Origin of the sequence: Algoriphagus sp. PAP.12, from assembly GCF_026652115.1 — a bacterium.
Classification (GTDB): domain Bacteria; phylum Bacteroidota; class Bacteroidia; order Cytophagales; family Cyclobacteriaceae; genus Algoriphagus.
In genome coordinates this window covers 57,672-173,014 of sequence record NZ_JAPPSQ010000006.1, presented here as the reverse complement: position 1 = coordinate 173,014, position 115,343 = coordinate 57,672, and the positions used below count along the sequence as shown (strand labels likewise).

Annotated in this window: 118 protein-coding genes, 2 tRNA genes, 1 pseudogene and 1 riboswitch (1 of these 122 only partly in view); of the genes and pseudogenes, 69 read left to right on the top strand and 52 right to left on the bottom strand. The window is 39.4% G+C overall.

Annotation, left to right across the window (positions count from 1 at the left end; all coding sequences use genetic code 11):
• Positions 1-184: 184 nt before the first annotated feature.
• The 4 genes from ligA (at position 185) to O0V13_RS09590 (ending at position 6,138) form a co-directional block, all read left to right on the top strand.
• Positions 185-2,638 carry an NAD-dependent DNA ligase LigA gene (ligA, locus tag O0V13_RS09605; RefSeq protein ID WP_268034763.1) on the top strand — a complete coding sequence of 818 codons (2,454 nt, stop codon included), beginning with the start codon at positions 185-187 and terminating at the stop codon, positions 2,636-2,638.
• A 182-nt stretch (positions 2,639-2,820) separates the two neighbouring features.
• Complete coding sequence (locus O0V13_RS09600; RefSeq protein ID WP_268034762.1) at positions 2,821-3,369, top strand: hypothetical protein; 549 nt, start codon at positions 2,821-2,823, stop codon at positions 3,367-3,369.
• 114 nt (positions 3,370-3,483) lie between these two features.
• Positions 3,484-5,013, top strand: a complete 1,530-nt coding sequence (locus tag O0V13_RS09595) for an arylsulfatase (RefSeq protein WP_268034761.1) — start codon at positions 3,484-3,486, stop codon at positions 5,011-5,013.
• 57 nt (positions 5,014-5,070) lie between these two features.
• Positions 5,071-6,138 (top strand): serine hydrolase domain-containing protein, encoded by a 1,068-nt coding sequence (locus O0V13_RS09590; protein ID WP_268034760.1) that lies wholly within the window; start codon positions 5,071-5,073, stop codon positions 6,136-6,138.
• 2 nt (positions 6,139-6,140) lie between these two features.
• On the opposite strand, the gene O0V13_RS09585 is transcribed toward O0V13_RS09590, so the two are convergent.
• Together O0V13_RS09585 and O0V13_RS09580 are read right to left on the bottom strand one after the other, a co-directional pair.
• Positions 6,141-6,758: a DUF4230 domain-containing protein gene (locus O0V13_RS09585; protein WP_268034759.1), complete on the bottom strand. Its 618-nt coding sequence runs from the start codon at positions 6,756-6,758 to the stop codon at positions 6,141-6,143.
• Positions 6,759-6,824: 66 nt separating this feature from the next.
• The gene (locus O0V13_RS09580; protein WP_268034758.1) at positions 6,825-7,829 is read right to left on the bottom strand and encodes an LLM class flavin-dependent oxidoreductase; all 1,005 of its coding nucleotides are present in this window, start codon (positions 7,827-7,829) and stop codon (positions 6,825-6,827) included.
• A gap of 179 nt (positions 7,830-8,008) precedes the next feature.
• Here O0V13_RS09580 and dapA point away from each other — a divergent pair, with 179 nt between their 5' ends.
• From dapA to O0V13_RS09560, 4 genes are all read left to right on the top strand, one after another.
• Positions 8,009-8,872 carry a 4-hydroxy-tetrahydrodipicolinate synthase gene (gene dapA / locus O0V13_RS09575; protein WP_268034757.1) on the top strand — a complete coding sequence of 288 codons (864 nt, stop codon included), beginning with the start codon at positions 8,009-8,011 and terminating at the stop codon, positions 8,870-8,872.
• Positions 8,873-10,192: an exodeoxyribonuclease VII large subunit gene (xseA, locus tag O0V13_RS09570; RefSeq protein ID WP_268034756.1), complete on the top strand. Its 1,320-nt coding sequence runs from the start codon at positions 8,873-8,875 to the stop codon at positions 10,190-10,192. It begins immediately after the preceding gene.
• The gene (xseB, locus tag O0V13_RS09565; protein WP_268034755.1) at positions 10,189-10,368 is read left to right on the top strand and encodes an exodeoxyribonuclease VII small subunit; all 180 of its coding nucleotides are present in this window, start codon (positions 10,189-10,191) and stop codon (positions 10,366-10,368) included. The genes xseA and xseB overlap by 4 nt, the downstream gene beginning before the upstream one ends.
• A gap of 131 nt (positions 10,369-10,499) precedes the next feature.
• Positions 10,500-11,201, top strand: a complete 702-nt coding sequence (locus O0V13_RS09560; protein WP_268034754.1) for a hypothetical protein — start codon at positions 10,500-10,502, stop codon at positions 11,199-11,201.
• Positions 11,202-11,248: 47 nt separating this feature from the next.
• Here the strand turns inward: O0V13_RS09560 and O0V13_RS09555 are convergent, their stop codons facing one another.
• Positions 11,249-11,764 (bottom strand): UpxY family transcription antiterminator, encoded by a 516-nt coding sequence (locus O0V13_RS09555; RefSeq protein ID WP_268034753.1) that lies wholly within the window; start codon positions 11,762-11,764, stop codon positions 11,249-11,251.
• 75 nt (positions 11,765-11,839) lie between these two features.
• Positions 11,840-13,585 (bottom strand): ABC transporter ATP-binding protein, encoded by a 1,746-nt coding sequence (locus tag O0V13_RS09550; RefSeq protein ID WP_268034752.1) that lies wholly within the window; start codon positions 13,583-13,585, stop codon positions 11,840-11,842.
• Between the two features lie 169 nt (positions 13,586-13,754).
• Between O0V13_RS09550 and O0V13_RS09545 the strand changes: the two genes are divergently transcribed.
• From O0V13_RS09545 to rsgA, 8 genes are all read left to right on the top strand, one after another.
• Complete coding sequence (locus O0V13_RS09545; protein WP_268034751.1) at positions 13,755-14,165, top strand: GNAT family N-acetyltransferase; 411 nt, start codon at positions 13,755-13,757, stop codon at positions 14,163-14,165.
• Between the two features lie 87 nt (positions 14,166-14,252).
• Positions 14,253-14,744 (top strand): hypothetical protein, encoded by a 492-nt coding sequence (locus O0V13_RS09540; protein ID WP_268034750.1) that lies wholly within the window; start codon positions 14,253-14,255, stop codon positions 14,742-14,744.
• A 175-nt stretch (positions 14,745-14,919) separates the two neighbouring features.
• The gene (locus O0V13_RS09535) at positions 14,920-15,681 is read left to right on the top strand and encodes a YoaK family protein (protein WP_268034749.1); all 762 of its coding nucleotides are present in this window, start codon (positions 14,920-14,922) and stop codon (positions 15,679-15,681) included.
• Positions 15,682-15,847: 166 nt separating this feature from the next.
• Positions 15,848-16,771: a DUF6624 domain-containing protein gene (locus O0V13_RS09530; RefSeq protein ID WP_268034748.1), complete on the top strand. Its 924-nt coding sequence runs from the start codon at positions 15,848-15,850 to the stop codon at positions 16,769-16,771.
• A 47-nt stretch (positions 16,772-16,818) separates the two neighbouring features.
• Entirely contained in the window at positions 16,819-17,499 is a 681-nt protein-coding gene (locus O0V13_RS09525; protein ID WP_268034747.1) for a DUF6624 domain-containing protein, read from the top strand.
• Between the two features lie 389 nt (positions 17,500-17,888).
• Positions 17,889-19,061 carry an alpha/beta hydrolase-fold protein gene (locus tag O0V13_RS09520; RefSeq protein ID WP_268034746.1) on the top strand — a complete coding sequence of 391 codons (1,173 nt, stop codon included), beginning with the start codon at positions 17,889-17,891 and terminating at the stop codon, positions 19,059-19,061.
• A gap of 51 nt (positions 19,062-19,112) precedes the next feature.
• A complete protein-coding gene (locus O0V13_RS09515) occupies positions 19,113-19,274 on the top strand; it encodes a hypothetical protein (protein WP_268034745.1) in 162 nt (53 codons plus the stop codon).
• Between the two features lie 47 nt (positions 19,275-19,321).
• Positions 19,322-20,176 (top strand): ribosome small subunit-dependent GTPase A, encoded by an 855-nt coding sequence (rsgA, locus tag O0V13_RS09510; protein WP_268034744.1) that lies wholly within the window; start codon positions 19,322-19,324, stop codon positions 20,174-20,176.
• 81 nt (positions 20,177-20,257) lie between these two features.
• Here the strand turns inward: rsgA and O0V13_RS09505 are convergent, their stop codons facing one another.
• Both O0V13_RS09505 and O0V13_RS09500 read right to left on the bottom strand, forming a co-directional pair.
• Positions 20,258-20,653: a DUF1573 domain-containing protein gene (locus O0V13_RS09505; protein WP_268034743.1), complete on the bottom strand. Its 396-nt coding sequence runs from the start codon at positions 20,651-20,653 to the stop codon at positions 20,258-20,260.
• A gap of 114 nt (positions 20,654-20,767) precedes the next feature.
• Positions 20,768-22,210, bottom strand: coding sequence for an ATP-dependent DNA helicase (locus tag O0V13_RS09500; RefSeq protein ID WP_268034742.1), 1,443 nt, complete (start codon positions 22,208-22,210; stop codon positions 20,768-20,770).
• A gap of 14 nt (positions 22,211-22,224) precedes the next feature.
• Between O0V13_RS09500 and O0V13_RS09495 the strand changes: the two genes are divergently transcribed.
• From O0V13_RS09495 to coaD, 4 genes are read left to right on the top strand one after another with little or no spacing between them, the layout of a single operon-like run.
• A complete protein-coding gene (locus O0V13_RS09495; RefSeq protein ID WP_268034741.1) occupies positions 22,225-22,734 on the top strand; it encodes an NUDIX domain-containing protein in 510 nt (169 codons plus the stop codon).
• A gap of 47 nt (positions 22,735-22,781) precedes the next feature.
• On the top strand, positions 22,782-23,363 hold the full coding sequence (locus O0V13_RS09490; protein ID WP_268034740.1) for a hypothetical protein: 582 nt from the start codon (positions 22,782-22,784) through the stop codon (positions 23,361-23,363).
• A 12-nt stretch (positions 23,364-23,375) separates the two neighbouring features.
• Positions 23,376-24,194, top strand: a complete 819-nt coding sequence (locus tag O0V13_RS09485) for a DUF3822 family protein (protein ID WP_268034739.1) — start codon at positions 23,376-23,378, stop codon at positions 24,192-24,194.
• Between the two features lie 3 nt (positions 24,195-24,197).
• Complete coding sequence (gene coaD, locus O0V13_RS09480; protein ID WP_268034738.1) at positions 24,198-24,656, top strand: pantetheine-phosphate adenylyltransferase; 459 nt, start codon at positions 24,198-24,200, stop codon at positions 24,654-24,656.
• A 6-nt stretch (positions 24,657-24,662) separates the two neighbouring features.
• Here the strand turns inward: coaD and O0V13_RS09475 are convergent, their stop codons facing one another.
• The gene (locus O0V13_RS09475) at positions 24,663-25,334 is read right to left on the bottom strand and encodes an NUDIX hydrolase (protein WP_268034737.1); all 672 of its coding nucleotides are present in this window, start codon (positions 25,332-25,334) and stop codon (positions 24,663-24,665) included.
• Positions 25,335-25,431: 97 nt separating this feature from the next.
• On the opposite strand from O0V13_RS09475, the gene pyrE reads away from it, so the two are divergent.
• Positions 25,432-26,079 (top strand): orotate phosphoribosyltransferase, encoded by a 648-nt coding sequence (pyrE, locus tag O0V13_RS09470; RefSeq protein ID WP_326492714.1) that lies wholly within the window; start codon positions 25,432-25,434, stop codon positions 26,077-26,079.
• A gap of 29 nt (positions 26,080-26,108) precedes the next feature.
• On the opposite strand, the gene O0V13_RS09465 is transcribed toward pyrE, so the two are convergent.
• The 7 genes from O0V13_RS09465 to O0V13_RS09435 all read right to left on the bottom strand — a co-directional run bounded on the left by O0V13_RS09465 (position 26,109) and on the right by O0V13_RS09435 (position 32,239).
• Positions 26,109-27,299 (bottom strand): hypothetical protein, encoded by a 1,191-nt coding sequence (locus tag O0V13_RS09465; RefSeq protein ID WP_268034736.1) that lies wholly within the window; start codon positions 27,297-27,299, stop codon positions 26,109-26,111.
• Between the two features lie 5 nt (positions 27,300-27,304).
• Complete coding sequence (locus O0V13_RS09460) at positions 27,305-28,135, bottom strand: type 1 glutamine amidotransferase (RefSeq protein WP_442780917.1); 831 nt, start codon at positions 28,133-28,135, stop codon at positions 27,305-27,307.
• Between the two features lie 38 nt (positions 28,136-28,173).
• Positions 28,174-29,292: a carboxylate-amine ligase gene (locus O0V13_RS09455; protein ID WP_268034735.1), complete on the bottom strand. Its 1,119-nt coding sequence runs from the start codon at positions 29,290-29,292 to the stop codon at positions 28,174-28,176.
• Positions 29,293-29,303: 11 nt separating this feature from the next.
• A complete protein-coding gene (locus tag O0V13_RS09450; RefSeq protein ID WP_268034734.1) occupies positions 29,304-30,260 on the bottom strand; it encodes an ATP-grasp domain-containing protein in 957 nt (318 codons plus the stop codon).
• Between the two features lie 29 nt (positions 30,261-30,289).
• On the bottom strand, positions 30,290-31,003 hold the full coding sequence (locus O0V13_RS09445; RefSeq protein WP_268034733.1) for an esterase family protein: 714 nt from the start codon (positions 31,001-31,003) through the stop codon (positions 30,290-30,292).
• Positions 31,004-31,103: 100 nt separating this feature from the next.
• Positions 31,104-31,514, bottom strand: coding sequence for a hypothetical protein (locus O0V13_RS09440; RefSeq protein WP_268034732.1), 411 nt, complete (start codon positions 31,512-31,514; stop codon positions 31,104-31,106).
• A 197-nt stretch (positions 31,515-31,711) separates the two neighbouring features.
• Positions 31,712-32,239, bottom strand: coding sequence for a gamma carbonic anhydrase family protein (locus O0V13_RS09435; protein ID WP_268034731.1), 528 nt, complete (start codon positions 32,237-32,239; stop codon positions 31,712-31,714).
• Between the two features lie 122 nt (positions 32,240-32,361).
• Between O0V13_RS09435 and O0V13_RS09430 the strand changes: the two genes are divergently transcribed.
• The 9 genes from O0V13_RS09430 (at position 32,362) to O0V13_RS09390 (ending at position 41,101) form a co-directional block, all read left to right on the top strand.
• The gene (locus O0V13_RS09430; RefSeq protein WP_268034730.1) at positions 32,362-33,084 is read left to right on the top strand and encodes a YceI family protein; all 723 of its coding nucleotides are present in this window, start codon (positions 32,362-32,364) and stop codon (positions 33,082-33,084) included.
• Between the two features lie 56 nt (positions 33,085-33,140).
• Entirely contained in the window at positions 33,141-34,376 is a 1,236-nt protein-coding gene (locus O0V13_RS09425) for an anthranilate synthase component I family protein (RefSeq protein WP_268034729.1), read from the top strand.
• On the top strand, positions 34,366-35,478 hold the full coding sequence (gene dinB / locus O0V13_RS09420) for a DNA polymerase IV (RefSeq protein ID WP_268034728.1): 1,113 nt from the start codon (positions 34,366-34,368) through the stop codon (positions 35,476-35,478). Before O0V13_RS09425 ends, dinB (O0V13_RS09420) begins: the two co-directional genes overlap by 11 nt.
• A 78-nt stretch (positions 35,479-35,556) precedes the next feature.
• Positions 35,557-37,035: a tRNA (N6-isopentenyl adenosine(37)-C2)-methylthiotransferase MiaB gene (gene miaB, locus O0V13_RS09415; RefSeq protein WP_268034727.1), complete on the top strand. Its 1,479-nt coding sequence runs from the start codon at positions 35,557-35,559 to the stop codon at positions 37,033-37,035.
• Positions 37,032-38,327 (top strand): sigma-54 interaction domain-containing protein, encoded by a 1,296-nt coding sequence (locus O0V13_RS09410; protein ID WP_268034726.1) that lies wholly within the window; start codon positions 37,032-37,034, stop codon positions 38,325-38,327. The genes miaB and O0V13_RS09410 overlap by 4 nt, the downstream gene beginning before the upstream one ends.
• On the top strand, positions 38,311-38,850 hold the full coding sequence (lptE, locus tag O0V13_RS09405) for an LPS assembly lipoprotein LptE (RefSeq protein ID WP_073571900.1): 540 nt from the start codon (positions 38,311-38,313) through the stop codon (positions 38,848-38,850). Before O0V13_RS09410 ends, lptE begins: the two co-directional genes overlap by 17 nt.
• Positions 38,851-38,881: 31 nt before the next feature.
• A complete protein-coding gene (locus O0V13_RS09400; protein ID WP_268034725.1) occupies positions 38,882-39,646 on the top strand; it encodes a hypothetical protein in 765 nt (254 codons plus the stop codon).
• A gap of 11 nt (positions 39,647-39,657) precedes the next feature.
• On the top strand, positions 39,658-40,020 hold the full coding sequence (gene secG / locus O0V13_RS09395; protein WP_268034724.1) for a preprotein translocase subunit SecG: 363 nt from the start codon (positions 39,658-39,660) through the stop codon (positions 40,018-40,020).
• 151 nt (positions 40,021-40,171) lie between these two features.
• Complete coding sequence (locus O0V13_RS09390) at positions 40,172-41,101, top strand: sterol desaturase family protein (RefSeq protein WP_268034723.1); 930 nt, start codon at positions 40,172-40,174, stop codon at positions 41,099-41,101.
• Between the two features lie 12 nt (positions 41,102-41,113).
• On the opposite strand, the gene O0V13_RS09385 is transcribed toward O0V13_RS09390, so the two are convergent.
• Positions 41,114-41,824, bottom strand: coding sequence for a hypothetical protein (locus O0V13_RS09385; protein ID WP_268034722.1), 711 nt, complete (start codon positions 41,822-41,824; stop codon positions 41,114-41,116).
• Positions 41,825-42,043: 219 nt separating this feature from the next.
• On the opposite strand from O0V13_RS09385, the gene O0V13_RS09380 reads away from it, so the two are divergent.
• The 3 genes from O0V13_RS09380 (at position 42,044) to O0V13_RS09370 (ending at position 44,556) form a co-directional block, all read left to right on the top strand.
• The gene (locus O0V13_RS09380; RefSeq protein WP_026954618.1) at positions 42,044-42,322 is read left to right on the top strand and encodes a co-chaperone GroES; all 279 of its coding nucleotides are present in this window, start codon (positions 42,044-42,046) and stop codon (positions 42,320-42,322) included.
• Positions 42,323-42,359: 37 nt separating this feature from the next.
• Positions 42,360-43,988, top strand: a complete 1,629-nt coding sequence (groL, locus tag O0V13_RS09375) for a chaperonin GroEL (protein WP_268034721.1) — start codon at positions 42,360-42,362, stop codon at positions 43,986-43,988.
• A 169-nt stretch (positions 43,989-44,157) separates the two neighbouring features.
• A complete protein-coding gene (locus tag O0V13_RS09370) occupies positions 44,158-44,556 on the top strand; it encodes a response regulator (RefSeq protein WP_268034720.1) in 399 nt (132 codons plus the stop codon).
• Here O0V13_RS09370 and O0V13_RS09365 read toward each other — a convergent pair.
• The 9 genes from O0V13_RS09365 to O0V13_RS09325 form a co-directional block, all read right to left on the bottom strand.
• Positions 44,553-45,656 (bottom strand): serine hydrolase domain-containing protein, encoded by a 1,104-nt coding sequence (locus O0V13_RS09365; RefSeq protein WP_268034719.1) that lies wholly within the window; start codon positions 45,654-45,656, stop codon positions 44,553-44,555. The two genes, O0V13_RS09370 and O0V13_RS09365, sit on opposite strands and share 4 nt — an antisense overlap.
• A gap of 13 nt (positions 45,657-45,669) precedes the next feature.
• Positions 45,670-47,175, bottom strand: coding sequence for a S10 family peptidase (locus tag O0V13_RS09360; protein WP_268034718.1), 1,506 nt, complete (start codon positions 47,173-47,175; stop codon positions 45,670-45,672).
• A gap of 61 nt (positions 47,176-47,236) precedes the next feature.
• The gene (locus O0V13_RS09355) at positions 47,237-48,514 is read right to left on the bottom strand and encodes a metal-dependent hydrolase family protein (protein WP_268034717.1); all 1,278 of its coding nucleotides are present in this window, start codon (positions 48,512-48,514) and stop codon (positions 47,237-47,239) included.
• A gap of 51 nt (positions 48,515-48,565) precedes the next feature.
• Positions 48,566-48,973, bottom strand: a complete 408-nt coding sequence (locus tag O0V13_RS09350) for a GNAT family N-acetyltransferase (RefSeq protein ID WP_268034716.1) — start codon at positions 48,971-48,973, stop codon at positions 48,566-48,568.
• A 317-nt stretch (positions 48,974-49,290) separates the two neighbouring features.
• Entirely contained in the window at positions 49,291-49,710 is a 420-nt protein-coding gene (locus O0V13_RS09345; RefSeq protein WP_268034715.1) for a VOC family protein, read from the bottom strand.
• Positions 49,711-49,754: 44 nt separating this feature from the next.
• The gene (locus tag O0V13_RS09340) at positions 49,755-50,114 is read right to left on the bottom strand and encodes a DUF2116 family Zn-ribbon domain-containing protein (RefSeq protein ID WP_268034714.1); all 360 of its coding nucleotides are present in this window, start codon (positions 50,112-50,114) and stop codon (positions 49,755-49,757) included.
• 62 nt (positions 50,115-50,176) lie between these two features.
• Positions 50,177-50,785: a class I SAM-dependent methyltransferase gene (locus O0V13_RS09335; RefSeq protein WP_268034713.1), complete on the bottom strand. Its 609-nt coding sequence runs from the start codon at positions 50,783-50,785 to the stop codon at positions 50,177-50,179.
• A gap of 54 nt (positions 50,786-50,839) precedes the next feature.
• Positions 50,840-53,494: a PQQ-dependent sugar dehydrogenase gene (locus O0V13_RS09330; RefSeq protein WP_268034712.1), complete on the bottom strand. Its 2,655-nt coding sequence runs from the start codon at positions 53,492-53,494 to the stop codon at positions 50,840-50,842.
• Positions 53,495-53,592: 98 nt separating this feature from the next.
• On the bottom strand, positions 53,593-54,291 hold the full coding sequence (locus tag O0V13_RS09325) for an XRE family transcriptional regulator (RefSeq protein ID WP_268034711.1): 699 nt from the start codon (positions 54,289-54,291) through the stop codon (positions 53,593-53,595).
• Positions 54,292-54,598: 307 nt separating this feature from the next.
• Here O0V13_RS09325 and dinB (O0V13_RS09320) point away from each other — a divergent pair, with 307 nt between their 5' ends.
• On the top strand, positions 54,599-55,789 hold the full coding sequence (gene dinB / locus O0V13_RS09320) for a DNA polymerase IV (protein WP_268034710.1): 1,191 nt from the start codon (positions 54,599-54,601) through the stop codon (positions 55,787-55,789).
• Positions 55,790-55,791: 2 nt separating this feature from the next.
• On the opposite strand, the gene O0V13_RS09315 is transcribed toward dinB (O0V13_RS09320), so the two are convergent.
• A complete protein-coding gene (locus O0V13_RS09315) occupies positions 55,792-56,631 on the bottom strand; it encodes an alpha/beta hydrolase (RefSeq protein ID WP_268034709.1) in 840 nt (279 codons plus the stop codon).
• A 428-nt stretch (positions 56,632-57,059) separates the two neighbouring features.
• Here O0V13_RS09315 and O0V13_RS09310 point away from each other — a divergent pair, with 428 nt between their 5' ends.
• From O0V13_RS09310 to O0V13_RS09300, 3 genes are all read left to right on the top strand, one after another.
• Positions 57,060-57,503, top strand: coding sequence for a DoxX family protein (locus O0V13_RS09310; RefSeq protein WP_268034708.1), 444 nt, complete (start codon positions 57,060-57,062; stop codon positions 57,501-57,503).
• Positions 57,504-57,642: 139 nt separating this feature from the next.
• Positions 57,643-57,716 (top strand) — tRNA-Pro (locus tag O0V13_RS09305).
• Positions 57,717-57,786: 70 nt separating this feature from the next.
• Positions 57,787-57,868 (top strand) — tRNA-Leu (locus O0V13_RS09300).
• A gap of 33 nt (positions 57,869-57,901) precedes the next feature.
• Here the strand turns inward: O0V13_RS09300 and O0V13_RS09295 are convergent.
• A complete protein-coding gene (locus O0V13_RS09295) occupies positions 57,902-58,993 on the bottom strand; it encodes an AI-2E family transporter (protein WP_268034707.1) in 1,092 nt (363 codons plus the stop codon).
• Positions 58,994-59,115: 122 nt separating this feature from the next.
• Here O0V13_RS09295 and O0V13_RS09290 point away from each other — a divergent pair, with 122 nt between their 5' ends.
• Positions 59,116-59,967, top strand: coding sequence for an alpha/beta hydrolase (locus O0V13_RS09290; RefSeq protein ID WP_268034706.1), 852 nt, complete (start codon positions 59,116-59,118; stop codon positions 59,965-59,967).
• Between the two features lie 87 nt (positions 59,968-60,054).
• Positions 60,055-61,185 (top strand): 1-acyl-sn-glycerol-3-phosphate acyltransferase, encoded by a 1,131-nt coding sequence (locus tag O0V13_RS09285; protein ID WP_268034705.1) that lies wholly within the window; start codon positions 60,055-60,057, stop codon positions 61,183-61,185.
• A 22-nt stretch (positions 61,186-61,207) separates the two neighbouring features.
• On the opposite strand, the gene O0V13_RS09280 is transcribed toward O0V13_RS09285, so the two are convergent.
• Entirely contained in the window at positions 61,208-62,446 is a 1,239-nt protein-coding gene (locus O0V13_RS09280; RefSeq protein WP_268034704.1) for a GAF domain-containing sensor histidine kinase, read from the bottom strand.
• Between the two features lie 136 nt (positions 62,447-62,582).
• Here O0V13_RS09280 and O0V13_RS09275 point away from each other — a divergent pair, with 136 nt between their 5' ends.
• From O0V13_RS09275 to O0V13_RS09205, 15 genes are all read left to right on the top strand, one after another.
• Complete coding sequence (locus O0V13_RS09275) at positions 62,583-63,167, top strand: peptidylprolyl isomerase (protein WP_268034703.1); 585 nt, start codon at positions 62,583-62,585, stop codon at positions 63,165-63,167.
• A 4-nt stretch (positions 63,168-63,171) separates the two neighbouring features.
• On the top strand, positions 63,172-64,242 hold the full coding sequence (locus O0V13_RS09270) for a Gfo/Idh/MocA family oxidoreductase (RefSeq protein WP_268034702.1): 1,071 nt from the start codon (positions 63,172-63,174) through the stop codon (positions 64,240-64,242).
• Between the two features lie 26 nt (positions 64,243-64,268).
• Positions 64,269-66,218: a PAS domain S-box protein gene (locus O0V13_RS09265; protein ID WP_268034701.1), complete on the top strand. Its 1,950-nt coding sequence runs from the start codon at positions 64,269-64,271 to the stop codon at positions 66,216-66,218.
• A 339-nt stretch (positions 66,219-66,557) separates the two neighbouring features.
• A complete protein-coding gene (locus tag O0V13_RS09260; protein ID WP_268034700.1) occupies positions 66,558-67,316 on the top strand; it encodes an SDR family NAD(P)-dependent oxidoreductase in 759 nt (252 codons plus the stop codon).
• Between the two features lie 36 nt (positions 67,317-67,352).
• Positions 67,353-68,216, top strand: a complete 864-nt coding sequence (locus O0V13_RS09255; protein ID WP_268034699.1) for a fumarylacetoacetate hydrolase family protein — start codon at positions 67,353-67,355, stop codon at positions 68,214-68,216.
• Positions 68,213-69,040 (top strand): amidohydrolase family protein, encoded by an 828-nt coding sequence (locus tag O0V13_RS09250; protein ID WP_268034698.1) that lies wholly within the window; start codon positions 68,213-68,215, stop codon positions 69,038-69,040. Before O0V13_RS09255 ends, O0V13_RS09250 begins: the two co-directional genes overlap by 4 nt.
• 1 nt (position 69,041) lies before the next feature.
• Positions 69,042-69,812 (top strand): SDR family oxidoreductase, encoded by a 771-nt coding sequence (locus O0V13_RS09245; RefSeq protein WP_268034697.1) that lies wholly within the window; start codon positions 69,042-69,044, stop codon positions 69,810-69,812.
• Positions 69,809-71,125 carry an L-fucose:H+ symporter permease gene (fucP, locus tag O0V13_RS09240; RefSeq protein ID WP_268034696.1) on the top strand — a complete coding sequence of 439 codons (1,317 nt, stop codon included), beginning with the start codon at positions 69,809-69,811 and terminating at the stop codon, positions 71,123-71,125. The genes O0V13_RS09245 and fucP overlap by 4 nt, the downstream gene beginning before the upstream one ends.
• Before the next feature lie 9 nt (positions 71,126-71,134).
• Positions 71,135-71,470, top strand: coding sequence for an L-rhamnose mutarotase (locus O0V13_RS09235; protein WP_268034695.1), 336 nt, complete (start codon positions 71,135-71,137; stop codon positions 71,468-71,470).
• 67 nt (positions 71,471-71,537) lie between these two features.
• Positions 71,538-71,629, top strand: a riboswitch (TPP riboswitch).
• A 50-nt stretch (positions 71,630-71,679) separates the two neighbouring features.
• Complete coding sequence (locus O0V13_RS09230) at positions 71,680-72,405, top strand: class I SAM-dependent methyltransferase (protein ID WP_268034694.1); 726 nt, start codon at positions 71,680-71,682, stop codon at positions 72,403-72,405.
• Positions 72,405-73,469 (top strand): AIR synthase family protein, encoded by a 1,065-nt coding sequence (locus O0V13_RS09225; RefSeq protein WP_268034693.1) that lies wholly within the window; start codon positions 72,405-72,407, stop codon positions 73,467-73,469. Before O0V13_RS09230 ends, O0V13_RS09225 begins: the two co-directional genes overlap by 1 nt.
• Positions 73,466-74,098, top strand: coding sequence for a thiamine phosphate synthase (locus O0V13_RS09220; RefSeq protein WP_268034692.1), 633 nt, complete (start codon positions 73,466-73,468; stop codon positions 74,096-74,098). Before O0V13_RS09225 ends, O0V13_RS09220 begins: the two co-directional genes overlap by 4 nt.
• Complete coding sequence (locus O0V13_RS09215) at positions 74,095-74,385, top strand: Trm112 family protein (protein ID WP_268034691.1); 291 nt, start codon at positions 74,095-74,097, stop codon at positions 74,383-74,385. Before O0V13_RS09220 ends, O0V13_RS09215 begins: the two co-directional genes overlap by 4 nt.
• Before the next feature lie 74 nt (positions 74,386-74,459).
• Positions 74,460-75,374 (top strand): alpha/beta hydrolase, encoded by a 915-nt coding sequence (locus O0V13_RS09210; RefSeq protein WP_268034690.1) that lies wholly within the window; start codon positions 74,460-74,462, stop codon positions 75,372-75,374.
• On the top strand, positions 75,374-76,066 hold the full coding sequence (locus O0V13_RS09205; protein ID WP_073571937.1) for an HAD family hydrolase: 693 nt from the start codon (positions 75,374-75,376) through the stop codon (positions 76,064-76,066). The genes O0V13_RS09210 and O0V13_RS09205 overlap by 1 nt, the downstream gene beginning before the upstream one ends.
• A 9-nt stretch (positions 76,067-76,075) precedes the next feature.
• Here the strand turns inward: O0V13_RS09205 and O0V13_RS09200 are convergent, their stop codons facing one another.
• The 19 genes from O0V13_RS09200 to O0V13_RS09110 form a co-directional block, all read right to left on the bottom strand.
• On the bottom strand, positions 76,076-76,744 hold the full coding sequence (locus O0V13_RS09200; RefSeq protein WP_268034689.1) for a DNA alkylation repair protein: 669 nt from the start codon (positions 76,742-76,744) through the stop codon (positions 76,076-76,078).
• 58 nt (positions 76,745-76,802) lie between these two features.
• The gene (locus tag O0V13_RS09195) at positions 76,803-77,606 is read right to left on the bottom strand and encodes an SDR family NAD(P)-dependent oxidoreductase (protein ID WP_268034688.1); all 804 of its coding nucleotides are present in this window, start codon (positions 77,604-77,606) and stop codon (positions 76,803-76,805) included.
• A 22-nt stretch (positions 77,607-77,628) separates the two neighbouring features.
• Positions 77,629-78,012 (bottom strand): STAS/SEC14 domain-containing protein, encoded by a 384-nt coding sequence (locus O0V13_RS09190; protein WP_268034687.1) that lies wholly within the window; start codon positions 78,010-78,012, stop codon positions 77,629-77,631.
• 132 nt (positions 78,013-78,144) lie between these two features.
• Entirely contained in the window at positions 78,145-78,540 is a 396-nt protein-coding gene (locus O0V13_RS09185; protein WP_268034686.1) for a hypothetical protein, read from the bottom strand.
• A complete protein-coding gene (locus tag O0V13_RS09180; protein WP_268034685.1) occupies positions 78,537-78,887 on the bottom strand; it encodes a TfoX/Sxy family protein in 351 nt (116 codons plus the stop codon). The genes O0V13_RS09185 and O0V13_RS09180 overlap by 4 nt, the downstream gene beginning before the upstream one ends.
• 61 nt (positions 78,888-78,948) lie before the next feature.
• A complete protein-coding gene (locus O0V13_RS09175; protein WP_268034684.1) occupies positions 78,949-79,416 on the bottom strand; it encodes a hypothetical protein in 468 nt (155 codons plus the stop codon).
• 36 nt (positions 79,417-79,452) lie between these two features.
• Complete coding sequence (locus O0V13_RS09170) at positions 79,453-79,797, bottom strand: hypothetical protein (RefSeq protein ID WP_268034683.1); 345 nt, start codon at positions 79,795-79,797, stop codon at positions 79,453-79,455.
• Between the two features lie 39 nt (positions 79,798-79,836).
• On the bottom strand, positions 79,837-80,298 hold the full coding sequence (locus tag O0V13_RS09165; RefSeq protein WP_268034682.1) for a GNAT family N-acetyltransferase: 462 nt from the start codon (positions 80,296-80,298) through the stop codon (positions 79,837-79,839).
• A 39-nt stretch (positions 80,299-80,337) separates the two neighbouring features.
• Complete coding sequence (locus O0V13_RS09160) at positions 80,338-80,676, bottom strand: n-acetylglutamate synthase (RefSeq protein WP_268034681.1); 339 nt, start codon at positions 80,674-80,676, stop codon at positions 80,338-80,340.
• A 41-nt stretch (positions 80,677-80,717) separates the two neighbouring features.
• Positions 80,718-82,082, bottom strand: coding sequence for an APC family permease (locus O0V13_RS09155; RefSeq protein WP_268034680.1), 1,365 nt, complete (start codon positions 82,080-82,082; stop codon positions 80,718-80,720).
• Positions 82,083-82,103: 21 nt separating this feature from the next.
• The gene (locus O0V13_RS09150; protein WP_268034679.1) at positions 82,104-82,835 is read right to left on the bottom strand and encodes an acetolactate decarboxylase; all 732 of its coding nucleotides are present in this window, start codon (positions 82,833-82,835) and stop codon (positions 82,104-82,106) included.
• A gap of 16 nt (positions 82,836-82,851) precedes the next feature.
• A complete protein-coding gene (locus O0V13_RS09145; RefSeq protein WP_268034678.1) occupies positions 82,852-83,874 on the bottom strand; it encodes a glycoside hydrolase family 43 protein in 1,023 nt (340 codons plus the stop codon).
• A gap of 78 nt (positions 83,875-83,952) precedes the next feature.
• Positions 83,953-84,573 carry a dihydrofolate reductase family protein gene (locus O0V13_RS09140; protein WP_268034677.1) on the bottom strand — a complete coding sequence of 207 codons (621 nt, stop codon included), beginning with the start codon at positions 84,571-84,573 and terminating at the stop codon, positions 83,953-83,955.
• A 43-nt stretch (positions 84,574-84,616) separates the two neighbouring features.
• Positions 84,617-84,976, bottom strand: coding sequence for a hypothetical protein (locus tag O0V13_RS09135; RefSeq protein WP_268034676.1), 360 nt, complete (start codon positions 84,974-84,976; stop codon positions 84,617-84,619).
• A gap of 66 nt (positions 84,977-85,042) precedes the next feature.
• Entirely contained in the window at positions 85,043-85,933 is an 891-nt protein-coding gene (locus tag O0V13_RS09130; protein ID WP_268034675.1) for a hypothetical protein, read from the bottom strand.
• Positions 85,934-86,111: 178 nt separating this feature from the next.
• Positions 86,112-86,513, bottom strand: a complete 402-nt coding sequence (locus O0V13_RS09125) for an OsmC family protein (protein WP_268034674.1) — start codon at positions 86,511-86,513, stop codon at positions 86,112-86,114.
• Between the two features lie 184 nt (positions 86,514-86,697).
• Complete coding sequence (locus O0V13_RS09120) at positions 86,698-87,024, bottom strand: lysozyme inhibitor LprI family protein (RefSeq protein WP_268034673.1); 327 nt, start codon at positions 87,022-87,024, stop codon at positions 86,698-86,700.
• A gap of 37 nt (positions 87,025-87,061) precedes the next feature.
• Positions 87,062-87,421, bottom strand: a complete 360-nt coding sequence (locus O0V13_RS09115) for a cupin domain-containing protein (RefSeq protein WP_073571956.1) — start codon at positions 87,419-87,421, stop codon at positions 87,062-87,064.
• Positions 87,422-87,971: 550 nt separating this feature from the next.
• Complete coding sequence (locus O0V13_RS09110) at positions 87,972-88,373, bottom strand: hypothetical protein (protein WP_268034672.1); 402 nt, start codon at positions 88,371-88,373, stop codon at positions 87,972-87,974.
• Between the two features lie 258 nt (positions 88,374-88,631).
• Between O0V13_RS09110 and O0V13_RS09105 the strand changes: the two genes are divergently transcribed.
• Positions 88,632-89,021, top strand: a complete 390-nt coding sequence (locus O0V13_RS09105) for a single-stranded DNA-binding protein (RefSeq protein ID WP_268034671.1) — start codon at positions 88,632-88,634, stop codon at positions 89,019-89,021.
• Positions 89,022-89,578: 557 nt separating this feature from the next.
• On the opposite strand, the gene O0V13_RS09100 is transcribed toward O0V13_RS09105, so the two are convergent.
• From O0V13_RS09100 to O0V13_RS09085, 4 genes are read right to left on the bottom strand one after another with little or no spacing between them, the layout of a single operon-like run.
• On the bottom strand, positions 89,579-92,983 hold the full coding sequence (locus O0V13_RS09100; RefSeq protein WP_268034670.1) for an efflux RND transporter permease subunit: 3,405 nt from the start codon (positions 92,981-92,983) through the stop codon (positions 89,579-89,581).
• Positions 92,984-92,986: 3 nt separating this feature from the next.
• Positions 92,987-94,120, bottom strand: a complete 1,134-nt coding sequence (locus O0V13_RS09095; RefSeq protein ID WP_268034669.1) for an efflux RND transporter periplasmic adaptor subunit — start codon at positions 94,118-94,120, stop codon at positions 92,987-92,989.
• Positions 94,121-94,163: 43 nt separating this feature from the next.
• On the bottom strand, positions 94,164-95,522 hold the full coding sequence (locus tag O0V13_RS09090; protein ID WP_268034668.1) for a TolC family protein: 1,359 nt from the start codon (positions 95,520-95,522) through the stop codon (positions 94,164-94,166).
• Between the two features lie 10 nt (positions 95,523-95,532).
• Complete coding sequence (locus O0V13_RS09085; RefSeq protein WP_268034667.1) at positions 95,533-96,141, bottom strand: TetR/AcrR family transcriptional regulator; 609 nt, start codon at positions 96,139-96,141, stop codon at positions 95,533-95,535.
• 431 nt (positions 96,142-96,572) lie between these two features.
• Here O0V13_RS09085 and purL point away from each other — a divergent pair, with 431 nt between their 5' ends.
• The 4 genes from purL (at position 96,573) to O0V13_RS09065 (ending at position 103,730) form a co-directional block, all read left to right on the top strand.
• Complete coding sequence (gene purL / locus O0V13_RS09080; RefSeq protein ID WP_268034666.1) at positions 96,573-100,259, top strand: phosphoribosylformylglycinamidine synthase; 3,687 nt, start codon at positions 96,573-96,575, stop codon at positions 100,257-100,259.
• Between the two features lie 626 nt (positions 100,260-100,885).
• A complete protein-coding gene (locus O0V13_RS09075; RefSeq protein WP_268034665.1) occupies positions 100,886-101,074 on the top strand; it encodes a hypothetical protein in 189 nt (62 codons plus the stop codon).
• A 171-nt stretch (positions 101,075-101,245) separates the two neighbouring features.
• Positions 101,246-101,779 (top strand): GNAT family N-acetyltransferase, encoded by a 534-nt coding sequence (locus tag O0V13_RS09070; protein WP_268034664.1) that lies wholly within the window; start codon positions 101,246-101,248, stop codon positions 101,777-101,779.
• Positions 101,780-102,068: 289 nt separating this feature from the next.
• Complete coding sequence (locus O0V13_RS09065; RefSeq protein ID WP_268034663.1) at positions 102,069-103,730, top strand: hypothetical protein; 1,662 nt, start codon at positions 102,069-102,071, stop codon at positions 103,728-103,730.
• 148 nt (positions 103,731-103,878) lie between these two features.
• Here O0V13_RS09065 and O0V13_RS09060 read toward each other — a convergent pair whose 3' ends face one another.
• Positions 103,879-104,031, bottom strand: coding sequence for a hypothetical protein (locus O0V13_RS09060; protein ID WP_268034662.1), 153 nt, complete (start codon positions 104,029-104,031; stop codon positions 103,879-103,881).
• 134 nt (positions 104,032-104,165) lie between these two features.
• Here O0V13_RS09060 and O0V13_RS09055 point away from each other — a divergent pair, with 134 nt between their 5' ends.
• From O0V13_RS09055 to O0V13_RS09030, 6 genes and pseudogenes are all read left to right on the top strand, one after another.
• Complete coding sequence (locus tag O0V13_RS09055) at positions 104,166-104,951, top strand: hypothetical protein (protein ID WP_268034661.1); 786 nt, start codon at positions 104,166-104,168, stop codon at positions 104,949-104,951.
• 171 nt (positions 104,952-105,122) lie between these two features.
• Positions 105,123-106,118, top strand: a complete 996-nt coding sequence (locus O0V13_RS09050; protein WP_268034660.1) for a hypothetical protein — start codon at positions 105,123-105,125, stop codon at positions 106,116-106,118.
• A gap of 303 nt (positions 106,119-106,421) precedes the next feature.
• Positions 106,422-106,777, top strand: a pseudogene (locus tag O0V13_RS09045) (XRE family transcriptional regulator).
• Between the two features lie 479 nt (positions 106,778-107,256).
• Positions 107,257-107,490: a hypothetical protein gene (locus O0V13_RS09040; RefSeq protein ID WP_268034659.1), complete on the top strand. Its 234-nt coding sequence runs from the start codon at positions 107,257-107,259 to the stop codon at positions 107,488-107,490.
• A 31-nt stretch (positions 107,491-107,521) separates the two neighbouring features.
• A complete protein-coding gene (locus O0V13_RS09035) occupies positions 107,522-107,926 on the top strand; it encodes a DUF6266 family protein (protein WP_268034658.1) in 405 nt (134 codons plus the stop codon).
• Between the two features lie 519 nt (positions 107,927-108,445).
• Positions 108,446-111,082: an eCIS core domain-containing protein gene (locus tag O0V13_RS09030; protein ID WP_268034657.1), complete on the top strand. Its 2,637-nt coding sequence runs from the start codon at positions 108,446-108,448 to the stop codon at positions 111,080-111,082.
• Positions 111,083-111,256: 174 nt separating this feature from the next.
• Here O0V13_RS09030 and greB read toward each other — a convergent pair whose 3' ends face one another.
• On the bottom strand, positions 111,257-111,769 hold the full coding sequence (greB, locus tag O0V13_RS09025) for a transcription elongation factor GreB (protein ID WP_268034656.1): 513 nt from the start codon (positions 111,767-111,769) through the stop codon (positions 111,257-111,259).
• Positions 111,770-111,973: 204 nt separating this feature from the next.
• Between greB and O0V13_RS09020 the strand changes: the two genes are divergently transcribed.
• From O0V13_RS09020 to O0V13_RS09005, 4 genes are all read left to right on the top strand, one after another.
• The gene (locus O0V13_RS09020; protein WP_268034655.1) at positions 111,974-112,807 is read left to right on the top strand and encodes a sugar phosphate isomerase/epimerase family protein; all 834 of its coding nucleotides are present in this window, start codon (positions 111,974-111,976) and stop codon (positions 112,805-112,807) included.
• A 514-nt stretch (positions 112,808-113,321) separates the two neighbouring features.
• Positions 113,322-113,894 (top strand): HdeD family acid-resistance protein, encoded by a 573-nt coding sequence (locus tag O0V13_RS09015; RefSeq protein WP_268034654.1) that lies wholly within the window; start codon positions 113,322-113,324, stop codon positions 113,892-113,894.
• Between the two features lie 56 nt (positions 113,895-113,950).
• A complete protein-coding gene (locus tag O0V13_RS09010) occupies positions 113,951-114,757 on the top strand; it encodes a metallophosphoesterase family protein (protein ID WP_268034653.1) in 807 nt (268 codons plus the stop codon).
• A gap of 86 nt (positions 114,758-114,843) precedes the next feature.
• Positions 114,844-115,343 carry the 5' portion of a tetratricopeptide repeat protein gene (locus O0V13_RS09005; protein WP_268034652.1) on the top strand. 391 nt of this gene lie beyond the right edge of the window, so 500 of the gene's 891 nt are visible here — the first part of the coding sequence; it begins with the start codon at positions 114,844-114,846; its stop codon lies beyond the right edge, outside the window.

Sequence of the window (115,343 nt, the reverse complement as noted above, 5' to 3'; positions counted from 1 at the left end):
ACAAAGATATCAGATTCATTTTTGAATCTGGAGAAGTCAAACAACCAATTTAGAATCCACATTATCGTCTGATTCTGACAGTATTTGACTATTTTCTGAATCATTTTTTCAATTTTTCAATCCACTTCAAGTCCACATGTTGCCCAAATCCGCTTAAATTTAAATTTCAATTACCCTTTTTTCCATGACTCATCAAGAAGCTGCCGAGAGAATCACCCAACTGACTCAAGAAATCAATCATCACAACCATCTTTATTACCAAGAAAGCCGGATAGAGATTTCAGATTTTGAGTTTGACCAATTGTTGGAAGAATTGGTTCGGTTGGAAACTGAATTCCCTGATCTCCTGGATCCAGACAGCCCAAGTCAACGTGTTGGAGGAACCATCACCAAAGAATTTCAGACTGTAGAGCATGAAACTCGGATGCTATCCTTGGGAAATACCTATACGATTGAGGAATTGGAAGCTTTTGATGAAAGGGTACAAAAAGGCTTAGGGAGTACTGATTATGAGTATTTCTGCGAAATGAAATTCGACGGAGTGGCGATAAGTTTGGTTTATGAAAATGGAAAATTACTTCGGGCAGTTACCCGAGGAGATGGCTACAAAGGAGATGATGTCACTGCCAATGTCAGGACGATCCGAAACATTCCATTAACGGTTTCAGGAGAAGGAATACCTTCAAAATTTGAGGTGCGTGGAGAGATCTTTTTGCCTCTCAAAGAATTTGAAAAGATCAATAAACAACGTGAAGAGGCAGGAGATGCATTGTTGGCAAATCCGAGAAATGCGGCTTCTGGAACCTTAAAAATGCAAGACTCTTCAGTCGTTGCCAAACGTCGGTTAAATTGCTATTTCTACCAATTGTTAGGAGATAAGTTGGGAGTCTCCACCCATTCAGAGGCCATCCATTTGATTGAAAAATGGGGGTTTAATGTTTCCCAGACCTATCAAAAAGCTCAGACAATTCAAGATGTATTGAACTACATCGAAAAATGGAGAGAAAAGCGCCATACGCTTCCACTAGAGACAGACGGAGTGGTTTTAAAAATCAATGATTACGATCAACGAGAGGAATTGGGATTCACTGCCAAAAATCCACGTTGGGCAATTGCCTATAAATACAAAGCTGAAAGTGCAGAGACGGAACTACTTTCAATCACTTATCAAGTGGGAAGAACCGGGGCAATCACTCCTGTTGCCAATCTGGCTCCGGTCAGCTTAGCAGGAACGACTGTCAAACGGGCTTCTCTGCATAATGCCAATGAAATTGAGCGTTTGGGAATCCATGAGGGTGATTATGTTTTTGTAGAAAAAGGAGGAGAAATCATTCCCAAAATCACCGGGGTTAACCTATCTGTAAGAAAGCCTGGAGCCCAACCTATCCAGTACATTGAAATTTGTCCGGAATGTGGGACTCCTTTGGAAAGAAAAGAAGGAGAAGCCAAACATTACTGTCCGAATGCAGCCTCTTGCCCACCACAGGTCTTGGGAAGAATCGAGCATTTCGTCTCCAAAAGAGCAATGGATATTGACTCCTTGGGAACCGAAAGAATCCGAGCCTTGATTGATCAACGATTCATCAGTAATTACAGCGACATCTATCTGCTCGAGCAGAAAGAAAGGGAATTATTGGGCTTGGAAATGAGCCATGATCAATACGAAAAGGAAGGCAGCGGTTTGCTTTATATCACTTTGGAAAAGGCGCTTTTTGCTTTGACTGAGCAGATTTCTTTCAAACAAATCCAACAATATTTAGAGTCCGCAGCAGATCTTCCACTGTTTGAAACATTAAAAGGTTTTCAGGAACAAATCAGAAAATGGAAAAAGAAAGTCCCTTCCAATGTAGGAATGGTCGATTTTCTGATCAACTCATTGAAGGATCATGCAGAACTTCCAAAATTGGAGGACTACGTTCCTGTGGCTGTGGTTTTGGAGATTTTCTTGGGTCGTCGAGTGGACTTTGAATCTATTTTGGAAGCCAGCTACAAAGAGGGGACTGTCCATGGAATCATGCTTCGCTTGAATCAGGAACTTTCTGAAGAATTAAGAGAGCGAATCAAAAAATTGAAAGCAAACACCTTCCAAGAAGGGGTAATCTCCAATATGCTGGAAGGGATCAAGGCATCCAAAGCACAACCCTTCGAAAAGGTCTTATTTGCCATAGGAATTCGAAATATCGGAGAAAATACCGCCCAGTTGTTGGCCAGACATTTCAAATCTATTCAGGCTCTTAAGGCAGCTACCTCCGAACAGCTATTGGAAATAAATGGTGTGGGAGAAACACTCGTTCATAGCATCCAAGAATTTTTCTCAGATCAACAAAACCAACAAAATATCCAGCAACTTCAAAGTCTAGGTCTCAACTTCGAAATTATCCAATCTGAAGAAAATACCGGTTCACAGATTTTGGCTGGAAAAAGAATTTTGGCTTCCGGTAAACTGGAAAACTTCAAGCGTGATGAAATCAAAGACTTTGTCCAATTGCATGGTGGACAATATTTGAGTTCGGTTTCCAAAAACCTAGACTTTATCATCGAAGGAGAAGGAATGGGACCAAGCAAAAAAGAGAAAGCAGAAAAATTAGGAGTACCCATGATTTCCGAGGAGGAGTTTATGAATTTTTTCAAGCCCTAAATTTGTACTATTTTCTTAATTAAATCTCACAAAAGAGATTGGATCAATTTTAAATATTTATAGCTCAGCAAGTTTGAGTTTTAAATAAAATTTTAATTGATACAACTATTTTATAAATCGATAATAATTTAGACTTTCACAATTGAAAATTTTTAACCCCCCTTACCAAATCTTTAATTTTAATGAAAAAATCACTTCTAAGCTTACTGTTAGTAACCTATTCTTTTTTTAGTTCTGCACAGGATATTCCAAAGCCAGAATTTAAAAACCAACCAATGATTTTAATTGATGGAAAACTTTCAAAACTCGAAGTCCAAACTGCTGAAATAAAATATAAAGTCAAAGGGCTTGGCTATGGCGGTGCCCAACAAGAAATATCTGTAGCTGGAGGAAAATCTCCAATTGTTTCCCCTCAAGAACCTACCTTTATCATTTGGGTTGATGAAGGCGTCGATCCTGAATCATTAATTGTCCTTACAAAAACAGATTTTAATAGTAAAAAAAGAAATATTCCATTAATGAAAGTAAGTGCACTTGCTGGGTTTGGAGCAAGAGGTAAATCGATGTCAGATCAATTTCATGTAGATTTTAACATTGAGAAGATTGATGAAGGAGTATATAAAATCACCCCTACCGGACCTTTAGAAACATCAATGGAATATGCATTTTACAATCCAGAAAACACCAATGCACAGCAGACAAAAATCTACCTATTCGGAGTTCGAAATTAATTATATTTCAAATTAATCGACTTTACTTTTGCCACCTTCCAAATTCTGGTTAGGTGGCTTTTATTTTTATCCCAAATTGATTTTTAATTTGAAATGAATTTTAGTTTAGTCCATATGAAAAACCACTCATACTTATACTATATACTTTTTATTTCACTTTGCGGATTTCAGATTAAATCCGAAAAACCCAATATCATTCTGATTTATGCAGATGATTTGGGGATAGGCCTACTGGGTCACGAGGGACAGGAAATCATTTCTACTCCGAACATTGATCGATTGGCAAAAGAAGGGATGAGATTCGAAAGAGCTTATTCCAACATGCTTTGTGCACCTGCTAGAGCTTCTTTGATTACAGGTTTGCATGATAGCCATCAAGATGGGTTCGACATCAATGCAGGAGGCCTATACAAAGCAGCTGATGAATCCAATTATCTGGAAATAGAATCCCAAATCAATCAGAATCTGAAACCAATTCCTGAAAACCAGGTATTCCTTGGTCAAGTAGCTAAGGAAATGGGCTATAAAACGGCCCAAATTGGGAAATTGGAATGGGGCTTTTCGGCCACTGATTATCAGATGAAAAGGCATGGCTGGGATTATTACTTGGGCTATTTGGACCACGTGAGGGCTCATGGTTTTTACCCAAATTTCCTTTTTGAAAATGGGAAAATGGTTTATTATGAAGGAAACACTTATCAAAATGCCGCCAAATCCCATGAACCTGAAACCGCAGAAGCTTACAAAGAGCGTTGGAACCGGGTTGGGAAACAAGTGTATTCACAGGACATTTTTATGCAAAGTGCCTTGAACTTTATCGAATCCAATCAGGACAAACAATTCTTCCTTTATTTCCCAACTCAACTACCGCATGGTCCTGTAGCTATCCCGTCCGTTCATCCCGACTTTGCTAATGATCCTCGACTGACCCAAATCGAAAAGGAATATGCCTCCATGGTCAAATTGCTAGATGATAATGTGGGTCAGATTTTGGAGAAATTGGAAGAATTGGGATTAGATGAAAATACGATCGTCATCTTTACAGCTGACAATGGACATGAGATCTATTATGGTCAAAAAGGGAGAACGCTAAAACCTTATACCAATATGAAAACCGGAGTCAGATTCGATGATTTCGAAAGTAAATATTACAGTGAATTGGCTGGTGATATTTTCAATGGAAATGGAGGAAGAGCAGGCATGAAAAGAAGTAATTTGGAAGGAGGAATCAATGTTCCCTTAATTGCCAGATGGCCGAATCACATTAAACCCGGGGCAACTTCTCATCGGCTTACAGCCAATTACGATTTACTTGCAACAATTGCAGACTTGGTGGGATATCAACAACAATTAGAAACTGATGGAGTCTCCTTTTCTGAGGAACTGAAAGGATTCGGAGCTGGGTCTGAAAATCATGATTTTGTTGTTTATTCCTCCTTTATCGGACCTACTTTGATCACTGATGATGGTTGGAAAATCAGGACATATTTGCCGGAAAATGCCTTTGAGCTGTACAACTTGAATGATGACCCTAGAGAAGAAAATAATTTAGCTGCAAAATATCCTGAAAAGCTTTTAGAGTTGAAAGACAAGCTATTGAAGGCTTGCGATGGGGATTTCGAAAATGGTCATTACAACAACTAGAAGTGTGAAATTAAACCCAACGCAATAGATGAAGTCAAAGGGATAGAATTGACTTTTATGAAACACTTGATTTTTTCATTCCTTTCAATCTTTTTCTTGGCAACTTTTGCTTGTTCCAAGAAGGACAATCCAGCTCCGATTCCCTCAGAAACCGTTTACTTCCCTCCTATCAATTCATCAATTTGGGAAACCAGATCAATCCAAGATTTAGGATGGGATGTATCCTCTTTGGATGATCTATTGACTTTTCTGGAAGAAAACAACACCAAAGGATTTATCATTTTGCACCAAGGAAAACTGGTAGTGGAAGAATATATGAATGAACATTCCATCAATACTCCTTGGTATTGGGCAAGCGCAGGAAAAACTTTAACCTCAACAGTCACAGGTATTGCTCAAGATCAGGGGCTTTTGGACATCTCAAAGCCTGTTTCGGACTATTTGGGAACCGGTTGGACAAGTACGCCACTCTCAAAAGAAACTCTAATCACTTCTCAACATCTATTATCCATGACTTCTGGAATTGATGATAGTTATGGAGATGATGTTTCTGCTGAAAACTTGCATTACAAGGCAGACGCAGGAACTCGCTGGGCATACCACAATGTATATGTCAAGTTACAGGATGTAGTGGCGGAAGCGAGTGGGAAAACTTGGGACAACTATTTCAAATCTCAACTTCGGGAGAAAATTGGGATGACAGGCGCCTGGGTTCAACTGGGAGACCTGAGTGTATATTTTAGCGATACGAGAAGCATGGCAAGGTTTGGGCTAATGATTTATGCGGGAGGAAAATGGGAAAGTAATCAAATCATCTCTCAGGAATTCCTCAATTCCGCGACAAACACTTCCCAAGACATCAATTTATCTTACGGATACCTTTGGTGGCTCAATGGTAAATCCAGTTTTCATCTGCCTCAAAGTCAGTTTCAATTTCCAGGTTCATTGGTTCCAACAGCTCCCTTGGATATGTATACTGCTTTGGGAAAGAATGATCAAAAAATCTATATCGTTCCCAGTGAAAAGTTGGTTATCATTCGATTAGGCGAGTCCCCAAATGAAGACTTTGCTGTCTCAGAGTTTGATCGAGAATTCTGGAAGCTAATGGAGAAAGTCTTGAATTAATCTCAATTCTTTTCAATTCCTTTCAATTGATCCTCTCCTGCTATTACTATTTCCTGATACATTAATGTCCAGCCCATGGTATTTGTTAATTGATAAATGGAAACCAGCTCACTCATCAATCTATCACGGGCATCTTTTTTCAAGTCTGATTTTTCAATTTTCTGTCTCAATCTATCTGTAACAGTAGATTTGATCTTGTTGTAATCATTTGCTCCGAACTGATTGAAATAATCCTGAGTAACATCGTAGTATTCAATCTCCGGATAAATATTGATTACAGGATCTGGAATTTTGGTGATTCTTACGGTCTTACTTTCCAAGTCTACCTCGGTTTCTAGCTTTCTCAAATCATACTCCACGGTCGCTTTGGCATTAGCAACAACCAAGGCTTTCTTATCCAGCTTGATCATGTCCAAAAACATGGATTGAGAGTTTTTGAATGTAAAGACCTGAGAGAAATATCCCTCTGTCACAATCAACTTTCCAACCTGAACGATCTGCTCTTGAATTAGTGAAGACTCTTCCCGAATCTGGTCTTTGTCCTCTTTTTTTTCTACCCAATACCAAACACCACCTAAGATAAGTGCCGCAACAATAAAACCGTTGATAAATCTATTCATGGAATTTGGGATTGGGTGATTTGACAAGTTAAGCTATAACGTCCTGTTTCCTTTGAGGTTCGATTTCTAAAGCGCCATTTCTTCAAACGCTTTAGCGGTCAATTCCAAAGAATGAATTCTAGCTTGATGCTCGAAAATATTGGTAGTGATCATCACTTCATTCACCCCGGTATATTTGATCAATTCCTGTAAACCTTCTTTCACGGCGTCCATTGTCCCTACAAAAGTAACCGCCATCATATTTTGAAGCGCAGCGGCTTCTTGTTCTGAAATATGATGAAGAAAATCCTTGACAGGCTCTCTAAGAGGCAAGGATCTTCCCTGAATCACACCTAAAGCCATTTGGAAGAACGATGTTGCCAATAAATCCGCCTCTTCCTGAGTATCTGCTGCTATGACATTGACACAGGAAATCACATAAGGTTCTTTTAAATATTCCGAAGGTTTAAAATGGTCTTTATAGTATTCTACAGCTTGAACAAACTGGGCAGGAGCAAAATGGGAAGCGAATGCATAAGGCAGTCCTCTTTCAGCAGCCAAAATTGCACTACTCATACTGGACCCGAGAATATAAATAGGGACTTCCAATCCTTCAGCGGGAAATGCACGGACGGAGGAACGGGAATTATCTAAAGAAAAATATCGCTGCAGATCTTCCAAATCATTGGGGAAATCTTGAACCGTTTCAATTCTTCCTCTTCTCAAGGCAGAAGCCGTCTTTTGATCAGTTCCAGGTGCTCTACCTAACCCTAAATCGATTCTTCCTGGGTAAAGCGTTTCCAATGTCCCAATTTCTTCGGCCACCATCAAGGAAGAATGATTGGGCATCATGATTCCTCCAGAACCTACTCTGATCTTTTCAGTGCCACCAGCAATGTAGCCCATCAGGACTGTTGGAGCAGAACTTCCCACGTAGGGCATGTTATGATGCTCCGCCAGCCAGATTCTGGTAAAACCCAATTTCTCTGCATTTCGAGCAACATCCAGACTCCTTTGGTAGGCATCTTTGGCATCGAAACCATCTTTGATTACTGCAAGATCTAACAGTGAATAGGATACTTTATTATTCATATTGGTTTAGTTTACTATCCCTGCAAACCACGAGAAAAAATAAATCGTTCGCGGTTTAAACTGTTTAAACCATGATTTTTCACTATTTATCTTAGATCAAATACCTCAAAAATCTTCCCGACTTCTGCCAAAACTCCTAGAGACCTTTATCTTTGCAAGCTCTTAACCTTAAATAAACCATGAACCAGCTGTGCGGTACGGGTGTGGCATTAGTCACGCCATTTAATGACGATTACACGATAGACTTTCCAAGTCTAGCAAAACTGATTGATTTCACGATTGACGGAGGGGTTGACTATTTGGTAGTATTAGGTACTACTGGAGAAACAGCTACTTTGACATCAAAGGAAAAGAAAGAGGTTCTTGATTTTTGCATAAAGCAAAATAATAATCGCGTACCTGTGGTTTATGGAATTGGAGGGAACAATACTCAGTTGGTTTTGGATGAAATTGCCAACACTGACTTTTCTGGAATATCAGCGATTCTTTCTGTTAGCCCATATTACAATAAGCCAAGTCAAGCTGGTATCATAGCACATTACAAAGAAATCGCCGATGCCTGTCCAGTCCCTGTGATTTTGTACAACGTTCCAGGAAGAACCATGTCCAATATGACCGCTGAAACCACTTTAGCTTTGGCTCAACATTCCAATATAATCGGAATGAAAGAGGCAAGTGGAAATTTGGAGCAATGCATGAAGATCGCTGCCAATAAGCCTGATGATTTCTTATTAATTTCAGGAGATGACTTGATGACCAAAGCCCTTAATTCAGTAGGTGGAGTTGGAGTCATTTCTGTTTTGGCAAACGCCATCCCTTCAACTTTCAAAGCCATCTGCCATGGCAAAGAAAAAGAAAGCCGAAAGGCGGCTTATTCTCTTCTAGAAGTCAATGACTTAATGTATAAAGAGGGAAATCCTGTTGGCATCAAAAATTTCCTTTGTCATCTAGGAATTTGTGATGATCAGGTAAGGCTTCCAATGTTAAGAGCTAGCCTAGAATTGAATCAATTGATCAAAACCGCTGCACAAAAGTTTATGTAAATGATTCCAAATTCGCTGTCAATTGCTGAGCTAGGGGATCTCATCAAGTCCACTCTGGAAAATGAGCTCTCTCCTACCTATTGGGTTATCGGTGAAATCGCCGATTTCCGACAGGCCCCTCAGGGACATGCGTATTTCGAATTGGTAGAAAAGCAAGGCAATCAGGTTTTAGCAAAAATCCGATGCAATTGCTGGCAGTTCACATATAGAGCTATTGCTTCTCGCTTTGAAAGTCTGACAGGAAGCGGCATAAAAAATGGAATGAAAGTTCTGGCTCAAGTTCAGGTAACTTTCCATTCTGTCTATGGTCTGAGCCTCAACATCAAGGACATAGATGCTTCTTTTTCCTTGGGGGAAAGAGCCAGAATCCGACAAGAGACAATCGATAGATTAACTAGAGAAGGATTGATACGACTCAATGCTTCCCAACCCTATCCACCGGTTATTCAAAAAATTGCCATAATTAGTAGCCCAACAGCTGCTGGATATGGTGATTTTCTGAATCATTTGGATCATAATCCACAAGGCTTCAAAATCTATCACAAACTCTTCCCCTCTTTGATGCAGGGAAATGGAGCTGTTTCAAGCTTGATTCATGCTTTGGAACTGATCGAATCCCAAAAATCAAATTTAGAGTTGGAAGCCATCGTAATTATCCGTGGCGGAGGAGCTCAGCTAGACTTGGATTGTTTTGATGATTATAATCTTGCGGTTAAAATTGCACAGTCCACACTACCTGTTTTCACAGGAATTGGTCATGAAAGGGATGAAACTGTAGCTGATCTGGTGGCACACACCCGACTCAAAACCCCCACTGCTGTAGCAGATTTTCTATTGGCAGGATTTCGGATTTTTGAGGAAAATTTGGGTTTGACATTAACTCGGCTGGACAGGTTGACACGAAGTACAATTCAATTGGCAAACAGCCAGCTGGACCAAATCAACCATCGGATCAAAGCCTCAATTCAAAATAAACTGAATCTGGAAAAAGAGCGAATTGCATCCAAAAAATCGCAAATTCTAACGGCTTTTCATGCACAAATTCAATCCAATCAGATTCAAATAGAAGCCAAAGAAAAAGAGATTAAAAAAGGTTTGGAATTATTTCTAAAACAGGAAAACAGGAATTTGGAAGTAGCAGAAAAGACTTTGTCTCAACTCAATCCGATTTCCCTTTTGAAACGTGGATATACCAGAACCGAAATTGGTGGAACGCCTATTCATCTGGCAAAACCAAAAAAAGGTGATGCTATTCAAACCTTTACTTCCAATCAAAAAATAAGTAGTACCATTACTGAAATTGAAACAGAGGAATCATGAATTATCAAGAGGCATCCGAGAGGTTAGAGAAGATCTTAGCGGAATTAGAAGAAGGAAAAAAGAGTGTGGATGAACTTTCTGAGCTTGTCAAAGAAGCTGCGGAATTGGTAAAGTTTTGCAAAAACAAACTCAAAACCACGGAGGAAGAAGTACAAAAAGCTTTTGAGGAAGCCTAATTTTTTAAGAAGAGGCAATAAATACTCAAGGCTTGGAGTTTTAAATACAATTCCTTCAGGTGATTGGCATATTTGTTGCCAAATTTGCAAAAGAGAAGAGTATTCCTCCTTCAGCTCAGAATCGTGACGATATGAAAAAGACAATCCAACTAGTATTTATCCTTTCGCTTTTAGCCACATCTTTTGATCTTAAAGCTCAAAACTTCTATAAAGAAAAAATCTCAAGAAACTATATTTTCTCCTTTGGTGTAGGACCTTCCTTTGCATACATTGATAATGGGGGACAATACAGAGACTTTAAATTTGAATTGAATCCATCCATATCAGCAGCTTTAACCAAAAGAATCACGCCCAAAACAGATGTAAGGGCTACAATAGGCTACCAATCCATCAGCAGTGGTGGAAACCCAAGTCAAAGAGTTCAAGATCACTGGACTTTGTATGGATCAGCATTTACCGCTAAAGGACCTGCTTATTACTTCGACATCATGCCTAGCTGGAACTTGATTCCTTTTCCTAATCACATGTTGAGAAGCATGTTCAATCTATATGGAGGTGTAGGTTTAGGGATCATCAATGTCACAACCAAACAGACCAAATCATTTTCCTCTGAAGAAACTCCTACCAAGCATTCTGTAACAACAGGATACGTTCCTTTAAGGATAGGTTTAAGCTATACGTTGGGCCCATATTCTGATATCGCAGGAGAAGGAACCATGCTTTTTACTTTCTCTGATAATCTGGATGGAAATGTTGGTTTCAATAAATTTGGAGATCATTTAGCTCAAGCGCAAATCGTCTATAGACGGTACTTCAGACCTAAAAATCGATAAGAAAAAAATAAAAAAGGAGGCCAGAAATAAATTTCTGGCCTCCTTTTTTATATCTCCACATGATTAGGTAATACTTCCAAAAACTTCCTTGGGACACTCATCAGCATATTTTGATAAATCCCTGGAATTCGAATCATGAAGTAATCCTTATTTCCTTTTTCAACACATTCTCCCACCATATTCTGTAAAGGACCTCCCATCACTCTCACTTTTTCACCTGGCTCAATATCGCTACCGTCAGTTTCTACAGCTACTCCAGTATCAACCACTCTTTTGATTGTCTCCAGATCTTCCTCTCTGACAATGGCGTGATTTCCTGAAAAGTGAACAAATTTCACTGCTCCAGGAACTTGAAGACATTCCCACAACTGATTCCTTTGGGTTTTCACAAAGACATACCCATTAAATAGAGGGCGTTCCACCTTTTTCTTACGATCGGACCATTGTCTCAACTCAGTAACCAAGGGCAAATACACTTCCCAACCCTCTTCTCTTAATCTTTTGGCAACTTTCTTCTCGGATCGCGATGCTGTATACATCACAAACCACTTTAATTCACTCATCTCTTTTAATTGATTTGGGTGTTCAAATTTACAAAATCCAATCCGATCTTATCCATCTAACCCCGATATTCTCTTTTAGATTCTTGCCTGATAGGTGTACAATTGATAATACCTTCCTTCCAAAGCAATCAATTCATCATGCTTGCCTTGCTCTGCAATCTGTCCTTGTTCGATCACCAAAATCTGATCTGCTTGACGAATCGTGCTGAGTCTGTGGGCAATGACAAAAGTGGTCCTACCTTTCATTAATTCCTTCAAAGAAGCTTGGATTAAGGTTTCTGATTCGGTATCCAAATTGGAAGTAGCTTCATCCAAAATCAAGATTTTTGGATCAGCCAAAATTGCTCTAGCAATGGCTATCCGCTGTCTTTGTCCACCGGACAGTTTGACCCCTCTCTCCCCAATCAGTGTATCCAATCCATCTTCGAAACGATCCGTAAATTCCTGCACATGGGCGGCATGGACTGCTTGCTGCAATTTCTTCTCTGAAGCATCTGGCCTTGGGAAAAGGATATTCTCACGAATTGTCCCTTCAAATAAGAAATCATCCTGAAGTACAACTCCCAATCTAGCTCTGAAGGATTCTAAAGTGATGGTCTGAAGGTTTTTGCCATCTAAAGTGATTAATCCCGAATCAGGATTTAAAAATGTAGCAGCCAATCCAGCAATCGTTGTTTTCCCAGAACCTGACGTTCCAACCAAAGCGGTGACCGATCCTGCAGGTGCATCGAAACTCACTCCTTTGATGACTTCTTTTCCTTCCTCGTATGCAAAGGACACATTATCAAAATGAATATCTCCACGAAAATCCTTTAAAGAAACAGTCCTCTCCAAATCATCGGATTCCAATGGAGTATTCATGATTTCTTCGGTTCGATCCAGTCCTGCAAAGGCTTCAGTCAACTGAGAACCGATATTGGACATTTGGACAATTGGGGCAATCATAAAACCTAGATAAAGAGTAAAGGCCAAGAAATCACCAAATGTCAATTCTCCTTGCATAATCATCCAGCCCCCAATTCCCATGATTCCTGCAGAGGCCAAACCTAGTAAAAGCGTACCTGCTGAAGTCACAAAGGAAGTAGCCGTCAAGCTTGCTTTAACATTCAAAAACAGTTCATTCACTCCTTTCTGAAAAGTTCCTATTTCTTGTTCTTCGGCATTAAACCCTTTGATCACTCTGATTCCACCCAAAGTCTCGGTCAATCTTCCAGTTACCTGCGCATTGATCTTCCCTCTTTCCCTGAAAATAGGACGGATTCTTCCAAAAGCTTTCATAGAAATAAACCCAAAAATAATCACCGGAACCAAGACATAAAGAGTCATCATTGGACTGATGCTAATCAATAAGACCATGGAAATGATTGCCGTCAGAATTCCACCAATCATCTGAGCGAAGCCGGTCCCGACCAGATTTCTCACTCCCTCTACATCAGTCATAATTCTAGATACCAACTCCCCTGTCTTGGTATTGTCAAAAAAGCGAATGGGTAGTTTGATTATATGACTCTGGACTCGAGAACGAAGCTGGGCAATCAGGTTTTGAGCTTCGACAGAAAGAATTTGAGTCAAAGCATAAGATGTCACTGACTGAATTACAATTGCCCCTACAACCGCCGCTATCAACCATTTGAGCAGATTAATATCATTGGAAGGAATCACATTATCCACTAGATACTTACTCGCTCCTGGCAGAACCAATCCTGCCAAACGGCTGATTACAATTAAGAAAAGACCAAGAAAAAGGTGTTTTCTTCTTGGCCAGATGATGGTTTTAAAAACCTGACTGATTGTGATTTTGCGTTCTTTTTTGGGTGCCATAGGTGGGTTGGATTAGACTAAGAAACTGCAATTGATGAAAGGAGGTTCAAAATAAGGAAGATTGTAAAGAGCCAGCCTATTATTACTGAAAACTAGAAAATCGATAAACATTAAAAAAATGCCCCCTTACTCGGCTTTTGGATGCACTTTGCAAAAAGAAATAGAAAAAATGGAGCACAAAATCTTAGAAATACCTTTAAATGATGTCATAAAAATCCGACATGAAGTCATGTGGCCGAAAAAGCCGATTGACTATGTCAGATTACCCAATGACGAGAAAGGAAGACATTTTGGATTGTTTATCAATAATGAGTTAGTCTCGGTAATCTCCCTATTTATAGAAAACTCCGAGGCTCAGTTTAGAAAATTTGCCACTTTGGAGAAGCACCAAGGGAAGGGACATGGCACCATACTTTTGAATGAAATCATGACGATTGCTGAAAAGAGTAAGCTCTCCAAAATATGGTGTAATGCTCGGGTTGAAAAATCAGCTTTCTATGAAAAATTTGGGATGCAGGCTACCGATAAGACATTTGAAAAGGGTGGAATTATGTATGTAATTATGGAAAAGGTTTTCTAGCTATCATTCATTGAGAAATTGTCGACTGCTATTTGTAAATTAAAGGAAAACTGACTGGGTAACTTTAATTTTAAAACAATTTCAAAAATGGATTTAGAATTAGGAATAAGTTTATTGACATCGATTGGCGTTATAGTTTCTGTCATTTTCCTAGCCATAGAAATCAAGAAAAACACCGAAGCAGTTCGATCCAATTTTTATGATTCATTTGCGAATTCTAACCGGGAATTTTTGAATCAATTAATTATCGATAAAGAACTCGGTAGGCTCTTCGAAAAAGGGACAAAATCATGGAACAATCTAGGAGAAGATGATAAAAGGACATCCAATTACCTATATATCCAAATGTTCCGAATCTGGGAAAACTTGTTTTACCAAAACAAAATGGAGGTACTTGAGCCATGGCTTTGGAATAGCAATAAGAACACAATTATTTCTTATTTCCACCTAAATGGAATCCAGGAATGGTGGCAATTCCGAAGGCAGTCTTTTTCAAAAGAGTTTGTTGATTTTTTAGAAAAATCCGAAAAGCCAGAAAATGAAATCAAAGTAATTGAGGATTTGAATAGGTTGGATTGAATCCAAAATTCACTTTTTCAAGAAATTCAAAGAAGTGGAGTGAATCAATATTGATTTTTAGAGAAATTTTAATTTAAACTTCCGATTTACTGGGCTATCCACAATTTCTACCAAGAAGATTGGTAGAAAAAAATAACCTCGTCTCTTCTTAATATCTATCTGTAAATTCAAACAAATGTTTAGACATCAAGGTAAAAGCAGAACTATCAAACACAACCTGCAAATCGCCACAGTTTTATCTTTTGTCGCCGGAATTGTGAATGTTACAGGTTTTTTAGAGTTCAAACAGTTAACCACCAATGTTACAGGCCATTTTGCTCTATTTATTTATGATGTAGCCAATTTTAAGGTTTGGAATGGAACAATTTATTTGCTCTACATTTTTTCTTTTCTCTTCGGTTCCTTCTTATCCAGTTTTTTAATTGAAAAATATAGACAAAACAAAAAACTGAATGTATTTGCATTACCCACAATCATAGAGTTTCTGACTTTAATTTCAATTCCAATTTTTTATAACTTATATCAAATAGAATATCCTGACATTATCGTCTGTACACTATTATTCGCTATGGGTCTTCAGAATTCATTTGTCACTAAAATTTCTGATGCCATAGTACGCACCACTCATCTTACAGGATTGTTTACAGATTTGGGGATCGAATTATCTCAATTGTTTTTCCCGAAATCTTATCCTAATAAGAAGAAAATCAAAGAAACTATAATGCTTCGGGTTTTTATTATTTCATTCTTCTTCTTTGGAGGCTTATTTGGGGGATTCCTTTATTCTAAAGTGGAACTTCGGCTTAACACCCTAATTATTCCAGCAATCATATTGATCATAAGTTTATTGTTTGATGATTTCAGATTTAGCTTGCTTAGAGCCAGGAGAAAACTTAAGTCCAAAAAATCTGGAACCGGGACAAAAGCTTTTGAATAATAAACTTCTGAAGACATAATTTTTCTTTAATCCTAAATTGTATTCCTCCAAAATTCACTTACAGGAAAAAACAGGTCATTTCACAACTAAATTCTGCTATCCATCGATTTTTTTAATTTTCAATTCTGAATCACAGTATTCTTGCCTCTCCAAAAAGTCAAGAATCATGAAAAAAATAATCATCCTTTGTCTGACATCTTTATGTTTTCAGGTCACATTTGGTCAAGATTTTACTCAAGAAGCAGATAGCCTGAAAAACCAGGGACTTCTCATGCCTGCTTTGATTAAATACTCAGAAGCAATGGCAAAAAATCCAACATCCGAGACCCTATACAAAATTTCTTCATCAACTGCTTTGTTGTGGACTTCTCAAATGAGAGACACATCTTTTTATTTCCTTAACCAGGCACTATTAGAAGATTCCACTCTCACAGCCTTATACGACCCTGATTTCCTAAGCTTGATATCAGACCCTAGGTGGAATGAAATAGAGGACATGCAGATTCAAAAATATGAAGTAAAAAATGGACCGATTCAAAATGAAGCGTTTACAAAAGAACTGTTTAGAATGATCATCAGAGATCAAGGCTTGATGTATGCAGGCAATATCGAAAGAAAAAGATTTATGGAAAATGGTGGGTATTTCAGCTCTCCTGCAATCTTTCCTATTCTGGCAATGGAGGAGGAAAATATGGCTAAAAACCAGACCAAATTGCTATTGCTCTTGGATAAATATGGATGGCCCACAGCATCAGCAGTCACTGAATATGCGGCAGCAGGAGCTGCTCTAATTATTAATCACAGCAATCACGATACCCGTGCTCGCTATTTTCCCTTACTCGAAAAAGCTTTTAAAAATGGAGAAGCTCAGCCACTCCGTTACGCAAAAATGAAAGACCGATTGCTTGTGGAAGATGGAAAAAAACAACGATATGGAACTCAGTGGGAATTTGTAAATTCAGAAAGAGTTCCACTTCCTATCGAAGAGCCAGAATATGTGGACAGGAGAAGGGCCGAAATCGGCCTGGGCCCATTAAGTATCTATTTAAAGGAAAGGTTTGATATAGAATGGAATATTGAACAAAAATAAACAACCTATATCTCTCCTATCTCTATAATAAAAACTAAAACAATAAAATGAGGGCTTTTTCACTCCTTTTTCTATTTCTGACATTTTCCTGTGCAAAAGTGAAAGAATCAAAACTCCATCATGATAAAGCCATTCAAAATGTGAATTTGATAGCTACTCTCGATACGATCTGGGATACCGAACAAACTCCTATTAGGATGAGAGATTCACTTATGAAAATCTATGGAGCCGAATCTAAAGAATACCAATCTCAACAATTGATCTATGAAAAAAACCATGTGATTAATGAGAAAAAAGTAAAGGCCATATTAGATCAATACGGTTGGCCTTCCAAAGAAATGATTGGGGAGCATGGAAATTGGACTATAGCCAATGTACTCCAACATTCAAGCTATGAAATCCGCATAAAATACCTCCCCATGATGCGTCAGGCTGTCAAAGATAACAAACTGGAGGCTCGTTTTCTCGTACGTGCCGAAGATAGAATCGCCACCGATCAAGGGGAATTACAAATCTATGGAGGGCAAATGAAATACTACCCCGAAACCAAAACATTTAATGTCTGGCCTGTGCTCGATCCTGAAAACATAGATAAAAGAAGAGCGAAAATTGGATTGGAGCCTATTGCAGATTTTTTAAAAGAGCGGTTTGATTTTGAATGGGACCTAGAAGAGCAAATCAGAAGAAGTGAGGAATTTGAAAAAGCCCGATTTCAAAAAGAAAACTAAAAAAGCTCCTCGATGAAATTTGCCTGTCCTTCTATATTTTCAGGGTTTATTCAAGGTTTATCCAGAGATTAAACAGTGTTTTTTCAAAATTTTATTGTAAAAAGCTTGATTTATCTTTAGATAAAGCCTTTATAAAACCTACTTAACATTGATTTGATCAAAGCCCATTGAGAAGGATCATAGCAAGAATGGACTACTTAATCGCTTGAATAAGCCTTCTAAAATCAAGACTAGAGATAGTCTTGATTTATAAGTTCCAGGAATTGGTGCTGTTGAAAAGCAAAAAATTGGACTCTCGAATCCCCTTCATTTTTCAAAACAACTTTACCAGAGCTCATTTCGTAATTTTGGGATATATTTAAAATTCACCCACCTACAAAACCCCAAGAATGAATAAACCCATCCTAACTTTTCTTTTTGTCCTTTTTGGAATTACACAACTATTTTCCCAAGACATCGATCCAATTACAATTGGCACCAAACATAAAATTCACTCAACTATTCTCAATGAGGAAAGAGAATATTGGATCAACCTGCCTGAATCCTATGAAGATGAAGGAACTTCCTACAAAAAATACCCACTTTTAATTATTCTAGACGGAAATCTTCATTTCCAATCCATCACCGGAGCAGTCAATTACATGAGTTCCGGCTACAATGGAAACTTAAGAATTCCCGAAATGATCGTGGTAGCTATCCAAAATGTCAATAGAAGAAGAGATTTCACTCCGGATAAAATCGTAACAACTCGTCCCAATGATAGTGGTGGCGGAGAGAATTTTTTAAGCTTTATGGAAAATGAATTAATCCCTGAATTGGATCAAAACTATAGAACAGCGCCTTATCGAATTTTATTTGGTCATTCTCTAGGAGGACTTTTGGCAACTCATGCCTACATGAAGGAAAATACGAAATTCAATTCATTTATAGCTGTGGATCCAAGCTTTGGCACTTGGGACGACGAAACCATGGATCAAAAATTAGATACTCTTACTGAAAACTCCTTTGATAGATATATATACATTGCCACAGCCAATTGGGGAAAAAGAAACATCAGAAACAGAGACAGGCATGTGCGCCTATTTGAGTCTTTGAACAGTAAATGTGAAGGGGAATTTCCAGCAAAACTGGAATATTTCGAGGATGAAAACCATGGCTCAGTTCCTCAGATTGCATTTTATAATGGTATCTCCGCGATTTTTGAGGGATATGGAATTTATTACCGAGATATTGAAAGTAAAGATCAATTAGACGAACACTTTAAAGCACTATCCAATCGTCTTTCTTTTGACTTTTACCCACCTGAACAATTGGTCAATCGAATTGGATACACTTTCCTTCAAAGTAGGAATGATGTTGAAAAAGCTAAGGCCGTGGATTTTTTCATTCTAAATACTGAGTACTATCCTAACTCTTACAATGCTTTCGATAGTTTGGGAGAGGCCTATGAGATGCTTGGTAACTTTTCAAAAGCGATTGAAAACTACCAGAAATCATTAGCTCTCAACCCTGATAATGAACACGCTGCTAATAGAATATCTAACCTAAAGGAAAATATGTAAATTCAGCTGAAAGGATTTAAAGTCAATTTTTCAAATTAAATAGAAACCGCCATGACACTAGAGGAATTGGGATTTGATGAGAGGATGGCCAAGTATGGAAAAGAGCAGCACCTTGATTCTTTTTTGACGGGGAGAGTTACCTCTGAGCACAAAGAGCGATACATAGTAAAAACTTTAGAAAAGAATATGACAGTGAAATTGTTGGGAATTTAAGATTCACTGCCAATAGCAGAGAAGATTTTCCTGCTGTAGGAGATTGGGTGGCAATTTCTAAATACAACGAAGACGAAGCTTTGATCCATGCCATTTATCCTAGAAAAACAATACTGGAAAGGCAAGCGGTAGGAAAGCATGGAGAAAAGCAGATTATCGCAACCAATATTGATTTTGCCTTTATAGTGCTGGCTATTGACCGGGATTTTAGTATTAATCGGATTGAACGCTACCTCACGATTTGCAACAACTCCAAAGTCAGTCCTTATATCATTCTTTCCAAAATTGATTTGATAGATGAAGACGAATTAAGTTCTTTGGTATCGAAGGTTCAGGAAAGAATACCCCATATACCAATTTTTACAATCAGCAATGAAAATTTATCCGGAATTAAAAAAATAAGAGAGGTAATAAAAAAAGGCAAAACCTATTGTCTTCTTGGTTCATCTGGTGTTGGTAAATCCAGTCTATCCAATATTCTTTTAGGTAATAACTCCATGAAAACTGACATAATCAGTACTAGCACCAATCGTGGAAAACATGTTACCAGTCACCGAGAATTATTGATTTTGGAAAATGGAGGAATCCTAATTGATAATCCAGGGATGCGAGAAGTAGGAATGGCCGATGTAGGGAAAGGACTTGAAGAGACTTTTGACACAATCTATGAATTGTCCAAGGATTGCAAATTCAAAGACTGTACACATATAAATGAAAAAGGTTGTGCAGTGATTGAGGCAATCGAAAATGGAGATCTTGCTTGTTCTACCTATGAAAACTTCCTCAAAATGGAGCGGGAAAAATCACATTTTGAGTCTACTGTGGCTGAAAAAAGAAAAAAAGACAAGCAGTTCGGAAAGATGATGAAAAACTTCAAAAAGGATCAGGGGAAGCTTAAATAAAAGACAAACGAAAAAGAACCTCAGTATTTTGCAAAAAAAAGCCCCGAAAATTCGGGGCTCTCATTTTTTTCATTCTACAGATTACTTCGTTTTAGGAAGCACATTAGACTTTAATGAAATTTTCTCAATCGGTTCAGAAGCATTTGAATAAATCCTGACTACAGAATTCTGAGCTCCCATTTTTCCTGCGGAATTAAAGGAAACTTGAATTTTAGCAGTAGCACCCGGTGCTACAGGTTCCTTTGGCCAGCTAGGCACAGTACAACCACAGGTAGCAGCCACATTAGAAATAATCAATGGTGTATTCCCTGTATTGGTCAATTCAAAGGTGTGAGAAACTTTATCACCTTGTTTGATATCTCCAAAATCGACTTCTTTCTCTTTGAACTTGATTACCGCTCCAGTTTCACTTTGAGCGTTAGCCTGAAATGCAAAAACCAAAGCAAACAGACTTAAGAACAATCCAATTTTTTTCATAATCATATCGGTTATTAGTTTCAAATATTCATTTTTTTGAAGCCTTATCAAAGGCCTGTTGGGTTATTATACTTTAAAAACCTTGCCAAAGACTTGATGGTTCAATTTTAATTCTCAGCTCTCAGACGAATTTCCATTGAAAAAAGTTGGAGAAAAATTCACCAAATACAATTCTTCAGAGGCTCTGGTAACAGCAGTATAGAGCCATCTCAAAAAATCCTTGTCTATTTTATCATCAGGTAAATAACCTTGATCCACAAAAACCGCCTGCCACTGCCCTCCTTGCGCTTTATGACAAGTCAATGCGTAGGCAAACTTTACTTGAAGTGCATTGAGATAGGGATCTTTGCGTATTAATTCCTGACGTTCATTCTTGTTAGCTATATCAGCATAATCCTCAGCCACTTGATTATACAGACTTCTATATTGCTCCCGAGTCAGAGATGGACTGGATGAATACAAAGCCTCTAAGAGAACTTTTGCCTCAAAGTGTGGCTCATCTGGATAATCCAATAAACGAAGCTCCAGAGTTGCAAATCGAAAACCGTACAATTCTTCGAAAGACCGTATTTTCATAATTTCTGCCATATCGCCATTCGCCAAAAAATTCACTTTTTCAGACTCTGCCATATAGGTATAATTATTTTTAACAATCATTAACAAGTCTCCGGAATTGATCTCATCCTCGAAAAAATGAATGACTTTCCGGATATATAGATTGTACTGGACAGCATTCTTATTGGACCGGGTTACGATCACAGTGTTGTCCATACCAAACTTATCATATGCATATCGAAGCCCATCTTCTAGCCTTTCTCCGGTCATCTTAAAGATATCCTTGAAGGAGGAAGTATTTAGATGAATTTCAGGGTTTTCTTTAGGAATGGACTGCCTCAATTGAGTTGCATTGTATAAAATCCCCGACTCAAGTCTCTGTCTCATCACCTCCACTAACTCAACCTGATCTGCATGAAGCCGGAAATAGCGTTGGAGATAGTTCGAATCAAGCGCAGGACTATATTCACTTCCAACTGGCGGTAGCTGAGCGGTATCTCCTACAAGGATCAATCGATTATCCTCGCCTGAAAAAACAAAGCGTATCAAGTCTCCCAACAAGTTGCCAGACATGCCTCCATCATCAGCCAACATGGAAGATTCATCGACTATAAACACGGTATTTTTATAATAATTCTTTTGGAGGATAAAACCCATTCCAAGGCCGCCAGAGTCCTCTTTTGGCTTATAAATGATCTTATGGATGGTATAAGCCGCACGTCCACTATAGTTACTCATTACCTTTGCTGCCCGGCCTGTTGGAGCAAGCAAAAGCGATCTCATTTGTAATTTTGGAAGGCTTTGAACCAATGCAGAAATCACTGAAGTTTTACCAGTTCCTGCATATCCTCTCAGGACAAATGTTGGCTTCTCATCAGGTGTTTGAGCAAGAAATCCATCCATTTTACGAAAGAATTCTGACTGCCCTGACGTTGGAAAGTAGGGGAAATTACTTCGAATCAGGTCGGACGCTTTCCATTTGGTCTGATTATCTTTAGCCATAACAACGAAAGTACATGAAGCAAGACAAAATCGGCAATGAAATAAATGCAAAGTTTGGCAACCATCTTCGCACACGTGTCAATGGGGTTTTTATTCTAGAAGATAAAATTCTGATGATCCGTCATTTGATGGGAGATCAAAAGGAATTTTGGTCTGTCCCAGGAGGTGGAATGGACTATGGAACCAGTGCCAAAATCAACTTGAAAAGGGAATTTCAGGAAGAAACCGGATTGGAAATTGAAGTTGGAAATTTCCTTTTTGTCCATGAATTTTTCCGTCCGCCCTTACATTCTATGGAATTGTTTTTTGAAGTTTCATATATTTCGGGAGAAATAGCACTTGGTACTGACCCGGAATTGGATAAAGACAATCAAATCATGACCGATATTGCCTGGATGAATATTTCGGATATCCGTTCATTGCCTCGGGAGTCAGTTCATCAAATCTTTTGGGATATTAAATCCCTTCAGGAGCTAGGATTGTGTAAAGGATATTTTAATTTTGAAAATAATTATCTAAAATAGCACGATTTAAAACCATCAACCTTACCCAGATTTAAAATTTCAACAAAATGAATCTAACCAAAGTATTATCTATTGTTTTCTTCGTCGTAGCGATCGGCTTAGGCTACCTTCTATGGAAAGGTGTGGACGATGTAGTGGAAACAGAGAAAAGAATTGCCCTTGTAGAAGGAGCTATCATTGAAAAACTACAAATGCTAAGAGATGCTCAATTGGCATATCAAGCATCCAATGGTGAGTACGCCGGAAATTGGAATGATTTGAAAAACTTCATCCAAAACGGTGAAATTTGGCTAGTTCAAAGAACTGAAACTACCAAATTGTTGGAATATGGTAAGGAAGAGACTACTGTAGAATTCGATACCTTGGGATCTGTGCCTGTAATTGACTCTTTGTTTAACACTAGAAAATATCCTGACTTCAATTTGGAGACAATGGCAATCGTGCCTGCATCTGGTGGAAAGCAATTTGAATTCTTCGCTGATAAAATCGAAAGAAACAGCTATGAAGTCAACGTTTTCGAAATCAGAGATCCAGCTCCAATGAATCCTGAAAGAAAATTGAACAATAACGAAAAAGCTCTAAGAGTAGGATCCAGAACTGACGCTTCTACTGAAGGTAACTGGAAATAATCCCTCCTAATTTTGGAAAATACTCTCAAAGTATTCAAAAGTGATAAGTTTGATGTGGAAGACACAGCGAGCTTATCACTTTTTTTATACCCTGATTTTTTGGTGATTTTTGCCAAAGATCAAAATCAGGCCAATATCGGCATTCACTTTTATCCCAAAATAAGCTGGGAATCCATTGATCAATTGATTTTAAGCGATCCTCTTCTTCGAATAGATGTACCTGCAAAGGTTTATATTCATCACAGAGGATTCAGCTTAGTTCCTGGAGTCCTTTTCTCATCTGGAAATGAGGCTAATTTCCTTTCATTTATCCAGGATATGCCGGCCAACCCTTTCTATTTCAATACCCCCTTGGACAGCAACAATCTGCAAATCGTATCATTTGTAGATTCAAAACTCCACAAATCTCTTCAAGCACGGTTTTCCGAACTGAGCTTTTATCATGGTAGCGCCTCATTTTTGTCCTATCTGTTTAAAGAGAGATTTAACTTGATCGGACAAGAAATCTTGATCAACCTTTTTGGTAATAAAATGTATGTAGCTGCATTTACAGATCAGGAGCTCAGTGCGTTTAACTTATTTCATATTGAGTCCAAAGAAGATATTCTCAAATATGTAATGATTCTGATTGAGCAACTGAAATTCCAGCGAAATCTTGTAAGAATCAACATCTTTGGTGTTCCTTCTAAAACTGACATAACTGAAGATTGGGGAAAAGAATATTTTCAAAATTTCAGAATTTTGACTCCCCATGCCAACCAAAACTATTCCCATGGATTCAAGCACCTCAAAGATTTAGGGTTGTTTGAGGTCTCTTGGCAATACCAATAAATCATGAGTAAAATAGCCATTTTTCCAGGTTCTTTTGACCCCTACACAATGGGGCATCACGACATTGTGATGAGAAGTTTAGATCTTTTTGACGAGGTCATTATTGGAATAGGATACAATTCAACCAAAAAGAATCGCTATTTCGATATTGATTTGATGGTAGAAAAAATCGAAAGTGTATATACTGAAATCCCTGGCGTGAAAGTCATTGTTTACAATGAACTGACTTCTACCCTTGCAAAAAAACATGGGGCTGGTTTTTTAATTAGAGGATTAAGAAACACAACTGATTTTGAATACGAGAATACTATCTCACAAATGAATCGATATCTGAATGAAGATTTGGAGACAGTTTTTTTGATCACCTCTCCACAATACGCGGCCATCAGCTCCACAGTGATCCGTGAAGTCCATCGATATGGAGGAAATGTAAGTGAGTTTCTTCCTTACAATATTGAATAATCCTTCTTAAAGGTGGTTTTTCAAAAATTGCTTAAACAACCATCTCATAGAAGGATATGAATTGACCAAAGCAGTTTTTGCATCACCTTCTCTGAACCATCGGATGTCTTCTATTCCTTCTTCTTTCTGAGGCTTCATTCCTGCATCTGAAACGTTATTCATCGCATACCAATAGGTCTTTTTTAGAATGCTTTTCCTGTTTTGGGTATAGGTATGCCAGGTATTGCATATAGGCTTTCCAAGCTTTACCTGAATAGCACATTCTTCCTCCACTTCTCTGACAGCACACTGCTGAGGAGTTTCCCCTTTATCAAATTTCCCTTTTGGAAAATCCCATTTCCCTAGTCGATATATTAAAAGAATTTTATCCTTTTTGGTCACAATGCCCCCTGCAGCTTTAATGGTTGTAAAACGGCTTTTGACAAATTTCTTGAGGGCATTCTTATCACTTGACACCAAAGTAACCGAATCCAAATCTTTCAACTTTCTCGTCCTCATCTGATACAAAATCCGAATGATCAGATCATGAGATGGTTCTTGAAAAAGAATATCCTCTTGCCATTGAGATGCAGGGGGAAGATCTTCTGACTCAGAAAATATAGCGTCGTATTTTTTAGATGGATGAAGCTCTTCGAAGCTGATTAAGTCCAGAGGCTTGTCATTGACAAAGATTCGCATGCAAGAATCGTCGATTGGTGTACTGTGAATGGTCAAAAATGCATAAAAATTTTGCTTACCACAACCTGATCCATTCTTAATCACTTATTTTTGGGACATGAAAATTCTAGACTCTTCCATCGCAGCAGAGGTTGCTGACCAATTACTTGAAATTGAGGCAATTCGATTACAGCCTGAAAAACCGTTCACGTGGGCTTCAGGTTGGAAATCTCCAATTTATTGTGATAACAGACTTTCACTTTCCTTCCCGAAAGTCAGAAATCTAATCAAAGAGAACCTGGTTAAGTCTATTCAGCACTTTTTCCCGGAGGCAGAAGCAATTGCCGGAGTAGCAACTGCTGGAATTCCTCAAGGTGCACTTTTGGCCAATGACCTAGACCTTCCTTTCATCTATGTCAGGTCCAAACCAAAAGGACATGGTATGGAAAACATGATCGAAGGTAAAGTGGTCCCAGGACAAAAAGTTGTCGTAGTTGAAGACTTGGTTTCTACCGGAGGAAGCTCTTTGAAAGCCGTTCAGGATTTGAGAAATGCAGGGTTTGAAGTAATGGGGATGGTTGCGATTTTCAGCTATGGATTTGGAATAGCAGACGAAAACTTCAAAAATGCTGAGGTTGATCTAATTGTTCTTTCCCATTACGAAGCTATGCTTCCTAGGGCTGTAGCAAGAAATTATGTGAAAGATGAGGTATTGAATTCCTTGGCTGATTGGAGAAAAGATCCAGCAGCATGGAATCCTCAATAAACAATGATTGCCGGTTTAACCCGGCATTTTTATTTCTCGAATAATCCGATCGATCCTCCTACCCAATCTTTGTCTTTATTGAATTTGACACCGATCATCTCCCCTCTACTCAATCGACAAAGATTCCCTACCAAAGTAGGCTTTTCATCCTTTTCAGGCCATAAGACCAGTATTCTCACCTCTACTTTCACATTGCCGTCAATTGCCTGGATAACAGGTGAATAATTCACTTTTTTTTGCAGGATAAACAAATCCTTCTCCAGTACTTTTTCTATATCCTCCTTTTTCACATTGAAGACCACTCCAGCTCCAGAAAATGAAAAAAGTGGTTTTAGGACGTAATTTTCAAGGTCCTCAGGGATATCCTCCAACTCGCTGAGTAATGTAGTCTCAATAAAATAGGGACCCGAAAGATACGGAAGAATAAACTTGGATATCCTGGTATACCAATTAGGATGCCCAGCCCATTCCACATCCAAATCATCTTGAAAACTAAATGCCATATCCAAATCAGGCCTGGTATTCAATTCATCAAAAATCACCCGATTATAAATTCTTTTGACCTGAATTCTCCTCCCTTCAGAATTGGTGTAATAGAGTTTTTTACCATCCTTTTCAATAGCTGTCACGCAAACAAAAGGAACTCCTAAATCTCTTTGGCAATAGTAAAAGTCAATTTTGGTGTTTTGTTTTTCAGGCTCAATCTCCAGTAAAATCACTTCCTCAGGAGAATATTCTCCAAGGATGACTTCCCTGAGTTTTTCCAAATAACTTTCTTCATTCAATCCACTCAGATAGGGAGTATAGCTTTCCAGAAATGGATAAGTCTCCTTGAATTTCCGATTGAGATTGAATTGAAAGTTGAAAATGGAAGGAAATCCCTGAACCTCTATAAGTTTTGGAATCAGCCTACCATCCTCCACACAAACCCCAAAATCAATCGCCAAAAACTGGGTATGAGCATCTTCATTTGGAACGCTAGTATTTAAATCCAAAGCCTTTTGGGTGATCGCTTTGAAATCAGGCTTTTTGATAAAATCAATTACCTGATCACATGCTTCCACCAATTGCTTTTGAAAATCCTTTGGAATAAAAAAAGGGCTTTCCGCAATCCGAAAGGTTGGTTTATGATTAAAATCCTTTTCTACAGAATCCAGAAAATCCCGATAAGTTTCAGGAGAAAAATGACTATTAAAAATACTTCTAATCGGTTGAATCATAAATATCAAGTCAAAACTTCAAGATCTCTCCCTCGATGCTTTCGAATGCTATTTTCCAAGAAATTTGGAATCAAAACTTCATTCGTTTTATAAATTTTATTTTCATCTACCAAGTCTTCCAGCATCGTCCTGAATTTGGCTTTTCCTTTTAGGGCAATGATTTTTTCTCGAACCTCAGGCTTTTTCAAATGAGCCAAAAAGGAAACTGGATCTGCTTCCGGATGAAACTGAGTTCCAACAATTTCATCTGAAAAACGAATGGCCATAATAGCCCTTTCGTACTCCACATGATTTCTGATTTTCTCAAGAGCGATAATTTTCGATCCCAAAAGTTTAAACTTCTTGTGATCGGGTTTCAAAACTTGGAAATCACGGCTATCTACAGCCCAAAACGGATTATCCAAATTGCGGAAAAGTTTATCCTGCATTCCATCAGAAGTTTTATGGATTGCAAAAACTCCAAAAGAGGTCGACTTTCTTTTACTGATTTGGCCTAGACCAAAATGCCTACAGGCCATCTGGTATGAGTGACAGATTAAAAGAAGGTATTTTTTTCGGCTATGATTTTGATTCCAAATCCAGACTTGATCCAAGAAATCAAAATATTTCAAATCCCAGTTCCCATCTCCCTCCAAAGGATTCCCAGGGCCACCGGTCGAGATGAAAAGATCAAAATCTCTTATCTCTGGTAACTCAGCCTTTCCCCTGACATCGAAAATCTTATAAGAAATATCCTCATTGAATCTTTCTACAATTTCACGGATACAACGCATCCCTTGATTGGGCTCTCCATCGTACATATCCAGTATCGCCAAATGCAATTTTCTCTTCCCCAATTTCTTGAAATTTAAATTTCTACAAAGGTAGCAATTGCTTAAATCCCTTGATTAAATTTTCCGACGATATAATCCACTACCTGCTTGGTATCCTTAGTCTTTTCGAAGACTGCCAATTGCTGGTCTGCTCCTGTTCCTCGGGCTAGTATTTGATGTACATATTCGATTTCCTGTCTACTGCCCAATTCATCCACCACATCATCGACAAAGTCCAAAAGCTCCAAAATTAAATCTTGGGTAGGTACCTCAGTTTTTTTACCAAAGTCTATCAATTTACCTTCTATTCCATTTCTTGCAGCACGAAATTTATTCTCACGGATCAAGGCAATTCTATAAATATTGAAGCTCGTATTGCTCATCAAAAGCTTGTATAGCTTTGCAACTACTGCTTGGATTAATGCTACCACACAGATTGTTTCATCCACCGTTAGACACATATCGCAAATCCTAAATTCTATGGTACTAAAGAATGGATGCATCCTCAGATCCCACCAGATCTTTTTAGGATTATCAATGCAATTGGTCTTTACCAAGATCTCCAAGAAATTATCATAGGACTGGACTGAATCAAAATATTCAGGCAAACCCGTTCTAGGGAATTTTGCAAAAATCTTAGCTCGGAAAGCTTTAAACCCCGTATCTCTACCCTCCCAAAACGGAGAATTTGTGGTCAAAGCATAGATATGCGGGAGGAAATAACAAGCCTGATTCATCAGCTGAAGAGCGATCTCTCGACTTTCAATCCCAACATGTACATGAAGTCCAAAAATCAAATTGGACCTAGCGATATCCTTCAGTTCATTGACTATATTATGATATCTCGGATCATCTGTAATTTCCTGATCTTGCCATTTGGCAAAGGGATGTGTGCCTGCAGCTCCAACCACCAAACCTTGGTTCCCAGCAAGTTCTGAAATCTTGTTTCTAAGAAAAGAAACTTCCTTTCTCGCCTCCCCCACGTTCTTACAAATATTGGTACCAACCTCCACTACAGACTGGTGCATTTCTGCCTTGACCTGTTCTCGAAGGTGTATTTTCCCACCTTCCACAATCTTGGACATGTGAGATTTCAAATCCCTGGTTTCAGGATCTATTATCTGGTATTCTTCTTCCACTCCCAAGGTAAAAGGTGGGAGTTTTTTAATTAATGCACTCATAAATTCTGAGATTAAAACCTCTTGGCTGTTTCGGCAGCATTTCTTACGAAAGTCCCCCAGGTCAAATTCATTTTTCCTGGTTTTTGGGCTTTGGCATAGGATATAGCCATTTTCGAAACTTCTTCAACCACCCATTCAAAATTTTCCTGCCCTACAGAATTGATATCTGCATCAGGAGCTGGATTGCCGAAGTCAATGGCATAAGGAATCCCATCCCTTACAGCAAACTCTACCGTATTAAAATCGTATCCCAAGCCTTTGCAAAGAGCAATCGTATATTCTTTGACTTTGGCCAAAAGCTTTTTGGAGGCTGGCGGACCATCCACCACATATCTTAAATGATGAGGATTTCGAGGTTCATATTGCATGATTCTTACTGCCTTTCCTCCCAGGCAATACACTCTGAAATATTCGTCAAAAACAATTTCCTCCTGAAGCAGCATGACCAATTGACCTGTTTCCGGATGTTTCTGGAAAAACTCCTCTTTATTTTCCAATCGATAGACATTTTTCCAACCACCCCCTGCATAGGGCTTCATATAGGCAGGAAATCCGATGTAGTCAAAAATCCCTTGCCAATCCAAGGGAGCAACCAAATTTCTAAAAGATTTGCTGGTCGTATCCGTAGGATGTTCAGCGGATGGTAAGATCACAGTTTTCGGAAGCGGAACCCCAAGTTGATCTGCTAGGCAATTATTGAAAAACTTATCGTCGGCACTCCACCAAAATGGGTTGTTGATTACTGCTGTACCTGTTAAGGCTGCATTTTTCAAATAAGCCCTATAAAATGGTACGTCTTGGGAAATTCGATCAATAATAACCGCATATTCGGTCAATTCATTTTGGATTACCTTATCGATTTTGACTGCTTCTGCAACTATTCCTTTTTCAGCTTTTTGATTGACTCTATCAATGAAAGCTTGAGGAAAGGTGTCCTCCATTCCGAAAAGTATTCCAATCTTTTTCATAAAATTTTAATAAAAAGGTGATGGTTGATTTAATCAAATTTGATCCGACTGAGATAATGAGGAAACATTTCTTTCCAAAGATCCCAATCGTGAAGGCGGTTTTGCCTGATATCCAGCCAATGATTGATCTGTTTTTTATTGAGACAATCATCTAATTTGAGATTTGCGTCAAAGCAAATATCCCAATTGGATGTTCCCAAGACGATATCCATATTCCAAAGCTCAAAATCGGTCAAACCCGGAAGATATTCCAAAGGACTATTGTAATAAATATCATCATGCTGATATCCATCCATAAAACTTCGGATATCAAAAGCTCCTGACATACTAAACATGTGACTTACATAGCCTGGATGCCTAAAGGCAAAATTGGCGGCATGATATCCTCCAAAACTACAACCTGCCATTACAACTTTAGCAACAGCAGTATTTAAGCGAATCCGCTCAACCACCTCGTGACAAATCATTTTGTCAAAGGCTACTTGATTTTGGATCCGATCATGTGGGTGAATATTCTTGTTGTAAAAGCTGTCAGCATCATTACTTTCCGGACAAAATATCTGAATTAAGCCTTCTTCGATAAACCATCGAGCAGATTCGATCAGACCCATATCCTTATTTTCATGAAATGAGCCTCGAGAAGTAGGAAAAACGACAACAGGATATCCTGCGTGACCAAAGGACAACATCTGAACATCCCTATGGAGGTGTGGGGAATACCACTTAAAATATTCTTCTTTCATATAAGGCTCCTTGGGGACAGTATTTCAGGACTTTCTGAAAAACTATTCAAAATAAACTGAAAAGCAAAGAACCTTCCTTAAAGATTAGGTCAAGTTTTAATTAAACTTTCACTTCAGACTTGGAATGCACAGGATATTTTTTGGCAACAAAAAACTTAATTACTCCAATTAAAATAGAAAGTAAGGCACCACCAACTAAAACCCACTTGCAAGTTGTAAAAAATGAAGCCAATAAAACTAAAAGATGACTAGATGTCGGAAATGAATTTAATATTGCAGTCACACTTATATTTTCTAGAAGATCAATCCCAGCAATCAAAAAAGGAAGAAAAATTATCGGCCGCTTTCCAAATAGTTTATGCAACACTCCAAATAAGAAAAGTGAGTAAATGAATAAATATGGAAAGTCCAACATCCAAATACCTAATTTATAGAGGTTTCTGGTTTCCAAATCCATTGCACTTATAGATTGAATTGCCTCCCAATAGGTATAGGCAAATTTTAAATCCAAAGCATAATCTTTGGGCATAAAATTAGAAAGCAAGAAATTAAATAGAAGAGTAGCGAGGAATAGAGAAAGAAGTATGGACCCTTTCCCTAAAAGGTTCAAAAGTTTATTCATAAAAAATGCAGTGTTAAAAGTTTACCTAAATTTAGATAAATCAGTATGTTAATCGAAAAAAATATGAGGATTTTATCCCCATATTTTTATTTTTCCTGAAACCATTGAGCATAAAGAGGATAATTTTTAGCTGTTCTTAGAATTACCTCCTCCATTTCAGGTCCTGTTTGTTTTACTTTTTTCGCAGGCATCCCCGCGTAGATGGAATTGGCCTCCACAATTGTGTTGGCTAAAACAACCGCTCCTGCTGCAATCACTGCTCCAGAATTAATCACTGCTCCATCCATTACAATCGCCCCCATGCCTATTAAAACTCGATCATGAATAGTACAGCCATGAACTACTGCATTGTGTGCAATAGAAACTTGGTTCCCTATGTACGTTCCTGCTTTCTGGTAAGTACAATGAATTACGGCTCCATCTTGGATATTAGTAGCGTCCCCTATTCTAATCTCATGGACATCTCCTCTAATCACCGCATTGAACCAAACTGTACAATTCTTCCCCATTTTCACATCTCCTACGATTGTGGCATTGGGAGCAAACCAACAATCTTTTCCAAATTGAGGAGATTTCCCATTCACATCAAGGATCAGAGGCCCAGTACTTTGCATAATTTCCAATTATTTTTTTTAGCAATTTGAAAAATTTATTTCACAGGTTCGAACTTTTTGCACAATTTTGGGTTTCCGTGTATATACATTGAATTTGAAACTAAATCAACAATTACAAAACAATGAAATTATTCAAACAATCCGGACTATTCCTTGCTGCAGCATTGATCACTTTTGCATGTAGCAAGCCTAGCGAAACTGTCCAAACTTCTGATGCAAAAGAAGTGGCAGAAGCAAAAGGAGCTGTATTGGCGATCAACCCATCTGCAACAACTATTGCATGGAGAGGTTACAAGCCTGCTGGTCAACACTTTGGTGAAATCCCTTCTACTGAAGGTTCTATTGCTATTGAAGGAACTGAAATCACTGGTGGTAAATTCACATTTGACATCACAGGACTTAAAATCACTGACTTGGAAGAAGGTTCTGAAAACTATGGAAAATTGTATGGTCACCTACAGTCTCCAGACTTCTTTGATGCAGCTAACCATCCAACAGCAACTTTCGAAATCACTTCTGTAGAGCCTTTTGCAGCTGGTGATGTAATCGCTGATGTGGAGCAATTCGAGACTGAAAATACGCCAACTGCAGCTTCTGCATTGACTCCTGAGAACCCAACCCATTGGATCAGCGGAAACTTGACTTTGAGAGGAAACACCAAAAACATCAAATTCCCTGCAACTGTAATGGTTGAAAATGGAGCGGTAGCTGCCAAAGCTGGTTTCAACATCGACCGTACCGAATGGGGACTTGCTTACGGAGACGAAGCAAACGCAGTAGATAAAGCAAAAGATCAATTTATCTACAACACAGTGTCTATCCAATTGGATGTGAAAGCTGATTAATCACAAATACCCTAGATAAAAGAGGAATTCGATCGAATTCCTCTTTTTTTTGCATTGTGAATTCTGAAACATTTCAATATCCCTTTCATAGCATTGAGGAAATCGAGCAGATCATTCGATGGATCAATCAAGAGTATTCTTTTTTTTGTCTGACTTCTGGAAACGATCATCGGTACCCACAAGGAACATTTCCTAATCAAATCCTAGCTGGAAATACTGCAATTGAAGCTGATGAACTATGGAATTCAAAAGCGGAAAATATTGCAGGAATCATTTCATATGATTTTAAAAATCAATTGGAAAATCTTAAAAGTGAGAATCCCGCATGGATCCCCCTTCCTGATTTGACATTTTTTAAAAGGGAAATCAAAATTAATTGGGATTCAGAAACCATTTACTCTTCTTTTGAAATTCCTGGATATGTATGGGATCAAGGCAAAAATCAATACAAAAATGAAAAAGTTGAAATCACTCCTTTAACCTCAAAGGAGGCCTATTTGGAGAATTTTAAAAAAGTCCAAAATGAAATTATCGAAGGGAATACTTATGAAATGAACTACTGTATTTCATTTGAAGGTAAAACCTCACAATTCGATCCCATTTCAGCTTTTTTTGATTTGATGAACCTTTCCCCTATGCCCTTTTCGGCTCTATTTAAGGCTAATTCGAAATTTCTCATTTCAGCATCTCCAGAGAGATTTTTAAAAAAAACAGGTGATCGGCTTATTGCACAACCTATCAAAGGAACAGCGAAAAGAGGGAACACGGAAGAAGAGGATATACAAAACAAATCATTCTTACAACAGAGTGAAAAGGAACAAGCTGAAAACTTAATGATTACAGATTTGATGAGAAATGATTTATCCAAAGTCTCAGAAACTGGCTCGGTGAAAGTTCCTGAGCTTTTTGGAATATATTCCTTTCCAAAAGTACATCAGATGATCACCACAGTCTCATCACAATTAAAAGCAAATACTACTTTTCGAGAAATCATTGAGGCAACATTTCCTATGGGCAGCATGACCGGCGCTCCCAAAATCAAAACCATGGAAATAATTGATCAATTGGAAAACTTTAAGAGAGGTTGGTTTTCTGGATCACTAGTGATTTTAGGAGAAAATGGAGATTTTGATTCTTCTGTGATCATTCGAAGCATCATTTCAGATTTAGAGGAAAATAAACTGTATTTTGGAGTAGGAAGTGCCATCACAATTGATGCAGATCCAAATGCCGAATACGAGGAATGCCTGCTCAAGGCAGGTGCGATTTTAGAAATTCTCAGTGGAAAATGATCAATTCCAACATAGCTCCCCTACCCGCAAAATCATCCATGTGGATATGGATGCATTCTATGCATCCGTAGAGCAATTGGACCATCCCGAATGGAGAGGAAAACCATTGGTCGTTGGAGGAAATGCCGCACGAGGCGTCGTAGCTGCCGCAAGCTATGAGGCTAGAAAATACGGGATTCACTCTGCGATGTCTTCAGTTTTAGCGGCCAGAAAATATCCCCAATTGATTTTTGCCAAACCCCGCTTTGACCGCTACAAAGAACTTTCTCTCCAAATCCGGGAGATCTTTTATGAATACACCGACTTGGTTGAACCCTTATCTTTAGATGAAGCTTTTTTGGATGTGACCGAAAACAAAATGGGACTCAAATCTGCCATATTGATTGCAAGGCAGATTCGAGAAAAAATTAAGATCAAGACAGGGTTGAATGCTTCAGCTGGAGTCAGTTACAATAAGTTTTTGGCAAAGACTGCTTCAGACCTCAACAAACCGAATGGGCAAGCAGTAATTCTACCAGATGAGGCTGAGTCTTTTTTGGAAAAACTACCCATTGGAAAGTTCTTTGGAATCGGGAAAGTAACTGCCGAAAAAATGCAGAAACTGGGTATCCACAATGGGAAGGATTTAAAGGAATATTCCCTTCAATTCCTTACCAAAAAATTTGGGAAATCTGGCCTACACTATTTTAATATTGTCAGAGGAATCCATCTTTCGGAGGTTCAGCCACACCGGATCAGGAAATCCTTGAGTGCTGAAAATACTTTTGAAAAAGATCTGATTACTCTGGCAGAATTGGAAGAAAACCTACACCCTATTTTTAAAGAGGTAGTCAGAAGGCTGGAAAAATCAGGCATAAAAGGCCGAACGGTTACCTTGAAATTAAAATTTGCTGATTTCACATTACAGACCAGAAGTAAAACCTTGGATCAATATCCTAACGAAGATGCAATCTGGAATTTGGCCTTGGAGCTTCTGCACCAAGAAACAATTCCAAAACCTGTACGTTTGCTAGGGCTAGGTCTTTCCAACCTTAATATCACAGAGGAACACGAACACTTTGGAGAGCAGCTCAAGATTCCATTTGATTCATTAGTGAAATAGTCTCGAATATTTCCTAAAAGTATCTGCCATTTTGTCCGCTTTTTCTTAATTTCGCATCCCTAAGTTTGAAAAACATTCATGGACAACTTGATCAAAGACATCGACATCATCAGCGGAGAAGAGGCGCAAGCAGTCGATTATAAAACCACTGTTGAAGAAAACACCGGCAAATCCAAAAAGATATACATAGAAAGCTATGGCTGTCAGATGAATTTTTCTGACTCAGAAATCGTCGCTTCTATTATGAAAGAAAATGGTTTTGATACAACTTCTGACTTTAGTCAGGCAGATGTCATTTTCCTCAATACTTGCTCTATCCGAGAAAAGGCGGAGCAAACTGTTAGAAAACGTCTTTCTGATTTCAACAGAATCAAAAGATCCAAGCCTGAAATGACTATTGGGGTTTTGGGTTGTATGGCAGAGCGATTGAAGGACAAACTTTTGGAAGAAGAAAAAATCGTAGATGTGGTCGTAGGACCGGACGCTTACAGAGATCTTCCAAATTTGGTCAATGCGGCTGAAGATGGCAGAAAAGGTGTAAACACCTTCCTTTCCAGAGAAGAAACCTATGCAGACATTGCTCCAGTTCGTCTCAATTCCAATGGAATAACTGCCTTCATCTCTATCATGAGAGGATGCGACAATATGTGTTCTTTCTGCGTAGTCCCTTTCACTAGAGGAAGAGAAAGAAGCCGTGATCCACATTCCATTGTGGCAGAAGCTAAGGATCTTTTTGCAAGAGGATTTAAAGAAGTAACCCTTTTGGGTCAAAATGTAGACTCCTACAAGTGGTCTCCAGAAGAAAACAACAAAGCTAGATTGAACAAAAAAGAGGATGAAACTTCCTCCATTGTCAATTTTGCAAACTTACTTGAAATGGTGGCTCAGGTAAGCCCGATTTTGCGAGTTAGGTTCTCTACTTCTCATCCGAAAGACATTACAGATGAGGTATTGTATACGATGAAAAAGTATGACAATATCTGTAAATACATTCATTTACCTGTTCAATCCGGAAACAGCCGAGTGCTAGATTTGATGAACAGAACCTATGACCGTGAGTGGTATTTGGATCGTGTTCGTGCTATCCGTGAAATCTTAGGCGAAGAATGCGGCATCTCTTCCGATATGATTGCAGGTTTCTGTACAGAAACTGAAGAAGAACATCAGGACACCTTGACTTTGATGGATATTGTGAAGTACGACTTCTCCTACATGTTCTTCTACTCTGAGCGACCAGGAACTCTGGCCGCTAAGAAATTTGAAGATGATATTCCTCTAGAAGTTAAAAAACGTCGATTGGCTGAAATCATCGAGAAGCAAAGTCAGCTTTCCTATGAAAGAAATCAATTGGATTTAGGACAAGAACAGATCATTTTGATCGAAGGAACATCTAAAAAATCCCAAGACGAGCTCAAAGGAAGAAACTCTGCCAATAAAGTAGTGATCGTTCCAGCGGCAGGACTGAAGTTGGGAGATTATGTCAAAGTAAAAATTACCGAGTGCACTCCGGCTACTCTTTTCGGAGAAATTCTTGAAATCAATCCAGCAATGGCATGATTACATCCCAAGAGATTCATAGTGTCAAACTACGGTTTGGGATCATAGGCAACAGCCCACTCCTCAACCATGCGATTCAGGTAGCCATGCAAGCAGCTCCCACTGACATGACGGTTTTGATTACCGGTGAAAGTGGTAGTGGTAAGGAAAGCTTTTCTAAAATCATCCATTCTCTTTCCTTGAGGAAGCATGGGAAATTCATAGCTATCAACTGCGGAGCGATTCCAGAAGGAACCATAGACTCAGAGCTATTTGGCCATGAGAAAGGATCATTTACTGGAGCTCATGAAGCCAGAAAGGGGTATTTCGAAGTCACAGATGGAGGCTCTATCTTCTTGGATGAAATCGGTGAAATGCCATTGGGAACACAAGCTCGTTTACTTCGAGTATTAGAAAATGGGGAATTCATCAAGGTAGGCTCTTCCAAAGTACAAAAGACCAACGTCCGTGTCATCACGGCTACCAATGTCAATTTGATAAAGGCGGTAGAAAAAGGAAAATTCAGAGAAGACCTTTATTATAGATTAAATACAGTTCCCATTTTTGTCCCTCCTTTGCGAGAGAGAGGAGAAGATATGGTTCTGTTGTTCAGAAAATTCACATCCGATTTTTCTGAGCGCTATCATGTAAAACCTATCTCTTTGGATGAAGGAGCCCAAAATTTGTTAATGAGGTATCCTTTCCCTGGAAATATCCGTCAGCTTAAAAACATAGCAGAGCAGATTTCTCTTTTGGAACAGGAAAGGGAAGTCGATGCACAGACGCTTTCCAAGTATCTCCCAAATGATAATTCCAGATTACCGATGGCTATTTCTGGAAATACCCAGAAGTCCGAAGGAACGGATTTTTCTGAAAGGGATCTACTTTACAAAGTCCTTTTTGATATGAAAAAGGACATGAATGAGTTGAAAAAATTGGTTTTGGAATCCTATCAGAATGGAGGATTGAACCAAAGTATCATTCAAAAGCACAGTGGATTGTTTGAGGATATGGAAAGTAATTTTACTCCTTCAGAAACTCAAGAAAGCAGTCCAAACTATTCTGTTCCATTAGTATTGGAATCTCAAAAATCAAGTTCATCGATGGATGAACATGACTATGAAGACGAAACGATTGAGGACATCATTCACGAAGAGGATGACAATTCACTTTCTTTGGAGAAAAAAGAAAAGGAAATGATCCTTCGGGCGTTAAGAAAGCATAACAATAAGCGCAAGTATGCAGCAAGTGACTTGGGGATCTCCGAGAGAACGCTGTATAGAAAAATCAAGCAATATGAAATCGACCAATAAGGGATTTATTTGGCTTTTTGGGCTGATTTTCTTGTTGTTCCAAAGCTGTTCTGTGAAGTATAGTTTTACGGGAACCAATATCAATTATGATATCGTCAAGACCTTTTCAGTAGATAATTTCTTCAATGACTCTGGAAATGGTCCTGCCAATATGCAGCAGACATTTACCGAAGCCTTAAAAGAATATTATCAAAGGAATACGCAGCTGGAGTTGATCAGGACGAATGGTGACCTCCAATTTTCAGGAGCTATCAAAAACTATAGGTTGACTCCTCAAGCGGCAGTTTCCAGTGGAAGTTCTACAGTGGCAGATCGGGCAGGATTGATGAGACTAACCATTTCTGTCGAGGTAGATTATATCAATACAACGAATGAGGAAGAAAATTTAAAGCAGTCTTTTTCCTTTTTCCAGGATTATGATCCCCGGACTACTACCCTATTGGATGTGGAGAGCCAGTTGATAGATGAGATATTCAAAAACATCCTGCAGGATGTATTCACAGCAACTGTAGCTAATTGGTAAATTTTATCTATTTTCACCCAAAAGCCTAAAAGTGAACGCCAGCCAATTTCAAGAAATCCTCAAGAAAGCTGACTCTCTGGAAAAGAGTGATGTCCTCCATTTGAAAAAAGTGCAGGAAAATTTCCCCTATTTCCAGATCCCTCATGTTTTGATAGCTAAATATGAGTTTCAGAAAAAGATGAATTCGGCAGCTTCTTCATTGGGATGGGCAGCAATCACTAGCCCAGACAGGATTTGGCTCAAAAAACTAGTAGAGCAAGAGGTAAGCAATTCTAAAACCTCTCCAGCAGAGGATTTACTTCCTGAAGATCAACCGGAGAAACCAAGCCAAGCTAGCAGAACTCAATCTTTGAAGGTTTTGGGAGAGCAGCTAAAAGGTAACAAGGCTGAGGAACCAGAGCAAAAGGTAGAGGAAAAGCCAGAGCCCCCTAAACCTAAAAGACGAACTCGAAGAGCAAGTGCTGGAGATGATCTGATTGAGACTATCAAAAAGCGTGAGAAGAAAACAATTGTTGACTCCAAGAAAAAGGAGCAAATCGATTTGATCAAAGCCTTCAGCAAAAAATCTATCAAGCTAGCCACTATCAAAGAAATAGAGGCAAATCAAAACACAGAAAATCTAGCAGCAACGAGCACTCAGATCAATGACAACCTGATTTCTGAATCCTACGCTAAACTCCTCTTGAAGCAAAACAAGAAGGATAAAGCGATTGAAATTTATGAAAAATTGGGCTTGAAGTTTCCGGATAAAAAGGCTTACTTTGCGGACTTGATTGAAAACTTGAAAAATTCTTAATTACTAAATATATGTTTACCCTATTAATCACCATCATTCTAATCCTAGCTGTGTTGTTGATCCTAGTGATCCTAGGTCAAAACTCAAAAGGTGGCGTTGGAGCAGCTTTCGGTGGTAGCGCATCCCAAATCATGGGAGTAACTCGTACTGGAAATGTACTTGAAAAGGCAACTTGGATTCTTGCAATTTCTATCTTGGTGCTTTCTTTGGCATCATCCGCATTCTATTCTGGAAGCCAGCCAAACCAATTCTCTTCACCAAACATTGATAGTGCAAAACAACAAGTCGTAGCGCCTGCATTTGGTGAACCTGCTGGAGAAAGTGTACTTCCTACGGAAACTGAAGCTACTCCAGAAGATTCAACTGGAAACTAATTCAAGGTTTTTTAGACCTTTTAAGAATAAATATTAAGTCCGCCTTCGCAAGGCGGACTTTTTTGTTTAGTTTGGCAATTAAAGGATTCTTTTTTGCGGAATTTAGATCGCCCGTTTAAGAAAATCTGCAGCTCAAACCAAACACAACTATATGAATAACCAACCGCTCCGGCTGGAGGACCTGAATCTAGAAACTTGGCCAAATTTGATTTTATGGGCAACACCTGTCATGTTTTTGCTGGTCTTTGTGGAATGGGGGATCTCTTGGTACCAAAAAAGAGATGCTTATAACACCAAAGACTTCTTTGCTGCAACTACCATTGGTTTGGTAAACGTTGGAATTTCCGCCATGATTAAGCTAGCTACTTTTGGCTCAGCTTTGTTTTTTTATAACATCTCCCCTTTCAAAATCCCACCAACATGGTGGTCTTTTATCCTTTGCTTCATCGCGATTGATTTTGCCAGATACTGGGCACACAGAGTGGCTCATGAGCAAAGGTTCTGGTGGGCAACACACATTACCCATCACAATTCTGAGAAATACAATCTTTCTGTCTCTTTCCGTTTGGGATGGACACAGCACATCAAGATCATTTTCTTCTTCCCTGTGATGTTTATGGGATTTGATCCTTATGTATTCTTCATCTGTCACCAAATCGCAGTATTGTACCAATTCTGGATTCATACAGAATACATCAAAAAACTTCACCCTGTAGTAGAATATATTTTCACCACTCCTTCACACCATAGAGTGCATCATGCGAGTGATGAGCATTATTTGGACAAGAACTATGGTTCTACGTTCATTATATGGGACAGGATGTTCGGAACCTTTATGCCTGAAGGCGAAAGGCCAACTTATGGTATAACTAAACCAGTGACTTCATATAATCCGGTCTATTTGGTTTTCCATGAATGGAGAGATATTGTAAAAGATATTGCTCAAGCTAAAAATGGAAAAGAGGTTTGGAGAATTTTATTTGACAAGCCTGGTGCAGAAGTGATCGCCACTCGAATTAAAAAAGAACAGCGGGAAGAACCTCACATCGAAAAAGAGAAAGAATTAGCGGAGGCCGGGTAGGCCTCCTTTTTTTTATGCCTTTACATGTTGCAAAAGAAGTCGTTTACTGATCGGAACCAAGGTTTCATCTATAGGGAATGATTGTTGACTATGTAGCCTCCATGTAGCAGGATTGGGCAACTCCTTCACTTCTTTTACCAAATCCAATTTGAGTGCCTCCAAGGTTTTGACAAGTGTTTTTTGAAACACTCCTATTAGCCAAAGTGACACACTTCTAAACTTTTCACCCGCAAATTGTAGCAAGCCAGACTTGTACCGAAAAGCATGAACATCGGCAGAATTCTCTCTTGTGAGAAGAACAAAACCTTCTCTATTATACAATGGCTGAATACCCACAGGTTCAAATTCAATTTGCTCCTCCACATAATCGTATATGGTTCTCCCCTCTCGGATCTGCTTTTCTATTTTTGGAAGAGCAAAATCTGTAATCTGATTGATTTCTTCAATTAGATTCCCATCCTTCTCCCTAGGCTCAAAATGAAGTTTGGCCTGATCCAAATCCACATTTGAAAGAGCTTTTGGAAACATATCGGAAAGCTTCTTTTTCCCCGATTTAAATTCATTCAAGTTTCGATGATGCTCAATCAGCTCTCCCAAACTCGGATAAAGCATGGCTGCTTGAAAATGCCTGTTGGTTTCTTGGAGGTAAGCCAGAAGCTGATACTTCTTATACTCAAAATCTATCAGTCCTTCTGTCACCCAATTTTTGGAAAGTGTTCTCATAGGTTTGTTGGCTTTACCAAAAATTACAAATTTCTGTCAGTAAATCCATTGCTGCTTGAAATTTTGGCAGACATATCAGCATGAAAAATTGTGAGTTAGGCCAGACAACTGACAAGATGAAGTCGATTTGTCAGTGTTTTAAAATAATCTGCACTTGGCACAGGAATCGCTCATGGAGGGATGTAGAATTTTAAACTAACCTTTAAACAATTTCATATTATGTCAAACGTGAACATCAAGCCTCTTGCGGACAGAGTTCTAGTACAACCTGCAGCTGCTGAAGAGAAAACCGCTTCCGGCCTTTACATCCCGGATACTGCCAAAGAAAAGCCTCAAAGAGGAACTGTCGTAGCAGTTGGCAATGGTAAAAAAGATGAGCCCTTGACTGTAAAAGTTGGAGACACAGTTTTGTACGGAAAATATTCCGGTACTGAATTGAGCGTGGACGGAGCAGATTACCTAATCATGAGAGAATCTGACATTTTCGCGATCCTTTAATTAATCACCAAAACATTAACCTAAAAAAATCAAGAAAATGGCTAAAGAACTATTTTTCGATACAGATGCTAGAGACCGTCTGAAAAAAGGTGTTGACGCACTAGCAGACGCAGTTAAAGTAACCCTTGGACCAAAGGGAAGAAACGTAATCATCGACAAGAAATTCGGTGCTCCTACCATTACAAAGGATGGTGTTTCCGTAGCGAAAGAAATCGAATTGGAAGAACCAATCGAAAACATGGGTGCACAGTTGGTAAAAGAAGTAGCTTCCAAAACTGCTGACAATGCAGGTGACGGTACTACTACTGCTACCGTTTTGGCACAAGCTATCTTCAACGTTGGTATCAAAAACGTTGCCGCTGGTGCTAATCCAATGGATTTGAAAAGAGGTATCGACAAGGCTGTTGCAGCTGTAGTTGGACAATTGAGAGATAACTCTAAAGAAATCTCTACTTCTAAAGAAATCGCTCAAGTAGCGACTGTTTCTGCTAACAATGACGAAGAAATCGGTAACATGATTTCTGACGCAATGGACAAAGTAGGAAAAGACGGTGTAATCACTGTAGAAGAAGCAAAAGGAACTGAAACTGAAGTTAAGACTGTAGAAGGTATGCAGTTTGACAGAGGTTACCTTTCTCCATACTTCGTAACCAATACTGAGAAAATGGAAGCTGAGCTTGACGCTCCTTACATTTTGATCTACGACAAGAAGATTTCTTCTATGAAGGAATTACTTCCAGTATTGGAGCCAGTTGCTCAAACTGGTAAGCCTTTGGTGATCATCGCTGAAGATGTAGACGGTGAAGCTTTGGCTACATTGGTAGTAAACAAAATCAGAGGTGCTCTGAAAGTTGCTGCAGTGAAAGCTCCAGGTTTCGGTGATAGAAGAAAAGCTATGTTGGAAGACATTGCAATCTTGACTGGCGGAACTGTAATCTCTGAAGAAAGAGGTTTCAAATTAGAGAATGCTACCGTAGATATGTTGGGTAGAGCTGAGAAGATCAATATCGACAAAGACAACACCACTGTGGTAAACGGTGCTGGTGATGCAGCTGCTATCAAAGGCAGAATTGCAGAGATCAAGTCTCAAATCGAAAAAACTACTTCTGACTACGACAGAGAGAAGCTTCAAGAGAGATTGGCTAAGCTTTCTGGTGGTGTGGCTATCCTTTATATCGGTGCTGCTACAGAGGTAGAAATGAAAGAAAAGAAAGACCGTGTAGATGATGCTTTGCATGCTACTAGAGCTGCTGTACAAGAAGGTGTAGTAGTAGGTGGTGGTGTTGCTTTGATCAGAGCAGCTGAGGCTTTGACAGACCTTAAAGGTTCTAACGAAGATCAGGATACCGGTGTAAATATCGTAAGACAAGCTATCGAAGCTCCATTGAGAACGATCGTATTGAACGCTGGTGGTGAGCCATCTGTAGTGATCAACAAGATCAGAGAAAACAAAGGAAACTTCGGTTACAATGCTAGAATCGACGAGTACGAAGATCTATTCGCAGCAGGTGTAATTGACCCTACTAAAGTGACTAGATTGGCATTGGAAAATGCAGCATCCATCGCTTCTCTCCTATTGACTACCGAATGTGTGGTAGCTGATGTGAAAGAAGATGCTCCAGCTATGCCTCCAATGGGAGGTGGCGGAATGGGTGGAATGATGTAATCAACCCCATTGTTACAAAAGGAGGCTCAAGGGCCTCCTTTTTTTATTTCCCTCATTTTGAGATCAAGGGATTCTCAATTTGAAAAAATGACCACAAACTTTTTTCTTGGATTGGGAATAATTGTATTTTGCTTTAAATACATTTTAAGTGTGCGTTTTTAAAAACTAAATGACCCATTTCGACGCAATTTTTCTAGTGGATGACGATCCTATCAATAATTTGATCAATAAGCGATTATTGGGAAAAGTAGGAATTGCTGAGAATATATACGAATTCTTGGAGGGATCAGAAGCTTTGGGTTATTTAGAAGATTCTCAGACACCTCAAGAAGTTTTGATTTTCTTGGACATTAATATGCCAGTGATGAATGGCTGGGAATTTTTAGACGCATACTTGGAAAAACTCCCTGAGAGAAAAGACAAAATCGTAATCCTTTCAAGCTCCATAGATTTTCAAGACCGTCAAAAAGCTATGGAATATGAAGTCGTATTAGGCTTTTTAGAAAAGCCTCTAACAATGGATAAAATCCATCACCAAGTAGCCGAATTTTTAGAAAAGGGAATTTAAGGCTGAATCACAGAAGCCAACCTATCCCACATTTGTCGGATTAATAAAAAGGGAATCGAAGTAGAATCCGATGCTCCCCCCATACGTACAATTACCAAGTTTTGAGAAGGTATAACCATCAAAAATTGTCCGTTTTTTCCCATAGCCTGATACATATCATTTGGACCATTTTGAATCAAAGAACCTGAAAGGCTTTTTTCAACTCCCGGAAGCATAAAGGCCTTTTGACCATTCAACCATGTCAAATATCCATAGCTTGGGTTTAGATTCTGAGACGGCTTTATCATTTGATCAAAATAACTTCCTTCCCATATTTGTTCTCCATTCCAATTCCCTTTGGATAACATCAAAAGCCCAAATCTTGCCATGGATCTAGGCGTACTGTAAAACACGTTGTTCTTTCCAGCCTTTTGCCAAAACCCTTTCATTCCTATATGATCGCCAATTCTGGATTTGAAATAAGTTTGATAGGTTTCGCCAGAAGCTTTTTCCAACACCTTTTCAAGCACAGTATATGTTCCATTGTGGTAGCTCCACCTAGCTCCTGGCTTGGCTAAAAAACGGAAAGCCGAAGGATCAGTTTCGTCCAAGTTTGATACTTCATCATCGATACCCGTAGTCATTGTCAAATGATGGACAATTCTGATCTTTTTTTCTTCTTTTGAGGTCATGGAAGTCCATCCATTTCCCAAGTACTTCTGGGTCTTATCTTTGATTTTAAGCAGTTTTTCATTTTCTGCGATGCCGATCATCGTTGCTGTGAGGGTTTTGCCAGCTGAAGCCCAATACCAGAAAGACTCCGAGTCCATTGGTCCCAAACCGGTCAATTTTCCTCCCCAATATTCCTCTACTACAATTTTCCCATCTTTTAAAATCAAAAAACCTCTTGTATCAGTTTCAGATAGCCAGGAAAGGAACTCGCCCATCTTTTGTTGATCAAAACCCGCTTCTGACTGAGACATCTTTTCCCATTCCTGCGAATCATTGGGAGGGAAATAGATAGAATTCCCAGAAGATGATCCTTGGGCCGAGAGATGAAAAGAGGAAAAAAAAGCCCCGATGAATATCAGGGCTTTCAAAAAACTAGCAGCTTTATTCATGCTACAAATAAACTTATTTTCTCAAAGTATCCTCAATAAATGCCTTTAGATCATCTCTGAATTTTTGAGCCGATGGCAAATGAGTATACATCATGTGACCAGCTTCATAGTAGGTCATCTTGATTCTGTCAGAAGCTGACTTGGGAAGTCCCAAGTGAGAAATGGAATGCTCCACCCCATAAAATACAGTTGCCAGATCATAATAGCCATTCATGATCAAGACTTTCATATTCGGATCTTTGCTCAATGCATCTGCCATGTCAGGAAGTGTGGTAATAGCACCATCAGTTCCCCAATATTGATTTCCTCGGTGGGACCAATCCCATCTAAAACCATTTCTACCCCCTGCGGAAGTAGCATAAAGAAGGTCTTTACTTACGCCAAGCGAGCCATGGAAGTAATCCAAAAATAAGCTGGTATAAGCAGGAGAGATCGCATCACTCTGAGGATCTGTGAAAGAAGACATAGACATCGGATCCAAATTGATTCCTTTATATCTTGAATCCAATCGTCCAACAGTCATCTTCTCGTCTCTCAACATTTCCTGGAAAGTCTCCCCGGCATTCAATTTCAAATCAGCACGCAACCAAATTTCCGCACTAATTCCAGAATACGACTCGAGTTTCTGGGCAATCTGATTTTTCTCAGCATCAGAAATTGTATTTCCTTTGAATAAAGCTGGTGCATATTCATTCTCAGTGAACTCTCTTACCTCCTGAACAAAAGATTCGATATCTGCCCCCTTATTGGTGATTTTATCATGATATCTTGCCGTTACTGCTACAGTTGGGAAATAAACGATATTGGAAATATCCTCATTTGGTACAAAGAACAAGGTTCTCAAATCAAAAACTGAGGACACCATCACTACTCCGTTCAAAGCATAGCCTCTATTCAAAAGATAGCTCATCACACCTGCGTTTCTAAAGGTACCGTAGCTTTCTCCCAAAATATATTTAGGAGAATTCAGTCGTCCATGCTCTTTCAAAAACTGCATGATAAACAAACTGACACTTCGGATATCCTGATCTACCCCCCAGAAATCCTTTCCTTCGGATTCGCCAATAGGAACGGATAGCCCAGTACCTACAGGATCCATCATCACTACATCAGCCATATCCAAAATGGAATATTCATTATTCACCAATTCATAAGGTGCGGCTTGATTGTAATTTGGATCATCTACGGAGATTCTTTTCGGCCCCATGATCCCCATGTGCAACCAATAAGAAGAAGAACCCGGACCGCCATTGTAGGAGAATATAATCGGTCGGTTTTTCTCAGGATTTTCCTTGAAATAGGCAGTAAAGCCGAAAAGAGCGATAGGCTTATTATTCTCATCTTTCAACTCCATGGTTCCAGCTTTGGCATTGAGATTAATGGTTTTTCCATCAATCGTCACAGACTGCTTGGATTCAAAAACCTGGGCCTTTGGATCCTCTTTTTTTGCTTCCGGTTTTTCCTGCGCCCAAGTAAAGCCAGACACAAAAATGAAGACCAGTAGATATCTTACTTTCATAATTCTTGATTTAAGGTTGGTTGGTATGTTTCAAAAGAAAAGCCCTCAAAAGGGCTTTCAGTTATTTTTTAAAGATCTTTCCGTCTTTCATCACAAATACCACATCTTTCATCACGGCGATATTTTCATCTGGATTTCCATCGACAGCAATGATATCTGCGATTTTTCCAGCTTCAATAGTTCCGAGCTTTTCTTCGATATCCATAAAAATGGCATTGGTATATGTAGCTGCTTGAAGTGCTTCTAAGGCAGGCATTCCAGCCTCTACCATGTAAACAAATTCTCTATAATTATCCCCGTGAGGGTAAACACCTGCATCTGTTCCAAAAGCGATTTTCACTCCATTTTTATAGGCTTTCGCAAAAGTATCTTGGATTTGAGGCCCGATTCTTCTAGCCTTCTCAGCTACAACTGCTGGATAATATCCTGGGATTTCTGCCAATTGAGCGGCAGTCATCCCCGCAGTGATGGTAGGAACGTACCAAGTTCCTTTTGCCTTCATTAGGCTCATAGTCTCATCAGTCATCATTGTTCCATGCTCGATGGAGTGAACACCGGCTTTGATTGCACGCTGCATTCCTTCATCTCCATGGGCATGAGCTGCCACATGAATCCCAAAGTCATTGGCAGTTTCAACAATCGCATCCAACTCATCTTGCTGAAATTGTGGGGCAGACCCGTCTCTAGCCACCGAAAGAACTCCACCGGTAGCAGTTACTTTGATGACATCAGAGCCCAGTTTCACAGCTTGTCTTACGGCTTTCCGAGCATCATAAGGGCCGTTAATTACCCCCACTTCTGGCCCTGGATCTCCCATCAAATCTCTTTTTCTTCCATTGGTAGGGTCTGCATGACCGCCAGTTGGAGCGATGGATTTTCCAGCGGTATAAATTCTAGGTCCAGAAACTGTCCCTGCATTGATTGCATTTCGAAGGGCAATATTGACACCGGAACCACCTAGATCTCGGACAGTTGTAAATCCAGCCATCAAGGTTTTCTCAGCTAGAGGAAGTGCTTTGTAAGCTACATCGGCTTCATTGTCACGAAAGCCGTCAATATATCTTGTTGGTGAGGTTTCTCCTTCAATGTGAACGTGCATATCCATCAATCCCGGAAGCACAGTTGATTTTTTCAGGTCGACCATTTCATCTCCAGAACCACCATTTTGGTAACCTGAGGAAACTGAAGTGATTTTACCATCTTCTACTACGATGGTTTGTTCTTTCAAAACTTTCATCGACTTGGTATCTATCAATCTACCAGCGTGGATGTAAGTTTTTTGGGCAAAAGCGCCCAAGGCTAGCATGCATGCAAGCCCAGTGAGTACTAGTTTGTTCATACGGTTGTTTAGTTGATCGTTTGGTAAGGAAATATAACCAAATACCGCATTTCAGAGAAGCTTATCTTCTGGTTTTAACTGATAAGTGTGATCATGGGGGTAAAAACCCAATTTGCGGTAAAAAGGAATAGCCCCTTCGGCTGCAAAAAGAAATAATCTAGCATCTTCAGCTGAATTTCTAGCCTCTTGTATAAGAGCCTTTCCTATCCCCTGCCTTTGGTAGACTTCATCCACCGCCAGATCCGCTATAAAGCATCTATATGAAAAATCAGACAAGGCTCTAAGCAAACCAACCAATTTTCCGTGCGCCCTGGCCGTAATGATCAAATTAGAACCAGAGATCATCCGTTGAAGCTGAGAAGGATTATCCATGGGCCTTCTTTTGGAAAGTGTAGATGACTCCAAAATCGAGACAAATTCTTCCAATGAAATCTCTTTTTCTATTTGATAGGTTATCATTATTATCAGTAAAATAAAATCTAATATGGCCGGAGGTTCGAGGTTTATAGTTGATTCAAATAAAACAGGAAAAGACAATTGTAATTTGGGAAAAATCAGACCCAAACTAAAGCCTGAAGCTCATCCAAGATCTGGAAAAAATGCACGAATCTTAGATTTGAAAGATGCGATAAAACACAGATTTCAGATCAAAAACGAATCCCGAAAACTAACATTAGCAGTCTTCTTTGGGATTTTCATAGGAATAGTGATTTTAGGTTTGTATCTATTTTTTTGGAATTAGTAATACGTAAAATCAATTAAAAAAAGGATCTTTCTCAAGTTTTTGCATTCTCGTCAAGGATATCTTCATAAACCTCATCTACAGGTTCCCAAAGTTCAATGGCATGGCCATCTGGATCCATGATATGGACAAATTTCCCGTAATCATACACCGCTATTTCATCAAGAATCTGTACACCCTCCTTTTTCAGCTCTTCCACTAATTCAACCAGGTTTTCAACCCGATAATTGATCATAAAATCCTTTTCAGAGGGATTAAAATAAGTGGTCTTTTCACCCATAGGTGACCATTGGGTATGTCCTTTCAGACTTGGGTCGGATGCATGTCTCCACTCAAAGGTAGTCCCGTATTTATCAGTATTTAGCCCTAAGTGCTTTTGATACCAAGACTTAGTTTCATCAGGGTTTTTCACTTTGAAAAAGATTCCTCCAATGCCTGTGACTCTTTTTTTCATAAGAATTTATTTTTTGGAGAAGTTAGTGAAAGCAAAGGGTATTTTCACTCTTTCACCTTGACAATCAGCATCCATCCGGCATCCAGTGGCAAATAACCGAAATCATAACAATAGGTATAAATGCTCCCCTTTTTGGTCTCATAAGAATGGGTCGAATATTTAAACTGAAACCCTTCCTGAATCATCCTCTCCTTGGTGGTTTTGGCCATTTCTTCACCCTCTGGGATGAGAGACTCTAAAATATTTCGGTTCCGCTTCAAGGAATGATTGATCCTTCGAATCAGATTATTGGAGTCAGCAGTTTGTTGATAGTTAAAGGTATTCCTACACTGATCATCACAAAATTTCTTGTCTACCCTTCCTTGGATCGGTTCTCCGCAATTCAAACAATGTCTTTGTTCCATTTTATAAAAATAAGTCAGTCTTAATTTATAAAATTAGTTTAAAACAACCTCAGCTTTGTGATTTACTTTTGGCCTATCATCCGAATCACCGAGGACTGACCTTGATGAAATTCACCTTCTTTTAAATAGACCTCAATCTCATCCAAAGAAATTTGGTGAAGTGACGAAAATTCTTCCATTAATTCCTCTTTGGAAAATAACATACTGATTTCTTTTGGACCTCCTGCTTTTGGATTTGCGGTACTGAAGGCCAAATGAGCTTTTGAAAAACCTTCCAAAATCACCATTCCTCCCGGTTTCAATAATTCTAAAAGTCCAGCATGAATCAAACTTCTAATTGGCTTGGGAAAATGTGCGAAAATCAGAACAATCAGATCAAAACTCTCTTTTTCATAATTCATATCTTCCAAAGTTCCAATCTGATAATCCAGAGATACTCCTTTCAAACCCGCCAACTTTTCAGCTTTCATCTTTCCTGATTCACTGATATCAAAGGCAGAAACTTCCCAGCCTAATTTGGCAGCGAAAACAGCATTTCTCCCCTCTCCTTCGGCAGGAAACAAGGCTTTTCCAGGCTTTATCCTTTCTAGCTCCTCTTTCAAAAACTGATTAGGCTCAACCCCATAGGCATATTCTTCAGCCCCATATCTTTGATCCCAAAACTCTTTCATTTCACAAGGTATTTAGCACAAAAACAAAAAAGGAACCCGAAGGTTCCCTTTCAATTATCGACTCAACTGAATAGTGTCGAGATTAAATGTATTCCAAATATTCACATCCGACTCAGACCGAAGCACAAAGAATACTTTCCTGATTCCTGACTGTTCCTTCAAAGAAACCTCCACTGGAAAATACCCTTTTTTATCTCCTTGAGAAAGCAGTTCAGTACTTCCCCAAAGTTCTCCATCTGGTGAATCTAAGCGGATTTCCATTGTACCTTTGATACCAGCTGGATTCACCAATAGTTCCGCTGATCTGATTCCCGAAACATCCCAATTATTAAACGCTAACCAGGAATTCATTTCTGTAAATCGTATGAAATAAACTCCGTCAATATTGGCCTTGGCGGTGTTTTCAAATTCATTGGCAGTCAAGGCTGAAACCAAACTATTTCTAATCAATAGTTGCGAACTCCCCTTCAAAGAGGCAATTCCATTTGCTCCATTATCCGTATAAGCAGCCTGCACCAAGTAATATCCTTCAGGATTTTGGGTCCGGTCGATTTCAAAGGTTCCTTTCAAAGGAAGGTTTTGTTTCCCATATTCGGGATCTTCTAAGGACAATACAAAATCAACCATTTCACCTACCTGCTCTTCCGGCAAATGAAGATGACCGGGCATCAATTGCTCACCCCAAACACCATTTCCACCATTCCTGATTTTATTGATTAGATATGCCTTTGCATCAGCTTGTCCTTTGTATTTCGAAGAAACATTGCGGAATGTCGGCCCAACAGACTTATTCTCTACATCGTGACAGGCCTTACAACCAGATTGAGTGATGAAATTTTCACCAACAGAAACTTGCTCCTCTTGATGTCCTGCTTCGATCACATCAAAACCTCCTGCGATATAGTCAATGCTAAATTGAATTGCATCTGAATCAATTTCCCCATCCTCTTGATCAGTGACTTTTACTTCATAATCGACTGTCTCAGGACCGAAATAAAAGCTTTTGTTTCCATTCCAATCGATTTGGACCTCTGGCCTTTCGTTGCCAGCACGAATCTCAACAGAAGAAGTCACCTCTTCCCCTTCCAAATCTTTCACTGTCAATATTGCCTGGTAGGTTCCAGGCTTTTCATAAGTATGACTTGGATTTGGATCTGAAATTTTCGCAGAACCATCCCCAAAGTCCCAACTGTAAGTCAATTTATCTTCCGAGTCAAAGTCCAGAGAACCTTCTGATGAAAAACTCACGGTTAATGGAGCTCCACCAGTTGTATGATTAGCTTTCAGCTTTGCAACAGGCTTTCTATTTCCAGATGCAAATTCGATTTTATACAGACCGGAATTATCATTTTGTGAGCGCCAGAAAGTTCCATATTCTAAGACATACAAAGCTCCATCTTTACCAAATTGCATGTCCATGGGTTTTTCGAAAACCGTCGAAGGCATGAAGCGTTCCATGGAATCGTACTCAAAATTTTCTGTCAGGGAAACGGTGAAAATCCAATTTCTCATCCAGTCATAAATGAATAATTTTTCATTGTAATAGCCAGGAAAACGCACATCCGTTTGATCAAAATCTTCACGATAATACACTGGTCCAGCCATGGCATTTCTGCCCCCAGACCCCAACATTGGAAACTCCTCAGATTCATTGTAAGGATAATAAATCATCGCTGGCTGCGCAGGAGGTAAGTTTTGAATCCCTGTGTTATTCGGAGAGGTATTCAAAGGAGCGGCTGGGTCAAAGCGAAAAAGACTATCCTTTTTTTCAAAATCATACTTCCAGTAGGCATAATTATTTCCTACAAAATAGGGCCAACCAAAGAACCCAGGTTCTGTTGCAACATTGATCTCATCATACCCACGTGGACCTCTGCCCACTTTATCCTGAGAACCATCAGGCCCTACTTCCCCCCAATACAAATTTCCATTATGCTGATCCAAAGAAATACGGAAGGGATTTCTGTTTCCCATCACATAGATTTCAGGGCGAGTTCCTTCTGTTCCTGGAGGAAACAAATTGCCTTCAGGAATAGAATAAGTCCCATCAGCTTCCGGCTTGATTCGGATGATTGCTCCACGAAGATCATTCGCATTCCCAGAAGAACGCTGTGCATCTACATTTGCAGGCCTGTCAGCACGCTCATCAATCGGGTTGAAATTTTGAGAATCAAAAGGAGTAGTATCATCTCCTGTTGAAAGGTAAAGCAAGCCATTCGCATCAAATTCTATCGATCCTCCGGTATGGCAACAGCCTCGGAAAACCGGAATTTCCAAAATGATTTTTTCTGAGCTTAAATCCAGATGATTGTCTTTGAATTCAAATCGTGATAGACGATTGACATCCGGGCTAAAATTGACAGGCGCATAGTAGAAATAGACCCAATGGTTTTCATTGAAATTGGGATCGATGGCAAAGCCATCTAATCCATCCTCATGCTCCAAGAAAACATCCAGTTCTCCAACTATAGATGTTTCTCCAGTGCTGGCATCATACATTTTCAGTTTTCCAGCCCTTTCGATAAAAAGCACATTTCCATTGTCGAGCACTTCCAGCTCCATGGGTTCATTTAGCTTTTCTACTAGGGAAACTTTGGTAAATCGGGACTCATCCGGCTTGATGGTTGCAAAAGGATCTACGTCCTTTTCAGTACAACTCCATCCAGCCAATCCGGTTAGAAGCATTGCTGCCCATACCGCTTTTTTCATTCTGTAGTTTTTAATAGGGTTTGATCAAACCCCCAAGGTAGCTAAAAAAACTGCCTCAGATTTGCCGATTGTGGAATTCTAGGACATATTACCTAACTCTATTCACTCATCAGCAATCTAAAACGCCACACCTCCTTCACATCTTCAATATTCACTTCAAAAGGAGGATAAATCGGGTTGGCTGAGCAAAGCAAAAGCTGATGACCTGCTTGAATCCGATTGTATGCAATTTTGAATGTCACTCCATCTTGCTCAGTCACGATCACATAGCGCTGCCCGTCTTTGATTGCCAGCCAATCGTCTACATATTCGCAGATAATCCATGAGCCGTCCGGGATTGGCAACATGGAATCGCCATCCACCTGAAATACCCGGTGCTTTTTATCCATCGGCAAAAAAGGCAAAGCAAACCGTGGCAATTCTGAAATGTACTCCGGGTCTGCAAAACCTGCCAGATAACTTGCTTTGGCCCGTTGGGAAACCACTTCAATCAACTCTCGTCCCTCACTGTCCACGGTGGTTGACAGGATTCTCAATTTCCTACCTCTAAAAAACTGATCCGTCTCTAGAAGCTCTCTTAACTTGTATTCAGAATAGGTAGTTAGATCCACTTTGATCAAGATATCCAGAGAAACAGAAAAATACTCGGCAATCTTCACCATCATATCCAATGGTGGAGTAATGGTCGCTTCATAGCCAGCTAACTTAGAACGACTGATTCCCAGCGCCTCCGCCAAACTTTCTTGGGTCAGCTTTTTCTGTTTGCGAAGGAATTTGAGGTTGTTATTTAGGAACATATTAAAATGGAGATACGATAGAGATGAAAGACAGCCCTTCGGGCAGATATAAATCAAGATAGCCTATAAGCAAATATCATTATCTCACTCGGACGGTATACCTTGGAAGCCAGCGATCTTATTTTAGCGAAGCGTATCTAGATAGGTAAATTGACAACAACACATCTAAGGAAACACACCATTACGAAATGTATTTCCATTATATTTCATTTTACTTCCCGACAATTCCCGTCTTCACTTGATTCAAATCTAATCATTTTGTTTAAATTATAAACATTAAAATGTTAAAATATTTGACAAAATAGAAATGGAGGCGACCAGAAGTATTGCGCACATGGATTTGGATTCCTTTTTTGTGTCCGTAGAGCGGCTGTTTGACAATCGTCTGGACGGAAAACCTATCCTGATCGGAGGTTCCAGCGACCGTGGAGTCGTGGCATCCTGCAGTTATGAAGCCCGTCGCTTTGGCGTTCACTCCGCTATGCCCATGCGGGTAGCGCGACAGCTTTGCCCCGAAGCGATTATCGTCCGTGGGGACTTTGAAAGATACAGTCAAAAATCCCATGAGGTTACCGATATCGTGAGAGAATCGGTTCCACTTTTTGAAAAATCCTCCATCGACGAATTCTACATGGATCTGACAGGAATGGACCGTTTCTTCGGCTGCTTCAAACTAGCTCATGAGCTTCGACAACGCATCATCAAAGAAACGGGTCTGCCGATCTCCCTTGGATTATCCGAAAACAAAACCGTATCCAAAGTCGCTACCGGAGAAGCCAAGCCCAATAATGAAAGACAGATTCCATTTGGTGAGGAAAAGCCTTTTTTAGCTCCTCTTTCTGTGAGAAAGATCCCCATGATCGGAGAAAAAACTTCTCAGACCCTGTATAACATGGGGGTAAAAAAAGTACAGACCCTGCAGCAGATGCCCGCAGAGTTGCTCAAGGCTACCTTTGGAAAGAATGGTAATATGATCTGGGAGAAAGCCAATGGGATCGACCGCAACCCCGTTATCCCCTATTCTGAAGCCAAGTCCATTTCTTCGGAAAACACCTTCGAGCAAGACACGATCGATGTAAAAATGCTCGAAGCCACACTGACCGCCATGTGCGAACAACTGGCGTCCAAGCTTCGACAAAAAGGGCAATTGACGGCATGTGTGACGGTCAAGATCCGCTATTCGGATTTTGAAACCCATACCATGCAGCAGCGGATCCCTTATACTTCTGCTGATCATACTTTGCTTCCCATTGTCAAGGAGCTTTTTCGCAAACTCTACAGTCGACGGTTGCTGATCCGCCTGATCGGAGTACGCTTCAGCACGCTGGTATACGGAAATTATCAGATCAATCTATTCGAGGACAGCCAGGAGCAGATTAACCTTTACCAGGCTCTGGACCGCCTCAATGTCAAGTATGGAGACAAAACTGTCTGCCGAGCCGTAGCCATGGCGATCGGCAGAAGAAGATTTAATCCTTTTAATGGGATGGAGACATAAAATCATCCCAGCTTGTTTCCAACCCATTCCAATATCACCTTTAAAACCTCCTCCCGATCAGAATCATTTAGCAATTCATGATAGGCACCGGGAATGATTTTAAGGGTTTTGTCTTGAGATTGGGCTTTTTCAAAAAGCAATTCTGATCCTTTAGGATTAGTCAGACGATCTGCTGTACCATGGAAAATCAAAACTGGCTGAACAAACTCATTTGCATGACTTTGGATAAACTGCATCATCTGATAAACCTCATATCCGGTTCGAACTGGAATAGATTTCTGAAAAATCAGAGGATCATTTTTATATTTCTCCACCTCCTCAGGAATTCTGGAAACTCCCTCAATATCCAACTTCACTGCATTCAACTTTGGCGCTAATGCATTTAAAAGCCCTGACAAGGCAATCAATATTTTTGGAGTGCCTTCAGCTTCTTTGATCGCGGGTGCAGAGAGGATAATCCCGGCTACTTCAGGCTGATATTTCAAAACATAAGCAGCTACCAAACCTCCACCCATGCTATGCCCAAACATAAAAAATGGCAAACCAGGGATGTAATTTTTCACTTTCCCGGCAAGAGCATCAATATCCTCCAAATACCTTTCATAGGAATCAAAATAGGCAGTGGGTTTAGGCAGTGAAGATTTCCCATGCCCTCTCCCGTCAAAAGTAAAAACCGCAACTCCCAAATCTACCAAGCCCTGAACCAAGCTTTCATATCGTCCACTATGCTCTCCTAATCCATGAACCAATAACAAAGAGGCTCTTGGAGCTTCTGGCATCCATGCTTGAAGGTAAAGTTTAACACCATCTGGACTTTTATATTCTGTTTCTAAATGTTTCATCGGAAAAATAAAATTTGGAACTCTTGACAAGAATAAGGTAATGAGAATTGTTTGAATCCGAACAATAAAATTGTTCGGTCCCAAAAAACCCGTTCAGATGCGCTCAGACATATTTTTTGACCAAAATCGAACTAGTTAGTTAATCCCTGAAAACAACCGATAAACAGGCATATTCCCCTGAAATCACAAAGAGTAGATAGAACAGAACTTAAGACCTCGATCTCCTGTATGTCTTTATTGCAATGTCAATTGAATTCTTTACTGCTCATACGGAGAGTAAGGCTTTTCTCTTAGTTTAGTTGATCCCGACATTGCGTAGAAAGCCCCTTTCTGGGGCTTTCTTTTTTATTAATAAAATACATTTATCTGAAAACCAATTGATTAAACTCTAATTTATTCGTATTTTCTAATAATAAACCCTTATAACCATGGAAACTACAAATAGACTGGAGCACTGGGCAGATACCCATCATCCAAATTGGCTGGATTTTATCAGAATTGCATTGGGGATTTTCATTATGTACAAAGGAGTCTTGTTCATTTCAAACACCAGCGCCTTACTCAACATCATGAAAAACAGCGACCTCCAATTCGTCAATTTAGCATTAGCTCATTATGTCGCTTTTGCCCATTTGGTTGGAGGATTTTTAATAGCATTGGGACTAAAAACTCGCTTTGCTATCCTCTTCCAACTTCCAATTTTGATTGGAGCGGTTTTCTTTGTCAATATCGATCAAGGATTTCTTTCTGTAGCCAATAATTTAGAATTTGAACTGTCCCTTATTGTCTTGGTTTTGCTTTTGGTCTTCCTTTTCTATGGTTCTGGTAAGGTTTCCATGGATAACTGGTGGAAAAACCATCCTAATTGGTAAAATTTTTCACCTGAAAATCAACCAAATAGACTAATCCATACTTTTTGGAAAAAGAAAATTGTGGACTGAATTGATATTTAATTACATTTGCAATCCGTTAAGCAAAGGCTTGACGGATTTGTCTTTTAAGATAAAGTTTCGGGGTGTAGCGTAGCCCGGTATCGCGCCACATTTGGGATGTGGAGGTCGTAGGTTCGAATCCTGCCACCCCGACTTAAAAATGAGATAAAAGATCTCATTAAAGCTTTCTAAGGAAAGTCTTTCTTACAGGATTAAAAATAATGCGGATGTGGCGAAATTGGTAGACGCACTAGACTTAGGATCTAGCGCCGCGAGGCATGGGGGTTCGAGTCCCTCTATCCGCACTGAAAGCTTCTCAGGTTCTGAGGAGCTTTTTTTTATTCCCCTCCCCCAGACTTCTTTTTGAATAGTTTCTCCCAAAACCTAATTTTTCCTGAATTCTCTTCTTTGGGCACTTCGTCACTTAGCAGAAAACCAAAAGCTTCCAAGCCTTCAATCCTTTCAAGGGTGATTTTTAAAACTCCTACCAAAGGAATAAAAAGTATCATTCCAGAAACTCCCCAGAGATAACCCCCAAGCAAAATTGCCAGAATTACTGCCAGTGCATTTACTTTCACTTGTGACCCCACTACCAAAGGTGTGATGATATTATTTTCTAATAATTGAATTCCCCAAAGCACCGCAAAAGTCATCACTGGATACACCAATGAATCGGTAGTTAAAAACACATACAAAATCGCAAATACAGAGGAAAGAAATACTCCAGCATAGGGAATCAAATTCATGATTGCAATGAAAGCTGCAAAGAGTAAGAAGTACTTTAATCCAATCAAATAGAAATAGACTCCAGCTAAAATCGCAACGATCAATGTCACACGAACCATTCCGCTCAAATAGGATTGAATGATCTTTCCTGAATCCATCACCCAGGCAAGCACCCGGTCCTTATTTTCAGAACTGAATCGAATGAGAAATGCTGCAAAAAAATCCTTGTAATACATCAACAAGAAAATATATAAGGGAATAATTCCTGCTAATGTCAAGGACTTGCCCGTTGAAAAAAGTGTATTATTCAGGCCATCTGGAGTCAAATATTTAAGGATTTGCTCACTCCTTAATGGATCAGAAAAATCCCCTCCTACCATACCACCGATTTCTTCCAGATAATGACTCATTTTCCCCTGAAGGTTCTTCCCAATTTCAGGAATATCTTTTACCAGGCCTACCATTTGATTGAGCAGTGCATAAAAAACTCCCACCACTATTGCAGTCACTAAAAGGATACTCATAATAATGGCAAGACTTCTTGGCACTTTTCTTTTTTCCAACCAGACAGCTATAGGATTTAATGCAAATGCAAAAAAAACTCCCCAAACCAAGGGAACTAAAATGAAATCCCCCTCACGCATCACTATCGCTCCAAAAACAATAATTATTAGGTAATACGCTATCTTTTGTATCAAAGGCATATCATCGGATTTTTGCTTTGGGAATATACAAATTCCCTCCGACCTAAATCAATTGATTCTTGTCAGGGATTGGATTCAAGATAATTTGTATTTTTCTATTCTTAAACCCTTCAACTTAATCTATGAAAAAGCTATTATTCCTTCTTTTCCTGCTCCCTACCTTTTCTTTTTCTCAGGCAAAAGTGGACACCATTGAGGTTTTCAGTAAAGCAATGGACAAAACTCTCAAAGCTGCTGTCACAGTCCCCTCAGGATATGATAATTCACAAGAGTCTTACCCAGTCCTATATTTATTGCATGGAGGAAGTGGTGCTTTCAGCGATTGGCATCAAAAAGTAACAGAACCGGGCTTGGTCAATCGGCTGGCAGATCAATATGACCTCATCATAGTTACACCAGGTGTAGGCCCATCAAGCTACTATTTTGACAGTCCCTTGATGGACTCTGTTCAGTACGAGACTTATATGACCACAGAATTGATTCCATTTATCGACTCGAACTATAAAACACTGGCACAAAAAGAATCACGAGCAATCACGGGGCTTTCAATGGGAGGTCATGGTTCAATATATCTTTCAGCAAAACACCCTGAATTATTTGTAGCAGCTGGTAGCATGAGCGGTGTAATGAATATTGATACCAGAATGTGGAAAGTACCCGAGGGCTTTAGCACCCTTCGAACCAGTCAACAAAAAGAAATGTTGGGAGATATAAATTATGATGCACCGAACTTCAATCCATTTACAGCAGTTGCCTATACCGATAAGATGAAAGAAAATGGGATCGCTCTTATTATAGATTGTGGAGTTGATGATTTCCTTATTGCTACCAATCGTCAAATGCATCAGCTTTTGCTAGAAAATGAAACTCCCCATGATTATACAGAAAGACCCGGTGCACACACTTGGGTATACTGGACAGAGGCACTTCCTTTTCATCTTTTGTATATTGACAAGTATCTGAAAAGAAACTAGATAGCAAACCTTTCAAGTTTCAAATCGCAAAACACCTTCGATTTTTCGACTATTTTTTGCTTTTTGCAGACTTTATTTCACCCAAATATGTCAAAATTCGATTCCATAAGGCCTTACTATGATGCAGAAGCCAACCCGGCTATCATGAAGATTTTGGAAGACCCTATGCTAGAAGCAATGATGAGTTTCACCTTTCCGCAAGACAGAAATCAAATGTGGAAAGAGCTAATGCGGCATACTCATTCACTTCGCGATTTCCAGATTAATTTTATTTATCCCGGATTGATGAAGGTTTTGGAGAAAAGCTCCGACGGATTAAGCACTGGAGGTTTTGATCAGTTGGAACCCAACACTCCATACCTATTTATTTCCAATCATCGTGACATTATTTTAGACACATCTCTTTTGAATTCCTGCCTATATGAGAATGGTCTGGTCATGACGACATCGGCTATTGGAGATAATTTGATCAAAAAGCCATTCTTGCATACGCTTTCTAGATTGAGCCGCAATTTCGCCATCAAGAGAGGTGTTTCCGGAAGGGATTTATTCGAAAGTTCCAAATTGGTCTCTGATTATATCAGCCAATCCCTTTTGAAGGAAAACAGAAGTGTGTGGACTGCCCAACGTGAAGGAAGAACCAAAGATGGAAATGACATTACTCAAAAGGGAGTATTGAAAATGTTGACTTTGGCAGAGGAAAGCAAGGATGCTTTTTCCTACTTTGAAAAAATAAACCTAGTGCCTGTTTCCATATCCTATGAATATGACCCAACAGACATGTTAAAAATCCCTGAATTGTTGGCAAAGGCAAGGGATGAAAAATATATCAAGAGCGAAAACGAGGATTTCCTAAATCTCTTGAGAGGGATTATGGGAACCAAAAAACGAATTCATATTCAGGTAAACGGCGTTCTCAATCAAGAGGTCAAAGAGCTTTCGCAGAGTGAATTGAGTCAAAGTGATAAACTCAATCAACTCACTAACCTAATCGACCATAAGATCTGGGCAGGCTACAAACTATGGCCAAGTAATTACATCGCCCATGATTTACTTTATGGTGAAAATGAATGTGTGGAACATTATACAAATGCCGAAAAAGAAGCTTTTGAAAAGAGAATACTTGAAAAAGTGAACACTAATAATCCGGAAGAGGTGAAAAATTATCTGGCTATGTATGCCAATCCGGTCAATAATCAAAAAAAGACACTTGCTTAATCTAGTGTCTTTTTTGATCTATTTAATAAGGAATTGGAATTGAGATATTGATTTTCGTTCCTTCTCCTTTCCTAGATTGTATTCCTATTTTTCCATTGAGAGTATCGACTAGTTGCAATACAAGCTTTAATCCAAAGCCATATCCCTTTTCTCCTTTTGTCCCACTTGTAGAACTTCCTTCACCACTCAAAATCTCATCAACTTTAGTTTGGTCCATTCCGGAACCTGTATCTGAAATCTGAAAATTTAGAATTTGTTGAAGTCCTAAAATCTCCATCTCTAATTTGACCGAAACCAGCCCTCCCTCTCCAGTAAACTTAATAGAGTTTGAAATTAGGTTTCCTAAGATTTGAAGGATTTTGTTTTTGGGAAATGGGACTGAAGAATTTCTATCACTTGACTCAACCTCCAATTGAACTCCTTTAGTTTTAGCTTGTGGAGTAAATAAATCTTTCAGCTTTCCAGACAATGTCTGAAGAGTCAATCCTTCACCTTGAATTAGACTGTCTGGGTTTTCTCCATGGGACAAATCCTGAGAAAGAATTTCATTTGCCAAATCCAAAACGGAGCGACTTCCCTTTTCGATCAAATTGAAATATTCCAACATCTCCTCCATCTCATTTTGATCCCCCTGAAGTCGGACGATTTCTGCTAAACCCTGAAAACCACTGATAGGACCACGAACATCATGAGCCAACCTGTTTTTAATTTTATCGATCGCCAAGACTTTAGACTGAAGGTCATCCATGGTCTTATGTGCTTTTAAGCGATTGACTATTTCGTCCGCAATTATCGTCAGCATTTCTTTTTTATCCGGAGTAATTTGGTGAAGATTTGAATCCATCACACATAGGGCTCCCAAGCTAACTTCTTCATTGATTTTCAACGGAACCCCAAAGTAGTATCTCAAATTAGGCTGATCTCGGACATAATCCATGGAATTAAACCGATCATCAGCTGTCAAGTCAGGCACTTCAAACTCGGAATCGCTTTCATCAGAAATGGTATATTGACAAATGGATTCCTCTCTTGGCATTTGTGACATATCAATTCCAAATGAAGAGATGCTCCATTGAGTAAAATGATCAATCAAATTGATAAGCGAAATTTTTGTGCCCGCTATTTTGGCGGCCAAACGGGACAAATCATTCATAGATTTCTTAAGCTCCAAGTAATCCAAATCCAACTCCCCCAAAGATCTCAGTCTTTCTAATTCATTAGTAGGTACAGGCCTTAGTTGCTCTTTAAACGGCTTATTCATAATTCAAAATAACTACTATATTGAGGTTCAATCCTAATCTAAAACCCCCAATTTTGCTTTTGAAAAACAGGTTTCAAAAATCTATTATTCAAAAACAAAAATCACTATTTGATTATTTCCTCCATTTTCTAAAAAAATGAAAAAAGCTTTACCGTTTCTTTTCCTGCTTTATTTACCCTTCTTTTTTTCCAATGCAGTTTTTTCTCAAGAAAAAAGTCCAATTGGCAAAATCAACACCCCACTTGGAAATATTTATATTCAATTAGATGACCGCACTCCAAATCACAAAGAGAGTTTTATTGAGCTAGCTGACAATGGATACTGGGACTCTCTGACATTCAATCGAGTCATCCCAAACTTTGTAGCTCAGGGAGGCTGTCCTGATACCCCGGAAGGGTTCAAAGATCCTGAGTATTTATTGGAACCAGAATTTCATCCTGAGCTAACCCATGTCTATGGCGCGGTGGGAGCAGGAAGGGATGATAATCCTGGAAAACTTTCTGCAAGATGCCAGTTTTATATTGTTCAAAACAAAGACGGTCTACACCGACTAGATAATAATTACACCGTTTTCGGCCATGTAATCAAAGGAATGGACATCATATACCAAATAGTTTCAGTAAAGCGAGATGATACCGATGAACCCCTTACTCCTATTACTTTGGACATTTCGGTGGAATATCTTAGTCCTGCTGAAATCGAATCTATTATTAAGAATTAAATCTATGAACCCGATAAAAATACTGATTGTGGGATGTGGAAATATGGGAGCGTCTCATGCTACAGCCTATCATCAAATGCCTGAATTTGAGATTTGTGGACTTGTCTCCAGAGGGGAGAGTAAATCTAAACTAAACCAAAAACTTCAGGCAGATTATCCCCTGTTTGAGGACTATGCTCAAGCTTTAGTCCAAACCAATCCAGATGCAGTTTGTATTTCAACCTACCCGGACACCCATGAAGGTTTTGCCTTAAAAGCTTTGGAACAGGGATGCCATATTTTCATCGAAAAGCCTCTTGCAGATACCGTTATTGGTTGTGAAAACATCATTAGCAAAGCCAAGGAAGTCAATAAGAAGGTAGTAGTAGGCTATATTTTAAGGCACCATCCATCATGGATGAGATTTATTGAGGAGGCCCAAAAGTTAGGCAAGCCTTTGGTGATGCGAATGAACCTGAATCAGCAAAGTCACGGATTCATGTGGGATGTTCACAGAAATTTGATGAAAAGCCTCAGTCCTATCGTGGATTGTGGAGTCCATTACATCGATGTGATGTGTCAAATGACCCGTTCCAAACCTGTTTCCGTATCCGCAATCGGAGCTCGATTGACAGAGGATATTTCTGAAGACAATTACAATTATGGCCAACTACAAATCCGTTTCGATGATGGTTCGGTTGGTTGGTATGAAGCTGGCTGGGGACCAATGATTTCTGAAACAGCTTTTTTTATCAAAGACGTTTTCGGACCCAAAGGGTCTGCCTCTATCGTTGCTAAAGATGCTGGAGGTTCAGGGAAATCTGATGATGTAGATTCCCATACCAAAACCGAATCCATTCGGGTTCATCATTCAGCGATTGATTCTAAAAACAACTTTATTAAAAAAGATGATTGGATAGACATGCAAGATGAGCCGGGACATCAGGAATTGTGTAATCGAGAACAAGCGTATTTTCTCAAATCAATTCTTTCGGACATCGACCTTTCGGACCATTTATATGATGCCTTAAACAGTTTGAAGATTGCATTTGCATGTGATGAGTCGGTAAAAACAGGAAATACAATTTTTCTTTAAATTCATACTTTTCTTACCCATTAAAAATGGCCAATTTATTAAGAAAGATATTTTTTGGTTTCCCCATCCTTTCGGGTTTGACTGCTTTCTTCTTAGCAGTGATCTTTGGTTTGTTTTTAAGTTATAAAGAGTATCAACTAAGACTTATAGATGATAAAAAGGCTATAATTGATTTAGGAGAAATCATTGAAGAAAGGATTCAATCAGTTTTATTCACAGCAAATTCTTCTGCAAAAATACTGTCGTATTTGGCACAAAATAATGGCTTGGATGAGGATTTTGACAAGATTGGCAGTAGTATCATTGAAAACATAGACATTCTGAACCAAATTCAATTATTGGATAGTGGTACTATAGTAGCCTCCTACCCTATTGAAGGTCGGGAAAAGATCCTTGGTTATAATATTCTTCAAGACACTTCTAGATCAAGTGAAGCAAAAGAAGCTATTTTTAGAAGGGATATCTATTTCGCTGGACCTTTCGAGCTCAAACAAGGGGGTACTGCTATTATCGGAAGATTGCCTTTTTTTGAAAATGATAGATTTGAAGGTTTCGCTTCCGTCATCATTGACTGGGAAGACTTTAAAAATGAAACTATAGCTCCCTTTATACAAAACGACCGAATTACTTTTGACCTTTTAAAGACTGATCCAAAAAATCTCCAAACTAGCTCATTACTACAAAAATCCTTCGAAAATCTTTCTGGGCCTTTGGTAGAAATACCAATTCCTGAAGGAAACTGGACCATAAAAATTCAATTGAATGAAAATTATGCATTCAAGGAAATTCTATTCCCAGAATTCATTCGATTTTTGACTGCTGTTCTTTTAGGGGTTTTTGTTTTTAATTTCACCAAACAACCCTCAATTCTACAGAAAAAAATAGCTGAGACCACCCGTGAACTTCAGGAAAGCAACCAAAGGTTTGAATATGCTTCATTAGCCTCTTCAGAAATGATCTGGGACTGGGACATCAAATCTGATCAAGTTTACCGAAGTCCGAACTTTGAGAAACACTTGGGCTATACTACTGAAGAATTAAATTCAAATTCTGATTTTTGGTTTTCATTATTCCACCCAGATGACAGAGAAGAAAACTTGAACAGGTTTTATGCTTTCTTAAAAAGTAGCCAAATTTTCTGGGAAGCAGAATCAAGAATCAGAACCAAGAGTGGAGATTACATTTATGTTTTGGAAAAAGCATTCGTGGTCAGAAATAAATACGGAAAACCTCTACGAATAATCGGTTCTACTCAGAATATCACTGGACGAAAAATAAGAGAAAAGGAACTCCAAGAAACCAATCAAAAACTTAAGATTGCAATAGAAGAGTTGGAATTATCAAAGCAAAAATATTCCATGCTTTTTGATTTGACTCCAAGCCCTATCATTGTTCATGATTCAAAATCCCTTCAAATCTTAGATGTTAACAAAGCGGCAGTTAAAAAATACGGTTATTCTAAGGAAGAATTTTTAGCCCTTAACATTATGGATATCCGACCTGAGAAAGAAGTACCGGACCTTTTAGAATACCTGGAAGAATTTAGAAAAAGTGAGGAGGAAGGGTATACACGTCTTGCCAAACACCTGAAAAAAAATGGGGAGATAATGGATGTTGAGATAAGTCCGGCAATTATCAAAACTAAAGAAATGGAAGCAGCCTTGGCACTGGTTAATGATCTCACTGATAAAATGGCCTACATTCGTAAGATTGAAGAACAAAACAAAACATTTAAGGAGATCGCTTGGATCCAATCTCATGTTGTAAGAGCTCCTTTAGCAAGAATTATGGGGCTGGTTACTTTATTAGAAAATTCTAATGAACGGTTATCGAAAGAAAATCAGGAACTAGTCAATTTTATAAGTATTTCTTCTACTGAATTGGATTCAATTATAAGAGGAATAGGAAAAAAACTTGATAACATTGCCCAAAACGAGAATAATGATTCTGGCTTTTATTTTGGTGAAAATTCATGAGATTTCTCGAGCACTATTATGCTTTGAATCGAAATCAGGCAAGGCTGGTATTTTCAATTTGGTTTAAATTCATTTCAAACCAACCAGAGGGGCATCTCAATGAAAATCAAAAGTTTGCTAAGTTGTTATGCTGATTCTCCCAAAAGAGATGAATTGAATGTCAAACCTTAATTACCATTGAAAAGATTTTTTAATTTGTCCTAAAATTAGATCAAGATAGATCCGATGATGGAAAAGGATTAGGCTCAATTAGGAAAAATGCCCTAACTTTTGCGATTATTTAGTAAATCAACCTGCTAATTCAATAAAAATATCGATTAGCATATTTCCAATACCAAAATGACAGATCAAACAGTCCTAATTACAGGTGGTGCAAGTGGTATCGGCCTAGCGATGGTCAGAAAGTTTGCCAAATCAAAAGCAAATGTTTATTTCATCGATGCCAATGTGGCCGAAGGTGAAAAAGTGGCAAAAGAAGAGCAAGGAAAAGGTCATTCGGTGACTTTTTGGAATGCTGATGTCACATCGTATGAGCAAGTATCTGGCTTTATCGATCAATTGCCTGGAAAAATCCACACCTTGATCAACAATGCGGGTGTTTCCCATGTGGGTAAAGTAGAAAACACCTCTGAAGCAGATTTCGACAGGCTTTATAATGTCAACATCAAAGGCATGTTCATCTGTACCAAAGCTGCACTTCCAAAATTAATTCAAGATGGTGGTGGTTCTGTTTTGAATATGGCCTCTGTTGCAGCTACGATTGGGATCCCTGATCGCTTTGCCTACTCCATGACCAAAGGCGCTGCACTTTCCATGACCCTCAGTATAGCCCGAGACTATGTGGAGCAGGGTATTAGATGCAACTGTCTTTCCCCAGGGAGAGTACATACCCCGTTTGTGGATGGATTCTTGGCAAAGAATTATCCAGGGCAGGAAAAAGAAATGTTTGCCAAACTAGCCGCAACCCAACCTATCGGCAGGATGGGCACCCCTGAGGAAATTGCAGAATTGGCTTATTTTGTCAGCTCAAATGAAGGTAGCTTCATCACTGGCGCAAATATTAATATTGACGGAGGATTCTTGGGATTGAAAATGTAATCCCTTCTCTCCACATTAACCTATAATACCTTAATCATGAAATTGATTCGATTTGGCCAAGAGGGCCAAGAAAAAGCAGGAATCCAAAATACTCAAGGTGATTACCTTGATTGCTCCAGCTTTGGAGAAGACTGGAATGAGGCGTTTTTTACCAACAATGGCCTAGAAAGATTGAAAGTTTGGTTGGAAGCCAATGAATCCAAACTTCCTAAAATCCCTGAAGGTGCAAGATTGGGTTCTCCAGTTGCCAGACCTTCCAAAATCATCTGCATTGGCTTGAACTACCTGAAGCATGCAGAAGAATCCGGAATGGCTGTTCCTGAGGTGCCTATCGTATTTATGAAGGCGACTTCCTCTCTTTGCGGTCCTTTTGATCCTATTTATATTCCAAAAAATTCCAAGCAGACTGACTGGGAGGTTGAACTAGCTGTAGTTATTGGAAAGCGTGCAAAATACGTTTCTAAGGAAAATGCTTTGGATTATGTAGCGGGTTATGCCCTTCACAATGACGTGAGTGAAAGAGACTTCCAGCTAAGACACGGTGGTCAGTGGGTGAAAGGTAAAAGTGCCGATCACTATGCTCCTCTTGGACCAACTTTGGTAACAAAAGACGAAGTAACAGACCCTCATAATTTGAGATTGTGGTTAAAATTAAACGATCAAATCCTACAAGACAGCAATACCTCAGATCTGATCTTTGATATTCCTTATATCATCGAACATCTAAGTCAATACATGACATTGCTTCCTGGTGACGTGATCTCCACGGGTACTCCTTCAGGAGTAGGAATGGGATTGAAACCGGAGCCAAGATACCTTCAACCAGGTGATGTGGTAGAACTAGGTATTGATGGTTTGGGAGTGTCCAAGCAAGTAGCGATGAACGATCCTGAAGCATGAAAATAGATTCTCATCAGCATTTTTGGGAATATGATCCCAAGCGTCATGAATGGATCGATGAAAGCATGAAAAGAATCCGTCGGAATTTCCTTCCGGCGGATTTAAAGCCTTTATTGGATGATGCTGGCATTGACGGCTGTGTTGCAGTTCAAGCTGATGAAAGTCTGAGAGAAACAGATTTTTTATTGGATCTGGCAGACCAAAACCCTTGGATCAAAGGAGTGGTAGGCTGGGCTGACTTGGGTGCTGACAACCTGAATGAAACCTTGGATAATTATTCTTCTAAAATTTCACTAAAAGGTTTTAGAGAAATTCTTCAAGGAAGAGATCCTGAATATATGCTCCGCGAAGAGTTTATCAGAGGCATTCAAACTATTGGAAAAGCAGGATACACCTATGATATTCTGGTTTTTCCTCACCATCTCAAGGCAACATTAGAACTGGTGAAAAAATGCCCGGAGCAAGCCATGGTGATTGATCACCTCGCCAAGCCCTATATCAAAAAGGGGGAATGGAAAGAATGGAAAAAGGAAATGAGTCCGATCGCTGAAAGAGAAAACATCCTATGTAAGATTTCGGGGATGGTTACTGAGGCGGATTGGGCAAAATGGACTCATGAAACTCTTTTACCTTACATGGAAATCGCTTTGGAGCTTTTTGGTCCAGAGAGATGCATGTTTGGATCTGATTGGCCTGTATGCTTGGTAGCCGGAGAATATGAGCAAGTCTTTTCTACGGTAGTTGATTTCACATCTAGCCTCTCCGATTCTGAGCAAAAACTAATTTTAGGGGAAACTGCCACCCAATTTTATAACTTACACTAAAATGGATTTACAATTAAAAGATAAAGTCATCCTGATTTCAGGAGGTGCAAAAGGGATTGGTGGAGCTATTTCTAAAATGCTCATAGATGAAGGTGCTATTCCGGTTTTCATAGATCCATCCGAAGAAGAAGGACGAGAATTGGTTGATTATGCTAATGGAAAAGCGCTTCAAATCCCAGTTCGCATGTTTACTCCTGAAGATGCAGAAGCAGCTGTTCAAATCTGCAGGGAAAAATATGGACGAATAGATGGTATTGTCAACAATGCCGGAGCAAATGATGGGGTAGGTTTGGAAAATGGTACTCCTGAGGCCTTCGCTAAATCTGTTACCAAAAACCTGAATCATTATTACTATCTGGCACATTACGCCCTTCCTGAATTAAAGAAGACTCAAGGAGCTATCGTCAATATTTCTTCCAAAACGGCAATCACAGGACAAGGAGGAACTTCAGGCTATGTAGCAGCCAAAGGCGCTCAGTTGGCATTGACCAGAGAATGGGCAGCTGAATTACTACCTTATCAAATACGAGTAAATGCAGTAATCCCAGCCGAGGTTTACACACCACTTTACAAAAACTGGATCAATACGTTCCCTGATCCTGAGAAAAAACTCGCTGAAATCAATCAGAAAATCCCTTTGGGGAGAAGAATGACCCAACCTGAGGAAATCGCGTCCATGACTGTTTTCCTCCTTTCCAAACAAGCAACTCATATCACCGGACAACATTTATTTGTAGATGGTGGCTATACCCATTTGGACAGAACCCTATGAACAACAAACCCGCACTAATACCCAAAAACCTACTCCTCCCCTTTATCCTTATTACCTCGCTTTTCGCCCTTTGGGGCTTTGCCAATGACATCACAAATCCAATGGTGGCGGCATTCAAGCGTGTTTTGGAACTGAATAATGTCCAAGCCTCTTGGGTTCAATTGGCATTCTATGGAGGTTATTTCACCATGGCCCTTCCTGCAGCTTTCTTTATCAAAAAGTACTCCTACAAAACAGGAATTCTTTTAGGATTGGGGCTGTATGCTTTTGGAGCAATTCTATTTTACCCAGCCGCAGCTTTTGAAAGCTATGGGTTCTTTCTGGCCTCCCTTTATATCCTGACATTTGGATTGGCATTTTTGGAAACAACTGCCAACCCCTATATCCTTTCCATGGGACCGGAGTCCACTGCAACTCAAAGATTAAATCTTTCTCAGGCATTCAATCCGATGGGAGCTTTGGCGGGTTTATTTGTAGCCAAACAGTTTATCTTAAATCAACTTCAATCCAATGCAGTTGATGATCAAGGAAACCTGATTTACGGCACCTTGGATGAGGCTTCCAAAGCCATCATTCGAACCAACGACTTGATGGTGATCCGTAACCCTTATGTGATGTTGGGTTTGGTCGTCTTAGGAATGCTTATAGTGATTGCCTTGGTAAAAATGCCAGAAAGCAAAGACTCATCCAACAAAGTGGACTTTGGACCAACCATGAAGAGACTGTTTAAAAACAGAAACTTTGTCGAAGGCACTTTGGCTCAGATGTTTTATGTAGGAGCCCAGATCATGGTTTGGACTTACATCTATCAATACGCTGAAGCTTTGGGAATTGACAATGCTTCGGCTGTTAATTATGGCTATGCTGCCTTGGTTGTATTCCTAGTCGGAAGATGGGTCTGCACATTCTTACTTCGCTATGTGTCCTCCTCCAAACTACTGGCCATATTTGCAATTTTGGCTATGGGCTTCACTTTGGGAGCTATATTCATCCCAGGAATCACAGGACTTTACAGTTTGGTAGGAATCAGTTTCGCTATGTCTTTGATGTTCCCAACCATTTATGGAATCGCTTTGGAAGGCTTAGGAGAAGATTCTAAGTTCGCCGCTGCTTTCTTGGTGATGGCTATTGTGGGAGGAGCGATCATGCCGACCCTACAAGGAATGATCTTAGACTGGGGAGGAACCGGATATACCGATATCACCATCATGGGAGTTTCAGAAGTGAATTTTTCATTTATCCTTCCTCTTGCCTGCTTCTTGATGGTATTCCTATTTGCGGTAAGAGTAAAAGCACCATCCACTAACTCATAATTTAAAATCATGCAGACATTTCTATTGATTTGCGACCTAAAAGATGAGCCAGAAGCGATCCAAGCTTATGTGGATTGTCATAAAGCCGTGGCTCCTGAAATTCTGGAAAGTATCCGGGTGTCAGGAATTGTTCAAATGAGTATTTATCGCTGGAAAAACAGGCTCTCCATGATCATGGTGGCTGATGATGATTTCACTTTTGAGAAAAAGGCCGAGCTTGATAATGCCAACCCAAAAGTTCAGGAATGGGAATCTTTTCTGGGACAATATCAAACTAATTTACCAGGCACTCCTCCCAATTGGAGATGGGCCGTCACGGAAAAAATATTTGATTTTAAAGCTTGAATTTAGCTTAACAAACCTGAGGGAAACCTCAGGTTTTTCATTTTTGAGCTATATATTTGAGTATTAATTATTGACAACGGGGTGCCTAATAATGGCTGAGATTATACCCGAAAACCTGATCTGGATAATGCCAGCGTAGGAATTGTGAATTGCTATTTTTCAATTTGTACCCTCTCCTGGTATTCATTCTGGTCTAGACTAGAAGACGAATGAAAGAACTTTTGAAACAGGAGAATTTTGAGGTGGCCCCTGAAGAACTCCGAACCTGGCAAGGTAGAAAAGAATGGTTTTTCAACCGGGACGATACCGATCATTACGAACAGTACTACGAGGGTCCCTACAAGGAACAAGAAGTCTGGCAAAAGAAAACCTTGGAGGGGCTGATCAAGCAGGATTCCCGTGTGAAAACGCTATTGGAATTTGGTTGTGGTACCACCCGGTTTACCCGTTGGTGGCACGAAATAGGTTTGGAAGCCACTGGTGGAGACATTTCTCCATTTATGCTTGCTCAAGGAGTTCAGCTCTTTGATGGAGATTTGGTTTTGGCCGATTCTCACCACATGCCTTTTAAAGATCATTCGTTCGATGCGCTGGCCTTTGTGACCACTTTTGAGTACTACAAAAACCCAATTGAAGTTATCCGAGAAGCAGTACGGGTGGGTAAATACGGGATCATCTTTGGAATGATGAACCGTAACACACCCAAACTTATTCGAAGACGAGTTCAGCAGGTTTTTGGTAAAAACAATTACTATGTGACGGCCAATTTTTATACTCCGGCCAGTCTTAAAGAATTGATTGCCCAAGCGCTACCTGACAGAAAATATAGCATTGAATGGAATGCAACCGGGCTACCTAAGTGGTTTCCAAAACAACAATGGAAAGTTCCCTATGGAGATTTCTTTGCCCTCCATGTTAAACTGCTTGATGTCTAATGGCTGCCTTTGAAGATTTCTCGGGAAAAATCAATGCTGACCTTTTCAAGCATGAATTGAAAGGAAATTGCGGAGCAGATAGAACCGAGGTGATTTGCGGACCTCAATTCGGAGTCGATACGGCAGTAATTGACCTTGGAAATGGGAATGCTCTCGCTGTTTCGAGTGACCCTTTGTCACTGATTCCTTCCCTAGGAATGAAAGTCTCCGCATGGCTATCCATTCATCTGCTAGTCAATGACATGAGCACGACTGGTTTTGCTCCTCAATATGCCCAGTTTGTATTGAATTTACCTTCAAGTTTATCTCAGAAGGCCTTCAGAGAATACTGGAGTCATATTCATTCACTTTGCAAAGAATCAGGCATAGCTATCACAGGAGGTCATACCGGACAGATTCCTGGACAGGAATCCACCATTGCAGGAGGAGGAACCATGTTTCTTCAGGCTCCGAAAAACCAAATCTTAACTTCCAATCAAGCTCAAGCAGGAGACTCTATTATCATGACAAAACAGGCCTCACTTTCGAGTACAGCCTTGTTGGCAATGGCTTTCCCTGAATATGTCAAAGAAAATCTTGGTACAGAAATCCAAGAGAAAGCAAGTTCTAACTTCTGGAAACTCTCCGTTCTGAAAGAAGCCTTATTAGCTTCCAAAACTTTGGTTCCAAAGAAAGAACTAACAGCCATGCATGATGTAACAGAGAGTGGGATTTTAGGAGCTTTGAGTGAAATGTCGGATGCTTCGGGTTTAGGTTTTCGAATTGAGAAAGAAAGAATTCCGATTTCTGATGAAGTAAAAAAAGTAGCAGAGCTATTTGAAATCAATCCTCTGATTTCTATCGGTGCTGGATCCATGTTGTTGGCTGTAAAGAAAGGAAAAGAGGATCAACTCATACAAAAATTAGAGATGGAGGGAATTCAAGCTTCCGTCCTAGGAACATTTACCTCTGAAAAAGCAAAGCTGATTCAAGAACCCGATGGATCTTGGAGCCCATTTCAATTCGATGGCAAAGATCCCTATTGGGATGCTTTTTATAATGCTTTTAAAACAGGAAAAAAATGAAAAAACTAGAAGGACTTTATTTGGTGTTGGACCCAAAAAAGGACGAAACATTGCTTTTAGAAAAACTTGAAAAATCCCTGAAAGCAGGTGTCAATGTAGTTCAAATCTGGAATCATTGGGATCCTGATCTATCAAGAGCAGGGCAAATTAGATTTTGCGTCAAAGTCAAAGAGCTTGCTCAAAAAAGTGGTACTCCGGTGCTGATCAATGAAGATTGGAAACTAGGAATTCAAGCCGATTTGGATGGTGTTCATTTTGATCAAGTCCCTGAAGATTGGAATAAAATCAGATCACAGATTGACGGAAAACTGATCGGCTTAACTGTAGGAAACAACCTTGATTTGATTTCTTGGGCGGATCAAAATGGGCTTTCCTATATCAGTTTTTGCTCGGTTTTTCTATCCTCCTCAGTAAACACCTGTGAATTGGTACAACCTGAAAACATCCAAAAAGCACGAGAATTAACTCGAATGCCCATTTTCCTTTCCGGAGGGATCAATCCGGAAAACCTTCATCTCTTAGAAAATTATTCCTACGAAGGAGTAGCCGTGATTTCAGGTGTATTAAACTCCAAAGAACCAGAAACTGCTGTGAATTTGTATCTCAGCAAAATGAAAAAAATGCTATGAATAGAAAATTATTAAATAAGCTCTGCTGTCCATTTGACAAGAGTGATTTGAATGTGGAAATTATCCAAGAAACTGAGGATCAACAGATCATTGAAGGCATCTTGACTTGTCCAAACTGCCAGCGATATTTTCCAATCATCTATGGAATCCCCATCATGACTCCAGATGAATACCGCGAGAAGGCCCTTGAACTACCCAAATTGCAGAAATGGGGCTTGGAAATAGCTCCAAATCAAGAATCCTTTCAATTACAGGAGCCATCAGGACATGATAAATTAGATATTTGATTATTTTCCAATCTGTTTGGAATCAAGCTTTTCAAACGGATTGGAATTTTTAATCATTCTCAAAATAACCTCACATGAAAACCCTGTTTTCCACCTTCCTATTTATCCTTTTAGGCAGTTTTGCAATGGCTCAAAATTATACACTCCCGCTTTGGGATGGAACTCCTCCACTTCAAAAAGACATGAATCTTCAAGAAGATGTCAGGGACGAAAATATCATTAGAATAGCCAATGTCCAGGACCCTACGATTGAGGTTTATTTGCCTAACAAACAAATTGCAACTGGAGAGGCTGTAGTGATCTACCCTGGAGGTGGCTACGCCATCCTGGCCTACGATTGGGAGGGAACAGATTTTGCCAAATGGCTTAATTCGCAAGGAATCGCAGGCATCGTAGTCAAATACAGACTTCCAATTTCTGAATCTTTGACCGATCCCAAAGAGGTTCCTTTGTTGGATGCCCAACGCGCTATCCGGATGACAAGAGCCAATGCCGAAGCTTGGAATATTGATCCCGGTAAAGTTGGTGTAATGGGTTTCTCGGCCGGCGGCCACTTGGCTTCCACTGTTTCCACTCAGTATGATCATGAAGTAGACAGAGGCAAAGATGCTATTGATGCTTTATCCGCTAGACCTGACTTCTCGATTTTGGTCTATCCGGTTATTTCTTTCAGAGATGCAGCTGTTCATAGCGGTTCCCGCAAGAACCTAATCGGAGAAAATGCTTCACAGGAACTTCAAGATAGATTTTCCGGAGAACTGAATGTGGACGAAAACACTCCTCCTACTTTCTTGGTCCATGCTCAGGATGACAAAGGAGTGCCAATAGAAAACAGCTTGCTTTACTACAATGCCCTTAACAAGCATGGAATTCCGGCATCCCTTCATATTTATCCAAAAGGTGGACATGGATTTGGATTTGGCATGGGAAAAGGAGCAGTTGAAAACTGGAGATCTGTATTATTAGACTGGATCAATCATTTGGATTAATGGCAATTAAAGTAATCACATTCGACGCAGATGATACGCTCTGGGTCAACGAACCATTTTTCAGGGAAGCGGAAGAAAAATTCGCTTCCCTTTTGGAAGATTTTCTTCCTGCACACCAAAGCATCAAAGAACTCTACAGAACTGAAATAGAAAACCTCCACCTCTATGGCTATGGGATCAAAGGATTTATGCTTTCTATGATCGAAACGGCTATGAATGTCACTGACCAGAAGATGCCTATTTCATTGGTGGAAAAAGTCATCCGAATCGGTCGGGAAATGCTGGAAAAGCCTGTGGAACTGCTTCCTGGGGTAGAAGATGTACTCAAATCACTCAATGGAGATTATCGGATCGTTTTGGCTACCAAAGGTGATTTGTTGGATCAGGAAAGAAAACTGAAAAAATCCGGCTTGGAGGATTACTTTCATCACATCGAGATCATGAGTGAAAAGAGGCCATCTGATTATGCCAAATTGATCCGTCATTTGGATGTGGAACCTGAGGAATTTGTAATGCTGGGAAACAGCCTTAAATCAGATATTTTGCCTGTTTTAGAATTGGGAGGGCATGCAATCCATATTCCTTTTCACATTACTTGGGTTCATGAGCAGGTCGATCATGTCATCGAGCATGAGCGATTTATGGAAGTTGAAAATATCAGTCTGGCAGCGGAGCTGATTAGGAAAATGTAAAGGAGAGGATCAACCCTTTTTCCTCTTTACCATCTCATTGATCCAAATCGGAGCAAAAGGAGAGGTACAACCCTTGGAAGTAGGATAATCCCGAAGCACTCCCAGCTTCTCTCCTATAGCCAAAGCACGTTCTCTATATTCCGCATGGTGGATACCAATGTATGCCAGACAGGTATTCATCGTCCACTGGATCAAGGGATCTGCCGCCCCCATTTCAGCCTCTAGTCTGTCTAGAAGTTCAGGAATATTGACCTGATCTGGATCTCTAGCCACTTTTCCCGCAGTCAAAGCCCAACCTGCACGAGCTTCCATCGGGTGCGAGGATTTCATCCCTTCAATTCTAAGTGAATCTTTAAAATCCAATTCCTTGATCACATAGGATTGAAACCAATCTGCAACTTGACTGTATTGCATAGATTTAATCATTTCGCTTACCTGATCTTGAGAAAGCTCTTTGGGTTTCATAATCAAAATAGCCAGTAAGCGCGAATCCACGTTTCCGGTTTCCCACAAAGCCAAAGCCAGTTCATGATCTGTTTTGATCTTTTTGGCCAAAGCACGGATATCTCCCATTTTCACTCCAAACACATTCTCCTGAGATCCGAACTTGATATGGTGGGCTTTCATCTTAGGATTCCCTAAAGCCTCCAATTGACTGATTACTTCTTCTTTTTCCATAAAAAAGCTCCAAATGATTAAGGAATGAAGATAAGTCTTTGAATTCAAAAAAAGGAAATCACTTCATCATATCCCCCATTTTTTTGACGATAAATCGAACCGCTTTTTCCGGGCTCAGTCTGTAAAACTTATCCAAAAATGAGGCATCCTTACCAACCAAGATTCTAAACTTATCTTTCTCAATTCCTGAAATCATGATTTCTGCGGCCTTGGTTGCTGATAAGGCCATTTTTTCAGCTTGAGAAGAATCAGTAGCCGTTTTGGTGCTTACGCCTGAGTTTTCGGTAATATGCGTATTGACAGCGCCTGGATGAATTACTGTCACCTTTACATTTGTATCCTTCAATTCGGCATACAAGCCCTCTGTCAAAAGCTTCACTGCAGCTTTGGAAGCACCATAGATCGTTTGCCCAGGAAAAGGAATAAAACCTCCCATGCTACTCACATTAGCGATGTGTGCTTCTGGTCGTTTTAACAATTCAGGGAGAAAAGCTTTGACCATGTACAAAGTGCCATAAAAATTTATCTTCATTACCTGCTCAATCTTCCCAAACTCTAAATCATTCACATCAACAAATGGCTGGATGATCCCAGCATTGTTGATGATGCCATCCACTGCTCCATGAGTTTGGATCACTTCTTTTGGAAAGTTGGAGACCTTTTCCTGATCGGCAATATCCAGCACATGGATAGATAGATTGCTTGACAGATTTCCGGCGAGTGAAAGTGTTTCCTCCATGGCCTCCTGATGGATATCACAAGTTGCCACTTTGGCTCCTTTGGCAAGAAGCTGAAGAACCAGTTCTCTTCCCATGCCGCTACCTCCACCGGTAACAACCCAAACTTTACCTTGAATTTTCATAAGTGATATTTAGATCAATCTCTTACTTAGAAGAAACAAACTCCATGGCCTCATCCATTTGAGAGATATCAAAGTACTTCTCTAGTCTGCCTTTGCTTGCTCTTTCAAAGAAGAAATTATCGATAGGCACCAAAGCCTTCAACACTTTGGAATGAGCTACGATGGCCAGATGCCCCAACTTTTTATAATTTCGAAGAACCCAAATCATATCCTCCATAAATGCTTTTACTGAAGTATTGGACACCTTCATCTCATCCAATTTGACCAACACATTCACCTGTTCAAACCCTTTATCCAACTTTTCCTGAAACAGCTTTTGTGCGAGCTTTTCATCTGTTTCATCAAATCCATTTATCACTTCGATTGCCAAAGTGTTTCCTTCGAATGTTTGCAATTGCTCAATCATTTTTAAGGCGTTTTTTAGATTAAAATTTTATTGATTTCCCGCGAAATAGGAGTATCTAAAATTTACCTATAAATGGCCAAAAAGCCGAACTATTAACAGTATTTAATCCCTGATTTAAATCATCCTAAAAGCTCACAATTTAGCGCTTCGGCTAGTTCTGAATTCTCGAATCAAAAGGATAGAGAACAACCAAAAAGGAAGACTTGAAAAAAGAATTTTCAAGTTCGGCCCTATGATGCCAATAAATAAAATCAATCCAAAAAGGAGTCCTAAACCAATAATTGCTGCAATGACCAGCCACTTTTTTGGCGCTTTTTGAAATAGGGAAATCAATAGCAGAATTTGTCCAATAAATGGAATCAATGTAAATGGATGAAGTACTGAAACCGGATCTTCGATTCCTTTTGTAAATATTTCCAATTCAGTCTGGATTAAAAAACTGGATTGATCATCACCCCATTCCAGATAGCCTAAAAAAGTACTCAAGAAAAGGAGAAAAAGTAAAACTCGCTTTTTCTGATGGCTCATTTTTTCTTCTTTTTAGAAGACTTGGCCTTGTCATTGAACTCCAAACATAGGTCTATCCAGAACTTAAACTCATCTGGCTTTTGAAAACCTAATGGTTCCACATAACAATAACCCTTCATCGCCTTTCCCTTCATGATCGTTGGCAAATACCCAGACTTCTCAGCAACCTCTTCCTCCCGAGCGGGGTCAAATCGGCACATGAGATTTTCTCCGGAAATGTTCACACACATCTTATCATTGATCAGAAAAGCCATGCCGCTAAACATCTTCTTTTCTTCAATCTCTAAATAGGGAAATTGAGCCAAGTATTCCCGAACTCTATCTGCCAATTGTATGTCGTAAGCCATTGATTCAAATCATTGATTGACAGATAATTTACATTAATTCAGACAAATATTTGTGGCCTTTTTAGGAATTTGAACCGAAAGGAATACCATTCAAAGTATGGGTGCAACAAGTGCAAAAAGGCTTTAAATCAGCCGCTTTCAATTCTGGTTCAACAAGCTGCAAAAGACCATTCTCGTCTATAAATAAACCTGAAAAATAAGAGGACTCACCTACCCGAACATAATCCTGACCTTCTTCCTGATCATCTGCTACCAACAAAAAAATAGGATCTGGCCTATCCAATCTGGAAACTGCTTCTGAGTACACGGAATCCCAGTCGGCACCAACTTTTGAAAGTAAAAACTTATACAGAGGAGTATAATCCAACCCTCGATTTTTACTTCCATTCATGGAACCTTTAATTAGTTCTCTGGACTCATCCTTTTGATTCCTGAAATGTTTGAAATCCCCACCAAAATCATGATGAACACCTCGGGCTTTGGTGTTGACTTTTCGATAGAGCTTCTTTTTGTGTGGGTCTGGTTTCATATTTTCGAAAATACTTAAAAATGAATTATAGAAAGCTCATTGGTAAAAGCCTAAGTCTTCCATTTTTTCAATATCCTCCGATCTTACCTCCACCAGAATTCTTTGGCCTGTTCCACAGGAACATGCCTCACAGTAAACATCTAGATTAGATTTATCATCAAAATCCAGATTTTGAACCTGTACTCCCTCATCTTCCAAATAAGAAATAACCGCAGTCTTCGTCTCTTCATTAGTCTTGTTTTCACCATTTCCCCATGGATCCGCACATTTGGTTTGGTCCCATATAAAAACAAGCTCATTGAAAGGTTGATCATCCTCAGACTTACAGGAAAAAAGCACTGCAGAAATAAAAAGCAGGGCAAAAATAGAAACGTATTTCATCCGATTTTTTTACTCAAAACGCTTGAAGTTATTCATCTGCTACAGATTGGTCAGATGGAGCTTCATTCCTTCATGACTGGCTTTAAAGCCAAGTTCTTCATAAAAATGAATCGCCTTGTCTCGCTTTTTATCAGAAGTCAACTGAACCAAATGAGCTTTTCGCTCTTTAGCCCTCTCGATTGCCCAAAGGATCATCTGCTTTCCTAGACCTAGTCCTCTTTGCCCTTTCTTGATTCTTACAGCTTCGATTTGAGCCCGAATACCGCCCTTGTAAGTCAGATATTGAATAAATGTCAATTGCATTGTTCCAATCACTTGCCCTTGTTCATCTGTTATCGCAATTAACTCTTGATTTGGATCAGCCATAATCTTCTCAAAAGCTTGAACATAGGAACTTGGTAGAGGAATCTTAAAATCCTCCCTTGTTTGACCGATTTCATCATCAGTCAGCATTTCAATAATCGCTGGAAGATCATCTAATGTCGCTTTTCTAATTTCCATAGTTAATGGCTTGTTCAATCGAATAAAAAGACCTCAAAATCATTCTTCTTCCAAGATGGATTCTCCCTCAGATTCATCACCTGAAGTCCAGCGCCACTGCTCATGCAGGCGGATTTTCCCATTAGGCAAAATTTCAGGTCTGGAATGACAAATCCCGGTCATTAACTCCCCTTTTCCATTCACTTGATGGTATCTCATATTGATATTTCCATGCATATCCACCAAGCCAATCAAATGTCCTTTTTTGATTTTTCCTCCTTGATACTCCGAAGTCAAAATATTACCATCTTGTTTATAAATAAATACCGTATCCCCACTGGTTTCTCCATTTTCGGAGTTTAATACAGGTCTAAAAATTCTATTGTTATAATTAATCATTATGGAATATTGTTATTTATTAGCCAAACACTCATGGAGTTTTAAGCTTCCTTTTTCCCATTCCTTTTCGCAAAGAAAAGAGCTCCCATTCCCAGCAAAACATAAATGGAAAGGATATAGTAAAACTGCTCTTTGTTGACGGTAAATTCAAAATAAATGATCAACAAACCAGCAAAAAACAACCCTAACAGCGCTGCAATGGTCAAAAGAAGGGAGGAATTGGTTTCTTTTCTCTTTTTATAATTCGTGTATGCCATCAAAAGGGAAACCCCTATAAATGTGATACTCCCAAATTCTAAAATCACCTGGAGCCCTCCCGTTGCCAATAGGATAAAAGCTAATACACTCATCGTAATAATGGCTCTATCAGGAATATGGACTTTGATTTTTCTACCCAGAGACTTAGGGAAATAACCGTCATTGGCTACGACGGCCATCAGCCTGGAAGCTCCAAACAAGGTCCCACTGATCGCGCTAGAAGTGGCTAGCAAAGCTCCAAAAATAACCATAAACTGTCCCAAAGTTCCCAAGTAAGTCTTTGCGCCAGCGGCCAAAGCATATTCCTTATCCGAAATGATAATTTCCTTGGGGATAGTTGCCAAAGCTGATATCGCCAATACTACATACAGGGCTGTAGCAATTCCTATGGATGAATAGATGGCTCTAGGAATATTCTTCTGAGGATCATCCATTTCATTGTAGGCATGGATCACAAGCTGAAAACCTTCAAAAGCCACGAATGTAATGGCTGAAACAACCAGAATTTGATTTAGAGTAGTCTGATTTTCAAAGACTGGATAAAGATTCTGAATATCTCCTTTCCCTACCAACATCCCTGAAATAAAAAGTAGGATGATGATCTTTGAATAAACTAACAAATCTTCCAGCTTCCCCATTCCTTTGACACTAACCAAATTGACCGCTGCGAAAAAAGTTATGACCAAACCTGCAACAATTTTCTGCCAAAGCGGATCATTCAATGCCTCAATTTGGCTACAAAAGTAAGATGCGAAAGTAAAGGCATACAAAGCCAAGGTGCTGATGTACCCGAATACTATCAACCATCCAATGGCTGAAGAGGCTAGCGGGCTACCGGGAAAAGACTTTTTGAAAAAGGAATAAGTTGCTCCTTCATCCTTGTAGAACAAGGCTAACTTCACATAAGAGTATGCTGCAAATGAAGCTAAAACACCTCCGATCAGAATCGCTATAGGGGTTGCATTCCCAATATATTCTGTAGCGATTCCCAAAATCGAAAAGATTCCTCCCCCTACCATACCTCCCAATGCAATAGCAATCAGCTCCCCTAGCCCCAGCTCCTTTTCTCTTTTTCGAGTGAGCTTGGTAGTGCTTTCTTTGTTAAATCTGTCAGATAGAAATTGATTAAAAGATTCTTTGAGAGACATTGTTTTGAGGTTAGGAAAGCGTTAGTTCTGTGGTAAATAAAGTCTCATTTCTCCAATCTCCAGTTCATCCAAATGTCCCATTTTGCTTTCATCCTTTGTAATTAAATGCATATGCAAATATGAATCATGGTGAGTAAAGACTCCTTGATGTTCGGTTGAAAAGAAACCTACGACCTCTACTTCTTCTTCCCTAATTGGATAGTTTATTTGGCCTTGATGAGCTTCATCCGGATTGGACACCTTGGTTCCATCTGGAAGATTCTGGATATGGATTTTGGCTTTCGAAACTTTCCCTGTCAATTTAAAAGCAAATGGGCGCTTGAGCTCCAATGACTTTTCATCAATGAAACTCTCCAAATCCTGAATACTTTTAACCTGAGAAGGTAAGTCTACCTGATCCCAATTAATCACATTTCCATAGACAAAAAATGGAGCTGCAATCTCTTGACTTTGCATCACTTCCATGGTCGAATCAGAAGTCACTTTGGAGAAATAGCTTTTCCCATTATTGATTAAAATCTCTCCTTTCAGGAAAGCCAAAGGCCCCAAACCATACAAGCCCTCTTTATCTGAAATCGAATCCAAAGCTATTTTTCCTTCCAATTCTCCTTTCCACATAACATCCCTCATAGCTCCCGCAATTTTCAATTCCAAGTTGGGATTTGGATTTTGGGATTCCTTCTGCTTGTTTTTACAACTGAAAATCAAGACAAGAAACAAAATCCAGGAGAAATTTTTCACTGATGTTTTCATTGATATGACTCTAGTTTTACTTGGAATAATATTTCGGTCCAAGAATCAATTTATCTCCTGAATCATCCACCTCAAACAGATTGGGATAGCGGATATACCGTCCATTTTCACTTCGATGACTATGCACAGACATCAGGAGTTTTCCTTCCAAGGTTCTGAACAACATGCCATGGCCGAAATTTGGCGGAGTAATAGGTTCCTCTTCCTGAATCCAAGGTCCATCCAACGTACCACTTTCGGAATAGGCTACTCCTTGGGTATAGACATCGTACACCCAACTTGTCCAAAGCATTCCCAGTTTCCCTGTTTGGGTTTTAAAAAGCCAAGGTCCATCTGTCACCTTACTTGGCAGGGTATCTCCCTCACTATTCACTTCTCTACTCCATGGCGCATCAAAAGCCCGAAACAAGGTGTCACTTTCTCCAACAGAACCCGATAAGTCAGGTTTCAATTCGATCTTGGACATGGTTCCATTCCAGTTTTGGAGCCATTCTCCACAATAAATCATATAGGGTATCCCATCCTCCTCCCAAAAGGTCCCATCTAAAGTGGGGGCATCTGCTGGAAGGTAAGTAGGATCTTGCATCGGGACATAGGGACCCTCAGGTTGATCGCTTACCAAAATATGGCTCGCACGGCGTGGAATCACATTGTCTTTAACTATATCGATCTTGATTTGATCATTGGTGAAAGTGCCAAAAAAGTAGTACTTGTCTTTGTATTGATGGAGCTCGGCAGCCCAAATCATAGGCCTTTTCCCCATCCAGGAATTCGAATCTGTTTCCGCCACCCAATAAGGGCCATTCCAATTTTTTAAATCTTTGCTTTTCCAAAGCCAACCTCCTGTTCCGGTCATATAATACATTCCAGACTTTACATCCGTCAATATAGCGGGATCACTCAGTCGAATGGAATCCAATGGAACATTCTCCTTGACTTCGCGGATCCTCCTGCCACCATTTTGCCCTTGAATAATTTCTGGTTCTTTAGAATTACAGGCCAAAAAGATCAATAAGCTAAAAAGCAGGAGATATCTCATTTCAAATTTTGTTTCAGATAATTCTAAAAATAGCCATAAATAAAAAAAGAGGGGATCCCCTCTTTCAATCTTGTCTCTCTATTTTTTATTCAGCTTGTACCTGATATGAGTGGTATATTCTGAAGGAATTATCTCCATTACTTTCAGTTCATATCTATCCTCATCAATCCTTTCGAACAAGCGAATTCCCTTTCCCAGAAAGATGGGTGTAATATGGATGAAAAACTCATCAATCAGGCCCGCATTGAGGAACTGCTGAATGGTTTCGGCTCCCCCTTGAATCCGCACGTCCTTTCCTTGAGCTGATTTTTTAGCCAATTCCAAAGCGCTTTCTAATCCATTATTGATAAAGTAAAAAGTCGTAGATCCTTTTTGTACCCAAGGTTCGCGCTTTTCATGCGTCAGAACAAAAACATCTGCCTCAAACAGATCCTCAGCCCAGACAACTTCCCCTTCGTCAAACATTCGCTTTCCCATGATGTAGGACCCTGTTCGGGCAAATACATCATCAATCAACTTTCCATCTTGTCCATCCTCTTCGCCTCCTTCCTGCTTGATATGCTTCCAAAATGCTTTCTGTTTAAACATCCATTGATGAAGCTTCATGGAAATGCCTCCCATCGGATTGCTGGGGCCTCTATTTTCCCCTGCAAAATAACCGTCCAGGGAGATGGCGCAATCAAAAATTACTTTAGTCATAAGCTTTAGGTTTGTTTGAATTTAGTCTGAAATCACCAAAAAATCACTCTTTATCAATATGGTCCTTAAGCTCTTCTTTTAAACGGTGATAATGTTTCAATTTCATATTTAAAAGCTCTTCCTCGGTAAGTTTGGGTCTCTCAGAAACAGGGGCATCAAATTTTTCCGAAATCACTTCGATTGTCACTATATCTCCCCCATTTAAGTCATTGATTGCCCAATCAAAATGCTGATGGGTTTCGGAGTTCATCCCCCCTATTTGCATATTCAATTCTTCAGATTCATCATTTGCCCTTCTGACCGAATGTAGGATACAGGTCACAATTGAATCCTCTTTTTCAAAACCTGCTCGGCATATCTCCTGTTCATTCAGGCTTACTTTGAAGCCAAATATTTTCTTCATTTTTGATTGATTTCAATTTTAAAGCTCATAAAAATATTTTGTAAGCAACGAGGGCAACTATATTTCTCACAAACCTTCACAACTCACTACTGTTTGGCCAACGTAACCCATCAAAGGGTTGGATCCTTTCTTGCTGGATAAAAACACCAATCGACGAATACATATATCATCCGAAATTTTATAAATAATATCCGGTTTGGAGTCGCTATCAATATCGCCGATTATAATTTCAGAAATATTGAATCCATGGTTATGAGGGAATTTGTATAATGCTTGGTGGACGCCTGAGACACGATTAACCAGTTCTAATTCAACATTAAAATAGGTTGGATCGATAGTTCCAAATCCTTGATAAGAAAATCCATTTTGGCTAAAATCTGCCGAATAGATTAACTCGTAATCTTCATTGTTCAAACTGATATTGAACATGACGTTTTTCTCCAAAGGTTGTTCTCTTGGCGAACTATTCCTAGGAAGATCAATGGGATTTGCTGGAGAAATTACATGCATTTCAAGCTTTTTCTCTTCAAATTCCATTGACTTATCAAACACGCTAACGATCTCACCCACATTTTCTCCCTCGACTTCTATCGTTCTCTTTATGAAATAACCTCCACCGGTTTCTTCAAATAGGTAATGTACTTTGCCGACAAGTTTTTTAACAGCATACTGGTTATAGACAGATTTAATTACCCCAAAATATTCATTCTCTTCCCCATCATCAGTAATCCTATTCTTTACTTTCCATTGGTTTACAATATCCACGATTTCACTATTCCACCAAGAGGTATCAATGTGCAGGGCTACATTCTCAATCAGATGATTTTCCAATTCATACCAATCCGGAAAAGCAACACTATCTACCAAGTACTTGTTCGAGGATTCTATTCTCTCGACAATAGTGTAGGGAAGCGAATCTCTTGAAACTTCCTGACTGAAAGAATTAATAGTCAGCAATAGAAAACTGATAAAAACTAAATGACAAATTCTTGACCGCATTATCATGGTAAAAGTTATTCGGGTTAGTAAAAAATAATTACCCTTCTTTCGCAACAAGAAATCTGCCAAGTAGTGCTAACTGGAATTTAGAAATGAATTGAATAACTCGCCAAAAAGAGCTATCTGATTGAAAGAATCAACTTGTTTTGGTTATGATTCCAGAAATTGAGCAGGATGATTTCACGGTATTAAAAATGGTCCCAAAATTCTCAATATTTCTTTTTAGTAAATCTATATTCAGCTTTTCATCTGAACTATAGACGTTCAATTCATATTGAATTTCATCCATTCGGGGAGGTTTTTCAAGCCTGATTCCTTTTACGGTAATTTCAGCTTTTTCGTATTCAAAATTCATCAACTGAGAAAACCGCTCTACATTCTTTAAAATACAGGCGGAAAGAGAACCCAAAAACAGTTCAGCAGGATTTGGCAAGGTATCGGCTTTCTCTGGTGTAATCCCAAAACTTATCTCAGACTCTTTGACCTGAAAAGAAGCCTCTTTTTTGGAATAAGAAACAGCCTGGGTGATGTACTCCATAGAAATAAATGATTTGGTAAAAACTTGAAATCAGGCTAAAACTTGATGAGGAACCAACTTTTAAACGAACCTCTCTAATTTACTCATCCATTTTTATTGAATCATAATACCCCGCCAATTGCCCCACTCTATCTCTCACAATATCTGTCTTTCGTCCTGCAGCAATCACGATCCACATTGTTCCTTACATTTGTCCAAGGTATAGTTCGTTTATAATCTCAAACTCTTTATCACGAAACTCTATCCATTGCCTTTGAGCGATCTTAAGCTTTTCTTTCCCTGCCGAGTCGAGCAAACTCATGAGCAATTGGTAATACTTATTCATTTCCTTATCCCATTCTTGTCTGGCAGTAATTTCACAATTGACCATTCCTGAGGTGGTGAAATTAGTCTCCAAGGAAAGACATTTTGTACGTTTTAAGCCTATCGAATGAGTTTCAGATCCTTCAGTTTGGCTAAAAGCCAGAGATGAAATTGTAAAAAGCAGGAAAAGAAGCGATGTTTTTTTCATGGAATAAAATATCGGAAAAGCATTTGTGCACTTGATTTTATATTCTGTCCAATATGTGCTTTGTCAATTCGTTTTCTGTGTCGCCTGTATTCAAAGTTGTTGCAGGTTCAAAAAGCATAACCCATACTTCTTCGTCTGCAACGGGTTTGTGTTCAACACCTTTTGGCACTATCAAAAATTCATTTTCATTTACAATTACTGTTTTGTCTCTATATTCCATTTTGAAATTTCCCTTGACTACAAAAAAGAGTTCGTCTTCGTGGTCATGTTTGTGCCAAACAAACTCGCCTTTGAGCTTGGCAAGTTTTACGTGCTGTCCATTGAGTTCGCCTACTATTTTGGGAGACCAATGTTCAGTAAAAAGTTGAAATTTTTGTTCAAGGTTTACTTTTTCCATTTTGATTTCTTTTAGTTTTTTAAAATTGAGTATTTACTTTCTTATCCGTTTTCTTGTAGTCTGTTATTGTTTGGTTTTACAAAATAACATTGAGTTGAGCTTGGGCTCTACTAGCCGTAATTGTCTTAATTAGAATTTCCTTCGTTTCTAAATCTGCTTTAGGTGGAAGTTGAGGTAAGTCATTAAATGGTTCGGTCTTATCTAAGAAGTTCATAACGAGAGTAAACTTTACACTTGATTGCTATTCGAGAGTAAAAACAACAATTATTTACTCTCGTTTGATACTAAGAGGTAAATCTTACTCTCGTTTTTGGCTGTAGCACGACGGCTGAATAAAATTTCGAGCGGGAGACGAAGACAAAGTCGAGTCCACAGTAACGAAATTTATGGTTAAAAACAGAGGCACTGGGAATTGCCAAGACCCCGCTTGCATTTTATTTTTTGTTGGCAATGGTTTTTCTATTTATTCCACAATAGCAGATGCAACTTCTCTGTGTATTTTCCATTTACCATCATTTTTGTCCTTTTTGAGTATGACAAGAAAAGTATCCTATAATTCTATGGGTTCTCCTTCGGCATTAGTATAGTAAACTGAACTTGTTCCGAAGTCATAAGCAATAGTGTCACTAGCAATAATTGTTTCTTGAGGTCTCATTCTTATGCTGTCATAGCTGAATTGTCCCATTGGTTTTTCACGAATCCTTTTGTATTCCAACCAATCCTCACTTCCTGGAGAAACAGCTTTAAAATCAGATGTTGAGTATTGCTTTAAGTCACCATATCTTTTTTCTTTTATTGCGAGCTGAAAAGCAGTTCGGGTTTCTTCAATAGATTCTAATTCAGCTTGTATATCAATTTTGTCCGTATCTGTTGATTTTAAATCCGGCTGATTGTTTTTTTCATTACAAGAAATCAAAATTAAGGTCAAAAGTATTAGTAATAGATTTTTCATTTTATGATGATTTTATAGTTCTTCATAATTATTGCCACTCAGGTATAAACTCTACCTTCTTAAATCTACCATTCTTTTTCTTTTTTATTACCCTTGCTTAGTAGCCCAAAATCAAAGATTATCCGACAACAAACGACTACTATCGGATACTGTCGACTATTCACCGACTAATCTTTGCTCCTCCCCTGAACTTTGGATCATCAAGTTTTTCCTCTGGCGAAAACGAAAAATCAAATTCTTACTTAAACAATAATTATTATGAATGCGCTAAGAAACAAAGTACAGCTAATCGGACGTATGGGTGACAAAATCGAAGTAAAAACCTTTGAGTCCGGAAGAATCATGGGTAAGGTAAATCTGGCAACTAATGAAACCTATAGAAATGCCCAAGGAGATAAGATCACAGATACCACCTGGCATCACTTGGTCATCTGGGGAAAGCAGGCTGAGATCCTTGAAAAGTACACAGATAAAGGTTCTGAAATCGCAGTCGAAGGAAAAATCTCCAATAGAGATTATACCGACAAGGATGGAGTTAAAAAATATATCACAGAGATCGTGGTGCACGAATTTTTGCTTCTGGGTACTCCCAAAGGCAAATCCGAATCCAACTCTGCCTTGAATGACGAAGATGACCTTCCATTCTAATAAAATAAGTTCTATTGAACTCCTTATACACCTAAAGCGCAAGTCATATGGCTTGTGCTTTTTTGGATGCTTAGATTCAGATCAAGGATGTTGAGAGATTGGTGAGTAGGACTTGCACTTAGAATATGAATCGCCCTGAATTTGCTAAACAAAAATAACCCTGGGTGCAACCTTTGGAAAAAAGAACAAACCCTCTCCCCTCGGCCACTAGATCTAAATTAACCTCTAGACTAAGTGCCGAGGAGAATACGTAAATTCGAAAGGTTTGAGATTGCTCCCGTAGCTATCGGGATCTCGAACAGCAAGAATCAAAATTCCACATTTTTAAAATTTTGAAGATAGCTCTAATCTTTCGGTGCGGCGGGGGGATAAAGACAAAAGAACAAGTAAAAGAGTAATAATAGTTTGAGATTATTCCCGCATTTCGGGATCTCGAATAGCATGAACACTTTATTCTTTAACCTTAATTAACTAAAAACCAACCCCTTTTAAAAGTAAAAACCTCCGAGACATAGTCCCGGAGGTTTGTTCAAAAAAAACCACCAACCTTAAATCAATCATGCTTTGACTTTACGAAGCTTCATATTCAGCTTGTCTGCCAGTAAATACATGACTGGTACGATCACTAACGTAAGGAAGGTCGCAAAGGTTAACCCGAAAATCACTGTCCAAGCCATCGGGCCCCAGAAATCTGCGTTATCCCCACCTACGTAGAATTGCGGATCAAAAGAACTCAAAAGAGTTCCGAAATTTATATTCATACCGATTGCCAATGGGATCAAACCTAACACTGTGGTGATCGCCGTAAGCAATACCGGACGAAGACGAGTCTTTCCAGATTCAACGATACTTCCTACCAAATCAGTATAAGAAAGCACATCATTTTCTCCAATTCCCAACTCTTCCCTTTTTCTGCTTCTCACTAGATTGGTATAATCAATCAATACGATCGCATTATTCACCACGACCCCTGCCAGAGAGATAATTCCGATACCGGTCATGATCACCACAAAGTCCATATTGAAAATAACCAATCCCAAGAATACCCCAATCGTACTCAAGACTACGGAAGCCATGATAATAAATGGAGTGGTTACAGAGTTAAACTGAGCAACGATAATCAAGAAGATCATGGAGACTGCAATCGCCAATGCTCTCATCAAGAAAGCTTGTGACTTGGCCTGCTCCTCTTGCTCACCAGTAAACTTCACCTGGATTCCATCCGGGATTTCATAGGTAGCCATCAGATTTTTAAGCTGAGCATTAATCTCTGTTGGATTATACCCTTCCAAAACATTAGAAGCAACGGTGATCACTTTCTCCAAGTCCTTTCTTTTCACAGAACCATAAGTAGATCCGTATTGTACATCAGCTACTGCCGAAATAGGTACTTCTCTTTTGGTTCCAAACTTATCTCTGAATCCAATTTTCTTATTGATCAAAGTGTTGATATCATAGCGATAATTCTCCATCAATCTCAACTGAATCGGGTAATCATCTTCTCCTTCTTTGTATTTGGAAACTTCCAATCCAAAAAGAGCTGTTCTCATCTCAGTAGCGATATTGGAAGTAGAAAGTCCAAATCTTCTGGCCTTCTCACGATCAATATTCAAAATCACTTCTGGACTACCCAAAGACAAGTCAGATTTCAACTCCTCTACCCCGGCAACATTTTGTTTATCGAGATATTCTTTGGTCTGATTTACAAAAGCAATCAACTGCTCATAATCTTCTCCGATGAATTCTATATTAACGGCTTTTCCAACAGGAGGTCCGTTTCGCTGCTTATTGACAGTGATTTGAACACCTGGATATTTCTCCACCAAATCACGGATATCTTCCATCACTTCATTGGTATTGGCACCTTGACGATCAATGTAATCCACAAAACCAATGGTAATTTTAGCTTTATGAGGAGTAGCTTGATTGCTTGGACCTTCCAATGGATCACCAGTTCCTTCTCCAACCTGCGTAATCATGGATTCGATGATCGAATGGTACGGAGTCAAAGTTGCCCAAACTTCATCTTCCATTTGGTCTACAAAAGCATTTGTCGCTTCGATATCGGTACCGATAGGGAATTCTACAAAGACATTAATCAATTGAGGCTGATTATCTGGGAAAAAGAGAATTTTTGGCGCTCTTATACCCAACAAAGCCACCGAAAAGAACAAAAGCAAAATAGTCCCTCCAAAGAAAGCATAGGGTCTTTTTCCATCTAAAGCATATGTCAAAGTCCCCTCATACCAATTCTCCAATTTCACCAACAATACAGTCTGGAACCAGCGGATTGCTTTTCTCAATGCAAAAACATTGAACAAGGTCAATACACAGGCAATCAGCATCAAGGAACCCATAGCGGTCCATCCCATCAGATATAGAATGGTAGAAAGCACTAACAAAATACCTGCAACAATAATAGATTTTTGCTTCGGCTTGTCCTTTGTCACATCCTCCACTTTCATGTACATGGCAGTCAACACCGGGTTGATTACCAAAGCAACAAAAAGAGACGAGGACAATACAATGATCAAGGTGATCGGAAGGAACTTCATAAACTCCCCTACGATATCATCCCAGAAAGCCAATGGTAAGAATGCCGCCAAGGTAGTTGCTGTAGAAGTAATAATTGGCCAAGCCACTTCACCCACACCTTCTTTCGCAGCCTCAATTGCTGACTTTCCTTCAGACATCAATCGGTAGATATTTTCTACGACCACGATACCATTATCCACCAACATCCCCAGTGCAAGGATCAATGAGAACAATACCATCAGGTTAAGTGATATACCTAATGCATTCAAGATCAGGAAGGAGATAAACATAGAAAGTGGAATCGCGATCCCAACAAACAGTGCATTTCTAAATCCTAGGAAGAACATCAATACCAACACCACCAGAATCACCCCAAAAATGATGGAGTTTTCCAAATCACTTACCTGTAGTCTTGTTTGTTTGGATTGATCATTGGTAATAGTAATCTCCAAATCAGAAGGGAATCGATTGGCTTTGGTTTTATCAATGATTTCCTTGATTTTATCCGCTGCAATCAACAGGTTTTCACCGGATCTTTTGGTCACATTGATAGTGACTACCGGAAGATTCTTACTTCTTGCATATGATGACCTTTCCTTATAAGTGTCATCCACCACTGCCACATCACGTAGATAAACTATTTTCTGATTGTCAGTTTTGACAATGATATTCAATAAGTCATAGGGATCAGAAAATTCTCCATCCACACGAAGTGTTCTAGTATAATCACCAGCTCGGATATTACCGCCGGAAATAGTCACATTTTCTGCCTGGACAGCCCCTGAGATATCTCCGAAAGTCACTCCGGTAGCTTCCATCTTATAGGGATCCACATTGATCTGGATTTCTCGCTCTACAGTACCTGCCAAGTCAGCCTTGGAGATTTCTGAAAGCTTCTCGATCTCATCCTCCAGGTATTCTCCAAATTTCTTCAGCTCTGTCTCCGAGTAATCGCCCGAAATATTCACATTCATAATCGGGAAATCCGAAGTATTTACCTCCAAGACATTCGGATCCTGATCCAAATCTGTCGGCAGCTCACTTTTAGCTTTATCTACTGCGTCCTTTACATCCTGAATCGCTTTGGAGATTTCCACTCCCGGGTTAAACTCAATGATGATGGATGAAAAATCCTGAACAGATGTTGAATTAATGTCTTTGACATCATTCATGCCTTTCAGTTCCTTTTCAATCGGACGAGTGATCAGGTTTTCCATATCCACCGGTGAGTTACCTGGATAAGGTGTACCTACATACACCGTAGGAATAACGATTTCAGGAAAACTCTCTTTGGGCATGGTCCTGTAGGCACTCAATCCCAACACAGTAATGATTAATGTCAAAATCACCACTGAGGTAGAGTTGTCTACACTCAGACTGGACAGTCCAAATTCCCTGATATGCTTAGATTTTGGTTGCTCAGCCATAATTTATTGTTGTGAAATATTAACCTTGAAATTATCTCCTACCTCACGGAAACCTTTGTCAACCAAAGTTTCTGTACCCTGAAGACCTTCCAAAACCTCTGATTCATTGTTGAAGGTTCTACCTCTCTTGATATAATTCTTTTTGGAAATTCCATTTTCAACCGTGTAGATATAATCTCCTTTGTTATCACTCAAGATCAAATATGCAGGTACGATGACCGCACTTTTGTTTTCATAATCCTTGATCTTCAACACTGAAATCATATTTGGTTTCACTTGAGGAAGGTTCGGAAGGAAAACCTCTACTTTGAAAGTTCTGTTGTTAGGATTGATAATGGCACCGACTGCACTCACCTTAGTTTTCAAATCTTGATTGATTGATGGGAAAGACACATCCACGCTATCTCCTTTGCTCAGCACTCCGATGTAAGATTCAGAGATATCAGCTTCGATAAACAAATCGCTCTCTCCGACAAATTGGAACATGGATGATCCTGGCTGTACCAATTCTCCCAATCTTACCTGCACAGTTTCGATAGTTCCATTGAAAGGAGCGACAACCACTGTTTTATCCAATTGGGTTTTCAAAGATGCCAGACTTCTTTCCAGTCCCTCTTTTCTGTTTTTTGCTTCCAAGAATTGAACTTCTGTACCAATCTCCTGATCCCAAAGTCTCTTTTGCTTTTCATACAAAGTGGTCGCCAAGTCCAAGTTGTTCTGCAACTCATCGATATTTCTTTGAATCGTCTCTGAATCGATTCTAGCCAATACCTGACCTCTAGTCACTCTCATGCCTTCAATGGCAGGAACTTCCAGAACTCGACCACCTGTTTCTGCACTGATGATTACGTTTTTCTTGGACAAAACTGATCCAGTGACTTCTACATAATGATCAAATTCTCCTTTTTTGGCTTTTGATGTGGTAATCAAAATCGCTTTCTGATTTTGCTTGGCATACTCTGGATCCAAAGTGGCAATCTCAGCTTCCAACTCAAGAATGGAAGTCTGCAAAGTGGATGCTTCCGTACGAAGCTCCTCCAATTTTGCTTTTTTTGCCTCCACAGATTCATCTGAAGCACATCCAAAGGCTACAAGCATCAGGATGGTTATTGGTAAAAATTTTAAACTTGCTTTCATTTCTATTCAGATATTTTCTTTATCCCCTTCGGGAAAAGTTGGATTAGTTAAGATTATTGATTTTTAAAAGGCCCAATGCTTTTTCAAGGTCTACTTTAGCTACTAGCCCATCATACATCGCTGATAGATAATTGATTTCAGCTTCTATCAAAGCAGCATCTGCTTCTACCACTTCTAGATTTGAACCAACCCCTTCATTGTATTTGATCTTCGCAATGTCATAAACCTCCTGAGCCAGATTCAGGTTTTCCTGCTGGACTTCAAGAATATTTAAGTCATTTTTCAAATTGGTCTTAGCAGTGTAAATCTCGTTTTTGATGCTTTCATTTAGGAAAAACCGTTGGTTTTCCAATTGCATCATTTGGATTCGGTTCTTTTGGATTCTGGCACTCTTTGATAATCCATCGAAAATCGGAATCGACATACTTACACCTAATAAGGATGAACCGAACCAGTTTTGCTTATTAAATACCGCATCCATTGAATTGCCTGCTCCTGCTCGTTGTGCATTCGCTACGAAATCAATAGTCGGCATGTATTGGGCCTGATTGTTTTTCAAATCCAAATGGGTCAATTCAAGGTTTGTTTGCAATTGACTTACCTCTACCCTTTCGATTCCCTCTTCAGCCAAAAGCGCATTGAGTTCTTCTCTTGGATTTAACTCTTGCAAGGTTTCAGTCAATTCTACATCATATTCCATCGGCATTCCCATCTGGATTTTAAGAATCTGCTTGCTCACTTCCAAAGCTGTCAAGCTTCTTTCCAGTTGCGTATAGGTATTATTTCTCTGAACTTGGATTCTAGAGACATCAATCTTCTCTGTAAAACCCGCTTCGTTCAAAGCTTTTGTTTCTTCAAGCAATGAATCTATCCTAGCTAAGTTTGCTTGTGATAGTTTGATTCTTTCTTGATTGACCAAAACTCCGAAATAGGCTTTTTTTACAGATTCAATGACATCGTTTTCAGTTTTCACCAAATCCAAATCAGTCAATTGTCGGTATGTCTTCGCTGCTCTCAATCCCACAAAGAAAGAACCATCAAAAATCATCTGGGTCAAATTAGCTCCCAGATTGGAGGAATAGCTCAGACCGAATCGAGCTGGAATCACATCCCCAGGAATGCTTGGATCACCAAACGGCGGCTCATTAGGCAAGAACACCACCGGAATGGATGGATTGTAGTTCAATCCAAAAGATCCGGTGATCTGAGGCAAACCAGTGGCAGTGGTTTCCTTTACGGTAGCTTTGGAAATCATTGTTTCCAATTGGGCATTTTTGACATTGACGTTATTCTCTAAAGAATAAGACAATGATTCCCTTAAAGTCAAAGGCAATACTTCCTGCGCGTTGCCAGCGAAGGAAATGGTCAAAAATGCAAAAACTAATAGTAGGTATTTTTTCATCACAACTAAATCAAATGTGCTTTGCTTTTTGGGTTTTATAGGCTTCCCGTCCTTTTTCGGTGAACATTCCATGAAGAAAATGATCCATAGTCTGGAGCTGCTCTTCAGCTAAATTGTAATTTTTGTTAGGGTAATTATTCGGATTTAATGCTTCAGATATCTGATTTACTCGAAGTCTAGCCATTATTCCAGGATCAATTTCATCCCTGAAATAACCCAATTGTTTCCCTCTTTCTATAATATTGACAAGATCTGTCATAATTACTTTTTCCCGATGCTCTTCAAATAGATCCCACACCTCCGGGAAATACTTTTGAACTTCGAAAATCGCCATCGGATTAATCTCACTCAATCGTTCGCGGATCATCTTGGAAACTTTCACCAAATGGTCTACCACATCAGTACCTGAATCTTGGATAAAAGCCATTTGCTTTTGATCTTTCTCGAGAATCAATTCAAAAGCAACTCGAACGAGTGCCTTTTTATCTCTAAACTCCTGATAAAGTGTCTTTTTGGAAATCCCCATCAGCCGCGCAATATCATCCATGGTGGTATTCCTTACCCCATATTTGGTGAATTGCTCCATTGCTACATCCAAAATTTTTTCTCTAGTCTCCACTCCAGTTCTAATTAGAGCGCAAAACTATGGAAACGATTTACAACTCCAAAGTTTCCTGAGTTTATATTTAAAATAAAATTCTGATTTTCAAGAATAAACAAACCATTAAAATGTTCGAAACTGAACAAAACAGCACATTTGAAATACATTATTTTGCATACTTCCAAGAAACCTCAAGTTAGATTTAGGTATTTTGGAACCAGATAGGACCTTTATCACTTTTCTTATTTTGCCATTTCATCACTTTGAGATCGAACTTTATCAAATAAAAAAATGTCCTCGAAACTTCTCATTTTTCAATGTTACATTTCTATGAATTTCTAAATCCGGAAATACTTGGTAGAAAGGCTTGAATAGAAGGATATAAATTCAATTCTGGTTTTTCACAATCCGCCCAATTCCTTACCTTTGCAGCTTACCAGCTCAAGGACATGATTTTCTTCTTTGAATCCCCTCAAAAAGTAGTCTACGCAGTACAGACTCCACAACCTTTCGCCCAAGAAGACATCGAAAAACTCACCTGGCTCTTTGGCGAAGCCTCTCCTATCCAAACCTCTGAAGTCTCCGGTAAATTCTCCGGCCCTCGGAAAGAAATGATCACCCCTTGGTCTACCAATGCCGTAGAAATCGCCGGCAATATGGGAATCTTGGGAATCCAGCGAATTGAGGAATTTTTCCCAATGGCTGAAGGCGATCAAATCGACCCGATGCTTCAAAAGGCTTATGATAATCTGGATCAGGAAATCTTTGACATCCATTTGGAGCCAGAGGCAATCCAAAATATCGAAGACATCGCTTCCTACAACCAAGAGCAAGGCTTGGCTTTGAGTGAAGAGGAAATCACTTATCTGGAAAATGTAGCTTCTCAATTGGGGCGCCCTTTGACTGACTCTGAAGTATTCGGATTTTCTCAGGTAAACTCCGAGCACTGTAGACATAAGATCTTCAATGGAACTTTCATCATCGATGGAGAAGAAAAGCCAAAGACGCTTTTCCAACTGATCAAGGAAACTTCCAAGCAACACCCGAACAGAATCGCTTCTGCTTATAAAGACAACGTCGCATTCGTTCAGGGACCAAAAGCTTATCAGTTTGCTCCAAAGACCCAGCATCAGGCTGACTTCTTTGAGCAAAGAGAAATCGATACTGTGATTTCTTTGAAAGCTGAAACTCACAACTTCCCGACTACTGTAGAACCTTTCAATGGTGCAGCTACCGGTTCCGGTGGTGAAATCAGAGATAGATTGGCAGGTGGAACTGCTTCCATTCCTTTGGCAGGAACGGCAGTTTACATGACTTCCTACTCCAGATCTGAAAAAGGAAGAAGCTGGGAGAAAAATCTAGCAGAAAGACCTTGGCTATACCAAACGCCAATGGATATCCTGATCAAAGCTTCCAATGGAGCTTCTGATTTCGGAAATAAATTCGGTCAGCCATTGATCGCAGGATCTGTGTTGACTTTTGAGCATGAGGAAGACGACAAGCAATTTGGCTTTGACAAAGTAATCATGCTTGCAGGTGGGATCGGCTTCACCAATGCCAAATACACCAAAAAGGACGAGCCGAAAGCCGGAGACAAAATCGTCATCATGGGTGGTGACAATTACCGCATCGGTATGGGTGGATCTGCTGTTTCTTCCCTGAATACAGGAGAACTTTCCAATGCCATCGAACTCAATGCGATTCAGAGATCCAATCCTGAAATGCAAAAGAGGGTGGCAAACGTAATCCGTGCCATGGCGGAAAATGAAAACAACCCAATCATTTCCATCCACGATCACGGCGCTGGAGGACACTTAAACTGTCTTTCTGAATTGGTGGAAAACACCGGAGGTACGATTCACATCGACAAACTTCCTGTCGGCGACCCTACTCTATCCGCTAAAGAAATTATCGGCAATGAATCCCAGGAAAGAATGGGATTGGTAGTCGGCTCCAAAGATATTGACACCCTTCAACAGCTTTCTGACCGTGAAAGAGCTCCTTTCTACGTGGTCGGTGAGACTACTGGAGACATGCACTTCAAATTCGAAAATCAAAAAACCGGTGAGAAGCCAGTAGACTGGAATTTGGCCTACATGTTCGGTTCTTCTCCAAAAACTGTTTTGGAAGACAACACCACCAATGCTGCTTTCTCCGAAGGAGCTTACGATCCACAAGCGATCAAAGGCTATATCGAGGAAGTATTGCAATTGGAAGCGGTTGCTTGTAAAGACTGGTTGACCAACAAGGTGGACCGCTCTGTAACAGGTCGAGTAGCAACTCAACAGACGGTAGGTGAGATCCAAGTTCCTTTGAATGACGTGGCTGTAATGGCTTTGGATTTCACAGGAAACAAAGGAATCGCAACTTCCATCGGACATGCTCCTGTGGCGGCATTGGCAGATCCGGAGGCAGGTAGCCGATTGGCGATTGCAGAGGCTTTGACCAACTTGGTTTTTGCTCCTGTTTCTGATGGTTTGAAAGGAGTTTCTCTTTCTGCCAACTGGATGTGGCCAGCTAAAAACAAAGGCGAAAATGACAGATTGTACCGAGCGGTGCAGGCGGTTTCGGACTTTGCCATCGAATTGGGAGTAAATATCCCGACTGGGAAGGATTCACTTTCCATGACTCAGAAATATCCTGACGGAAAAGTAGTTTATTCTCCGGGAACGGTGATCATCTCTTCTGTAGGCGAATGTTCTGATATCAACAAAACTGTGAAGGCTGCAGCTCTTCCAGTGGCAGGATCCAAAATCTTGTATGTTGATTTCTCCAAAGACGCAGCGAAATTGGCTGGATCCAGCTTCTACCAAGTTCTAAACAAAGTTGGTACTGAAACTCCGACCGTTCAGGACTCTGGATACTTTGCAAAAGCATTTGAAACAATTCAGGAACTGATCAACCAAGGATTGATCTTGGCTGGTCACGATATTTCTTCCGGTGGTATCATCACTGCCCTTTTGGAAATGTGTTTTCCTACTCAAAACTTGGGTATGAACGTGCAGGCAGATCGATTGGCTGAATCTGATTTGGTGAAAGCCTTATTCTCTGAAAACCCTGGAATCTTGATTCAGGTAGCTGATGATCATCAAGCTGAGGCCTTCTTGACTACTCAGGAAATTGACTTTGTTGAATTGGCGAAGGTGAATGATTCTGGAGTTGTCAATCTGGAAGGAAAAGGTTTAGAGTTGAACGTTTCGGATCTTCGTGATACCTGGTTCAAGTCTTCTTATTTATTGGATAAAAAGCAAAGCGGCGAGCAATTGGCGAAAGACCGTTTTGACAACTATAAAAACCAGCCACTTTCTTTTGAATTTGCTGAATCTTGGAAAGGTGACTTTGCGAAAGCAGGGATTGATCCATTCAGAAAAGAGAAAGGAAAAGCAAAAGCCGCTATCATCCGCGAAAAAGGAGTGAATGGCGATCGTGAAATGGCCTATGCGCTTTGGTTGGCAGGATTTGAGGTGAAGGACGTGCATATGACGGACTTGATCGCAGGTCGTGAAAACCTGGAAGATGTACAGATGATCGTCTTCGTAGGTGGATTCTCAAACTCCGATGTATTGGGATCTGCCAAAGGATGGGCCGGAGCCTTCTTGTACAATCCTAAGGCAAAACAAGCACTGGATAACTTCTATGCAAGACCTGATACTTTGAGTTTGGGTGTATGTAACGGTTGCCAGCTGATGGTAGAGCTTGGCTTGGTAGGTTCTGAAGATCCTAGCCAAAAAGCTAAAATGCTTCACAATGCCAGTCATAAGTTCGAATCCAGCTTTGTGAGTGTTTCGATCCCTGAAAACAACACGGTCATGCTATCTAGCCTAGCTGGACAAGATTTAGGAGTTTGGGTAGCACACGGGGAAGGTAAATTCTCCTTGCCAAAAGCTGAAAGCGAATACCATATCGGCATGAAGTATAGCTATGCGGCTTATCCAGGCAATCCCAATGGATCTGATTATGCGGTAGCGGGAATTGCCTCCCAGGATGGCAGACACTTGGCGATTATGCCACATATCGAGAGATCCTTGAAGCCTTGGAACTGGGCGCACTATCCAATGGATAGAAATGATGACTTCACTCCTTGGGTGGAAGCATTTGTGAATGCGAAGGAATGGGTAGAGAAGCACACTTCTTAAACTTAGAAATTCATCATTCGGTATTTACGAATTAGGATTTTAGATTGACGAGATTGAACTGAACTTCAATCGTAAATTACAATCCAACTACCTTTGAAATAGATTTTGAAATCCCTTGGAGCAATCTGAGGGATTTTTTTTGCCTTTTTTTAATATATTGAAATACTTTTAGTTCAGATCATATGAAAAACAGTTTAAACGATTCCTATTTTTGAAAAAAGACAGGAGTTCTGATGGAATTCACTATTGCAAAAAAGCTCAAAGAAAGCTATTAATCTTAACTTTTTGAAAGAGGTGGCGACTAAAGATTTATACAGGAATTATTGGGTCATGATTCTATTCCAATTCCTATCTGGATTTACAAATGTGAGCCAGAAAAGTCTTCAAAAAATCAGGAGTCCATTTGATAACCTCTAGGAAAATATACGAGACAAACATTCGCGTATCCAACCGAAAAAGACCAATATGCGAGATAAAAGTGAATCAATAAACAAGTTACCACCAATGCTAAAAAGACAGACCATATAACCTCAGACCAATATTTAAGAAACATTATTGCCATCAAGAAAGCAGAAAGCATTACAATTGACGATTGGAGATTATCCAATTGTAAACGGTCAGGTGACTTGCAGTTTTGGACCCATGAAAACCATGCAATAGAATTGTATCGGCCAGAGATGATAGAAAGTAGAATGAAATACATTCATGAGAACCCAGTTAGAGCAGGTTGGGTCGAGAAACCAGAAGAATACCTATATTCCAGTGCAAGGAATTATTCAGGACTCAATGGCTTGATTGAGGTGGATTATTGGTAACAGGTTGTTTAAACCAAATGTATCTCGACCATTGTCGTGGACTGTTTGGATATTAGGGTGAAGTTGCAAACTCACCCAGCGCCGACTATGAAATCATAGCCTCCATGGGATGCTACGCTTCATATACCAACCGTCAGTTATACAAAAAGACGAATATTGGATTTAACAAAAATGAATATCACCCAGAACATTAGAATAAAAAGCAATAGACTCTTGCTAAGACCATTTACTGAAAGTGATATTGAATCTGTATTCAAAGGACTTTCTCATCCTGACATAATTAAATATTACGGAGTTAGTTTTGACAGTTTGGAAGCAACAAAAGAACAAATGACTTGGTTTGCTGACCTGGAGAAAGAAGGAACGGGAATGTGGTTTGCCGTATGTTCATTGGATAATAAAACTTTTTACGGTGCAGGTGGACTTAATGATTTGAATAAAGAACATAAAAAAGCGGAAATAGGCTTTTGGCTACTGACTGACTTTTGGGGCAAAGGAATTATGATGGAAGCTATGCCTTTAATATGTAACTACGGCTTTGAGAAACTCGGACTTCATAGAATAGAAGGGTTTGTAGAATCAGACAACACAAACTGTAAAAATGCAATGGCGAAACTTGATTTTCATTACGAAGGAACTATGAAAGACTGTGAAATTAAAAATGGAAAGTTTATCAGCTTGGACATTTACTCAAAATTAAAGTAGAATAAATAAAAGCCGAACACATAACAACGCCCAAATGTTGACAAAATGAGTACAACCTGCATACATATTGTCCCCCACTAAGCGTAGTCTGCAACTACGCTTTGCTATTTCTTGAATTTGCAATTCATGATCCAAATAGGCATTTCTGAAATTTGCCCACTCCGGATTTCTAACGCCAGTAACTAACCGAAAAATTTGCGTACTTTAACCCGTATCTGACGGTAATACGAGACCGTTATCTGTCATAATAGTGCTTGAATAAACATTTGTAGAAATCAAATCCAATAGAATGTCATATATTAAAAGGGCTTTTGGCCTTTTATTGTTTTTACTTGTAGTTCTTTCCTGTTCACAGTCTAAAGAAGAAAATGATGATCAAATTAAGATTCTGTTTATCGGAAATAGCTATACCTACTATAACAGCAGCCCTGAATTAGTAAAGGCATTAATTCAGGAGAAATTTCCGGATCAGCTAGTAGAAACTCAGTTGATAAGTGGTGGTGGTATGACCCTTGCCGATCATTGGCAAAATGAAAGTACAATTCAAACCATCAGAACAGGGGATTGGGATTATGTGGTACTCCAAGAGCAAAGTAAGTTGGGTATGGCTGTGATGATCGATAACGACATATTTTTTGGACAAACAGAGGGATTTTATGAATATGCCAGGAAATTCGATACTGAAATTAAAAAAGCAGATGCTAAGACAGTGTTCCTGATGACATGGTCAGTAAAGGATAAGCCAAAAGAACAAGCCATTTTGTCCCATGCTTACACAAGTATTGCCAAAGAATTAAAGGCTGAACTGGTCCCTGTTGGTTTGGTTTGGGATGAATTGCGTACTAATCCTAAGATTGAATTATATGCCGATGATGGAGGGCACCCATCCCCTTTGGGTTCCTATTTATCAGCTGTTACACTTTACTCCACGTTGATGGCTGATGATCCTACTGGGCTTTCGGGGATTATCTCTGGTCACCCGCTATCAAATACAGGTGAGCCCTCATCAAATAGCGAGTTGCTAATTGAAATTTCTAAAGAGGAAGCTAAATTAATTCAAGAGGCAAGCTGGAAAGTGGTCCATGCCATCCAAGAATCAAATGATTACCCTGATATAGAACAGCCAGAACCAAGCTATTCCATTCCTGTCTTGAGCAAAGGTGAGCCAATGGAGCTAAAAAACATGATCGGAAAATGGTATGGAACCAGCACTTATGGATCTGACTACCTTGGCCAAATAATGGAGATTAAGGATGTTGATGGAAAACCTGAAGCCAGCCTTTCATTTTACTCAGCCCATGTACAGGATCAAATGCGAGTAGATAATGTTATTATTAAAGATGATCAATTGATTTTGACTCTTTATGACTCTTTAAGGTCCCTAAACTCCACAGTACGAATTTCACTAAGCGGAGGTAATATGGAGGGGATATTAGAATCCTCAGGCAACTTACAGATGTATAAGCATCTATATTTTTCAAAAGAATCTTCTCCCGACAAAATTGATCTTTCAGAAATAGAGTTGCTGATGGAATCCTACCAATCTAACATTCTCAAAGAGGGTTATATAAAAGCTTCCTTGGAACATTACGAACAATACAGCAACCTGATTGGTGAAACGTACAAGCCAGAAGAATTTTATTTGAATGCTGTGGGATACAATTTCCTGAGAGAGGATAAAGTGAATGATGCCCTCAATGCTTTTGAATTAGCTATGGTTTACTATCCTATGTCAGTCAATGCTTATGACAGTTATGCAGAGGCTTTGATTGTTGATGGTCGAACAGATGAAGCAGTGGAAATTTATACTAGAGCTTATGAGCTCGCCAAAAAGACCGGATATGAAAATCTGGCCTATATTGAAGAGAATCTAAATAAGTTGAAAAATAATATTGCTGTAGATTTAGAAGGAGAAGCAACTCCACCACCCCCACCTCCTCCATCACTATAGGTGCCTTTCTAAGCGTTTCTGCGACTACGCTTTCCTATTTACTTGAATTTGGAATTCATAAACCACTATGCTTTTATGCAATCAGATCCTGGACGTTTATGTTAAGCGCTTTCTTAATAAAAATAAAGTACCTCCGAAAGATTTTAGATCACAATAGATCCAAATTGGACTCCAAGGCTTTGGGATCAGGGGTCTTACTGATGGTTTTATGATGGCAATTGGTAGTAAAGATGCAAACGCTCCACTGGCGTTTGTGCACATCAATACCAATGAATAACTTAGGAGAAAATCGGTATTCCATGATAAATCTCTTTTTGGTTCTGTTCTTCAAACGAACCTGATTATGTCATCGGAACTATAGTGCATAGCACCCTGCGGGATGCTACGACACCATACACGGGACGTTGCCACACATAACCACAACTCGCAGAGAGAATGCTTAAACGAAAGATTAAGATAACTGAAACTGACATTCACATCCACTCTGGACTTCTGAACTCCGCAACTGAAAAGGAACATGTTTTTCATTTTGAAAATAGCCAACCAACTCTAAGAGTATTCGAGAACAAGCAACTTTTGCGAACATTCAACATCGAACCTTTGTCGTCTAACCCCGACCTAACAGGTCAATTTTTGCATAGCTCGATCCGAATACTTGATAATGAGTCTGTCATGATTGATGGCATCATTTCTAGGTACCCAAACGAACATCCTGATTGGAAATCTGATGATTATGAAGCTATACGATTTCAGCCGTTCTTTTTGAACTCGAACGAACAAGAAAATCATAAATTAAAAGGTCAAGGACTTTTCGTAAGAGGGTTACATTTTTCAGGAACAGTAACACCTTCTGGAGTTCGAACCGTTTGCATTTGCGATTACTGCAACAGAAGCTTCACTTTACAACACTTCCATGCTGGATTTTCCGAATCGCAATATTTCTATTCAAGTGATAGCAAACAAACCCTTGTCATCAAATATTCAAAGATTCCGAACTTGCCAACTCAACTCCAAGAGTCGATAAGCGAACGCCAACTGAAAGAGATTGAGGAACAATTACCGAGTCCAACAACTGGAAATGGAACCTATCGGTATTTCAACTCCTTCAGATGCCCTCATTGTAGTGATCCTTTTATAGATTTTCATTCCAACCCGAACTCCAGACCCAACGAATACTACGGGTATCGACTTATAAATCAGGACTTTCAAACGGTCGAATAAACGTGTGGTAACAACAGTACATATTGTAGGTCGGGGTTTGGTGGTTTGCCAACTGCGAATTCTCGTTTCGCAATTCCATGTCCATCGGACAGGAACGCCCCCCGAAATCCGCCCCGACAACATGTACCAATCGTTTCCAACCATTTACGCTAAAAATGGATCTTTTATTTGATGAAGAAATTTTCCGTATCCATTTTGCTTATAGGCTGCCTTTTGGTTTCTACTAAGAGCCATGCCCAAGAAAACTACCTGAAATACCACTCGAAGGTAATTGAGTGCGAACAACTTATTGTCAAAGGAAAATACAGTTCTGCAATTAACCTATTTGATTCTCTCTTTAAACAGTTTGATTTCTTGTTTCTAAGAGACCTCAAAGTTGCTACTGAACTCAGTGCATTCGAAAAAGATTATAAATCGGGGATGAAATTCACCAAGCTGGGTATCAAGGCTGGTTGGACGCTAGAAAGCATCGACAAAAATAACAACTTGCGATCTTTAAGGGAACAACCGGAATGGGCTAGAATAATGTCTGCATATGATTCCCTTCACAACATCTACCTATCAAGACTAAATCTTCAGATTAAAGAACAAGTCCATGAAATGTTTAAGAAGGATCAGAAAAAGGCACTTGGAGCATTTATTAGAATAGGACAAAAGGCTAAAAGGAGATATTCTGAAAAAAAATTTGCTCCCCATAGCGAGCATCAGTTAGAGGAACTAGGGCATATTATAGATGAATTTGGTTATCCTGGTGAACGACTTATTGGGAATAATTTATGGGGCTCAGTGATTTTAAGTCATCATAATTCAATATCAGAGAATTACAATTCGAAAGACACGATATATGATCATTTAAGGCCGAAATTATTGAATGCATTGAAACAAGGTGAAATATCACCCTATGAATTAGCACAAATAGAAGACTGGCGAATTGCTGCTTTAAACGACCATGAATTAACATCATATGGCTTTCTTGGAGCCATTCCAGACGATATAGTTCTTGAAACAATCAATAAAAATAGAGCGAATATTGGATTAAGGAGCATTGACCTAAGAAATGAATTAATAGATGTTGAAAATGAAACGGGAATGAACCTGCATCTTCCCAAAGGATGGCAGGACAATAAAATTACGGTTGCCAATCGAATAGACGGCCATGAGCAATAAGCCCACAACCTGCCCCACTAAGCGTAGTCTGCTACTACGCTTTTTTATTTCTTGAATTTGCAATTCATAATACCCTTTGAGTGAAGCTGAATTATGCTTAGAAAAAAACATCTTCCTGGAGTGTTTAAACCAATTGAATCCTGACCATCTTCGTAGATTGTAAAGTTTAGGGTGATTTTCAAACTTCATCCAGCGCCAGAGTCTACGCCTAGATGGGCTTTATCCCAATTTGTAAATGAAAGATTTGGGCTAAAGCCCAGCCAACAAATTTCCCAAGGCAGAAATATCAAACGCTTTCGTGAAATGCTGGGTATCAAACAGGAAGCATTAGCCTTTGAACTGGGTGAAGACTGGAATCAAAAGAAAACCTCTCTTTTGGAACAGAAAGAAGAAATAGAAGCTAGCCTGTTAAGCCAAATTGCTGAAGTATTGAAACTTCCTGTAGAGGCTTTCCAAAATTTCGAAGAGGAACAAGCCGTAAATATTATTTCAAATACTTTCCATAATGGATCAATAGGTTATCAGAAAAATGATAACTGTACTTCCACCCTATTGATAAAATCATACAACTTCACGAGGAGAAAATTGCCCTATACGAGCGCATGCTCAAGGAAAAGGAGGAGATGATGCAACGATTGGAAAAATTGATCGGAAAGTAGAATATCCGCTTACTATTTGCCATTCTCCAAGTAAAACCGGCACAAATCCTAAAGGGTTTTATGTCGAAGGCTAGCTATTCAGCCATCCAGGGAGTTACCAGTTTTTAACCAAGAGCTTTTCTGAAAAAACAAGCACATGTTTATAGAAAATTGGTATAAGCGATGGTTTGAAAAAAACTCATGACAAGATCATTTGTCGGTTCTGGAAGAATATTGATTCCAGAAACCCCTTCTTTCCCTATCCTGATAAAGTTAGCTTCTATTCATCCATGCTCCACTACCATATGCAGATCTAGGTATCATCAGGTGGATTCAATCCATACCATGACAAATCCAAAATCAATCAAAATGCAATCATTAAACAATAATTGATTGCTCAAACAATGAACAATCATTAGCATTAATTAAATTTTTATTTGATTTATTTTATAGTTACATCGAAATGAACTATATTCCTCTGTAAACCAAATATTAGGAGAATGGCTAGAGTGATAAGTTCATTTTTGGAAGGAGTATCAGGAAGTATAGGAGAACTGGTCATTTATAAAGTAGGAGGAAAAACCTATATCCGTAAAAAGCCCGGAAAACAAAGCAAGGCTACCAAAGCAAAAACCTCCGAAAGAAATCGCCACTCGCAGTCGGTCAATACCCAAACCCATAGATTCCTGAAAAACATCACTCCTAATTCTACGTTTTGGCTATCAAAACTATGAGGATGGCGCTAGAAAAGCCTATCATGCGGCCGTGTCCTATACTATGAAAAACTCCTTTAAGTTTGAAGCCAATGCTGCTTCAAAAGTACTGGATATCAGTTTGGTAAAAGTGAGTAGGGGAAATCTTCTAGGGCCTCAAGAACCTAAAGTGGAACGGGTACCTGAAGGAGTTAAATTCTCTTGGGAAGATAATTCCTGGCAGGCTTCAGCAAGCCCTAATGATCCAGTTTTTGTCTTCCTCCTAGCGATAGATGGAATTCTTAGCGGTTCTGTATGGGAATTTTTCGGGAATATCAGAGAAAAAGGAAGCCATATCCTTCCTGTTCCAAATTTTACATCCGACAAGAAATGGCATGCCTGGATCGCCTTTAGCCAAGCAAATCCCTGGACTAAAAAAAGGGAATTGTCAGATTCAGTTTATCTGGGGATAGTGTGATGTTTAATTACTCCTTTCTTGGCTATGGTCCGTGAAGAAACAGACCTTGGCAAAGGAAAATTGATTAGTCAGGACAGCATCCAAGGTGTAGACCAAGGTAGAGGGAGATTTTTATCATTAATTTTTAATATATTAAACTACATTTTGTTCAGACCCAATAAAAACCATTTTTATCAGAATTGAGGTATTTGAAAAAAATGCAAAAGTTCTAGTGGATTTTGCTTTTGGTAATTAGCTCAATAATAGCTTTGGAGCTCATCTTTTTAGAGCAGGACCGACTTAAGATATTCAAGAATTATTGGGTCATAAATCAAGAAAAGCTAATGTCCCTATACTTTCCGAGAATTACTTTTATAAGTCAAAAAAGCTCTAAAAGATGATGATCTCCACATGATGATCATTAAAAAATAAATCCTTCAAAGGTATATATACTGAATGAATTTGGACATGGATAATGACAAACGAGTATAATAATTAACAAGTTATTGGCAATTGACCAAACCTTGAAAAGTAGAAAATATGAATACTCACGCTGACACTACACAGGACAACAAAAGTCAATCGGTTGCAAATGATGTTTCTCAAAAGCAAATTAGCGGTGAGTCTACTTTTCAGTTTGTTGATAATAGACCTGAGGCTCTTGCACAAAGAAAAATTCAAGAGATAGCAAAAAACAGCCCACAAGCCAAACAAGTAGCTCAATTACAAGAAATGGCTGACTACCATTCTGCCCATCAACCAAAACTTATACAGAAAAAAGAAAATAATACGGGTTTACCCGACAATTTGAAATCTGGAATAGAAAACCTTTCGGGTTTCTCCATGGATGATGTAAAAGTTCATTACAACTCTAATAAACCAGCTCAACTACAAGCATACGCTTTTGCAAAAGGAACTGATATACATCTTGCATCCGGACAGGAAAAACATTTACCTCATGAAGCTTGGCATGTTGTACAGCAAAAGCAAGGAATAGTAAAACCTACCATGCAGTTGAAGGGTAAGATAAATGTGAATGAAGATGCTGGGTTGGAGAAGGAGGCGGATTTAATGGGGGAAAAAGCTTTAGGCTTGGACAAAAACAATTCTTTAAAAGGAAATAGGGTCGGAGGCTCATCTTCAGCTATTCAATTGAAACCAACAGGCACTTCTATTTCTAGAGCAGTTATACAGCGTGTCACAACACAAATTTTACCGGACGCTGAAGATGGAAAAATTGGAGGAATTGCAATTGTCGGCCGACCACCTAATACTTTTTCAGGAAGTATGGGCGATCATACCACTGCCTTCACTGCGATAGCTTCGGGACTTGAAAATCAACTTACGGGAAAAAGCATAGTTGATGCCTCCACTCTATTGGCCAAATTAGTACACCAACTTTATCAGCTCCCCGGAATAGAACTACGGGATAATTTGCCTGAGGAACATAAAACAAAACTCAACAAAGCACTGGAAATAGTACATGGTTACGTCGATGATTTTCGAAGATTTCGCAAATCGAAACAACAAAACCAGGCTGGCATTTTCAATAATCCTGTGGAAAATGAAGACGAATACGAGTTTTCTGCGGAGCTTGTTACCCACATGCAGGGTTGGGTGGATGCTTACCTGGAAGCACGCGAACTGGTACCCCTGAGTACCATCAATACTAAAGCAATTGGTGCTGCCTTGGCTGGAAAAGGAAAAGGAGAATCAGCCAACGCTCTTATTAAATCTGAAAAGGATGGGGATTTTAATTACGAAAGTGTAATTAAGGCTGCTATAGGCTTGTTTGACGCACGATCAGCTGCCGTGGTCTGTTTGCTAAATAATCAAGAAGAATTGAACAAGATTGCACCCGGAGTTCATGACGAATTATCCTTTGAATTCAAGCGTAACATGCTGGTCATGCAACACATTAGAACCCTCTTTTCACTATATCCCAACACAATGAAACTACTGGATCAGCAGGATGGCATCAGTGAGTTGGGAAAAAATTTGCATCAAAATGTAAATATAAAGGCTGAGGAAACAATAAATGGAGGGCAAGAACAGAAAAAATCTCAGAAAAGAGGTAAACGTGCTCAAAAGGAAGGGAAGCGTTACTTGACCACAGCTATTTCCGTTGATGAAAACAACATAATTAAAGAAATCAAATTCGGTGGGAGGGGCACTTCTCCTTACAGTAACACCATGGGTGCCCATACCACCGCTTGGACAGTGCTTACGGATGTATTTTACTCAGAGTTGGTTGGCTTATCACTTCCAATGGCTACTGAAAAGATCTGGGATATTTCCGAGAAAGCCTATGATGACCTAAAGAAGATGTCATCATTATTTCAAGCCGATGAAAAACAAATTCACCGGATACAATTTGCTTTAGGTGAATTTGCTCGTAGCCAAGAACTGCTTATCGAGCTGACGGAAATGAATAGATATTATGAAGACCTGCAGGTAAATGACCAAAGTCAATCTGGTGAAACAATGATCGAAGAAGATTTGAATTTTGATGTTCAAGGGCAGAAAGATGAGGAAAATAGTGTTGAAATGGTTGATATGCAAGAAGACCAATCGTCTCAGGAGGATATGAGCATGGATGAAATAACGCTGTACAGCCCTTGGGAACAGCTGCTTATAATGCAGGAGGCGATTAATCATATTCTCAATCTCCAAAACCTCACCCCGGGAGCAAGCTTGTTCGTTGGAAACGTAAATGCAGCTAGAGAGGGAAGTTACCGGGGTATCCTGCTTGATTTTTTAGACCAACAGACGGACGGGAATATCACATTTCCCCAAAAGGAAATTCAGAAAGCCATTATGGGTCTTCTCGACCTTAAAGGCTTGGACCAACATCTTAAAACCACCAAAGAGAATCTTAGAAACAGAAAAAAATATATTTACGAAGAGGGAAATGATAAAATGTTAGATGGTGAAGATATTTCATCAGAATATTATGAAGAGATGAAAATTTCGGAACCTACTGGATACGATTTTAACAATTCCCTGATTCAATTACTTTTACATCATTTTGAAATGATAAAGAAAGCATATCCTGGTGCTTTGGAATATTCCAATCTTGATAAATTGGACCCAGATCAATTGTATCAACTGTCGTTGAAATATAGTGAGGAAAAGGGATTTGAACCTGATGAAGAAATTGACGAAGAAAATTATTGATACTTTTTATTTGGCTCCTTAAAGGTTACAAATAACCTACCTATTTCCCCAGTAGGCGTTTTTGAAAAACAATTCTTTATAAAAAGAAAACCCGCGAGATGATCCTGGGAGGAATTCAGTTATTTCCCTGAGGATCATGCCGACAACACCTTAATCCATAGCCTTGTCCTCCCCCTATTTCTTGTACTCGATATTCCTGATCTTCCAAGTCATTAGCCCGTTGGGGGTTTGGACGATAGCCTCCTCACCTACTTCCTTCTTCAGCAAGGCCTGAGCCATCGGTGAATCGATGGAGATATAATCTCTCCGTTGAATTATCTCCTCCCCTCCCACAACGCGAAGGCGAATTTTATGTCCCTTGGCATTTTCGATCTCTACCCAAGCTCCAAACATGACTTTTCCTTCCTGAAAAGGAGCATAGGAAATCACTTTCAGATCATCGACACATTTTCGCAGATAGTGCACCCTCTTGTCTATTTCCCTCAGGCGCTTTTTATTGTAATGGTAGTCGGCATTTTCCGAACGATCGCCTAGGCTTGCCGCCCAAGCCACTTTTTGGGTTGTTTCTGGACGCTCTACCTTCCAGAGATGATCCAGTTCTTCCTTCAGCTTTTCCAGTCCCTCGGGGGTGATCCACATGGTTTTCATATCGGTAATTGAGTTTTTTGGGCCGGCAAGTTTAAGCATTCAATGTCCGAAATTCAAAAATAATAGTTGTATGTGTCTCAATTAAGCGGTTTTGAAAATTCAATTAAAACGATCCATGGGTACACGGATCATGGTGGGCCCGCTCTAATCAAAGCAAACGATTCCGCAGTATTTGGCAAAGGCAATAACTTCTCTTTGCTTTGCTTTTGCTAAATTGAAATCAAGAATTCCAAAAATAAAAACATGAAATCAACCTTATTGACCCTTTTATTAGTCTTTTCTCTGATTGTTTGCAAGGCTCAGGAAACCAGACCCGGACCACAGCTTCCGCCAGAAACAGGTGAAACATTCAAAGTTGGGATTGCTGGTTACACCTTTGCGAGATTTGAGCTCGGCAAGGCACTAGAAACATTGAAAGCCTTGGACGTGCATTACTTATGCATCAAAGATTTTCATTTGCCAATGAATAGCACCGATGCTGAAATTGCAGCTTTTCATGAAAAGCTAAAAGCTCATGATGTGACGGGATATGCTGTTGGACCTATTTACATGAAAACCCAGGAGGAAGTTGACAGAGCTTTTGACTATGCAAAAAGAGTCGGTGTAAAGCTGATTGTGGGAGTGCCTAATGTGGAGCTGCTTCCTTATGTCAATGAGAAGGTAAAAGAATATGACTTCAAGTTTGCGATCCATTTGCATGGCCCAGATATCGCAATCTACCAAGATGCTGACGATGTTTGGAATCATACCAAAGATTTGGATCCTCGAATGGGAATGTGCTTAGACATAGGACACGATACCAGAAATGGAAAAGATCCTGTGGCAGATATGGAAAAATATCACAGCCGCGTGTTTGACATGCACATCAAGGACGTGACCGGACCAACCAAATTGGGCTATTCTCTTGAAGTAGGACGTGGAATAATTGATTTCCCTGCCATGGTAAGCATGATCAGAAAAGTAGGTTACACTGGCGTTTGTAGTCTCGAACACGAGCGAAATATGGATAATCCGTTTATGGGAATTGCTGAATCTCTAGGCTACTTCCGTGGTGTAATAGAAACTACGAAAGAATAAAGTTTTTAGCCTTTCTTTAATAAGGTCCAAGTCGGAAGGCTTGGACCTTTCTTTTTGCAGTTTTAGAAGGATTGATTTTAGCAAATCAAGAGATTTGGGGTTTTGGAGTCTTAATCTTTTTCCAACATCCAAAATCTAAATCATTTCAAAATTTGCACATAACTCAAAATTGGTGGTGCGCAGGGAGGTCGCAGCCGCGGGGTGCGGGTAGGCTTTGTGCGGTGGAAGCTTAGCTGCGACTAGGCCTTTTCGTACTTTTGGGCCATGCCAAAAGTACAACCAATAAGAAGGAGAAAAAGTGTGATTGCCTTATAAAAATGGTATCTCAAATTCCCTTGATTAAAGTTACTAGTTGAGAAACTTATTCAAAGGTTTGAATTGAATCAAAACTCCTTTCTATCAAACTAAAAGAGAATTTTTGTTTGTTCTCTCCCTCATTGTGCGTAATTTTTAGTCAACCAACTTTTATATTCCTTAATTACCTTCTTTTCCCTATCACTTAAATTCTTTCACCATGCCAAATGAAATTTTAAAAACAATCAAAAGCTCCATTAAAAACTGGTATTTACAGTTGCTAATTGGAATCCTATTTATTGCTGTAGGTGTGTACACCTTCATGTCTCCTGGAGCAGCCTACCTTTCTTTAGCTATCTTATTTAGTATTTCCTTTTTCATCTCGGGACTCTCTGACATCATCTTCTCATTTTCTAACAAGGACGAACTTGACAATTGGGGTTGGATGCTAGCTTTAGGCATTCTGACATTCGTCACAGGAATTATTCTAATGATCCATCCAGAAATCTCTATGGTTACCATTCCATTTATCATTGGTTTTCTATTTATGTTTCGCTCAGTCGCTGGGATCGGTATTGCCTTGGATATGAAAAGCTATGGAATAAAAGAATGGGGATGGATGATGGCATTTGGTATCCTGGGAATGATATTCTCATTTATCATGATTTGGAACCCAATATTTGCCGGAATGACATTGGTTGTCCTAACTGGAATGGTCATGCTAATAATAGGATTCTTCCATGTAATGCTGGGTTTTAGATTGAAGAAATTAAAAGGAAAGCTTGACCTTTAATTAACATGTCTTTGGCTGAGAATATGTAATTTCCATTCTCAGCCAAATTTTCAACTATGCAGCGCAGACCCTTTCTACAGAAAATCACATTATTGAGTTCATCTTTAATGACTATGCCTTTTATGCTTTATGGGAAAATGGATTTTCCCAAAACCACCAAACTTAAATTTATCACTGCTTCAGACGGGCACTGGGGACAACCAGACACAGACTTTCATTCATCGCATAGAAACTTGATAGAGGCCATCAATCAGGAAAAAGATGTGGATTTCGTAGTCATCAACGGGGATTTGACTCATGACAATGCAGATTTGATTCCTGAGGTAAAAGGTGTTTTTGAGCAGTTCAAAGCTCCTTTTTATATGACTCGAGGAAATCACGATCATATGACAGATGCGGCTTTCCTAGAGACTGTGGGGTATCCCGTAAATCATTCCTTTCAGGTCAAAGATGAGTTTGGTGTAGTTCTGCTCAATTGCTCCAACACTAAAGGAGAATATCTTTGCGTCGACATGGACATTGCTCAACAGAAATTGGAGGAGTTTTCAAGTCTTCCCCATGTTTTTGTTTTCGTACATATTTCCCAAAATGACTGGACCAGACATGGGATAGATTGCAGGCCATTTTTGGATTTGCTAGCCTCCTACCCTAACGTTCGTGCTACATTCCATGGACATGATCATGATGTGGATGGCATTATGCTTTACAAAAAGAAACCTTTCCTTTGGTCAGGTCACTTCGGGGGCTCTTGGGGAAACCCTTTCCCCTCTTACCGTGTTGTTGAAGTTGGTGAAGATGGCAAGGCTGTAACTTATTTGAAAACAATCAAAGAGGGTATGATTTTGAATGGAAATAACCTTTAATTGAAATTTGGCTAGAAGGTATTGTATATACCCCAAAACAAACTTATCTTCAATGAGTTACATTTTTTCAGTTTTCCTAAATGCGTATGAGTAAACATTTACAATTTAAACTATTTTTAGTATTTGGGCTATTGGTATTTCTAGCAAAAGAAGGGATTTGCCAATCTCAAAAAACGAAGCCTGATTTCGAGCAAAGTCTTTTGGATGCAAGGATGTCATTTCATCGTACCTACTATGAAAAAGCATCCACGCTTTTTGATCAATTAATTCAGGTAAAAGAAGACCATGCATTGACCCATGCATATATGGCACTGGTCGATTTTATGCTTTACAAAGACCCGAGTCTTCATATCGAAAGGGCTCTGACTCTAACCGACGAATCAGATCCTAATAATTCAATTACACTGGCCTTATGCAGCTTTGCCAGTGGAGATTACTGGGGATGTGAAAGCAATATCAAGGAATTCCTGATAAAGGACCCAGAAAATCAATTTGGAAGTCATCTCTTGGCTATGACCTTGATAGCCATGGATCGGGCTGAGGAGGGAAAAAGTACTTTGATTGACCTGCTTCAAAGAAATAAAGA

What these genes read in the sequence shown, in the direction of transcription:
- O0V13_RS09295 (WP_268034707.1), bottom strand. Translation starts at nt 58,993, where the DNA reads ATGCCTTTGATACAAAAGATAGCGTATTACCTAATAATTATTGTTTTT.
- O0V13_RS09535 (WP_268034749.1), top strand. Translation starts at nt 14,920, where the DNA reads ATGTTTAGACATCAAGGTAAAAGCAGAACTATCAAACACAACCTGCAA.
- O0V13_RS09230 (WP_268034694.1), top strand. Translation starts at nt 71,680, where the DNA reads ATGAAAGAACTTTTGAAACAGGAGAATTTTGAGGTGGCCCCTGAAGAA.
- O0V13_RS09380 (WP_026954618.1), top strand. Translation starts at nt 42,044, where the DNA reads ATGTCAAACGTGAACATCAAGCCTCTTGCGGACAGAGTTCTAGTACAA.
- dinB (WP_268034710.1), top strand. Translation starts at nt 54,599, where the DNA reads ATGGAGGCGACCAGAAGTATTGCGCACATGGATTTGGATTCCTTTTTT.
- O0V13_RS09255 (WP_268034699.1), top strand. Translation starts at nt 67,353, where the DNA reads ATGAAATTGATTCGATTTGGCCAAGAGGGCCAAGAAAAAGCAGGAATC.
- O0V13_RS09390 (WP_268034723.1), top strand. Translation starts at nt 40,172, where the DNA reads ATGAATAACCAACCGCTCCGGCTGGAGGACCTGAATCTAGAAACTTGG.
- xseA (WP_268034756.1), top strand. Translation starts at nt 8,873, where the DNA reads ATGATTCCAAATTCGCTGTCAATTGCTGAGCTAGGGGATCTCATCAAG.
- O0V13_RS09210 (WP_268034690.1), top strand. Translation starts at nt 74,460, where the DNA reads ATGAAAACCCTGTTTTCCACCTTCCTATTTATCCTTTTAGGCAGTTTT.
- O0V13_RS09445 (WP_268034733.1), bottom strand. Translation starts at nt 31,003, where the DNA reads ATGAAAGAAGAATATTTTAAGTGGTATTCCCCACACCTCCATAGGGAT.
- O0V13_RS09040 (WP_268034659.1), top strand. Translation starts at nt 107,257, where the DNA reads ATGGCTAGAGTGATAAGTTCATTTTTGGAAGGAGTATCAGGAAGTATA.
- O0V13_RS09205 (WP_073571937.1), top strand. Translation starts at nt 75,374, where the DNA reads ATGGCAATTAAAGTAATCACATTCGACGCAGATGATACGCTCTGGGTC.
- O0V13_RS09545 (WP_268034751.1), top strand. Translation starts at nt 13,755, where the DNA reads ATGGAGCACAAAATCTTAGAAATACCTTTAAATGATGTCATAAAAATC.
- O0V13_RS09455 (WP_268034735.1), bottom strand. Translation starts at nt 29,292, where the DNA reads ATGAGTGCATTAATTAAAAAACTCCCACCTTTTACCTTGGGAGTGGAA.
- O0V13_RS09090 (WP_268034668.1), bottom strand. Translation starts at nt 95,522, where the DNA reads ATGAAAAAATACCTACTATTAGTTTTTGCATTTTTGACCATTTCCTTC.
- O0V13_RS09010 (WP_268034653.1), top strand. Translation starts at nt 113,951, where the DNA reads ATGCAGCGCAGACCCTTTCTACAGAAAATCACATTATTGAGTTCATCT.
- O0V13_RS09050 (WP_268034660.1), top strand. Translation starts at nt 105,123, where the DNA reads ATGAAGAAATTTTCCGTATCCATTTTGCTTATAGGCTGCCTTTTGGTT.
- O0V13_RS09265 (WP_268034701.1), top strand. Translation starts at nt 64,269, where the DNA reads ATGGCCAATTTATTAAGAAAGATATTTTTTGGTTTCCCCATCCTTTCG.
- fucP (WP_268034696.1), top strand. Translation starts at nt 69,809, where the DNA reads ATGAACAACAAACCCGCACTAATACCCAAAAACCTACTCCTCCCCTTT.
- O0V13_RS09150 (WP_268034679.1), bottom strand. Translation starts at nt 82,835, where the DNA reads ATGAAAACATCAGTGAAAAATTTCTCCTGGATTTTGTTTCTTGTCTTG.
- O0V13_RS09105 (WP_268034671.1), top strand. Translation starts at nt 88,632, where the DNA reads ATGAATGCGCTAAGAAACAAAGTACAGCTAATCGGACGTATGGGTGAC.
- O0V13_RS09175 (WP_268034684.1), bottom strand. Translation starts at nt 79,416, where the DNA reads ATGAAACCAGACCCACACAAAAAGAAGCTCTATCGAAAAGTCAACACC.
- O0V13_RS09475 (WP_268034737.1), bottom strand. Translation starts at nt 25,334, where the DNA reads ATGCGAATCTTTGTCAATGACAAGCCTCTGGACTTAATCAGCTTCGAA.
- O0V13_RS09435 (WP_268034731.1), bottom strand. Translation starts at nt 32,239, where the DNA reads ATGCAAAGTACTGGGCCTCTGATCCTTGATGTGAATGGGAAATCTCCT.
- O0V13_RS09595 (WP_268034761.1), top strand. Translation starts at nt 3,484, where the DNA reads ATGAAAAACCACTCATACTTATACTATATACTTTTTATTTCACTTTGC.
- O0V13_RS09165 (WP_268034682.1), bottom strand. Translation starts at nt 80,298, where the DNA reads ATGGAAATTAGAAAAGCGACATTAGATGATCTTCCAGCGATTATTGAA.
- O0V13_RS09515 (WP_268034745.1), top strand. Translation starts at nt 19,113, where the DNA reads ATGACACTAGAGGAATTGGGATTTGATGAGAGGATGGCCAAGTATGGA.
- O0V13_RS09070 (WP_268034664.1), top strand. Translation starts at nt 101,246, where the DNA reads ATGAATATCACCCAGAACATTAGAATAAAAAGCAATAGACTCTTGCTA.
- pyrE (WP_326492714.1), top strand. Translation starts at nt 25,432, where the DNA reads ATGAAAATTCTAGACTCTTCCATCGCAGCAGAGGTTGCTGACCAATTA.
- O0V13_RS09330 (WP_268034712.1), bottom strand. Translation starts at nt 53,494, where the DNA reads ATGAAAAAAGCGGTATGGGCAGCAATGCTTCTAACCGGATTGGCTGGA.
- miaB (WP_268034727.1), top strand. Translation starts at nt 35,557, where the DNA reads ATGGACAACTTGATCAAAGACATCGACATCATCAGCGGAGAAGAGGCG.
- O0V13_RS09355 (WP_268034717.1), bottom strand. Translation starts at nt 48,514, where the DNA reads ATGAACAAACTAGTACTCACTGGGCTTGCATGCATGCTAGCCTTGGGC.
- O0V13_RS09245 (WP_268034697.1), top strand. Translation starts at nt 69,042, where the DNA reads ATGGATTTACAATTAAAAGATAAAGTCATCCTGATTTCAGGAGGTGCA.
- O0V13_RS09345 (WP_268034715.1), bottom strand. Translation starts at nt 49,710, where the DNA reads ATGAAAAAAAGAGTCACAGGCATTGGAGGAATCTTTTTCAAAGTGAAA.
- O0V13_RS09260 (WP_268034700.1), top strand. Translation starts at nt 66,558, where the DNA reads ATGACAGATCAAACAGTCCTAATTACAGGTGGTGCAAGTGGTATCGGC.
- O0V13_RS09600 (WP_268034762.1), top strand. Translation starts at nt 2,821, where the DNA reads ATGAAAAAATCACTTCTAAGCTTACTGTTAGTAACCTATTCTTTTTTT.
- O0V13_RS09180 (WP_268034685.1), bottom strand. Translation starts at nt 78,887, where the DNA reads ATGGCTTACGACATACAATTGGCAGATAGAGTTCGGGAATACTTGGCT.
- O0V13_RS09060 (WP_268034662.1), bottom strand. Translation starts at nt 104,031, where the DNA reads ATGGAATACCGATTTTCTCCTAAGTTATTCATTGGTATTGATGTGCAC.
- O0V13_RS09135 (WP_268034676.1), bottom strand. Translation starts at nt 84,976, where the DNA reads ATGAAGAAAATATTTGGCTTCAAAGTAAGCCTGAATGAACAGGAGATA.
- O0V13_RS09550 (WP_268034752.1), bottom strand. Translation starts at nt 13,585, where the DNA reads ATGGCACCCAAAAAAGAACGCAAAATCACAATCAGTCAGGTTTTTAAA.
- lptE (WP_073571900.1), top strand. Translation starts at nt 38,311, where the DNA reads ATGAAATCGACCAATAAGGGATTTATTTGGCTTTTTGGGCTGATTTTC.
- O0V13_RS09365 (WP_268034719.1), bottom strand. Translation starts at nt 45,656, where the DNA reads ATGAATAAAGCTGCTAGTTTTTTGAAAGCCCTGATATTCATCGGGGCT.
- greB (WP_268034656.1), bottom strand. Translation starts at nt 111,769, where the DNA reads ATGCTTAAACTTGCCGGCCCAAAAAACTCAATTACCGATATGAAAACC.
- O0V13_RS09185 (WP_268034686.1), bottom strand. Translation starts at nt 78,540, where the DNA reads ATGAGCCATCAGAAAAAGCGAGTTTTACTTTTTCTCCTTTTCTTGAGT.
- secG (WP_268034724.1), top strand. Translation starts at nt 39,658, where the DNA reads ATGTTTACCCTATTAATCACCATCATTCTAATCCTAGCTGTGTTGTTG.
- O0V13_RS09505 (WP_268034743.1), bottom strand. Translation starts at nt 20,653, where the DNA reads ATGAAAAAAATTGGATTGTTCTTAAGTCTGTTTGCTTTGGTTTTTGCA.
- O0V13_RS09385 (WP_268034722.1), bottom strand. Translation starts at nt 41,824, where the DNA reads ATGAGAACACTTTCCAAAAATTGGGTGACAGAAGGACTGATAGATTTT.
- O0V13_RS09325 (WP_268034711.1), bottom strand. Translation starts at nt 54,291, where the DNA reads ATGTTCCTAAATAACAACCTCAAATTCCTTCGCAAACAGAAAAAGCTG.
- O0V13_RS09270 (WP_268034702.1), top strand. Translation starts at nt 63,172, where the DNA reads ATGAACCCGATAAAAATACTGATTGTGGGATGTGGAAATATGGGAGCG.
- O0V13_RS09350 (WP_268034716.1), bottom strand. Translation starts at nt 48,973, where the DNA reads ATGATAACCTATCAAATAGAAAAAGAGATTTCATTGGAAGAATTTGTC.
- O0V13_RS09315 (WP_268034709.1), bottom strand. Translation starts at nt 56,631, where the DNA reads ATGAAACATTTAGAAACAGAATATAAAAGTCCAGATGGTGTTAAACTT.
- O0V13_RS09115 (WP_073571956.1), bottom strand. Translation starts at nt 87,421, where the DNA reads ATGGAAAAAGTAAACCTTGAACAAAAATTTCAACTTTTTACTGAACAT.
- O0V13_RS09525 (WP_268034747.1), top strand. Translation starts at nt 16,819, where the DNA reads ATGAGGGCTTTTTCACTCCTTTTTCTATTTCTGACATTTTCCTGTGCA.
- ligA (WP_268034763.1), top strand. Translation starts at nt 185, where the DNA reads ATGACTCATCAAGAAGCTGCCGAGAGAATCACCCAACTGACTCAAGAA.
- O0V13_RS09030 (WP_268034657.1), top strand. Translation starts at nt 108,446, where the DNA reads ATGAATACTCACGCTGACACTACACAGGACAACAAAAGTCAATCGGTT.
- O0V13_RS09235 (WP_268034695.1), top strand. Translation starts at nt 71,135, where the DNA reads ATGCAGACATTTCTATTGATTTGCGACCTAAAAGATGAGCCAGAAGCG.
- O0V13_RS09465 (WP_268034736.1), bottom strand. Translation starts at nt 27,299, where the DNA reads ATGATTCAACCGATTAGAAGTATTTTTAATAGTCATTTTTCTCCTGAA.
- O0V13_RS09145 (WP_268034678.1), bottom strand. Translation starts at nt 83,874, where the DNA reads ATGAGATATCTCCTGCTTTTTAGCTTATTGATCTTTTTGGCCTGTAAT.
- O0V13_RS09220 (WP_268034692.1), top strand. Translation starts at nt 73,466, where the DNA reads ATGAAAAAACTAGAAGGACTTTATTTGGTGTTGGACCCAAAAAAGGAC.
- xseB (WP_268034755.1), top strand. Translation starts at nt 10,189, where the DNA reads ATGAATTATCAAGAGGCATCCGAGAGGTTAGAGAAGATCTTAGCGGAA.
- O0V13_RS09110 (WP_268034672.1), bottom strand. Translation starts at nt 88,373, where the DNA reads ATGAAAAATCTATTACTAATACTTTTGACCTTAATTTTGATTTCTTGT.
- dapA (WP_268034757.1), top strand. Translation starts at nt 8,009, where the DNA reads ATGAACCAGCTGTGCGGTACGGGTGTGGCATTAGTCACGCCATTTAAT.
- O0V13_RS09520 (WP_268034746.1), top strand. Translation starts at nt 17,889, where the DNA reads ATGAATAAACCCATCCTAACTTTTCTTTTTGTCCTTTTTGGAATTACA.
- O0V13_RS09250 (WP_268034698.1), top strand. Translation starts at nt 68,213, where the DNA reads ATGAAAATAGATTCTCATCAGCATTTTTGGGAATATGATCCCAAGCGT.
- O0V13_RS09540 (WP_268034750.1), top strand. Translation starts at nt 14,253, where the DNA reads ATGGATTTAGAATTAGGAATAAGTTTATTGACATCGATTGGCGTTATA.
- O0V13_RS09055 (WP_268034661.1), top strand. Translation starts at nt 104,166, where the DNA reads ATGCTTAAACGAAAGATTAAGATAACTGAAACTGACATTCACATCCAC.
- O0V13_RS09020 (WP_268034655.1), top strand. Translation starts at nt 111,974, where the DNA reads ATGAAATCAACCTTATTGACCCTTTTATTAGTCTTTTCTCTGATTGTT.
- O0V13_RS09430 (WP_268034730.1), top strand. Translation starts at nt 32,362, where the DNA reads ATGAAATTATTCAAACAATCCGGACTATTCCTTGCTGCAGCATTGATC.
- O0V13_RS09495 (WP_268034741.1), top strand. Translation starts at nt 22,225, where the DNA reads ATGAAGCAAGACAAAATCGGCAATGAAATAAATGCAAAGTTTGGCAAC.
- O0V13_RS09555 (WP_268034753.1), bottom strand. Translation starts at nt 11,764, where the DNA reads ATGAGTGAATTAAAGTGGTTTGTGATGTATACAGCATCGCGATCCGAG.
- O0V13_RS09160 (WP_268034681.1), bottom strand. Translation starts at nt 80,676, where the DNA reads ATGATTAATTATAACAATAGAATTTTTAGACCTGTATTAAACTCCGAA.
- O0V13_RS09170 (WP_268034683.1), bottom strand. Translation starts at nt 79,797, where the DNA reads ATGAAATACGTTTCTATTTTTGCCCTGCTTTTTATTTCTGCAGTGCTT.
- purL (WP_268034666.1), top strand. Translation starts at nt 96,573, where the DNA reads ATGATTTTCTTCTTTGAATCCCCTCAAAAAGTAGTCTACGCAGTACAG.
- O0V13_RS09200 (WP_268034689.1), bottom strand. Translation starts at nt 76,744, where the DNA reads ATGGAAAAAGAAGAAGTAATCAGTCAATTGGAGGCTTTAGGGAATCCT.
- O0V13_RS09285 (WP_268034705.1), top strand. Translation starts at nt 60,055, where the DNA reads ATGTCAAAATTCGATTCCATAAGGCCTTACTATGATGCAGAAGCCAAC.
- coaD (WP_268034738.1), top strand. Translation starts at nt 24,198, where the DNA reads ATGAGTAAAATAGCCATTTTTCCAGGTTCTTTTGACCCCTACACAATG.
- O0V13_RS09310 (WP_268034708.1), top strand. Translation starts at nt 57,060, where the DNA reads ATGGAAACTACAAATAGACTGGAGCACTGGGCAGATACCCATCATCCA.
- O0V13_RS09410 (WP_268034726.1), top strand. Translation starts at nt 37,032, where the DNA reads ATGATTACATCCCAAGAGATTCATAGTGTCAAACTACGGTTTGGGATC.
- O0V13_RS09065 (WP_268034663.1), top strand. Translation starts at nt 102,069, where the DNA reads ATGTCATATATTAAAAGGGCTTTTGGCCTTTTATTGTTTTTACTTGTA.
- O0V13_RS09100 (WP_268034670.1), bottom strand. Translation starts at nt 92,983, where the DNA reads ATGGCTGAGCAACCAAAATCTAAGCATATCAGGGAATTTGGACTGTCC.
- O0V13_RS09275 (WP_268034703.1), top strand. Translation starts at nt 62,583, where the DNA reads ATGAAAAAAGCTTTACCGTTTCTTTTCCTGCTTTATTTACCCTTCTTT.
- groL (WP_268034721.1), top strand. Translation starts at nt 42,360, where the DNA reads ATGGCTAAAGAACTATTTTTCGATACAGATGCTAGAGACCGTCTGAAA.
- O0V13_RS09225 (WP_268034693.1), top strand. Translation starts at nt 72,405, where the DNA reads ATGGCTGCCTTTGAAGATTTCTCGGGAAAAATCAATGCTGACCTTTTC.
- O0V13_RS09450 (WP_268034734.1), bottom strand. Translation starts at nt 30,260, where the DNA reads ATGAAAAAGATTGGAATACTTTTCGGAATGGAGGACACCTTTCCTCAA.
- O0V13_RS09335 (WP_268034713.1), bottom strand. Translation starts at nt 50,785, where the DNA reads ATGAAAGAGTTTTGGGATCAAAGATATGGGGCTGAAGAATATGCCTAT.
- O0V13_RS09095 (WP_268034669.1), bottom strand. Translation starts at nt 94,120, where the DNA reads ATGAAAGCAAGTTTAAAATTTTTACCAATAACCATCCTGATGCTTGTA.
- O0V13_RS09500 (WP_268034742.1), bottom strand. Translation starts at nt 22,210, where the DNA reads ATGGCTAAAGATAATCAGACCAAATGGAAAGCGTCCGACCTGATTCGA.
- O0V13_RS09490 (WP_268034740.1), top strand. Translation starts at nt 22,782, where the DNA reads ATGAATCTAACCAAAGTATTATCTATTGTTTTCTTCGTCGTAGCGATC.
- O0V13_RS09215 (WP_268034691.1), top strand. Translation starts at nt 74,095, where the DNA reads ATGAATAGAAAATTATTAAATAAGCTCTGCTGTCCATTTGACAAGAGT.
- O0V13_RS09120 (WP_268034673.1), bottom strand. Translation starts at nt 87,024, where the DNA reads ATGAAAAAAACATCGCTTCTTTTCCTGCTTTTTACAATTTCATCTCTG.
- O0V13_RS09590 (WP_268034760.1), top strand. Translation starts at nt 5,071, where the DNA reads ATGAAACACTTGATTTTTTCATTCCTTTCAATCTTTTTCTTGGCAACT.
- O0V13_RS09290 (WP_268034706.1), top strand. Translation starts at nt 59,116, where the DNA reads ATGAAAAAGCTATTATTCCTTCTTTTCCTGCTCCCTACCTTTTCTTTT.
- O0V13_RS09360 (WP_268034718.1), bottom strand. Translation starts at nt 47,175, where the DNA reads ATGAAAGTAAGATATCTACTGGTCTTCATTTTTGTGTCTGGCTTTACT.
- O0V13_RS09015 (WP_268034654.1), top strand. Translation starts at nt 113,322, where the DNA reads ATGCCAAATGAAATTTTAAAAACAATCAAAAGCTCCATTAAAAACTGG.
- O0V13_RS09280 (WP_268034704.1), bottom strand. Translation starts at nt 62,446, where the DNA reads ATGAATAAGCCGTTTAAAGAGCAACTAAGGCCTGTACCTACTAATGAA.
- O0V13_RS09580 (WP_268034758.1), bottom strand. Translation starts at nt 7,829, where the DNA reads ATGAATAATAAAGTATCCTATTCACTGTTAGATCTTGCAGTAATCAAA.
- O0V13_RS09530 (WP_268034748.1), top strand. Translation starts at nt 15,848, where the DNA reads ATGAAAAAAATAATCATCCTTTGTCTGACATCTTTATGTTTTCAGGTC.
- O0V13_RS09195 (WP_268034688.1), bottom strand. Translation starts at nt 77,606, where the DNA reads ATGAAAATTCAAGGTAAAGTTTGGGTTGTTACCGGTGGAGGTAGCGGC.
- O0V13_RS09155 (WP_268034680.1), bottom strand. Translation starts at nt 82,082, where the DNA reads ATGTCTCTCAAAGAATCTTTTAATCAATTTCTATCTGACAGATTTAAC.
- O0V13_RS09340 (WP_268034714.1), bottom strand. Translation starts at nt 50,114, where the DNA reads ATGGAACAAAGACATTGTTTGAATTGCGGAGAACCGATCCAAGGAAGG.
- O0V13_RS09190 (WP_268034687.1), bottom strand. Translation starts at nt 78,012, where the DNA reads ATGATTGAGCAATTGCAAACATTCGAAGGAAACACTTTGGCAATCGAA.
- O0V13_RS09585 (WP_268034759.1), bottom strand. Translation starts at nt 6,758, where the DNA reads ATGAATAGATTTATCAACGGTTTTATTGTTGCGGCACTTATCTTAGGT.
- O0V13_RS09125 (WP_268034674.1), bottom strand. Translation starts at nt 86,513, where the DNA reads ATGGAGTACATCACCCAGGCTGTTTCTTATTCCAAAAAAGAGGCTTCT.
- O0V13_RS09140 (WP_268034677.1), bottom strand. Translation starts at nt 84,573, where the DNA reads ATGACTAAAGTAATTTTTGATTGCGCCATCTCCCTGGACGGTTATTTT.
- O0V13_RS09560 (WP_268034754.1), top strand. Translation starts at nt 10,500, where the DNA reads ATGAAAAAGACAATCCAACTAGTATTTATCCTTTCGCTTTTAGCCACA.
- O0V13_RS09370 (WP_268034720.1), top strand. Translation starts at nt 44,158, where the DNA reads ATGACCCATTTCGACGCAATTTTTCTAGTGGATGACGATCCTATCAAT.